Below are 88,774 nucleotides of genomic sequence, written 5' to 3'. Positions count from 1 at the left end.
CGTGCACCACCAGTACTCCTGCAGACTCTCGCCCTTCCAGGCGAACACCGGCACACCCCGCGGACTGTCCGGCGTACCGTCCGGACCCACCGCGACCGCCGCGGCAGCATGGTCCTGGGTGGAGAAGATGTTGCAGGACGCCCAGCGCACCTCGGCACCAAGGGCCACCAGCGTCTCGATCAGCACCGCCGTCTGCACCGTCATGTGCAGCGAACCGGTGATCCGGGCACCGGCCAGCGGCTGCTGCTCCGCGTACTCCTTACGGATCGACATCAGACCGGGCATCTCATGCTCGGCCAGAGTGATCTCCTTACGGCCGAAATCGGCAAGGGAAAGGTCGGCGACCTTGAAGTCCTGACCGGCGGCGACAGTCGTCATTGCGAGCTGCTCCTCATGTGGGTCGAGGGTGGGATGGGGCTCGGTTGGGGCTTGCTGACAGCTGCGGTCCCTGCCACGAAAAGGGCACACGTGTGCGAACACAGGCATGTCCCGACGCGCAAGGCGCCCGCAGCGCAGTCCGTCGGAGGCCCTCTCTCCCTCGGCCGGTCCACAGTCCGGACCGCCCGACCGCCATCAGCAGCGACGTCTGGCTCTGGTCACGAATCTACACCGATCGGTGCCGCCGACCACAGCCCGCCCATCGGGCCGCCCCGGCCGGAACGCGCACCAGCAACGTGCGGGCCGCGGGTCGAAAGGGTGCGCCGTACGCACACCCCGCATCCGCCACCGCACCCTGAGGACGAGGCGTACCGGCGCCCGAACGTGCCGTGGACGTCAAGAGGCCCCCGGACCGATCAGTTCGGTCCGGGGGCCTCCTGCAGTCAGGCGTCCGGGGTCTGTCAGTGGGCGGCGTCCGGCCCCGGCCCGCCCGGGGACTTGGCCGGGTCCGCGCCGGCGGCGGCCGCGGACTCGCTGTAGATGTCCGGTTCCAGGTAGATGACCCGGGCGATCGGGACGGCGGTGCGAATGCGCTCTTCGGCCGCGTTGATGGCGTCGGCGACCTGGGCGGCCGTGTTGTCGTGCCGGACGGCGATCTTCGCGGCCACCAGCAGTTCCTCCGGGCCGAGGTGGAGCGTACGCATGTGGATGATGCCGGTGACCGTGTCGCCGTCGACGACCGCCTCCCGGATCTTCTCGATGTTCTCCGCGCCTGCCGCCTCGCCCAGGAGCAGGGACTTGGTCTCGGCCGCGAGCACGAGCGCGATCAGGATGAGCAGGATGCCGATGCACAGCGTGCCGATGCCGTCCCAGATTCCGTTGCCCGTGAGGAGCGCGAGACCGACACCGCCGAGCGCGAGGACCAGACCGACCAGCGCGCCGAGGTCCTCGAGAAGGACGACCGGGAGCTCGGGGGCCTTGGCGTGGCGGACGAACTCCTTCCAGGAGCGGTCGCCGCGCAGGCCGTTGGACTCCTTGATGGCCGTACGGAAGGAGAAGCTCTCGGCGATGATCGCGAAGACGAGCACACCGATCGGCCAGTACCAGTCCTTGATCTCGTGCGGGTGCGAGATCTTCTCGTAGCCCTCGTAGACCGCGAACATGCCGCCGACCGAGAAGAGGACGATCGAGACGAGGAAGGCGTAGATGTAGCGCTCGCGGCCGTACCCGAAGGGGTGCTGCGGGGTCGCCTCGCGCTGCGCCTTCCTGCCGCCGAGGAGCAGCAGCCCCTGGTTGCCCGAGTCGGCCACCGAGTGGACGCTCTCCGCGAGCATCGACGAGGAACCACTGAAGAGGAACGCCACGAACTTGGCTACCGCGATAGCGAGGTTCGCGGCCAATGCCGCCACGATCGCCTTGGTTCCGCCTGACGCGCTCATGGGTGCGGGGTGTCCTTCCTCGAAGCTCCTGCATTTGCCGACTCGTGCCACGGCAGCGCCTCGGCACGGCGGGCCATTGTTGCAGCAGGCGGGGCGGACGGTGAGTCAGGCCACCACTGTGGCACGGAAGACCGTGCCCGTACCGGACAGTTCGGTCTTCTCGTCCGCCGGTACGAAGACGGACTCGCCCGGTGCGAGCGTGACCCCGCCCGCCTGCGGGCGGCCCGCCGTCGCCAGCAGGATCTGCGGGGTGCGGGCGGTGACGTCGGTGGGCGCCGCGCCCTCCGGCCGTACGAACCGCGACAGCCGGAACTCGTCGACCGGTGCGTCGTACACCTCCTCGCCCGCGGGGGACGCCTCCGGGCGCAGCACACCCGGCTCGGATGCCTCGAAGCGGACGACGCGCAGCAGTTCGGGGACGTCCACATGCTTGGGGGTGAGTCCGCAGCGCAGGACGTTGTCGGAGGTGGCCATGATCTCGACGGCGAGGCCGCTGATGTACGCGTGCGGGACACCGGCTCCGAGGAAGAGGGCCTCGCCGGGCTGCAGCCGGACGTGGTTGAGCAGCATGGCGGCGATCACGCCCGGGTCGCCGGGGAAGTGATGCGCGACGACGGCGTACGGGGCGTAAGGACCGCCGAGGCGTTCGACGGCGGCCGCGGCCTCCGAGACGGTGTGGGCCGTCTCGTCCCGGCCGGCTGCGAGGACGGCGGTGAGGACCTCGCGGAGCGCGGCTTCCTCGGGGTGGGCGTGGAGGAGGTCCACGTACGGCTTGAGGGAGTCGACGTCGAGACCGGCGAGGAGGTCGGCGGCCTCGACGGGCGGGCGGAAGCCGCACAGGCCGTCGAAGGGGGTGAGGGCGCAGACCATCTCGGGCTTGTGGTTGTCGTCCCTGTAGTTGCGGTGCGGCGCGTCCACGGGGATTCCGGCGCGCTCCTCTGCGGCGTAGCCCTCCCGGGCCTGGGCGAGGTCCGGATGGACCTGCAGGGAGAGAGGGGCGCCGGCGGCGAGCAGCTTGAGCAGGAAGGGGAGGCGGGGACCGAACTTGTCGGCGGATGCCGGGCCGAGCTCGTGCACGGGATCGGCGGCGATGACGTCGTTCAGGGCACCGCGATCGGTGCGGGAGGGCGCTCCGGGGTGGGCACCCATCCACATTTCGGCCATCGGCTCTCCGGTGGGAGCGGTGCCGAGGAGGTCCGGGATGAGGGTCGTGGAGCCCCAGGCGTAAGGGCGCACGGTGTTGGAAAGGCGGTCCATGAACGGCGATCCTCGGCTCGGTACGTGGCGGGTACATGGCCTGCAGGTGGCAGGCGCGTTGCGGTTGGCGTGTCCGGCGCAGGCTGCGCCGGACACGGTGACCTGCGGGCCCGGGGCGGACCGGGGCGCGGTGGCGCCCCCGGGGGCCGCACGCTGAGCTTGCGGACCGGACGGCGGCCTCGGGGACGCGCGCGGTGACGGTGTCCCGCGCACGACGCCCCGGGGGCGCGGGCACCGTCAGGCGTGGCTGCCTGTCGTCAGGGCCAGGTAGCCGGCCGCGAAGTCGGTCACGGCGAGGAGCTCGGCCAGGGTCTCCAGCTCGCTGCCCTCCTCCGGCTCAAGTTCGCTGATGGCCGTGTCATGGCTGAGCGCGAGTTCGCGGGCGGCCGGGGCCGCGGTGAGTCCGCCGTCGATGCGGTCCCGCATCAGCAGGACGCGTGCGCGCAGGGCCTGGGGCTCCTCGACCCGGTCGCGGAAGAAGTCGTCGGGATCGGCGCCGGCCGCGAACTCGCCGGCGAGGAGGACTCCGTGGGCCGAGAGTGCCTCGGGGAGCTCGGCGGTGAGGGCCGGAAGGCCGGCCAGCTCGGCGAGTACGGCGGCGAACCGGCGGCCGACGGGGGCCGCGGTGCCTTCGGTCCAGATGAGCGGGAGGGTGTCGGCGAGCTCGGCCGCGAGCGTCTTCGCGGGATTGCTGTACGTCGCGATGGCGGGCCCGCACCGTTCGGCCATGTGGTCCAGGCGGTCCGCGACGTTCTGAAGGACGTCGGGGGGCGCGGCCAGCAGCCCGACGCGGTCGAGGAGGGCGAGCAGAGGCGTGAAAAGGGCCCAGAGCGCACCGGGGCTCGCCGCGGCCTGGGTCTCGTCGTACAGCTCGTACGGAGCGGTTGCCATCGGCACCACCAGACCGTGGACGCCGTCGACGGCCTCGGAGAGCGGGGAGCGCTGCGGGGCGACGGCTACGACGGTGCAGCCGCGGCGGTACGCCTGCTCGGCGAGGAGCGCGAGGCCGGGCTCGCTGCCGTCGGTGGTGGCGATGAGGAGCAGGTCCACCGAGCCGGCCCAGCCGGGGAGCGCCCAGCGGAGGGCGCCGGCGGCGGGGGCGACGCCGGTCGGGTGCAGTCGCGTGACCGGGGCGGAGGCGCCGGCGAGCGCGGTGACGAGGTCGGCGACGCCGGTGGCGGCGGTGCCGGGACCTGCGATGAGGACGGCGCGGGGGCGGCCCTCCGGTTTCAGCTCGTCGATTCCGGCCTCGGCTGCGTGCCGGGCCGCGGTGCGTACCCGTGCGCCGGCCTCCGCGGCGCCGCGGAGCAGTTCGCGGCGATCGGCGCGGGCGAGAGCTTCCGGGGCGTCGAGGAGTGACTCGTCGAGCATGTTGATGGGCCTCCGATTCGCCGTACGGATTGCGGGGGCGGGCTTACGCGGGGCGGCGGGCCTCGTCGACGAGGAGGACCGGGATGCCGTCACGTACGGGGTACGCCAGGCCGCAGTCCTTGCCGGTGCAGATCAGCTCGGGCGTGTCGGCTGCCGTCGCGTCGCTGAGCGGGGCGTGGCAGGCCGGGCAGGCGAGGATCTCCAGGAGACCGGCTTCGAGCGGCATGGGATGTCCCTTCGAACATGCGGTTTGGGGCCACGTCAGCCTACCGCCGAGGGGCGGGCGGCGCGGCTCGGCGTCCCCGGACAAGGGATCCCCCTGGCCTGGGGCGAGGGGCGCCGGGGTTCGGGCCGCTAGGTGCCCGTCGGCGCCGGGGCGCCGGCGGGTGGAGAGCCCCACATGTGCGCAGGCGGGGCGGGCGGGCGCTGGGCGCAGCCCGGGCGGAGGCGGGGCGGGCGAACACAGGTCGGAGCCGGAGCTGACTGCGAGGCCCTGTCGCACGTGCCCCGGCACCCCGGCCCTCGGCGCCGCCGCCTGCCGCCGGGCCCGCCTGCCGCCAGGGGCGTCAAGCGCCCCGTACGAGCCCCAGCACCTCGTCGCGCACCGCGACCATGGTCGTTTCGTCACGGGCCTCGACGTTCAGACGCAGGAGCGGCTCCGTGTTGGAGGGGCGCAGATTGAACCACCAGTTCTCGGTGGCGATGGTGAGTCCGTCGAGAGTGTCGACGGTGATGTCCTCACGGCCGGTGAAGGCGTCGCGCACCATCGCGGTCCGGGCGGTCTGGTCGGCAACCGTGGAGTTGATCTCGCCGGAGGCGCGGTAGCGGTCGTAGCGGGAGACGAGGGCGGAGAGAGGGGTGTCCTGGGTGCCGAGGGCCGCGAGGACGTGGAGCGCGGCGAGCATGCCCGTGTCGGCGTTCCAGAAGTCGCGGAAGTAGTAGTGGGCCGAGTGCTCGCCTCCGAAGATCGCGCCGGTGCGGGCCATCTCCTCCTTGATGAAGGAGTGGCCCACGCGGGTGCGCACCGGCATGCCGCCGTGCTCGCGTACGACCTCCGGAACCGACCACGAGGTGATCAGGTTGTGGATGATCGTGCCTCCGGGGTGCTTCTCCAGCTCGCGTGCCGCGACCAGCGCGGTGATCGCCGACGGCGAGACCGGCTCGCCCCGCTCGTCGACGACGAAGCAGCGGTCCGCGTCGCCGTCGAAGGCGAGGCCGATGTCCGCGACCTCGGTGAGCACGCGCGCCTGGAGGTCGACGAGGTTCTTCGGGTCCAGCGGGTTGGCCTCGTGGTTCGGGAAGGTCCCGTCCAGCTCGAAGTACATCGGTACGAGCTCGATCGGGAGCGACGAGAACACCGTCGGGACCGTGTGGCCGCCCATACCGTTGCCCGCGTCCACCACCACTCTCAGCGGCCGGATCGCGGAGAGGTCCACGAGGGACAGGAGGTGGGCCGCGTAGTCGCTCAGCGTGTCACGCTCGGTGACCGAACCCGGGGCCGGAACAGGCTCCGGGGCGCCCTCGGCGACCCAGCCCTCGACGAGTCCGCGGATCTCCGCCAGGCCGGAGTTCTGGCCGACGGGCGCCGCCCCCGCCCGGCACATCTTGATGCCGTTGTACTGCGCCGGGTTGTGGGACGCCGTGAACATCGCGCCAGGCAGCCCGAGGTGTCCGGAGGCGAAGTACAGCTGGTCCGTCGAGCAGAGCCCGATGAGGGTCACGTCCGCGCCGTGGTTGGCGGCGCCGTGCGCGAAGGCGGCGGAGAGCCCCGGCGACGACGGGCGCATGTCGTGCCCCACGACGATGGCGTCAGCACCGGTCACCTGCACGAACGCGGCGCCGAACAGCTCGGCCAGCGACTCGTCCCACTGATCGGGCACCACCCCGCGGATGTCGTACGCCTTCACGATCTGCGACAGATCAGCAGCAGCAGAAGCAGCCACGGCCCAACCCTCCTGAAGTCCCTGCGGTCAGCTCAAACTACCCGCAGCAGGCGTCACCGAGGACACGCCCCGGTGCGGTGAGGGAACGATGCGCGCAGGACCGAGGGAACGGGTCAGGAGTCGGGGGACCGCAGCACCCGCAGATGACCGCGGCGCGCGACCTCCATCGGGTCCGCCCTGTGAGGGCCGCCGCCCGCCTGCGCCCGGCGCTCCTGGGGACGCGCCGCCTCCCGGACCGCATTGGCCAGCGCTTCGAGATCGTCGCCGCTGGGGCGGGTCGGGCCGGAGCCGTCCGAGAGCCGTACGACCTCCCAGCCGCGGGGCGCGGTGAGGCGTTCGCTGTGCTCGGCACACAGGTCGTAGCAGTGGGGCTCGGCGTAGGTGGCGAGCGGGCCGAGGACCGCGGTCGAATCGGCATAGACGTACGTCAGTGTCGCGACGGCAGGGCGGCCGCACGCAGTGCGCGAACAGCGACGTACAGGGCTCACGACGTTGGACGGTACCGCACTCTTGAGCGGGCCGCGACGACTCTCCACCAGGTCACTCCACCGTGTCGTGTTGTGACGTCCGGCACAGGCGCCTTCGGGGTGGCTGCGCTGACCTGCGCGGAGGCGGCGGCACAGGATCGGCGGCCCTATGTGATCCGGTCATCGCGCGATAAGAATCGCGTCATTCACCATGAGAGCCGCGATCACACCGAGGCATCGAAACGAGCCCAAGCTTGGCTGGAATGCTCAACAAGCGACAGGCCGTAAGGGGATGAACGGCACCGTGCCCGACATGCCGGGGAGCGGGAATGCGCCCCTCGGTGCGCGACCGCCCCGGAGAGCTACCCTGCGTCAGTGATGGACAGTCCCGTACCTCCCCGCCCGACCGAGCCCAGGGAACCGCGGCCGCGCCGCCGCGACCGCCACGGCCGCGGTATGCGAGGGCCCGTCGCTCCGCCCCAGGTGCCGCTCTCCGCAAGCCGGGCCGAGACGTTCCGCGATCTTGTGCAGGACTCGGTGGAACGACTGGAGCGGCGCTGGCCGCAGCTCACCGAGGTGGAGTTCCTGGTCCTGGACGTGCCCGCGTCGGCGGACGAGACGGTGCCGCTGGGCAGCTCGGTGCCGGCGGACAAGGGAACGCCCGCGCGCATCGTCGTCTACCGGCGGCCGGTGGAGATCCGCACGAAGAACCGTGACGAGCGCGCCCTGCTGGTCCACGAGGTCGTCGTGGAGCAGGTCGCGGACCTGCTGGGCCTCTCGCCCGAGTCCGTCGATCCGCGGTACGGGCAGGACTGACGGCCGGGGCCCCGCCCGGCGGAACGGGCAGACCGGCGGAACGGGCAGAACCGAGCCGGGGCCCGCCCGGGCGGAACGGTCGGGCCCTGTGTCCACCCGTCCAGGGACCGGCGGACAGAACCAGGGCCTCTCGTTCGGACCTTGCCGGGCTCGTGTGCCCTGGCGCCGCACCTCGCCGCGTTGTCGTCGGTCGCCCATGTCCCCCGGCCACCGCCGGGAGGTGCCCCACCGCGTGGGCTCCTGCTTCTGCCTTGAGATGCACGTGGCGTATGGCCGGACCCCGCTCACCGATCCGGCCTGATCCAGATGAAAGGCCCTAGTCGTCCAGGACGGAAAGGTCCTGCTCCGCCGCCGGGACCTCGACCGTGCCGCGGTCGTCCGGAAGCGTCTGGACCGTAAACATCTCGATCCCGTCCTGCGGCAGCAGCAACGTGCGCGCCGCGTGAACCGGACCGCCGGACCGGGGCTCGACGGTCAGCGCGTAGGAGCCCTTGAGGCCGGCCGGGACGGGCGGGGTGACGGCCAGGGTCGTCCCGGCCTTGACCGTGTACGTCTTCACCGTCGGCTCGCCGCCCTGCGTACCGGCAGAGGCCGTGACCTTGACCTCCGCGGTGGCGGTGGGCGCGGTCAGGGAGAGGATCGACCCCTTGGCGCGGTTGTCGGCCACGGTGGCCCGTTCGCTCACCGGGGCCGTCGCGGGGATGAAGGCGAGTTCCTGCTTGGCGCCCGTGCCCCGCGTGACCTGGAGCGCGGCGACCACGAGGGTCTCCTTGCCGCTCTCCGAGGGGCTGAGCAGGAGCGAGCCCGCCTCCCCCTTGGTGACGTCCTTCAGGTCGACGGACGCGGTCATGCCGGACTTCACCCGCAGACTCTCGGCGCCTGCCGGAGTGATCGTGCCCGACGCCGTGGCCAGCCGCAGCTTCAGATCCGCGTCGTCGTCGCCGGGTGCGAACGCCACGAGCCGTACGGAGGTCGCGTCCGCGGGGATGCCCGGCAGCACGAGGGTGCCGGAGGGGTCCGTGGAGGCGGGCAGCCAGTCGCTGCCGGTCTCGTCGCCCGCGCCCCGCACCACGGCACCGACACGGCCGGTGCGCGTGGTGACATGCACCGTCACGTCCTCGGCCTTGTCGGTCGTCAGCGTCGGGAGCAGCACGGGAACGCTTGCCCCGGCCGGCACCGGGATGCCCTCGGAGAGCTGGGACTTGAGGGCGCCGTCCTTGCCGTAGAGCTCGATGTCGGCGACGGCCGCGGTGTCGTCGGGGTTGGTGAGGTGGACGTAGTCCTGCCGGTCCTTGGCGAGGCTCGCTCCCGGGAACCAGAAGTCGGTGTCCGGAGCGGTGCAGCTGACGCCGAGGACGCCTCGGCCGCTGCCCGCGGGGACCGTCGTGGTCTGCTGCGTCGTCCAGCCGGGGGCGAGCTTTCCGGTGGCCGTGCCGATGAGCGCCGGCGAGTCGCTTCCGGACTCCTTGGCGCCGGTCGGCCGGCCCGGCTCCTTGAGACTGAGGAAGGGCTTCGCGGGCGTGGGCTGCTTCGCGGCGCCGGCCTTGTCCGCACCGGTGCCGGCGCCCTTGTCCCCGTCCTTCGCCCCGTTCTTGGTCTTGTCGTCCTTCTTGTCGTCGGCTGCCGCCGGGTCCGCCAGCGTGGTCACCGAGGGCTTCAGTTCGGCCGTCGACTCCGTCTCCGCGTCGGCCTTGCTGCCTGCCGGCGAGAACGACGTGTAGACCGTCTCCGCGATGTCGGACGTACTGGGAGCCGGGCACAGCAGGCTGGAGCGCTCGACCGGCAGCCGGGCCGGTGCTTTCGCCCCCGCCGCTGCCCCGTTGCCGTCGGGCGCGGTGAGCGCGGCGAGTCCGGTCGCGGCCGCGAGCGCGGTGGCAGCCGCGAGGAGGGAGAGGGTGGTGCGGTTCACTGGTTGCTGCTCCCGTCGGGACGCTGCTCGGTGTCATAGCCATAGGGCTCGTACTGGCCCGTCCCGTACGGGTCGTACTGCTGCTGTCCGTACTGGTCCTGCCCGTACTGCTGCTGCGGCTGCTGCTGCGGCTGCTGCGGCTGCTGCGGCTCCTGTTGGTGCGGCTCCTGCTGCCCGCCGTACGTCTGCTGCTCGCCGTACCCGTCGTACCCGTACTGCTGCTGGTACTGCTGGTACTGCTGCTGCTCGCCGTACGAGCCGTAGTCCGCGCCCGTGTAGGACTGGCTGCCGTCCCACTCGCCGTACTGCTGCTGCGGCACCGCCGCATAGGGCTGCGGCTCGGGCTCCGGGGCGGTCCCGGGCTCCGGAGCAGGTACGGCGGCCTCCGCCTCCGCCTCCGCCTGTGCGCGCAGCCTGCGGGCCCGGCGCCCCTCGCCCTCGACGGGCTGGGCCGGGATCGCGGCCTCCTCTTCCGGCAGGTCGTCGTCGATCTCGCGGCGCCGGCCGGGCAGCGCAAGGACCACCAGAACGAGGGCAAGCACGCCCTGCGTCCAGATCCACGCGGTGTGGGTGGCGGGCTCGTCGTAGGTGAGGTCGAGTCTGCCGCCCTCCGCGGGCAGCTCGAAGCCCTGGGCCCAGCCATCGACGGTCGTGGCGGTCAGGGCCCGTCCGTCGAGCGTCGCCTGCCAGCCTTCGTCGGCGCGGTCCGCGATGCGCAGCACCCGGCCCGATGCGCCCGCGGGGATCTTCGTGTGGGCCTCGACGGGACCGGAGGCCACGGGCAGCGGATCCTCCTTGCCGTTCACGATGACCGCGCGGGCGACCTGGCGGTCGACGCGCCACAGCGCGCTGCCGTCGAGCTGGCTGAGCCGGGACAGGCCGGGCGTGGCGTCGAGGACGCGGCTCATCTGGCGCGGCGCCCCGTCGCGTACGAGCACGTACCGGATGGCGAAGCCGCTGAGCTGGCTCGTCTGGTCGGCGCCCGAGCCGGCGACGAGGTTGGCCACGACCTTGTCGAGGCGGGCGTCGCTGCCGCCGGCCTCGGTCAGTTCGGCGTCGCCGAGGCGGCCGCCGGAGCCACGGACCAGGGTGTAGGACACCTTGGCCGGGGACGTGCCGCCGAGGACGAGCGTGCGGGGCTGGTCGCGGGTGTCGCTCTCCTCCGCGACGAAGGCCGGTACCTGCACCGGATCACGGCGCTCGAGGGGCCCCGCCGCTCCGCTGATCATCCAGTTGACGGCGGCGAGCAGCGGCGCGGCGGCGGCGGCGAGCGCCACGAGCCCGGCGACCGGCTGACGCCAGCCGAAGGACTGGGCGGCGACCCGCTCCCGGGCGCCTTCCGCGCCGACCACGGCGGCGGCGAGCAGCGCGAGGCCGTACACGAGGGTGGCAGGTCCCGCCCAGCCCGAGCCGTTCGCGAGGGCCCCGAAGACGAGGCCGACGAGCGCGACGGCCCAGGCGGTCCTGATCGCGGACTGCCGCTCCCCGCGCAGCAGTGCGGCGAGCGCCGCGAGCACGACGCCGATCAGCACCAGGCCGCCGACCGCCTTCGGGCCGCCCGGGCTGATGCCCAGCAGGTCGAGCGCGGAGGCCGAACCCGCTCCGAAGTCCAGGCCCGCTTCGCCGAAGAACCCGGAGGGGCTGGTCAGCAGGGACAGCGACCAGGGGGCGAGGACCAGGAGCGGGATGCCGGCGACGGCGAGGAAGCGCAGTCCGTACGCGGTGATGTCGTCGCGCCGCAGCACCAGGGCCGCGACGCCGAGGACGACCGCGATGGGCCACACGACGGGGGTGAAGGCCGTCGTGAAGGTCAGCAGCAGCGTGAGCGCCCAGGTCGCGCGCCAGCTTCCGCGCGCTCCGTCCTCACGGCCGACCCCGTATGCCGCCATCGCGGCACGCGCGATCAGCGGCAGGACGATCACGAGCACGGCGGTGCCGAGCCGTCCCGTGGCCAGGGCACCGGTCGCGGCGGGCAGGAAGGCGTAGGCGATGCTCGCCCAGGCGCGCAGCAGGCGGGACTCGACGAGCGGGCGGGAGGCGAAGTACGCCGTCACACCCGCGAGCGGCACCGAGCAGACGAGCAGCACGGTGAGTGCGAGGCCGGTGGACCCGAGGAAGAGTCCCGACAGGACGGCGAGGACCGCGAGATAGGGGGGCGCCGTCTGTGTGCCGCCGGTGCCGAGGGGGTGCCATGCGTCCGCGTACCGCCCCCAGAGCCCCGAGACCTCGTCGGGGGCCGGCAGCAGGGCGCCTCCCGCGAGTGCGCCGCCGGTGAGGAGGGCGCGGCAGGCGACCAGCGAGACGAGCAGCAGGATCGCGAAGAGGACGGGCCCGGGCTTGCGGGCGATCCGCTTGAGCCGGGCGAACTGCTCGACCTCCAGGAAGTCGGCGTCGTCGCCGCCCGGGCCCGATTCGACGATCCCGTGGCGGGATCCTCCGGAGTCGGAGTCCTTGCCCGCGCCGAGGCTGCTCGCGACCTGTTCGACCGTGGCGCGGACGGTGGCGCCGGGCGGCGGGAACAGCGGACGCAGCTCGCCGGCGTCCACGACGGGCTTTCCGCGCCTTCGGCGCCCGGCGAGGATCTTCTCGGGACGCAGGAGGGTGCCGGACAGGCCCATGACCTCGTCGACGGCCTGGCCTGGTGCCTTGCCGACGAGATAGGCGAGGGTACGCAGCAGGGTGCCGAAGACGAGACGGAGCAGTACGTAGGGGAGAGCCCGGCCGCGCGCGTTGGCGAGCAGGGTGTAGACGGCGCCCGCCTTGTCGACACGGTGCGGGCTGGCGACGAAACGGCCCGCGCAGTCGACGGTGCGGCGCTCGCGGGCCGCGGCCTCCGCGTGACGGAGGACGGCACCGGGGGCCACGAGGACACGGTGCCCCGCGGCCTGGGCGCGCCAGCACAGATCGACGTCGTCGCGCATGAGGGGCAGCCTGCGGTCGAAGCCGCCGAGCTCCTCCCACACGTCACGGCGGACGAGCATGCCGGCGGAGGAGACGGACAGGACGGTGCGGACCTGGTCGTGCTGGCCCTGGTCCTGCTCGCGGCGGTCGAGTCCGGTCCAGCGGCGGCCGCTGTTGGCGATGGAGACGCCCGCTTCGAGGAGCTGCTTGCGGTCGTACCAGCCGCGCAGCTTGGGGCCGATGATCGCCGCGTATTCGTCGGAGTCGGCCACGCGCAGCAGTTCGGCGAGTGCGTCGGGCGCGGGGGCGCAGTCGTCGTGGAGCAGCCAGAGCCACTGGACCGGCTCGCCGTACGGCAGTTCCGGCATGTCGTACGCGTCGTCGCGCCAGGTCCTGGTCGCCGGATCCCAGCCGCTCGGCCGCTTCAGATAGGGCAGGTCGTCGGGCGTGAGCGCACCGGCCGTGCGGACGGCCTCCTCGACGGCGGCACCGAAGCCGGTGCGGCGCGCGAGATGCAGCACGCGGTCGGCGCCGAGTGCCTCGGTGACCAGCCGCGCGGAGTCGTCGGCGCTGCCGGTGTCGGCCGCGACGACGTTCTGCACGGGGCGCTCCTGGCCGAGCAGCCCGGCGAGCGCGTCCGGCAGCCAGCGGGCGCCGTCGTGCGAGACGAGCACGGCGGTGACGACGTGCCGCGCGAACTCGGGCGGGGTGGCGGGAACGAACACGGCGGTGGTGGCGGACATTGAGGTACGGGCCCTCCGGCCGGGGTCACCCCGCGAGGGGGCGCTGAAGCGTCTGGGACGGGGCCCCACACTAACGGCTGACACGCGGACGGTCCGCCGCCTGTGGACAGAGCCGGGGCAGCGGACCGTTCTTACGTACGGGTGTGTGCTGTTAAGGGCGCGCGTTGACGCGTGCGCTGCGGAGGGTGTGCTGCGACGGATGCGCTGTGACGGGTGGGGTGTGCGCTCGCGCCGTCGGCCGGACAGCCGGGCGCTCGTGGCGGCGCTGTCGGCACTGTCGGGGGTGAGTTCGGTGCCGGTGGTGACTTCGGTGCCGGCAGCTCGGTCAGACGGCGGCCTTCTTCAGACGGCGGCGCTCACGTTCGGACAGACCGCCCCAGATTCCGAATCGCTCGTCGTTGGCGAGGGCGTACTCAAGGCATTCGGAGCGGACTTCGCAGGCGAGGCAGACCTTCTTGGCTTCGCGAGTGGAACCGCCCTTCTCCGGAAAGAACGACTCGGGGTCGGTCTGGGCGCACAACGCGCGCTCCTGCCAGCCGAGTTCCTCTTCCGCGTCCTCGACCAGCAGTTGTTGGAACAGCTCGGTCATGTGCGCCCCTCGTCCGTCTTTGCGTCCCCGTGATGTAGCCGTTTACCGATTTCGGCCGAACGACACGAGTGAAATTACAAGTGTGCGGATCCGGGCCAGTCAAGCCGAGATCTGCTATTGAGCCCGGTATTCACTCTGCGGAACCAAGGCTATGCGGAAAGTGTTCAAATCACCAAAAACGAGACACATGCCGCCGACCCGTCCGTACGCGCCCCACACCCTCCCCTCTCCCGTAACGAGACCGGCATTCACCGCTCCGTACGAGGGAGGACGCCGACAGGTTCGATCTTGTTGCGGTCCGGGCGCACAAGCGATCCGGATCACAGTCTGATCACGAGAGCACAGCGGCGTTTGAGAGCTTGGTTGCAGCGCCATGTCTCCGGCCGTGCGACCGCACAAACCTTTCTCCGACTGGAGTAACCGGATGAGGTGAAACATTGCCGCCAAATCGGTCATTGAGTTGACATCCGGGATCGTATTGGCCACCTTTGAAGGCATGCCAGCGACCACAGCGCCTTCCGCGACCCCCGTCCGTGGGTTCCGCAGCGCTGTCCAGGCGCGCTGTTGCTGTTCCAGCTGTTGATGCCGTAGCGCTCCAGCCCTTCCTCGTCCGCCCCCGGCGGACGTTCGCGACACCCCAGCACTGACCTTCTGTTTCTGCCGAGGAACCACCGCATCCCATGAACAGCGACAGCGACCTTCAGATCGCCGGCGACATCCTCGAGGTCCAGCACCTCCTCCAGCCCGCCCGGGAGCACCCCGCGACCGTGGCCGAGTTCGCCGGCCTCGCCCGCTCCATCGCGGCGGACCGCGCCCGGTGGGCCCACCTGGTCCGTTACGACGCCACCACCCGCTGGTACCACCGGCTGCTCACCGGCCCCGGGTACGAGGTCTGGCTGCTCTCCTGGGTTCCGGGCCAGGGCAGCGGGCTCCACGATCACGGCAGGTCCTCCGGTGTACTGACCGTCCTGGACGGCGAGTTGACGGAGCGCACGGCCACCGCCGCGCGCACCCTGGCCCCGGGCGCCCAGAGGGCCTTCGCACCCGGATATGTGCACGAGGTGGTCAATGACTCGCTCGAACCTGCCGTGAGCCTGCACGTCTACTTCCCTGGCCTGACCGAGATGCCCATGCACGGGGCGCACTGCTCCCCCGCACGGGAGGATGCCGTCGCCGTCTGACCGGCCCCTGCCACCGCCCCTCGACGACCGGCCTTCGGCTGACACACTGTCCGTATGCGCATTGTGGTTCTGGCCGGCGGCATCGGCGGTGCTCGTTTCCTGCGCGGCCTCAAGGCCGTCGCCCCCGAAGCCGACATCACCGTCATCGGCAACACCGGTGACGACATCCATCTGTTCGGGCTGAAGGTCTGCCCGGACCTCGACACGGTGATGTACACGCTCGGCGGCGGCATCAACGAGGAGCAGGGCTGGGGACGTACGGACGAGACCTTCCAGGTCAAGAGTGAGCTCGCCGCGTACGGCGTGGGCCCCGAATGGTTCGGGCTCGGCGACCGCGACTTCGCCACGCACATCGTCCGCACGCAGATGCTGGGCGCCGGCTATCCGCTGAGCGCCGTCACCGAGGCGCTCTGCGCGCGGTGGCAGCCGGGGGTGCGACTGCTGCCGATGTCGGACGACCGGGTCGAGACGCATGTCGCCGTCGACATGGACGGCGAACGCAAGGCTGTCCACTTCCAGGAGTACTGGGTCAGGCTGCGCGCCTCGGTCGACGCCCATGCCGTCGTTCCCGTCGGCGCCGAGCAGGCCAAGCCTGCGCCGGGTGTGCTGGAGGCCATCGGCGCCGCGGACGTCATCCTCTTCCCGCCGTCGAACCCGGTCGTGAGCGTGGGGACGATCCTCGCGGTCCCGGGCATCCGCGAGGCGATCGCGGAGGCAGGTGTTCCGGTCGTCGGCCTGTCCCCCATCGTCGGCGACGCGCCGGTGCGCGGGATGGCCGACAAGGTCCTCGCGGCCGTCGGGGTCGAGTCGACGGCGGCCGCCGTGGCCAAGCACTACGGCTCCGGGCTGCTGGACGGCTGGCTCGTCGACACCGTGGACGCGGGTGCGGTCGCGGAGATCGAGGAGGCGGGGATTCGGTGCAAGGCCGTACCGCTGATGATGACGGACCTCGATGCCACGGCGGGCATGGCGCGTGAGGCGCTGGCGCTCGCGCAGGAGGTTCGGGCGTGACCGGGGCCGAGGCCCCGGCGTCGTACCGGGTGTGGGCACTGCCCGGGCTGCCCGAGATCCGGCCGGGGGACGACATCGCCAAGCTGATCGCGGCCGGCGAGCCGGGGCTGGTGGACGGTGACGTCCTGCTCGTCACCTCGAAGATCGTGAGCAAGGCGGAGGGCCGGATCGTCGCGGCCGACGACCGCGAGCAGGCCATCGACGCGGAGACCGTACGGGTCGTGGCGCGGCGCGGCCCCCTGCGCATCGTCGAGAACCGTCAGGGCCTGGTCATGGCCGCGGCCGGTGTCGACGCCTCCAACACCCCTGCCGGGACCGTGCTGTTGCTGCCAGAGGACCCGGACGCGTCGGCCGCCCGCATCCGCGAAGGCCTGCGGGACACCCTCGGCGTCGAGGTGGGCGTGGTCGTCACCGACACCTTCGGCCGGCCCTGGCGGACCGGGCTCACCGATGTCGCGATCGGCGCGGCGGGCGTGCGGGTCCTCGACGATCTGCGGGGCGGTGCCGACGCGCACGGGAACCCGCTCAGCGCGACGGTCGTGGCCACGGCGGACGAGCTGGCCGCGGCCGGTGACCTGGTCAAGGGCAAGGCGGCCGGACTGCCGGTGGCGGTGGTGCGCGGGCTCGGCCATGTGGTCCGGGACGGGGCAGAGGGAGCACGCGCCCTCGTCCGGGAGGCCGCGGACGACATGTTCCGGCTCGGCACGTCGGAGGCGGTACGGGAGGCACTGGCGCTTCGGCGTACGGTGCGGGAGTTCACGGACGGTCCGGTGGACCCTGATGCGGTCCGGCGCGCCGTCGCGGCGGCCGTGACGGCGCCCGCGCCGCATCACACGACGCCGTGGCGTTTCGTGCTCCTGGAGTCCGAGGAGTCGCGGGTGCGGCTGCTGGACGCGATGCGCGAGGCATGGATCGCGGACCTGCGGCGCGACGGCAAGTCGGAGGAGTCGGTCGCCAGGCGCGTCAAGCGCGGTGACGTGCTGCGCAACGCGCCCTGTCTGGTGGTGCCGTGCATGGTGATGGACGGCTCGCACACCTACGGGGACGCCCGGCGGGACACCGCGGAGCGCGAGATGTTCGTCGTCGCGACGGGCGCGGGCGTGCAGAACTTCCTGGTGGCGCTGGCCGGCGAGGGGCTCGGTTCTGCGTGGGTGTCCTCGACGATGTTCTGCCGTGACGTGGTGCGCGAGGTGCTCGAACTGCCGGGGTCGTGGGACCCGATGGGCGCGGTGGCCGTGGGCCGGCCGGCCGCGGCGCAGAAGGAACGGGCCGCGCGAGAGGTGTCGGCGTTCATCGAGGTGCGCTGAGCCGGGTGCGGCTCAAAGGACTCCTCCCGATGAATTCCTCCGCCTGATTCCTCCCTCGGACGGCTGCCTCTGCTGCCTCGGACAGCTCCGCCGGTTTCCTCCGCCCGATTCCTACGGTGGAAGCCCGGTCGTAGCGGCTGCCCGTGGTCATAGCGGCTGCCCGTGGTCAGAGCGTGGCGATGTCGTGCCGCGGCATCTTGGGCTTGCGGCGCGCCGGGGTGAGTCCGCTCAGCAGGATCAGACGGGCCGCGCGGTGGCGCTGGCCCGCGTACGGCTCCAGGAGCTCCAGCATGGCGGCGTCATCGGCGTCGCGGTCGCCCGCGAGGGCGTGGCCGACGATGCCGGGGAGGTGCAGGTCGCCGACGGTGACCGCGTCAGGGGCGCCGTTGCTGCGCTGGACCGTCTCGGCCGAGGTCCAGGGGCCGATGCCCGGGATCAGCTCGAGGCGCGCCATGGCGGCCCGGGGATCCATCGCGGCTGCCTCCTCCAGACGGCGGGCCACGCGGACCGCGCGCAGGATCGTGGACGCGCGCTTGTTGTCGACACCCGCGCGGTGCCACTCCCAGGAGGGGATCAGGGCCCAGGTGCGGGGCTCGGGCATGACGTACATCCTTCCCCGCTCCAGGGGGCCGGGGGCAGGCCCGGGTGCCGGGTCGCCGAACTTGCGTACGAGGAGCCGCCAGGCGCGGTACGCCTCGTCCGTGGTGACCTTCTGCTCCAGGACGGATGGGATCAGGGACTCCATGACCAGTCCCGAGCGGATCAGACGGAGGCCGGGGCGACGGCGGTGGGTGGCCGCGACGAGGCGGTGGCGGGGCTCGAAGGCGTCCGGGTCGTCGTCCTCGCCGAGCATGGCGGGGAGCTGCTCCAGAAGCCATTCGGCGCCGGGGCCCCACGCTTCGGCATGCACGGCGCCGTCGCGTGCGCCGATGCGGAGGGTGCCTGGGCCGTCAGGTGTGCGGGTGGCTCGCCACAACGAGCCGTCCGGGGTCGTACGGAAGGTGGGGTCCCCTGGCCCGCGCCGCAACGGTCCGAGCACCAGCCCGAGGTCGAGCGGCCCGGGCGGCACATAGCGCCGCTCCCGCCCGCCTTGCGGTCGCGCCGCCGCCCTCGGTGCGGGTACGACGACCTCGCCGCCCCGGACAGTGGTGGGGGTGACGGCGGGGCGGGGTTCGAAACGTCCGGCCACGGATGGGGTCCTCGGGGATCGGGGTCTCTTCGAGAGTAGGGGGTGGGGGGCACGCTCCGCCCCGCGAGCCCCGGAGCCCCGGAGAGCCCCGCCCCGAAGCACGGTGCCGGGACCCCGGCACCGCAGACCGGACGGTCCGTCGGCTACTGGTCCGACGAGAAGCGGACCGCCCCGGCGGGAAGCGTGGCGTCGCACCACACCCGGACGCCGTCGCGCAGCTCGTTGTCGGGGCCGACCACCGCGCCGTCGCCGATGACCGCGCCGGAGAGGATCGTGCGGGCGCCCACCCGGGCCCGGGCGCCGATCAGGGAGTCGGTGATGACCGCGCCCGCTTCGACGACCGCCCCTTCGAGGATCGTGCTGCCCGAGATGCGGGCGCCCTCGCCGACGGACGCGCCCTCGCCGACGACGGTCCCGGCGGTGAGTTTGGCGTCGGGAGCCACCGTTGCCGTGGGCAGCACCAGCCGGTCGCCGCAGCGGCCGGGAACGGCCGGGGAAGGGGCGCGGCCGAGGACGAGGTCGGCGGAACCACGCACGAAGGCCTGGGGAGTGCCCAGGTCCAGCCAGTACGTCGAGTCGACCATGCCCTGCAGATGCGCACCGGCCGAGAGCAGGTCCGGGAAGGTCTCCCGCTCGACCGAGACGGGGCGGCCCGCCGGGATGCTGTCGATCACCGAGCGGCGGAAGACATAGGCCCCCGCGTTGATCTGGTCGGTGACGATCTCCTCGGGGGTCTGGGGCTTTTCGAGGAAGGCCGTGACACGCCCCCGCTCGTCCGTCGGGACCAGACCGAAGGCTCGCGGGTCCTCCACCCGGGTCAGGTGCAGCGACACGTCCGCCCCGGACTGCGCATGGGTGCCGACCAGGCCTCGGATGTCGAGGCCCGTCAGGATGTCGCCGTTGAAGATGAGGACCGGGTCGTCGGGCCCCGACCCGAGTCTCGACGCCACGTTCCGGATCGCCCCGCCCGTGCCGAGCGGCTCCTCCTCCGTCACGTACTCCAGGTGCAGCCCCATCGAGGAGCCGTCTCCGAAGTAGGGCTCGAAGACCTCCGCGAGGTAGGACGTCGCGAGCACGATGTGCTCGATTCCCGCCGCTCGGGCCCTGGCCAGCTGGTGGGTGAGGAAAGGCACGCCCGCGGCCGGGACCATGGGCTTGGGCGTGTTGACGGTGAGCGGGCGAAGCCGCGTCCCCTTGCCACCGACCAGGAGGATCGCTTCTTGGGCCTGAGTCAATGCCTTCTCTGCTTCCTGCTGGGGCCGGGCTGTTCGTGCGTATGACCGGCCAGTGTATGCAGCCTGTTCGTACGTACGTATGCGGGACCGCGGTACAGGTTCAGCGTCCCTGGTATTTGGCCGATGCGATGCGCGCCGGGCCGAGCTTGCCGTAGAGCTGACCACCCGGGCAGTCCGTCGCGAACCCGTCGCGGTGCCCGGAGATGACGTTGAGCCTCGCCTGCGTGCCCTTCTTGAACTTGTTGCCGCCACCGGATGTCAGCAATGTCGTCGCCTGCGGGTTCACCCCGTAAAGCCCCAGCTTCCAGGCGGTGAGCCTGGCCACCGCGTTCACCGCGGCCGCGGGCGGGACGGTCGAACTGTACGTTCCGAGGACCGCGATGCCCATGCTGTTGCTGTTGAAACCGAGCGTGTGCGCACCCATCACGGCCTTGGCCACTCCTCCCGCACGTCCTTCGTAGATGTTTCCGCATTTGTCGATGGCGAAGTTGTAGCCGAGGTCGCGCCAGCCGCTGCTCTCCACGTGGTAGCGGTAGATACTGCGGAGGACGGAGGGCGCCTGCCGGCAGGTGTAGCGGTTGCCGGTCGCACTGTGGTGGATGAAGGCCGCTTTGACCGAATTCGTGTAGAGGAACTGCTTCTCGCGGATCGCCTCGTTCGCACCCCAGCCCTTGCGTGTGACGATGGTCGGCCGCGGACCGATGTAGGGCTTCGCGACTCCGTACATCACCGCCTGCGCGTCGGTCTCGGCCTTCGTCCGGGCAGGGATCACCGTGGAGCCCAGGGGCGCCAGATCGGCGTTCACCGCGGAGGCGGCCGCGGCCTCGGCCGTCATGCCCGCGACCAGGGCGGCGTCGACACCGGACTGGCCGCCGCCGGCCGGGTCCTCCTCCTCGCCCGGCAGGGCTTCGGCCGGGGGCTCGCCCGGCAGTGTCTCCGCCGGAGGCTCGTCCGGCAGTGTCTCCGCCGGAGGCTCGTCCGGCAGGGTCTCCGCCGGAGGCTCGTCCGGCAGGGTCTCGGCCGGAGGCTCACCCGGCGGCACCGACCCCGTCTGCCCCTGCGGCCCGTCCGGGACCTTGACCTCGGTCTCCGTGGCCGGTCCCGGGTCGACCAGCTCCAGCCGCAGGCCGTTCGGCAGCGGCGGGGTCCCGGCGCGCGGCGTGCCCGTCCCGGCCGGCTGCGGTCGTACGCGGACCTCCACACCGTCCGATGCGCCGACCCACAGCGGTGCGGTCGAGCCGCGCACCGGGCGGCCGTCGGTCCGCTCGGCGGAGTCCGGGTCGGCACCGTGCTCGCGGTTGTCGGTCACCACGTCCTGCCACTCCGACCAGTCGGGGGTGCCGGCCGCGCGGGTACGGACCTGGACCGTGCCGTGCAACTCGGCCTCCACGTCGTCCCAGATGACCCCGACGAGCGAGAACGGGTGGACGTTGCGTGGCGCCAGACCTTGCGAGGCCGACTCGCCCGGCGCCCGCTGCAGCCCCGGCAGGGGGGCCAGTGGCAGGGACTGCGTGGAGCCGGGCACATCGGGCGCGGTCGCCGGGGGCGGTGCCGCGGCGAACGCCGGCAGGGCGAGGGCGGGCAGGACGAGCGCGGCGGTGCACGCGACGCTGATCGAAGATGCAAGGAAGGCACGCATGAACGTGATCCTCCGCGGCGTGAGCTGGGCTCGCCGCTCGGGAAAGTGACGGTCCGTTGACCCGACCGGGGGGTGGCCTCACCGGTACGGGCGCGCCCGCCCCGACCCCGCCGCGTAATCTTGCGCGGGTGAACGCCAGCGACCGCACCCCAGCCGACCTGCTGCGATCCGCGCTCGCCGCGGACCCGGCCCGCCCATTGGTCACCTTCTACGATGACGCGACCGGTGAACGCGTCGAATTGTCCGTCGCGACTTTCGCCAATTGGGTGGCCAAGACAGCGAATCTCCTTCAGGACGGACTGTCCGCCGAACCCGGCCAGCGGGCGGCTCTGCTGCTGCCCGCGCACTGGCAGAGCGCGGTGTGGCTGCTCGCCTGCTCCTCGGTCGGGGTCGTCGCGGACATCGGCGGGGACCCGGGCGCCGCGGACCTGGTGGTCAGCGGCCCGGACACCCTCGAAGCGGCCCGCGCCTGCCGCGGGGAGCGGATCGCGCTCGCGCTGCGCCCGCTCGGCGGCCGGTTCCCGCAGCCGCCCAAGGGCTTCACCGACTACGCGGTGGAGGTCCCGGGCCAGGGCGACCGCTTCGCCCCGTACGAGCCGGTCGACCCGGAGGCCCCCGCACTCGCCGTCGGCGGTACGAAGCTGACGGGCGCCCAACTGGTCGAGCGGGCCCGTGCGGACGCCGCCGGGCTCGGCCTGACCGCCGGGTCGCGGGTGCTGTCGGGACGTGCGTACGACACATGGGACGGACTGTCCGCCGGGCTGTACGCACCGCTCGCCTCCGGCGGCTCGGTCGTGCTCTGCCGCAATCTGGATCAACTGTCCCCGGCGGAGCTGGAGAAGCGGACCGAGACCGAGCTGGTCACCCGCACCGTGGTCTGACCGCGGCGCGGTCCGGCACGCCCCGCGAAGACCACTCGTACGGCTCACTGCCTGCCGAGCCCACGGGCCTGAGCGTCACCTCCGGGACATGATCGCGGTACGCACGCAGATCGACCGCGAGGATGGACCCACACGTGACCGACAGCGCCGGCAGGCCCGCCGAGCACAGCGCCGCTTCCGGTGCCGGCGCCGTCAGACACAGGCGTCGCCGGTGGCGTTGGGTCGCGCTCGGGCTGTCGTTGGTCGTCCTGGCCGTCTCGGGGGTCGGCTGGTGGTTCTACCGCAAGCTCGACAACAACATCACCACGGACGTCACCACCGCCGAGGAGTTGGCCCGGTACGACAAGGAGCGCCCGCTGCCGGCCTCGCGCGGCGCGCAGAACATCCTGCTCATCGGCTCCGACACCCGGGCAGGCTCCGGCAACCGCAAGTACGGGCGGCCCAAGGGCCAGCGCTCCGACACCACGATCCTGCTGCATCTCGCCGGCGACCGGCGCAGCGCGACCGCCGTGTCCGTGCCGCGCGATCTCATGGTGAACATCCCCAGCTGCCCTACGCCCAAGGGCACCCGCACCCGGGCGCAGTTCGCCCAGTTCAACTTCGCCTACTCCTACGGGGGCACGGCCTGCACGATCCGTACCGTCGAGCGGCTCACCGGCGTCCGGATCGACCACCACATGGTGATCGACTTCCATGGCTTCAAGGAGATGGTCGACGCCGTCGACGGAGTGCAGATCTGCCTGAAGCAGCCGATCGACGACAAAGACGCACATCTACAGCTGAAAGCGGGCAAACACACCCTCAACGGCGAGCAGGCCCTCGGTTACGTACGCGCCCGCAAGTCGCTCGGCAACGGCAGCGACACCGAACGTATGGACAGGCAGCAGCAGTTCCTCGGCTCACTCGTCAACAAGGTCCAGAGCAACGGCGTCCTGCTCAACCCGGCGAAGCTCTACCCGGTCCTCGACGCGGCGACGCGGTCGATCACCACCGACCCCGGTCTGGACTCCCTGAAGGATCTCTACGACCTGACGCGGGCGATGCGGGGCGTACCGACCGACCGCGTGCGGTTCCTCACCGTGCCGCGGCAGCCGTATGCGCCGGACCCGAACCGGGACACGCTTCTCGAGCCCAAGGCGAGCGAACTCTTCGAGCGGCTGCGCAAGGATGCGCCGGTGATCGTGACCACGACACCGAGCAGCGACGGCGACACGGAAAGTGACGGAAGCGCGGACGGTACGGGCTCGACGAACCCGCGCGCGACGCCCACTTTCACCGGCACGGACGCGTCTTCCGGCGGGTGCAAGTAAAGCGATCGCCAAAGTGTGGTCGGCAGTCGACGAGGTTTGGGCAGATTGCCCAGTTGTAAGGTGCGTGGAATTTGTCACGGACGTCGCCCGGCGCTGAACTGGGCGGATAGTGTGACGCGATCCGGTACATCCGGCCTTGAGGCCACAGACAACCGGATCGACGAACCGAGCGTCTCCTGGGGGGAGAGACGCCTCGCGTGGCACCGACGGAGGACTCAAACAACCGTGGACGCGCAGAGCCGTGGACGGGCGGAGGAGATCGACCCCGCCGACCAGTGGGTACTGAACCCGCAGACCGGCAACTACGAATTGCGACTGGACCGCTCCGCAGGGCAGCCGGCCGCCTCCCGTTCCGCCGGCGCCCCGCCCTCGAGATCGTCCGCCCGCAGGGGCACCGGGACCGCGACCCCGACCACGGACGTCCCCGGTCAGCGCACGCGCCGCTCGTCCCGGAGCGGGGGCGCGGGAGGCGGCGCGAGCGGTGGTGGCACGCCCCCCACCGGTCCGGGCCGGCGCAAGCGCAGGCCTCAGAAGGCGCGCAAGAAGAAGGCGCTGCTGTGGACGGGCGGCGTCATGGCGTTCATCCTCGTCGGCGGCTCCGCCGCCGCCTACTACGTGTACGACCGTCTCAACGGCAACCTCAGCACGGTGGACATCGGTGACGCGGGCTCCAGCGGCATCGCGCAGGACGGGCCGCTCAACATCCTGCTCCTCGGCACCGACAAGCGCACCGGCTCCGGCAACGAGGGCTACGGCGACAAGGGCAGCAGCGGTCACGCCGACACGACGTTCCTCTTCCACGTCTCCGACGACCGGACGAACGCGACCGCGCTGAGCATTCCCCGCGATCTGAAGATCGACATCCCGGACTGCCCCACGAAACAGCCGGACGGCTCGACCAAGATAATCAAGGGGTCGCAGAACGTCCGCTTCAACGAGAGCTTCGGAGTCGACGGCCGCGACCCGGGCTGCACGATGCGCACGGTCAAGGAGATCACCGGCGTCCCCGTCGACCACTTCATGATGGCCGACTTCAACGCGGTGAAGACGCTCTCGACCGCGGTCGGCGGCGTGAAGATCTGCCTGGCCAAGCCCATCAGGGACGACAAGTCCAAGCTCGATCTCGCAGCAGGTCCGCACACGGTCGAGGGTGAGGAAGCCCTGGCGTTCGTCCGCAACCGGCACGGCCTCGGCAACGAGAGCGACCTCGACCGCATCAAGATGCAGCAGCAGTTCATCGCCTCGATGATCCGCCAGATGAAGACCGACACCCTCGGCAGCCCGAAGAAGATGTTCGCGCTCGCGGACGCGGCCACCCAGGCCCTCACGGTCGACAAGGCCATCGGCGACATCCCGAAGCTGACCTCACTGGCCAAGGAGCTCGGCCAGATCGACATCAAGCACATCAGCTTCGTGACCGTTCCGGTGGTCGACAACACCGACGGTGCGACCGTCCTCGTGGACAAGTCCCGGGCGCCGCAGGTCTTCAGCATGCTGCAGAACGACGTCTCCTTCACCGAGGTGAAGAAGAAGGAGAAGGACGCGAAGGCGGACGCCAAGAACAAGGCGGAAGCACTGCTCAAGGGTCCGCGCGCCGACGCCTCCGACGTACGCGTCGACGTCTACAACGGCAGTGACACCAACGGGGCCGCGCAGACGACCCTGAACTGGTTGCAGATCGAAAAGGGCGTGCTCAAGTCCTCGAACAAGAGCAACGCTCCGGAGAAGATCGCCAAGACCACTCTGGAGTACGCCCCGAACCAGGCCGACCAGGCCCGCACGCTCGCGGACTTCATGGGTCTGCCCGCCGAGGCACTCAAGCCCGGCACCGAGAACGCCGAGGGGCTGCAGGCGATGGCCCTGACCCTCGGCGCCGACTTCAAGGGCGCGGGGGTGCCCATCAAGGGTGCGGCGAAACTGCCGGACGACGTACAGAAGGTCGAAGCCGACAAACAGGTGTGCGCAAAGTGAGCCCGGACGCCCGGGTCGCGCGGCGCGCCTGAACGACTACAGGGGGACCTGGTGGGACAGAGCAGCGTGCGTGGGGAGGGGATGCGGGAACGCGTCCGGCACGCCGGCGAACGGGACTGGGACAACGGCCCGTCCGAAGAAGGCGGGACCGCCGGGGAGGGACGGGGGACCGGAGCGGACGCCGGCCGTAGGCCGCCGGCCTCGGCTTCCGGTTCCCGAAGGGGGCCGGGGGGACGGCCCGGCGGGCCGTCCCCGCACGGAAGGCGCGGCAAGCGGCGGATACTCCGCTGGGTCGCGTCCGTGCTCTCCCTTCTGATACTCGGCACGGCGGGCGCCGGATACCTCTACTACAGGCATCTCAACGGCAACATCAAGAAGGATGACCTCAACCTCGGCAAGAACCCGATGAGCGATCACAAGGCGAACGCCGCGGGCCAGACGCCGTTGAACATCCTGCTGATCGGCTCCGACGCCCGTGACTCCGCGGCGAACAAGGATCTGGGTGGGGCCAAGGACACCTTCGACGGCCCGCCGTTGGCGGATGTGCAGATGCTGGTGCACCTGTCGGCGGACCGCAGCAACATCTCGGTGGTCAGCATGCCGCGCGACACCGTGCTGAAGATCCCCGAGTGCCAGGACCGGGACGGCACCACGTACAAGGCCACCGGCTTGACGCTCACCAACGAGTCCCTCAACCGCGGCGGTCCCGGCTGCACGGTGGCCACCTGGTACGCGATGACCGGCATCACGATCGACCATTTCATGATGGTGGACTTCGCCGGGGTCGTCTCGATGGCCGACGCGATCGGCGGCGTACCCGTGTGCGTCAAGCAGAACGTCCACTCGCGCAATCGCACGGGCCAGGGCTCCGGGCTGAAGCTGCCGGCCGGCACCCACCCGGTGAAGGGTGAGCAGGCACTGCAGTGGCTGCGGACGCGGTACGGATTCGGGGACGGTACGGATCTCTACCGTACGCGTGCGCAGCACCAGTACATGACCTCGATGATCCGTGAGCTGCGGAAGAACACCAAGCTCACCGACCCGAACAAACTGCGCAAGCTCGCCGAGGCCGCCACGGAGGCGCTGACCGTCGACACGGGCATCGAAACGGTGGGGAAGCTGTACGACCTCGCCGAAGAGCTCAAGCAGGTGCCGACCGACCGCATCACCATGACGACGATGCCGAACTTCTACTCCGAGAAGCCCGATTTCGCCGGGAAGGTCGAGCCCAAGCAGCCGGACGCGGAGACGCTGTTCCGGATGGTCCGCGAGGACATCCCGCTGGACGGCAAGGCCTCCAAGCGCAAGGCCCCGCCGGCCAGCAAGGATCCGGCCGCGCCCGTCGGCGCGATCGGTGTGATGGTGCGGAACGGTACGTACACCGATCAACTGGGTGCGTCGAGGGGCCGGGCGACCGAGGTCGCGGGCCTGCTCGACGGCAAGGGCTTCAAGCAGGCGAAGGCCGACAAACAGAACGACCCGCAGGAGCGGACGGTCGTGTACTTCCCGAGCGTCGACCTCGAGGGCGATGCCCAGGCGGTCGCCAAGGCTCTCGGCATCCCGGTCTCCTCGGTGAAGAAGTCCACCGATGTGTCGGGAGTGACACTGGTCGTCGGCGCGGACTGGCGCGAGGGAGCGGCCTATCCGAAGGCCGCGGCCAACGGCGCGGACAACAAGACACCGGAGACGGCGAAGGCGCTGAACGGCAGCGAAAAGGACTGCATGGACATCCAGCCCGGCTTCACCTGGTAGATCACACTTCACGGAGGGAGCCCCGGGCAGGTGCCCGGGGCTCCCTCTCGTGTCGGTGCGGCCCGCTGCCCGCGAGCGGGCTCAGGCGGTGGTCGTCCGTACCGCCGGCCGACGGCTCGCGATGACCTTCTTCGCCAGCGCGCGCGGGCTGGTCAGGAAGCCGAAGCCCCAGGACATGTGCATGGTGGCCAGCGCCACGGGGATCTGCAGCCGGGCCTTCAACGGCAGGCCCTTGCCCGCGGGGACCGAACCGGCGGTGATCGCCGCGAGATAGCCGGCAGGGACGGCGAAGCCCAGCGGGGTCACCGCCGCGCCCACCACCACGCCCGCGGCGATCGTGCAGAGGGCGACCGGCGGGGCGAGGTAGCGCAGATTGATCGAGCCCTGGTGGTAGCGGGCGACGACATGGCGCCAGCGGCCGTAGTCCTTGTACTGCTTGGCGAGCGCCCTGACGCTCGGGCGGGGCCGGTACTGCACCTTCAGTTCGGGCGAGAACCAGATCAGTCCGCCGGCCTCACGGATTCGGAAGTTCAGCTCCCAGTCCTGGGCGCGGATGAACTCCACGTTGTAGCCGCCCTGCTGCTCCAGCGCCGCGCGCCGGAAGACACCCAGATACACGGTCTCTGCGGGGCCTGCCTGGCCACCCGTGTGGAAGGCGGCGTTGCCGACACCGATCTTCGACGTCATCGCCGCGGCGACCGCGTGCTCCCAGTCGTTCTCGCCCTCGGCGTGCATGATGCCGCCGACGTTCTGGGCACCGGTCTCCTCCAGGAGCCGGACGGCGGTCGCGATGTAGTTCGGCGACAGCATGCCGTGGCCGTCGACCCGTACCACGATCGGATGGCGTGAGGCCTTGATGGCGGCGTTGAGCGCCGCGGGCGTGCGACCGGTGGGATTGGGCACGGTGTGCACCCTGGGGTCCTCGCGCACCAGCTCGGCGGCGATCTCGTCGGTACGGTCCGTGGACGGGCCGAGCGCGATGACCACCTCCATCTCACCGGCATACTCCTGCTGGAGGATGTGGCGGACCGAGTCGCGCAGATGCCGCTCCTCGTTGAGGACCGGCATGATCACGGAGACGGCGGGCGTGGTGGCGGGGGTGGGGACGGGCATCGCTTCCTCGGAGGGTCCGGGGTCGTCCCCGGGAGACTGCAGCATCGCCCGCCACGTTACCGCGAACGGGGGACACCGGTGCGCGCCGCCCGGGCAGCCTCCCTCTGTCGCAGATCGTATGGGCCTACGGTTTCCAAGATCCCCCGAATGCCATCTGCCACCGGCCCCCAGCGGAGGTGCCCCCTCGTGCCCACACCGCCCCGCTCGCCCCGTCCGAGGCCCGTGGCCCGCGCGCAGCCGCCGCGCCGCAGACCGCAGGCCCGGGTCGCTGTGCGGCGGCCGCGCTGGGGAACGCGGGTGGCCACCTCGCTGTCGATGCTGGTACTGGGTGTGGGCGCGATCGGGCACGCCCTGATGACGGGCATCGACGGCGGCATCGGGCGGGTCGACCCGTTCAGGGACATGAAGAACCGGCCGGAGGGCGGGCACGGAACGAACATCCTGCTGGTCGGCACCGACGGCCGGGACAGGATCACCAGGGCCGACCGCAGCAAGTACCGGCTCGGCGGCGCACCCTGCCGCTGCACCGACACGATCATGCTGGTGCACATCTCGGAGGACCGGGAGCGGGCCAGCGTCGTCAGCCTCCCCAGGGACTCGTACGCGCTCATCCCCGCGCACACGGACATCACCAGCGGCGAGCGTCACGGCCCTCATCCTCTGAAGCTGAACGCGGCGTACGCGGAGGGTGGGCCCGCGCTGACGGTACGCACGGTGGAACGCCTGACGAAGGTGAAGGTCGACCACTATCTGGAGGTCGACTTCACGAGCTTCATGAAGACCGTGGACGCGGTCGGCGGGGTCCGGATCTGCACGGCCCGGCCGATGAAGGACGCGTACACCGGTCTGAACCTGCCCGCGGGCACCCATGAGCTGAACGGCGGCCAGGCACTGCAGTTCGTGCGCTCCCGGCACATCGACGGGGCGGCGGACCTCGGCCGGATGCAGCGCCAGCAGCGCTTCATGGCGGCGCTGATCCAGCGGGCGACCAGCAGCGGGGTGCTGCTCAACCCGGTGAAGTTCCGCCAGGTCGGCTCGGCGGTGCTTAACTCGGTGCGGGCCGACCGGAGCTTCGGGACCGACCAACTGCTGGCGCTCGGGGCGGCGATGCGGGGCTTCACCCCCGCCTCGTCGGAATTCACCTCGGTGCCGGTGCGGGACCCGAGCCACCCCGTGAACGGCATCGGCTCGACCGTGAAATGGGACCCCGTGAAGTCGGGGAGGCTCTTCCAGGCGCTGCGCGAGGACAGGCCGCTGTCGCCGCCCCGCCCGGTGGGGAAAGCAGGCGGGACGAGCGCGGCGCCGGTCGCGAAAGCCGTGGTCGACGTGCCGCCGAGGCAGATCCGCGTCCAGGTCTACAACGGCACGGGCATCGAAGGCCTCGGCGCCCGCGTCGACGCCGAGCTGCGTGCGACCGGTTTCGTCACGAACAGGACGCCGCGGAACGGCGGCCACCGTGATGTACGCCGCACACTCGTGACGTACGACCCCCGCTGGGACCGCTCGGCACATTCGCTTGCCGCCGCGCTCCCCGGCAGCGAACTCCGCCCGGTCAAGGGCCAGGGTCCGACGCTGCGTGTCACGGCCGGATCGGACTTCACCAAGGTCACCCCGGTCCGGGCGGAGACTCCCCCCACGGGGAGAGGGACCTTCGGGACGATGACGGGGGACGAGGCGGTCTGCCCCTGAGGGACGGGGCCGGCAGCCCTGAGGGACGGGGCCGCAGTCAGGCGCGCGAGGGCGAGGGCGCTGTCAGTCAGTCCTCGTAGCCCTCGGCCGCGCGCTTCTCCCTGAGCTCCTTGATCGCGCGACGGCGGGCCAGGCGGTGGGTGCGGCGGATCTGGGCCTCCTGGTAGCGGCGCTTGTCGCGTTCCGTCTCGGGGAACACCGGAGGCACCCGGCGCGGCTTGCCGTCCGCGTCGACCGCCGCGAAGACCAGATACGCGGAGCCGACCTGTGTCGCGGGCGTCGACTCGTTCCACCGCTCGGCCAGCACCCGTACGCCGACCTCCATCGAGGATCGTCCGGTCCAGTTGACCTGAGCCTTCACATGGACCAGGTCTCCGACGCGCACCGGCTCGAGGAAAACCATCTCGTCCATCGACGCGGTGACCGCGGGCCCGCCCGAGTGGCGGCCGGCGACCGCGCCCGCCGCGTCGTCCACCAGCTTCATGATCACGCCACCGTGCACGGTGCCGAGGAGGTTGGTGTCGCTACCGGTCATGATGTGACTGAGGGTGGTGCGCGAAGCCGATGTGGGCTTACCCGGAATATCGCCCTCCGGGGGCTGGGCCTGGTCTGTCATGTCCTCCACCCTATGCGGGGGTGTGCACGGCGAACGCATTGCATCAGGTTCGCAACAGGCCCGGTGCGATTTCTCACCCACCCTGTCAGCGGCCGCGCTCCGGCCTGCACACTGGTCCGCATGAATGATTGGCCCGAAGGATACGGACGCGGCAGCCGGGGCGCGGAGCCCGAGGGCGCTCGCGCGATGCGCCATGTGACGCGACGACCGATCCCGCAGCAGCAGTCGCAGGGGTACGACGTCGGTTACGACACCCCCTACGACAGCGGCTACAACACGGGCCAGGTCTACGGCGCTCCCTCCGGAAACGGTCACGGGGGCGGCCACGGCGGCGACGGTTACGGAGGCGGGTACCCGGCTCCCGGCCGCCCCGCGCCCAACTGGCGCAGACGCTTCAAGGTCGGGTCGGCCGTGTTGCTCGTCACGGTGCTCGGAGTCTCCATAGGCACCTACTTCTGGGCCGACTCCAAGATGCGCCGCGAGGTCGACCTCTCCAAGGTCATCGAGCGCCCCGAGGAAGGCAGCTGCACGACCTATCTGATCGTCGGCTCCGACAGCCGCGAGGGCATGACCGCCGATGACAAGAAGCGCCTGCACACCGGCTCCGCCGAGGGCAAGCGCACCGACTCGATGATGATCCTCGCGGCCTGCGGCAGCGGGAACACGATGGTTTCGCTGCCCCGCGACTCGGACGTGGAGATACCGACCTTCGTCGGCTCCGAATCCGGCAAGACGTTCAAGGGCACGGGCCGCCGGGTGAAGCTCAACGCGGCGTACGCGGAGGACGGCCCCGAACTGCTCGTCCGCACCGTCGAGTACAACACCGGCCTGCGGATCGACCACTACGCGGAGATCGGCTTCGCGGGCTTCGCCAACATCGTGGACTCCCTCGGCGGCGTCGAGATGGACATCCCGAAGGCCTTCAAGGACAAGAAGTCCGGCGCCGACTTCCAGGCCGGCAAGCAGACCCTCAACGGCGAGCAGGCCCTCGCCTTCGTCCGCACCCGCTACGCCTTCGCGGGCAGCGACCTGGACCGTACGAAGAACCAGCAGAAGTTCCTCTCGGCCCTCGCCAACCAGGCCGCGACTCCGGGCACGGTCCTCAATCCGTTCACGCTCTACCCGATGCTGGGCGCGGGACTGGACACCCTCCTCGTCGACAAGGACATGTCGCTGTTCGACCTCGGCGAGATGTTCTTCGCGATGAAGAGCGTCAACGGCGGCGACGGCAAGTCCATGAACATTCCGATCTCCGGCAGCCGCGGCGGCAACCTTGTCTGGGACAAGGACAAGGTCAAGCAGCTCGTGCAGCAGATCAAGAACGACGAGAAGGTCACGGTCACGTCTGACCGCTGAGCACTTCGGCGTACGAAAGGGGCCCCGCCGGTTGCGGGGCCCCTTTCTTCGTCAGCCGGCGAACGGGTTCGCGTGGCCGGGGAGTTGCTGTCCGGGCCGCAGGAAGCGCTGCCGCCCTCCCTCGTCCTGTACGGCGACGAACCCGGCGGCCCGGAGCCGCTGCGTGATTCGCTGCCTGCGCACCTCGCCGATCCTGACTCCGCCGATCAGGAGCGCCGCGAGTGCCGCACCGCCGGCCACGGCGGCGAGGTACATGCCGCACACGACCAGGGTGAGCACGACGGCGCCGACGCAGATCCACGCGAAGCCCATCCGACGCTTGTCCGCCGAGTTCGCCATGAGGTCGAAGGCGACCCGGTCCTTGAGGTGTGTCACGGCCTCCTGGGCCTCGGGAAGAGGCTTCAGGGTTCCCGGCCGCATGCCGGGCACGGCACCGCCACGGCCGGCCTCCGGGTACGCGGCGATGGTGGCGGCCTCGCGCGCACGGGCCTCCGGGCGCGGGTCGCGGTACATCCGTACCGCGATGAGCTGCTTGTCCTGGCCGGTACGGTGCGAGTCCGCGTACTCGAAGCCGTAGTGCTCGGCGACATGGGCCAGGGCGGCGACCCGCCCGGCGGCCATCTCGGGTCCCAGTTCGATGACGTCCTGGCTCGCCACCTGCTTGAGCATCCCTGATATCTGACGGTTCTCGAGCATGTTCCTACCACCCCACCCGCGTGCTGAAATCTGGCCGCCCGATCGCGGCAGCGCAGCCTAACCGGACCGGTAGGAAGGGTTCCGCTTGGGTCCCGCACAGCCGCGGAGCACATACGCGAACCCCCGGCGCCGAGGCGGGTGCCGGGGCGGGTGCCGGGGCGTGAAGGGCCCCGGGGCCGGCGCCGAGCAGGCCCGGGGCAGGTTACGCGGTTTCCTGTTCCGTCAACCGTGATCGCTTGACCCGCGCACCTCCCCCTCGGGAGCATCGAGCCACACGCGGGGTATTGGCAGCAGCACGCGAGAGGGGAACCAGGACCATGAAGGTCACCAAACTGGTCAGCACGTGCGACATCAAGGACTGCCCGACGATCTACGCGACGGATCGCGGCACCTTCCTGGTGCAGGGCGAGACTCCGGCCGATCACGGGCTTCAGATTCCCGCTCACGAAAACCTCGTCGAGATCCCTGTGGAACTGATCCAGAAGGCCATCCGTGACAACCTCATCTAGGACCCTCGGCGGCCTCTTCGACGCGTTCGAGCGTGAGGCGTTCCGGCTGGAAACCCTGGACGACTACAGCAAGTCCGGGAACGTCGACGCCTATCACGCGTTCCTGGCCGGGGAGCCACAGCCGGACGACTACAACGCGGGCTGGGTAGAAGAACTCCGCTCCTACGCCGAGAAGGGAAATCGGGTTTACCGGGTGCACATTCTGTCCCGCCCTCTCACTGACTATCTTAGGTTCGAACTCGGGTGGGGTTACCAGAAGAACATGACAGGGGGCGAGGAGTTCTTCATCCTCGACGTCACCGACAGACCCAACCCCCTGGAGAACGTTCCGGACTTCTGGTTCTTCGACTCCGAGTCCGTGGCTGTGATGAACTACGACGGAACCGGGAAGTACCTGGGATCGGAAGTGCTGCCGCCGGAACGAACGGCGGAGTTCACGCGGTACCGTGACGCGGCACTCTCGCACGCTGAACCGTTCACCGAATGGTGGGCCAAGTACGGGGCGTGAACAGAGCACAGCTTGGGGCCGCGCTGCGGGCGCTGCGAGTGGCATCCGGGAAGGAAGCCCCGCAGGTCGGCCGGTCTTGCCCGACCGCTCCACCGTCACAGCGATTTCCGGCAGTGCCCTCACCTCAGCAGGGCCGGCACCGAGTAAGGGAGTACCGCAGGCTGCGGTCTCCGCCTCGGGGAAGCCATGGCCGTCTCACGCGATCAGATCGACTTCAAGGCAGAGGTACTACGCGTCGATGTGGCCTGAGCAAGGCCATGGCTACGGCCCCCGGCGTGATGCCGGGGGCCGTAGCGTTTATGCAGCTCAGAGGTGGTTTCAGTCCCAGTGTCAGCCCAGGATTTCCCCAGCATGACGCCCAGGATCACCCCGGAACGGGCTCGAACAGGACCGGAACCCGAGCCGGCTTCCCTGACCAGGACACAGGGCCATTGACCTGCAATAACCCTGCTACGGCAGGTTGCGGGCCATCACGATCCGCTGGACCTGGTTCGTGCCTTCGTAGATCTGCGTGATCTTGGCGTCGCGCATCATGCGCTCGACCGGGTAGTCGCGGGTGTAGCCGTAGCCGCCGAGGAGCTGGACCGCGTCCGTGGTGACCTCCATGGCCACGTCGGAGGCGAAGCACTTGGCCGCGGCACCGAAGAAGGTGAGGTCGCCGTCCACGCGCTCCGACTTGGCGGCGGCCGAGTACGTCAGCTGGCGGGCGGCCTCCAGCTTCATGGCCATGTCGGCGAGCATGAACTGGATGCCCTGGAAGTCGGCGATGGCCTTGCCGAACTGCTTGCGCTCCTGGACGTAGCCCTTGGCGTAGTCGAGGGCGCCCTGGGCGACGCCGAGGGCCTGGGCCGCGATGGTGATGCGGGTGTGGTCCAGGGTCTTCATCGCGGTGGCGAAGCCGGTGCCCTCCGCGCCGATCATGCGGTCGGCGGGGATGCGGACGTTGTCGAGGTACACCTCGCGGGTCGGGGAGCCCTTGATTCCGAGCTTCTTCTCCGGGGCGCCGAAGGACACGCCCTCGTCACCCTTCTCGACCACGAAGGCCGAGATGCCCTTGGAGCGCTTCTCCGGGTCGGTGACGGCCATCACCGTGTAGTACTCGGAGACACCGGCGTTGGTGATCCAGCGCTTCACACCGTTGAGGATGTAGTGGTCACCGTCGCGGACGGCCTTGGTCTTCATACCCGCGGCGTCCGAACCCGCGTCCGGCTCGGAGAGGCAGTACGAGAACATCGCGTCGCCCTTGGCGAGCGGGCCCAGGTACTTCTTCTTCAGGTCCTCGGAGCCGGAGAGGATCACGGGGAGCGAGCCCAGCTTGTTCACGGCCGGGATCAGGGAGGAGGAGACGCAGACACGTGCGACCTCCTCGATGACGATCACGGTGGCGAGCGCGTCGGCGCCGGCGCCTCCGTACTCCTCCGGGACGTGCACGGCGTGCAGGTCGGAGGCGACCAGAGCGTCGAGCGCCTCCTGCGGGAAGCGGGCCTCCTCGTCGACCGCGGCCGCGAACGGCGCGATCTTCGCCTCGGCGAGCGAGCGGACCGTCTCGCGGAGCATGTCGTGCTCTTCGGACGGGCGGTACAGGTCGAAGTCAGGCACTGTGCTTATCTCCCTTGGCGCCAAGGTCGTCTCTCGCTCCCCGGCCGCTGCTAACTACCGTTAAGTAACACAAATTTTAGTGCGCCGCCCGTGAGCGGCATACGTGAGGTTGCCGACAGCGGAAAAATGCCCCGGCGCCGTCCCGACTATGCTCGGGCCCGCAGTCCTCCCGCACCCCTCAGGAGCAGCAACATGGCCGTCAAGATCACCGTGATCGGCACCGGGTATCTCGGCGCCACGCATGCCGCGGCCATGGCGGAGCTGGGCTTCGAGGTCCTCGGCCTCGATGTCGTACCCGAGAAGATCGAGATGCTGGCCGCGGGCCGGGTCCCGATGTACGAGCCGGGGCTCGAGGAGCTGCTGGCGAAGCATGTCGCCGGTATCGCGGGGGCGAGCGGGCGGCTGCGCTTCACGACGTCGTGGGACGAGCTCGAGGAGTTCGGCGGCGATGTGCACTTCGTCTGTGTGAACACTCCGCAGAAGCACGGCGAGTACGCCTGCGACATGTCGTACGTCGACGCCGCCTTCGACGCGCTGGCGCCGCGGGTGAGGAGCGGCGCGCTGGTCGTCGGCAAGTCGACCGTGCCGGTCGGGTCCGCGGACCGGCTCGCCGGGGTGCTCGCCGAGCGGGCGCAGGAGGGCGTGGAGCTGGCCTGGAACCCGGAGTTCCTGCGGGAGGGCTTCGCCGTGCGGGACACCCTGCATCCGGACCGGATCGTGGCGGGCGTGGCGAGCGAGCGCGCGGAGAAGATGCTGCGCGAGGTGTACGCGACGCCGATCGCGGAAGGGTCGCCGTTCGTGGTGACGGACTTCCCGACGGCGGAGCTGGTGAAGACCTCCGCGAACTCGTTCCTCGCGACGAAGATCTCCTTCATCAACGCGATGGCCGAGGTGTGCGAGGCCGCGGGCGGCGATGTGGCGAAGCTCGCGGAGGCGATCGGCCACGACGAGCGGATCGGTTCCAAGTTCCTGCGGGCAGGGATCGGCTTCGGCGGCGGCTGTCTGCCGAAGGACATCCGGGCGTTCATGGCCCGCGCCGGTGAGCTGGGCGCGGACCAGGCGCTGACGTTTCTGCGCGAGGTCGACTCGATCAACATGCGCCGCCGCGGGCACATGGTGGAGCTGGCACGGGAGGCCGTGGGCGGTGACTCCTTCCTGGGGAAGCGGGTCGCGGTGCTCGGTGCGACCTTCAAGCCGGACTCCGACGACGTACGGGACTCGCCGGCGCTGAACGTCGCCGGCCAGATCCACCTCCAGGGCGGCCAGGTCACGGTGTACGACCCGAAGGGCATGGACAACGCCCGTCGGCTCTTCCCGACGCTCGGCTACGCGGAGAGTGCGCTGGAGGCGGTGCGCGGCGCGGATGTGGTGCTGCATCTGACCGAGTGGCGGGAGTTCCGCGAGCTGGACCCCGCGTCGCTGGGCGACGTGGTGTCCCACCGCATACTGCTGGACGGACGGAACGCGCTGGACGCGGCACTGTGGCGCGAGGCCGGGTGGACGTACCGGGCCATGGGCCGTCCCCGCGCCTGATTCCCGCCGGCGCGGCAGGCACGGAGGGTAGGCAGGCGCCGGCGCCGGGCGCCGGTGGGCGTGCGCCTGAGCCGGCGTGTGCCTGAGCCGGCGTGGCTCAGCAGGCGCAGAGACAGAACGGGTGCCCGGCCGGGTCCGCGTAGACCCGCCAGGTGCGCGAGCGGTCCTCCGCGTCGAGCGGCTTCGCGCCGAGCGCCAGCACCTGGGCCTCGGCCTTGTCCAGGTCCTCGACGGTCAGGTCGAGGTGGAACTGCTGCGAGGCACCGGACGCGGGCCACTGCGGCGGTACGTGGCCGGGTGCCGCCTGGAAGGCCAGCGGCGCGCCCTCGCTCCCCTTGAGATCGACCCATTCGTCGCTCTGGGCCTCCACCCGCCCTCCCAGGAGCTCGGCGTAGAAGCCGGCGAGTGCGCGCGGGTCGGGACAGTCCAGAACGACGGCTCCCACGGTGGCGATGGCCATGGTGCTTCCTTTCGCATGCCTGCGGAGTTACCGGTGCTTTCGCTTAACCGGTAACGCGTTACCTCATGCTCCCGTATGAGAGGTAACGTCGCAACCATGAACGACAGGGCTCCTGCACCCGGGGGTCTCGCGCTGATCGAGTCCCTGGTCAACACGCTGAGCATCGAGTCCGGCGCCGACTCCCTCGACACGGCGGAGGGCCGTGCGGCGTTCGGCCTCGCGGAGGGCGACGTCGCCGCCGCGAGGGAACTGCGCGAGGCGCTGCGCGCCGCGTGTCTGGCACATGCAGGGCACCTCGCCCCGGGCGAGGTGGACACGCTGGACCGTCTGCTGTCGGCCGCGCCGCTGCTGGTCGGTGTGGACGGGGCGGGTACGGCGGAGCTCAGACCTGCCGACCCGGCTTCGCTGGTGTCACGCGTCGCGGCGGCCATCGCCACCGCGGCGGCCGAGGGGACATGGCTGCGGCTGAAGGCCTGTGAGGCGGAGGACTGCCACTGGGCCTACTACGACCGCAGCCCGGCGGGGCGCAGCCGCTGGTGCACGATGTCGGTCTGCGGGAGCCGCGCGAAGATGCGGGCGTACCGGGCGCGACGGGGGCAGTAGGGCGGGGCCGCTCCCGCGCGGAGGGTGTGTGGGCGGCGCCCGGGGTTCCACGTCCGTCACGTGGGGCCGTGTGTCCGTCCTCGAACGCCGGACGGGCCGAAGCGCGGCCCCCTGCCCTCCCGGCAACCCGGCAACCCGGCCGACGCGCCCACCGCGGTCCGACGGCGGGGCTGGACGGCGTCGGACCGGTCCGGAGACTCAGCCGGCGGCCGACGACTGGATCGTCGCGTTCGACGGCGCGCGGGTCGCGCGGAGCTCCGCCGCTACCGACTCCGCGTCCCGCAGCACCCGCACCGCGTTCTGCCACGTCAGCTTCGCCAGGTCCGCGGGCGACCAGCCGCGCCGCAGGAGTTCCGCGACCAGGTTCGGGTAGCCGGAGACGTCCTCGAGACCGGCCGGGGTGAAGGCCGTGCCGTCGAAGTCCCCGCCGATGCCGATGTGGTCGATGCCCGCCACGTCGCGCATGTGGTCCAGGTGGTCGGCGACCGTCGAGGCCGTCGCCATCGGGCGCGGGTTCGCCGCCTCGAACGCCCGCTGGACCTTCATGCCCGCCTCCGTCGTGTCCAGGGGGTGCAGCCCGTGCGCCTGCATGTTCTCGTCCGCGGTAAGGGTCCAGGCGACGGCCGCGGGCAGGATGAACTTCGGCACGAACGTGGCCATGGCCACGCCCCCGTTCGCCGGAAGCCGCTCCAGCACATCGTCCGGGATGTTCCGCGGGTGGTCGCAGATCGCCCGCGCCGACGAGTGGGAGAAGATCACCGGCGCCACGGACGTGTCCAGCGCGTCCCGCATCGTCGTCGCGGCGACGTGCGAGAGGTCGACCAGCATGCCGGTGCGGTTCATCTCCCGTACGACCTCGCGGCCGAACGGTGACAGGCCGCCGACGCGCGGCTCGTCGGTCGCCGAGTCCGCCCAGTCGTTGTTGTCGTTGTGCGTGAGCGTCATGTAGCGGACGCCCAGCGCGTACAGCGCACGCAGCGTGGCGAGCGAGTTGTTGATGGAGTGGCCGCCCTCCGCGCCCATGAGCGAGGCGATACGGCCCTCCTTGCGCACCGCTTCCATGTCGTCGGCCGTCAGGGCGCGCGCCAGGTCGGCCGGATAGCGGGCGAGCAGTTGGGCGACGGCGTCGATCTGCTCGAGCGTGGCGCTGACGGCCTCGTCGCCGGTGTAGTCGCTGCGGACGAACACGGACCAGAACTGCGCCCCGACCCCGCCGGCCCGCAGCCGGGGGATGTCGGTGTGCAGCCGGCCGGTCTGGTCGTCCGCGATGTCCAGGCGGCCGAGGTCGTAACGGACCTGCGCGCGCAGCGCCCACGGCAGATCGTTGTGGCCGTCGACGACAGGGTGGGACGCGAGCAGGGAGCGCGCCTGTGCGAGGAAGTCCACCGGTCGCCGCCTACTTCCCGAAACCGAAGGCCGCGGCGCCGTCGACCTTGGAGCGCAGCCGCTTGCCCTTCTCCGTCGCCTGGTCGTTCAGCTCCTGCTGGAAGTCCCGCATGCGCGTCAGCAGGTCCGGGTCCTGCGTCGCGAGGATCCGGGCGGCCAGCAGGCCCGCGTTCCGCGCGCCGCCCACCGACACCGTCGCCACCGGCACGCCCGCGGGCATCTGCACGATCGACAGCAGCGAGTCGATGCCGTCGAGGTACTTCAGCGGGACCGGGACTCCGATGACCGGCAACGGGGTGACCGACGCCAGCATGCCCGGCAGATGGGCCGCTCCGCCCGCCCCCGCGATGATCGCCTTCAGCCCGCGCCCGGCGGCCTGCTCGCCGTACGCGATCATCTCGCGCGGCATGCGGTGCGCGGAGACGACGTCGACCTCGTACGGGATCTCGAACTCGTCCAGGGCCTGCGCGGCGTTCTCCATGACGGGCCAGTCGGAGTCCGAGCCCATGACGATGCCGATGAGAGGTGCCGAATCGGGAGCGGTGGTCATTCGGTGATCGTTCCTCTGAGGTAGTCGGCTGCGTGACGGGCGCGCTCAAGCACGTCGTCGAGATCGTCGCCGTAGGTGTTGACGTGCCCCACCTTGCGGCCGGGCTTCACGTCCTTGCCATACATATGGATCTTCAGCTGTGGGTCCCGTGCCATGCAATGGAGATAGGCCGCGTACATGTCGGGGTAGTCCCCGCCGAGGACGTTCGCCATGACCGTCCACCTGGCACGGGGACGCGGATCGCCGAGCGGCAGGTCCAGTACGGCCCGTACATGGTTGGCGAACTGGGACGTCACCGCGCCGTCCTGGGTCCAGTGGCCGGAGTTGTGCGGGCGCATCGCCAGCTCGTTGACGAGGATCCGCCCGTCGGTGGTCTCGAACAGCTCGACCGCGAGGTGGCCGACGACCCCGAGCTCCTTGGCGATCCGCAGCGCCAGCTGCTGGGCCTGGCCCGCCAGCTCGCCGTCCAGGCCGGGCGCGGGGGCGATCACCGTGTCACAGACCCCGTCGACCTGCCGCGACTCCACGACGGGGTACGCGACGGCCTGACCGTGCGGGGAGCGGACGATGTTCGCCGCGAGCTCCCGGCGGTACTCGACCTTCTCCTCTGCGAGGACCGGGACGCCCGCGCGGAACGGCTCCGCGGCGTCCTCCTCGGACCGTACGAACCACACGCCCTTGCCGTCGTAGCCGCCGCGCACGGTCTTGAGGATGACCGGGAAACCGCCGACCTCGGCCGCGAAGGCCGCCGCGTCCGCCGGGTCGGAGACGATGCGGTGGCGGGGGCTGGGCGCGCCGATCTCGTCGAGTCTCGCGCGCATCACGCCCTTGTCCTGGGCGTGCACGAGCGCGTCGGGCCCCGGGCGGACGGGGATGCCTTCCGCCTCCAGGGCACGCAGGTGCTCGGTCGGCACGTGTTCGTGATCGAAGGTGATCACGTCGCAGCCGCGCGCGAAGTCACGCAGCGTGTCCAGGTCGCGATAGTCGCCGACGACGACCTCGCTGACCACCTGGGCCGCCGAGTCCTGCGGGGTGTCACTGAGGAGCTTGAATCTGATGCCGAGGGGAATGCCCGCCTCGTGGGTCATACGGGCGAGCTGGCCGCCGCCGACCATGCCGACTACCGGGAATGTCACCCTCTCAGGGTATCCGGAGCTCCGTACGGTCCTGTCCGGCGTGCGTTTTTGTGCGATGCCACAGTGCGAAGACACCTTTGCAGTTGTCCACAGGCAACTCACCGGGGTGCTGGTTAGAGTGGTCGCGTTGACTTACTCGACGGGACGGGGCCAGCGATCACCATGAGCGAACGGGGCGCACTGCGTGTGCGACTGGACCGGCTCACGCGCGAGGTCGCCAAGTTCGGTGCCGTCGGCGCCATGGGGCTGCTCGTCAATATGGCGGTCTTTAATGTGGTGCGGCACACCACCGACATCCCGGTGGTCCGTGCGAGCCTCCTGGCGACGTTCGTCGCGATCCTCTTCAACTATGTCGGCTTCCGCTACTTCACGTACCGGGACCGTGACAAGAGCGGCCGCACGAAGGAGTTGACGCTGTTCCTGCTGTTCAGTGCAGCCGGAGCGGTGATCGAGAACGGTGTTCTGTACACGGCGACCTACGGCTTCGACTGGGACAGCCCGCTGCAGAGCAACTTCTTCAAGTTCTTCGGGATCGGCGTCGCGACGCTGTTCCGCTTCTGGTCGTACCGCACCTGGGTGTTCCGTACGCTGCCCGCCCGTGAGGCGGTACAGACAGCCGAATCGTTCCTGGAGCAGCGGCGGGCCGAGCAGCCCGACCGGGTCGGCTCCTGACCCCGTTCAGCGGACCGGGCGCTCCTGCCCGTCCCTGACCGATTTCGCACCGTCGGCCTCCCTGCTCAGGAACAGCGCGAAGACCGGCGGCTGCTGCTGGAGCAGCTCCAGCCGGCCACCGTCCGCCTCCGCCAGATCGCGGGCCACGGCCAGCCCGATGCCCGTCGAGTTCCGGCCGCTGATCGTCCGCTCGAAGATCCGCGCGCCGAGATCGGTCGGTACGCCCGGCCCCTCGTCGGTCACCTCGATGACCGCCTGATTGCCGGTGACCCGGGTGCGCAGGGCCACCGTGCCCCCTCCGTGCATGAGCGAGTTCTCGATCAGCGCGGCCAGCACCTGGGCGACCGCGCCCGGTGTGCCGACGGCCCGCATGTCCTGCTTGCCGGAGCAGACGATCGCGCGGCCCGCGCTGCGATAGGCCGGGCGCCACTCCTCGATCTGCTGCTTGACGACCTCCTCGAGGTCGAAGGCGACGGCCGAGCCGGTGCGCGGGTCCCTGGCATTGGTGAGCAGCCGCTCCACCACGTCGGTGAGCCGCTCGACCTGGGTCAGGGCGATGATCGCCTCTTCCTTCACCGTCTCCGGGTCGTCGGTCGCGGAGATCTCCTCCAGCCGCATCGAGAGCGCGGTCAGCGGCGTACGGAGCTGATGGGAAGCGTCCGCCGCGAGCCGCCGCTCGGCGGTGAGCATCCGCGCGATGCGCTCCGCGCTGGAGTCGAGCACATCGGCGACCCGGTCGAGTTCCGGGACCCCGTACCGCCGGTGGCGCGGCCGGGGATCACCGGAGCCGAGGCGCTCCGCGGTCTCCGCGAGATCGGTCAGCGGCGAGGCGAGCCTGTTCGCCTGCCGTACGGCGAGGAGAACCGCGGCGACGACGGCGAGCAGCGCGACGGCGCCGATGATCAGCAGGGTGCGGCCGACCTCGCGGGTGACGGTGGAGCGGGACTCCTCGACGGTGACGCTCTCGCCCTGCTCCCCGGTGGTGGTGGAACGGATCACGTTGCCCGACGGCTGCTCGCCGATCTCGATCGGGGCGCGCCCCGGGATCCGGATCTCCGCGTGCCGCTGCGGCCCGACCTGCTGGGCGACCGCGTCGGCGTCGACGGTCTCCCGCTCGAGCACCTTGGACTCCACGACGCTGAGCAGGCGCAGCGCCTCGGAGTCCACGCTCTCCTGGGCGCTGTTGCTGATGGTGCGCGTCTCGACGATGACGAGGGAGACCCCGAAGACACCGATGACGACGAGCACCACGGCGAGGGTGGAACTGATGAGACGGCGGCGCACGGTGCCCTCCGGGCGGGGTTACGCGATGACGAGTGCCTTCGAGCGTACGGGGGCGGGCGACCCTGGGGGCGCCCCCACGGACTCAGGACATGCCCACCCTCGCAGCACGGTGCCCTCCGGGCGGGCGGACATGCGAGGCCTGCCGGCCCGGGCGTACGGGAGGGCGGAAACCACTCGCCTCACGGCACATGGCCCTGGCGGGCGGACGGACGCGCGCTGACCGCCGGACCGTCCGCGATCGGGCCACGAGTGCGGGCCGGCCCCCACGGCCCGGCCCGGCCCGCACGGCCCGGAGCGTCCGGGGGCGCGGCTGCAGTTCTCGGCCCTGCTCGGGGACACGGGAGGGCGAGGCCTCCAGAGGGCCCCAGCAGGCCCCGCCGCGCTTCCGTTCAGCTCTTCTCGAAGCGGAAGCCGACGCCGCGGACCGTCGCGATGTAACGGGGGTTGGCCGCGTCGTCGCCGAGTTTCTTGCGGAGCCAGGAGATGTGCATGTCGAGGGTCTTGGTGGACGACCACCATGTGGTGTCCCAGACCTCCCGCATCAGCTGGTCGCGGGTGACGACCCGGCCCGCGTCCCGCACCAGGACCCGGAGCAGGTCGAACTCCTTGGCCGTGAGCTGGAGCTCCTCCTCGCCCATCCAGGCGCGGTGCGACTCGACGTCGATCCGCACGCCATGGGTCGCGGGCGCGACGGCCGGTTCCGTGGCGCCGCGACGCAGCAGGGCCCGGACCCGGGCGAGCAACTCTGCGAGCCGGAAGGGCTTGGTGACGTAGTCGTCGGCGCCGGCGTCCAGGCCGACCACCGTGTCCACTTCGTCGGCCCGGGCGGTCAGGACGAGGATCGGCACGGTGTGGCCGTCGGCACGCAGCCGCCGGGCGACCTCGAGACCGTCCATGCCGGGCAGCCCGAGGTCCAGCACCACCAGATCGACCCCTCCCTGGAGCCCCGTGTCCAGAGCGGTCGGACCGTCCTCACGGACCTCGACCTCGTAACCCTCCCGGCGCAGGGCGCGCGCCAGTGGCTCGGAGATGGATGCGTCGTCCTCGGCGAGCAGTACACGGGTCATGGGCTGATGGTAGTCCGCGAGAGGGACACGCCGGAGGGTGATCCACAAGGCCTGTTGGTTTGGGATGTGATCCTATTGGTCACCTTCGAATGTGGGCAGACGGTTCCCAGTTGGCCTGTGATCCGCGTCTCAAGTCCTTCCATATGCCCTACTGTCGTGTCGTATGGTGGCGAGACGCCTGTAGCACTACACGGGGACCTTTGGCTGCTTTGCGCGCCAAGGGTCTCTTTTCTGTGCGGGCCGGTCACCGCCGGTCCCGACAGTGAACGACCTCTGGGCCGGGCCTCAAGCGCGACGCCGCGCGGGAGGCGTGGATCCCGGCGGGACGTGTCCCCCGTCTCCGTACTCCACGGAGACCGGCCCCTCGGGCGTGGGGCAGGACCCGCTCCTGCCGGCGCCGGCCCGCCCCCCACCGGGCGCGGAACCGCTCACGAAGCGGCGCGTCCCGAGCAGCAAGGATCGACATGGCGTCCAGCCTGACGAGCGTCTCGACCGGTACCTCCGGCTACGAGAAGACGTTCCTCGGCCACCCCCGCGGCCTGGCCAACCTCTTCATGACCGAGATGTGGGAGCGCTACAGCTTCTACGGCATGCGGGCCCTGCTCGTGCTCTACCTGGCCACCAACGTGGCCGACGGCGGACTCGGCATGAACGACGCGACGGCCGTCGCGATCTACTCCGTGTACAACGCGATGGTCTACCTGCTCGCCCTTCCCGGCGGCTGGCTCGGCGACCGCGTCTGGGGCGCCCGTAAGGCCGTCGCGGTGGCGGGCGTCGTCATCATGACCGGTCACTTCCTGCTGGCCGTTCCCGCACAGATCTCGTTCTTCGTCGGCCTCGCGTTCATCGCGGCCGGTTCGGGTGTGCTGAAGGCCAACATCTCGACGATGGTCGGCCACCTCTACCCGGACAAGAACGACCCGCGCCGTGACGGCGGCTTCACGATCTTCTACATGGGCATCAACCTCGGTGCCTTCGTCGCCCCGCTGACCATCGGCTGGGTCGGCCAGAAGGTCAGCTGGCACCTCGGCTTCGCCATGGCCGGTGCGGGTATGGCGATCGGTCTGCTCTTCTACTTCCTGGGCTTCCGCAACCTGTCCCCCGAGTCGAGCCGCGTCCCGGCCCCGTTGGACGCCGCCGCCCGTACCGCCCTGACGAAGAAGGCCCTGATCTGGCTGGCCGTTGCGGCCGTCGCCTACGCCGTGGTGGGCCTGTCCGGCGTCTTCACCATCGACTGGGTGCTGTGGCCGCTGACCATCCTGGGTCTTGCCCTCCCGGCCTGGTACCTGGTCCGCGTGAAGCGGGACAAGGACCTGGACCAGGTCGAGCGCAGCCGGATGTCCGCCTACGTGTGGTTCTTCGTGGCCGCTGCCGTCTTCTGGGCGATCTACGACCAGTCCGGCTCGACCCTGTCGCTGTTCGCCAAGGACAACACCGAGTCCAAGCTGTTCGGCTTCTCCTTCCCGGAGAGCTGGTACCAGTCGCTGAACCCGCTGTTCGTGATGGCTCTCGCCCCGGTCTTCGCCTGGGTGTGGGTGGCGCTGGCGAAGCGCTCCAAGGAGCCCAGCACGCTGAGCAAGTTCGCCTTCGGCCTGGTGCTCATCGGCACCTCCTTCGGCGTCATGATGCTGGCGCAGGGCGTGGCCTCCGGCGACACCAGGGTGAGCCCGATGTGGCTGGTCTCGGTGTACCTCATCCAGACCGTCGGTGAGCTCACGCTCTCCCCGGTGGGCCTGTCGCTGACCACCAAGCTGGCGCCGCACAAGTACGCCTCCCAGATGATGGGTGTGTGGTTCCTCGCCGTGACCGCCGGTGACTCCGTCATCGCGCTTCTCCAGCTGATCGGCGCCCCCACGGACACCCAGTGGTGGTTCGCCAGCCAGGGCATCCTGGCCGTGCTCGGCGGTGTCGCGATCTTCATGTACCGCAAGAGGGTCCAGCCGCTCATGGGCGGCGTGCACTGAGCACGTCCGTACGGCCGTAAGGGCCGCCGCACCTCGGAGGTGCGGCGGCCCTTGTGTTTTCCGGCCTGTCAGCGCATTCCCCGCAGCCTCCGCCACGGCGTGAACGTGAACAACGCACCGCCCAGCAGGATCACCGTGCCCGCGACGAGGGCGAGGGCGTGGAGGGCCGCGGCGTCGTCGGTGCCCGTGTCGGCGAGGCCGCCGCCGGAGGCGTCGCCGCCGCCCGCGGAGCCGGAACCGGAGCCCGACTCGCCCGACGCGCCGGAGCCGCCTGATGCGCCGCCCGGCTGGGCGGTGGTGTCGAGCTCCAGGGAGACCTCGACGTTGGCCGGCGGGGTGCAGGTCGTCGTCGTACCGAGCGCCTTGACCGTGAGAACGCCGGGGCTGAGCGTCGACCTACCGCCGGCACCCGGCTTGTACGTGCCTGTCAGATCGGGGATCTCGATCGGTTTGCCGGACTTGATGGGTTCCTTGTTCGCCGGGCCCTCTACATGGACGAAGCCCTTGTCGGAGCCGCCGAGCCTGACCTCCATGGAGGGCTTGACGGAGTTGGCCGGGATGTCGGCGGGGCTGTCCATGACGGACTTGGAGAACTTCACGGTGAGGTCGAAGCTCCCGCCGTTCTTCTTGGCGTTGATCTTCACCGGGGAGACGGCGTCCTTGTCACCGATGGGGGTCTTGCAGGAGTAGGCGACCTGGACCTCCTTGCCCTCGAAGTCGCTCTGGCCGCCACCGCCGCCGCTGCTCCCGCCGGAGGTCGTGCCGCCGGACGTGCCGCCCGAAGTCGTGCCGCCGGACGTGCCGCCTCCCGTACCGCTGCTCCCGCCGCTCGTCGTACCTCCGGCGGTCGAGCCGCCGCTCGTACCGGTCGTGGTGCCGCCCGTCGTGGTGCCGCCCGTCGTCGTACCGCCGGAACCGCCGCCTCCCTCGGTCACCTTGACCGTGGCCCCGGGCTGCACCGTCTCCTTCGGCGAGCACTTCGTGTCGGTCGAGATCGGCTTGGAGACGTTGATGTTGTACTTGTCCGGCGTCAGTGTGATCTCACCGGCCGCCGTCAGCTTCAACTTTCCCTTCATGTCGGGCAGCACCATCGGGCTGTTCTTGGGGATCGGCGGGTTCTGCCGCGGCCCCTCCATCGCCAGCTCCGCGGTCCCCGCCCCGGCCACCTTGACCGTGCCGGTCGGCTTGACGGTGTCCTTCTCCAGGTCGAGGACGTCGGGGTTCTTCGACGCGGCCCGGACGGTCTTCCAGACCACCTCGATCTCGTCGCCGACCTTGGCCTCTGCGGGCGCGGTGATCTGGACCTCGGTGGTGCCCTGGACCGGCGGCAGGCCGGAGATCGGCGGGGGTATGCACTCCGTGCTGTACGACACCTCGGCGGCGTGGGCCGGTCCCGCGGTCAGCAGGATCCCCGCGCCGCAGAGCATCAGCGCGACCCCTGCCGCGCTCATCCTCCGTTGCGTGCTCACGTGTGTCCCTTCGTCGTGGGTCGGTTCTCTGACGGTGCGGAGTCCGGGGTGAACCACGGCAGGGCCGTGGTCGTGATGGTGGCGGTGGCCGCGGAGGACGGGGTCCGGGCAGCGGTGGGGGCGTTGCGGTGACGGCCGCCTCGCTGCGGCCGTACGTGATCGACGACAGCCATCCCGATCCGGAACAGCGCGGCCGGAACGACCACGGCCAGCAGCAGCCAGAAGAGCGTCACACCCCAGGGACGGCCCACGCCCCACGGCTGCTCGGCGAGCACCTTCGAGCCGTACTTCACCGAGACCTGGTAGTCGCCGTGGGCGCCTGCGGACAGCTGGACGGGCAGTCGGATCTGCGCCTTCCGCCCCGGCTGGATCGTGCCCCGCCACTGCCGCTCCTCCCACTGCGGGGCGAACACGCCGTGCGCGGTGCCGACCTGGAAGACAGGGTTCTCGACGGGTGCGGAGCCGAGGTTGCCGACGGTGAGGACGAGCTCGCGGGAGGGCGGGGCGCCGAACCGGACGAGCAGGCCGCTCGATCCGCGCAGTTCGGCCGTCGCGAGCACGGCGAGCTTTCCGCCCGCGGTCGGCCGTGGAAGGGGTGCGCTCGGGTGGCCCGCCACGGTGAACGGGGCGTCCACCGCGGCCTGTTCACCGGTGACAGTGGCCACGTGCACCACACACGGGCAGGGCTTCGGGGGCTCCGCGACCGGCATCTTCTTGCTGAAGGCGCCCCTGGCGTCGGTGGTGACGGCACGGCCTTCCGCGTTGGCGCAGGAGTTGGTGCCGCCGATCACGCCCCGACCGGGCGCGGAGCGGCCGCAGATCAGCATCATGAGCAACGCGCCGGGCCGCCAGCCGGCGCCGCTGACGGTGATGTCGCCGCCCTTGCCCCCTTGCGGGGCCGACAGACTGACGGTGGGTCTGCCGTCCGCGGCGGCTGCGGGCCGGGCGTCGGGCGCGGCGAGCAGCGCCCCGGCGAGCAGCAGGACGAGAAGCCCGGTCCGGATGGTCGTACCGCCGTTCACGGTTCCACTCCCGCCTTCGCAGGTTCACGTTCGGTCTCGGTCACTTCGGAGTGCGGGCAGGTTCCCGGGTCGCGGCGTCCGGGCCGGCGGCGTCCGGACCACAGGGCCGCTGACCCGGCGGCCGCGCCGAGCGCGAGCGCCCCGCCCGTCACCGCACCCCAGGGGACGTACAGCGCGGAGCCGGTCGCCTCGCCGTGGGCGCCGCCCGGCGCGGTCACCCGGAGGGTGACGTCCACGGAATCGAGGGCGGGTGGCCCGGGCAGGGGCTCGGTGAGTTCGACGCGCCGGCCGGGCGGGAGCTCGAGCGACAGCGGGCGGGCCGGGCGGGACACCAGTTCGCCGCCGATGAGGCCCTCGGCGGTGAGCGCGAGGCGCGGGGCGAGCACCGTGTTGCCGCGGTTGACCAGGGCGTAGTGGATGCGCTCGCCGTCCACGCGGACGTCCTCCACGGTGAGCGCGGCGAGCGTGGGGCCGGAGACCCGCAGACGGACGCGCACGGCGGCCTCCCTGCCCCCGGCCGTCGCGACGATCGCCGCCGGGTGGTCGCCGGGAAGCGCGGATCCCGGCACCGTGACGGCGAAGGGCACGTCGGCGCGGGTGCGGGGCGGGACGGTGACCCGGGCCGAGGCGAGCGCGATCCAGCGTCCGGTGGCGGCGGGGGCCGCCGTGCGTACCGCGAGGTCGCCGTTCTTCGTGCTGTACGCGTCCACCGCCCGCAGCCGCACGGTCAGCGGCTCTGCGCCCCGGTTGGTCACGGACAGTGCGTCCTGCATTACCGTGCCCGGGGTGCCCTCCAGGTAGGCGTACGGCCGGCCGCCCGCCGCGGGTTCCGCCGTCCAGACCGGCTCCGCTGCCGCCGGTCCCGCGGCGGCGGGCGCGGCTGCGGGGAGCACGCACAGCAGAGCGGCGGCGACAGCGCCGGCAGCGGTGACAGGGGTGGTCACGGGCTTCCCCGGCGGATCAGCTCGCCGGCCGGGCACCGCGGCGGGTCAGCCACAGGACGCCCGCGGCCCCTGTGAGCAGCACCGTGCCGCCGAGCGTGCCGAGTGCCAGGGCCGAGTCGAGCGGTCCGGTCCTCGGCAGCTCCCCCGGACCCGACGAGCCCGGACCCGACGAGCCCGTGCCCGACGAGCCCGTGCCCGGGGCCGTCTGCGAGCCGCCCCCGCTTCCGCCGCCCGCCGCCGTGACGTCGAGTTCGAGGGACGGCTTCGGGTTGTTCTTGGGTGTGCATGTGGTGGTCGTACCGAGGGCCTTGATGGTGAGGACGCCCGCCGTGAAGGTGACCTTGCCCGTCTTCCTCGGGGTGTAGCTGCCCGAGAGGTCATTGATCTTGATAGGGGTGTTGGCGGGGATGGCCTCTCCGTTCGCGGGGCCCGACACCCGCACCGTCCCGCCGTCCGCGCCGCCCAGCCTGATCAGCGCGCTCGGGTTCATCGCGCCCTTGCCGAGCTCGACCGGGCTGGACGAGACTCCCTTCTGGAACGACATCGTGAGCCGGTAGCCTGCGCCGCTCCTGACGGCCTTGATGTCGATGGGCGACACGGCGCCTTTCGGCCCGATCGGCGTCTGGCACTGGTAGTCCACGTCCACGACTTCGGCATGGGCGGCAGGGGCGGCCATCAGCGCCACCGGGCCCGCCACCACTGCTGCCAGCGTGAGAGCTGTCCGCTTCCGGTACGACACCTCGAGTCCCCTCATGCCGGGAAGTCGCCAAAGTTGCTGACGACACATCAGATCGGGCGCTCAAGGTACGCCTGGGGCCTGACGGAGGGAAGACAAAGAGCACGGCGGATCGCCGTGCTCCACAACAGCTTCGAATCGCGGCTCGCGGCGCGGGGCTCCCGTCGCCACCTGTGCCCGTGAGGACCGCTAGGAGGGCGCGGCGAGCTCCGCCCACACCGTCTTGCCGGGCATCCCGGGAGTCCGCAGCACTCCCCAGTCCAGACAGAGCCGCTGCACGATGAACATCCCGTGTCCGCCGGGCCTGCCCGCCCGGTGCGGGGTGCGCGGCGCCGGCTGGCCGGTACCGCGGTCGGTGACCTCGAGCCGCAGCACCTTCGTATCGCTGGAGACCCGCAGCTCGTCCGGGCCCTCGGCGTGCAGACAGGCGTTGGTGACCAGCTCGGAGACGACGAGCAGGACGTCCTCTGCGGCGGCCCGGCGGTCGGCGGACGCGGCGGGCAGCCAGCCCCAGTCGTACAGGGCCTGCCGGGTGAAATCGCGTGCGAGCGGAACGATGCCGCTGGCGCTTCCCAGAGGGAGGGCGCGCACACGGCCGTCCGGCACAGGAGACGCGGCGTCGACGACGGACGGACCGAGTCCTGCGCCGTCCGGGTCGAGGCCTGCGCCGTCCGGCTCGGGGCCGCGGTCGCCCGGCGGATGCTGCCGGGTGGTGCTCATCAGCGCTTCACCTCACCGATTCACCGGTTCGCGATTACGTCAGTACAGAGAGTGCAGGGGGCTGCGCGGTCTGCGGAGGTCTTCTGCCCGGCCGAATCGTGACAACACCCGTCTCGCCGACCGGGCCGGAGATCAGTCGGCCAGTGCCGCTCCGAGCGACTCATGGACGGTGAAGACCGCCTCGGCGCCGGTGATCTCGAAAACCCGTGCGACCACGGGCAGCATGCCTGCGAGATGGACCTCGCCGCCGGCCGCCTCGGCCTTCAGCCGGGCACCGAGCAGCACATTGAGGCCGGTGGAGTCGCAGAACTCAAGGTGTGAGCAGTCGACCACAAGGCGTGTGCGGCCTTGGTCGAGCGCTTTTTCGAGTGGCGCACGCAACAATTCGGCCGTGTGGTGATCGAGCTCACCTGCCGGCGTCACGACCTCACTCCGGCCCTCGGTCCGAACCTCGACCCGAAGCCGGTCCAGATTGGCGCTGCCGACCGTCAAGCGGTCCATGAACGTCCTCTTCGCCGATGCCGTTGTCGTCCGGCAACATTACGCCTTCCGTACGCCCATCGGTAGCCGAACTCCCGTACAAATCAGGCAAATGTGACTTCTGACACTTGCAACCTACGTGGAAAAGCGGGTAGGGCTAGTAGGGACACCACCGACCACGGCCGGCTTTGGAGGCGCCGCACACCGCAGCGACAGGTAGGGCATCGGCAGCCATATGCCGAGAACGATGGAGGAGACCATGTCACCCCGGCTCGACGCAACGCGGACCCCGCACGCGCCGTCGACACGTCCGCACGATCACCTCGACCCCGCACAGCCCGGCCACCCCACGCAGGCCGAGCTCCACGAGCACACAGAGCACGCCGACCACACGGCGTATTTCCGCCGGTCCGAGCACCTCGAGGACCTCGGCCTCCCGGCGATCCCGCCGTTCGGCGAAGTCGGAGCCGTGGACGCGCGCGCGCTGTCGAAGACGCTCTTCGCCCGCCTCGAGGTTCTCGAGGAAGGCACCCACGAGTACGCGTACGTCCGCAACACGCTCGTCGAACTGAACCTGGCCCTCGTCAAGTTCGCCGCCGCCCGGTTCCGCTCCCGCAGCGAGCCGATGGAGGACATCATCCAGGTGGGCACGATCGGCCTCATCAAGGCCATCGACCGCTTCGAGCTCAGCCGCGGCGTCGAGTTCCCCACCTTCGCGATGCCGACCATCGTCGGCGAGATCAAGCGCTTCTTCCGTGACACGTCCTGGTCCGTGCGCGTCCCGCGGCACCTCCAGGAACTTCGTCTCGATCTCGCGAAAGCGGGTGACGAGCTCGCACAGCAGCTCGACCGGGCGCCGACCATCGGTGAACTCGCGGAGCGGCTCGGCCTCAGCAACGACGAGGTCGTCGAGGGCATGGCCGCGAGCAACGCGTACACCGCGAGCTCGCTCGACGCCCAGCCCGAGGAGGACGAGTCCGAGGGTGCCCTCGCGGACCGCATCGGCTACGAGGACCACGGCCTCGAGGGCATCGAGTACATCGAGTCGCTGAAGCCGCTCATCGCCTCGCTGCCGCCGCGCGACCGCACGATCCTGTCCCTGCGCTTCGTCGCCGGCATGACCCAGTCGGAGATCGGCGAGGAACTCGGCATCTCCCAGATGCATGTGTCGCGGCTGCTGGCGCGCACGCTGAGAAAACTCAGGAAGGGACTCACGGTCGAGGAGTGACCGATTCGTCCCCCCGTTCGAAGGGCCCGTTCCGTCAAGGGACGGGCCTTTCCGCCTTATTGACGGTGCGGTCCGGTATGGGCCACATTGAGCCCGGGGCTCAGGGGGGACAGCATGGCTTTCGGGAGCGCCTTGGAGTCGCGGATGCGCGACCGCCTCGGCAGGGAATGTCTGTACGTGCCGTCGTGCCGTTTCGGGCTGTACGTGGCGCTGCGTCACTGGTGCAGACCGGGCGGGCGGGTGCTGATGTCGCCCGTCAACGACGATGTCATCTTCTTCGTGGTGCTGGCGGCCGGACTCCGCCCGGTACAGGCACCGCTCGATCCGCGGGACGGGTCCCTCGACGCGGCGGCCGTCCCCGAATCCGTCTGGCGGGGCCTGTCCGCGGTCCTCACGACGAACCTGTACGGAAACCCGGATCCGGCGCCCGAACTGAGGGCGCGCTGCGACGCGCTGGGCATTCCGCTGCTGGAGGACGCCGCGCACGCGATCGGCTCGCGGGTGGGCGGACGGCCGGTCGGATCGTACGGCGACGCCTCGGTCTTCAGCCTCTCCAAGCACACCGCCGCGAAGACCGGGGGGTTCCTCGCCGTCGCCGACCCGGCGCTGCGGGGCGCACTGGAGGAGGCACGCGACGACCTCCTCGCGCCGTCGCGTCTCACGTCCGAGCTCGCCTACGCCTTACGGCCGTACGCGGAGGCGGGCGTTCGCGGGCTGCGGCTCGTGCGGGCGGCACGGGCCACCATGCGGATCCTCGGGATGGAGGAGCGCGAGGAGATCCGGATGCCGCTGCGGGCCGGTGAGCTGAAGCAGGCGGTCTCTGCGGCCCCGGCGCTCGGGCCGTTCCATCCCTGGGTGCGGGTGGACATGCATGACTACCGGATCGCCCCCGGACGAGCCCGGTACAGACGCACCGCCGGACTTCTGGACCGGCTGGACGATCGTCTCGCCGCCCATCTCGCCGGCACCCGGCGGCTGCTGGACAGCCCCTGGGGAGCGCCAGGGGCCGGCCCCGTACAACCTCTCTTCCGCGTCCCGCTGCTGGTCGCCGACCGGGACTCCGCGATCGCCGCGCTCGCCCGCCACCGCATCACCACGGGCTACCTCTACGACCCTCCTCTCGACGACTACGCGTCAGAGGTCTTCACCGACCTCTCCCCGGACCCGGCCCCCGCCCGCTGGTTCGCCCGCCACGCCCTTCCGGCGAACCCGCTCGAGGCGGACCGCATCCTGGCGGTGCTGCGCGCGTCGGGCGCCCGCCCGGCCGAAGGGCCGCACCGGGACGCGGCCGGTGGCTGACACCGCACGACTGGGCAGGCCCGAGGCAACCGGTCGGGTCACGGCCGCACCGGGGACGGCGGAGGCCGGGCGGGCCGACGGGGACTCGATGTTCCGGAACGCCTACGCGCTGATGCTGTCGACCGGGGTGTCGGCCGCACTGGGCCTCGGGTTCTGGCTGGTGGCCGCGCGGTACTACACGGAGGAGGCCGTAGGCCAGGGTTCGGCCGCGATTGCCGCGATGAGGCTGCTCGCGTCGGTCACGGCGACGACGATGATCGGCGCCGTGGTGCGGTACGTGCCGAGGGCGGGGCGGGCGACCGGACCGCTGGTGTGGCGTGCGTACGCGGTGAGTTCGGCCGTCGTGTGCGTGGCGTGTGCCGGCTTTCTCGTCACGCTCGACCTGTGGGGTCCTTCGTACGCCCCGCTCAGCGGTCTCACCGCGGGGCTCGTCTTCACCGCCGCCTGTGTCGCCTGGGCGCTGCTGACCCTGCAGGACGGGGTGCTGACCGGGCTGCGCAAGGCGGTCTGGGTGCCCGTCGGCAACGCCGTGTTCTCCATCGGCAAGCTGCTGCTGCTCGCCGCCTTCGCCACCGCGATGCCCGTCCTGGGCGTCTTCGTCTCCTGGGCCGCGGCGATCGCCCTGTCCGTGCTCCCGCTCGGCTGGCTGGTGTTCCGCAGGCTCATCCCCCGCCAGGCGGCGGCCGATCGCGACCGTGAACCGCCGCGGATGCGGGACATCGGGCGGTTCCTCGCCGGGGACTCGGTCGGAGCGCTGTTCTCGCTGGCGATGATCAATCTGCTGCCGGTGATGGTCGCCGTCCGCTTCGACGCCGCCCACAACGGCTTCTTCTACATCGCGTACACCGTCGGCGGGACCATGGAGTTCATGGCCATCAACATGGCCTCCTCGCTCACCGCGCACGCCTCGCACAGCCCGGAGAGCCTCGCCGGGGGCGTACGCGGGGCGCTGCGGCGGATGGCGCTGCTCCTGGTTCCCGTGGTGCTCGTGCTGGTGGTCTTCGCCCGGCAGATCCTCGCCCCGTTCGGCCCCGACTACGCCGACCACGGCACGACGGTGCTCCGGCTGCTGGCCGCGGCCGCGCTGCCGCGGGTCGTGGTGGAGCTGTACATCGGGGTGCTGCGCGTCCAGGGACGTACGGGAGTGCTCGCCGTGCTCCAGGGCGCGATGTGCACGCTGGTGCTGGGCAGCGCGGCGGTGCTGCTGGGGCCGGCCGGGATCTCCGGGGCAGGCCTCGCGATGCTGCTGTCGATGACGGTGATGGGCATCGTGTCGGCGCCGGGGATCAGGGCCGCGCTGGCGGGCCGCGCCGGTGGACCCGGTCGCCTCGCGGGGCGTCTGGCGCGGCGATCCGGCGGGCGGCGATCCGGCGGCCGGCGTGTCGTTCCCGAGTACGGCACCACGTGGGCCCGCAAGGCCGCCGAGCGCCTGGCGGCGCAGGCCCGCGATGCCGGGAGGCCCGGCGCGTACGACGCCGCCTGGACGCGGGAGACCGTGTATCTGCGGGGCGTCCACGAGACGGCGACCCCCGCGTTCGGCATCCCCGTGTACGTACCGGAGCCGGAGCCGCGGGGGACGACGGACGCCCGCGGCGACGAGTCGTGGCTCGCCGGGTGGCTGTGGCTGCTGCTGGGGCTCGCCGCCGGGATGTTCTGGGTTCCGCTGGCCCGGGCGGACGACGTCACCGCCGAACGGCTGTCGGGCCCCGAGCTGGTTCAGGCGCTGCCCCCGGTGACGCTCACCGCCGGGGTCCTGCTGATCGTCGTCCACTGCGCGGCCCTCTCGCTGCACCGGCTGCGGTCCGTACTGCTCGCCGCCTGCCTGCTGACCACCGTCGCCGCCCTTCACACGGCCCCGCTGCTTCTCGGCATCCGCCCCGAACCGGCCGGTGGGGCCTGGGCCGTGGCGCTCACCGACTTCGTCGCGGGGGCGGCCGGAGCGGACAGCCGGGCGGCGGTCCTGGCCGTGCTGCCGGCCGTCCTGCAGCTCCTCTGTCTGGCCCTCGCGGCGGTCTCTTCGAGTGCCCTGGGCGTGCCCGGCCGGGTCACCGCGGGCGCGGTGTGGGTGCTGGGGGTGGTGGGATGGGCGGCGCAGGACGCCTTCGCGTCGGCGGCGCCGGCGGTGTTCACCGGATTCTTCGCGCTGGCCGTCGCGTCGCTCGCGTACCGGCGGTCCGTGCGCCTCAGCGGGTCGGGACCCGCTGTCTGAAGTAGTCGCTGCGGCCCGCCTCGCGGTAACCCTCCAGGCCAGGGCCCGAGTTGACCGTGAGGTCGCAGCCCGCGCCGGGCACGGCCCGGTTCCAGTGGACCATCGCCCGCACCCGCGGCAGCGTCGGTGCGACCTCGGGGATACGGGCGTACCAGTCACGCTGCCGCTGTCGCTGCACCGGATCCGGCGCGGTGGCGAACTCCGCGAGCATGACGGGCTTGCTGTCGGAGATGTTGGCGCGCAGCCAGTCGTACGAGGGCCGCTGACTGCGTTCGAAGTCCAGCCAGTTCGGCGACTTGTGGCAGAGGTAGTAGTTGTACTGGTCCATGCCGGTCCAGTCGACGTACTCGTCCCCCGGGTACAGCTGCTTCATCTGCTCCGCGTTGCCGAGATAGCCGGACACCGTCCACACCCAGACCACGTTGTCGACGCCCAGTTCCTCGAACCGGTCGTGGATGTGGCGGTACGCCGCGACGAACTCCTCCGGTGTGCCCGCGCCTTCCTTGATGCGGAAGTCGGTCTCCTGGTCGAAGGAGAAGAAGATGCGCTTGCCGTACGCCTTGATGCGGCGGGCGCCCGGGTCGATGATCTCGCGGTCGTACTTCCCGGACGCGATGTTCCGCCAGCCCAGCTGGGTCTCGGTCCAGTTCGCGTGGTGCGGCTCGGTCCACACCGTGGACTCCCAGGCCAGCATCAGCAGCCGGTCGCGGCCGAGTTCCTGCTCGTCGGGCGTGAGCAGTTCGCCGTCGAGCGGGGTGTTCGACATGTCGTGGTAGTTGTAGACGAGATCGAGCTTGCGGCCGATCTTCTTCTCGAACGCGTACACGGCTTCCGTGAGGGAACCGCTCGGCGCGTACGGCACATACGCACCCCACCAGGCCCCGCAGCGCGGCTCCAGCTTCTCGTCGGGGGCGCAGGGCCCCTGGGGGAGCGGCCCCGACGCCGCGTTGCCGGGCAGTGAATGACCGCCCGGGGGCCCGGCATCGTCCTCCTTTCCTCCGGACCGGGCGACCCACACGCCGAGTCCGGCGAGCAGCGCCCCGACGGCGGCCAGGACCAGCGCCGTGTACGTGCCCCGCGACACCCCGGTGTACCGGCCCCTCATCGTCCCCTCCAGGGCCCGGGCTTCTCGCGCTCGGCCGCCCCTTTGGTGGCGGCGGGGAGCGGCACACCGGGGAGGGCCGCGGCGACCGTCGCGAACGCGGCCAGGGACACCAGGAAGGCCGTCGCGGAGAAGGCCTCCGCCAGGAACAGGGAGGTGGCGGTGAGCGCGCCGAGCGACAGGCTCAGCGGCGCCGCCAGCGCGACGGCCTCCAGCCTGGCTCCCGGCCGCAGTGAGCCCGGCTGCGGGAGCAGCAGCGCGAGTCCGGGCCCGAGGGTCACGAAGGCCAGGACCGGGATCCAGCGCAGCGGCGATCCGCCGGGCAGGGCGGTCGCGGCGAGCGCGAGCCAGCCAGACGCGGCGAGTCCCGCTCTGATCTGTGGACGGTTCAGTCGCATCGCGGTCTCCACGTCAACGGGCGGAAGGGGACGGCGGCCTGTACTCGAGGACGAGCCCGTGCCCGCTCTCCTCCACCACGCGGAAGAGCGGGGACTCCTTCAGTCCGTTCCTGAGCGTGTCGAAGCCGCCGGGCGGCAGATAGCCCTCACCGATGACCGCCTTCTCCTGGGTCGGGGTGAGGATCACATAGGCGGGGCGGTCCTCGGGGATCCCGCGCGCCAGATATCCCGCCGGGTCCTTGAGCATCTTCAGGTTCTCCGGAACGTCCTGCTCGGTGAAGAACCAGCGCTCGTAGTGGTCGTAGCGGTAGTAGGCGCCGGGGAACGACCCCGTCGTGGCGAGGACCAGCGCCCCGTCCGGGGCACGGTCGTAGGCCCGCCGTGTCAGCGCGACCTCGGCGGGCGGCGCGTAGTGCATGCCTTCCTTGCCGTAGTACGAGGGCAGGAAGCCCACCAGCAGGGCGATGAGGGCGACGGGGAGGGTGACGAGCGAGACCCGGCGCGCGGCCCTCAGCGCCCGGCCGGTGCCGCCGGCCGCCGGGACGAGCGCGGCCGCCGCGAAGAAGGCGGTGCCGGGCAGCCCGAACAGATAGACGCGGAAGAGCATTTCACCGCCGTAGTCGTTCACGGCGAACATCGGTACGGGCGCGGCTGCGGCCAGCAGCAGCGGCAGCGCGCTGCGCGTCAGTCTGCGCCGCAGCAGCACCGCCGTGCCGGCGAGCGCGGCGAGCGCCAGCACCATGAGGATGTTGGCGGTGCCGACGAGTTCGGGTCCCGGCCCGGTCGGCTCGCCCGCGTATCCCGCGCGGGAGTTGGAGAGCAGATCGCCGGCCGATTCGCGCAGCGTGCCCAGCGTGTCCAGGAACAGCACGCGCCCCATCGTGACGTCCCAGGCCAGCATGATGAGACCGGTGACGACGAGCAGCCCCCAGTTGCGGTAGCGGCGCGTCAGGCTGAGCGCGAAGAGCGTCGCGCACAGCATCACCGGTGTGAGCTGGTGCGACGCGTTGACGGCCGCGATCAGCGGGGCGATGATCACGACGGCGACGGCGCGCTGCCGGGTGCCTGTGGGCGGCGGCACGGCCGCCGCGGCCGGGTCGAGCAGACCGCGGTCGCGCAGCCGTCCGGCCGAACCGGGCCGGACGAAATGCCGGACGACGACCGCGAGCACGGTCAGATGGAGCAGATACGAGAAGCCCTGCGGGGACAGATAGTCCTGGCCCACCCAGTTGGCGAGCTGGAAGATCCACACGGCCGCCCACACCAGCCGCCAGTCGTCGCTGAAGGTGCGGTAGATCAGCACGAGGACGGGCAGCGTGAGGATGCCGAGCACGACGGGCGCCCAGTTGATGTACGAGGCCGCGGCCTCGACCCCGAAGGCCTTCACCAGGGCCGCGTTGAGCGAGAAGAACCCCGGCCACTGGTCGTACGCGGACATTCCCCCGGACAGCTCGGCGCCCGGGTGGACCGTCCCCTCGGTGAGCAGCCGGGTGATCACGGCATCGTGCTTGGAGGCCCAGGCGTACCGCACGGAGTCGTACAGCAGCGCGGGGGGCGCCTTGAGCGCCACCAGCATGGCGACGCAGTAGGAGGCAGGCCACCAGGGTGCGGTCCCGGCCCGCCGGAGGGCGAGCAGGAAGCCGGCGGTGAGCACGAGGAGCGCCAGGTGGAACGTGAGCGGGAACCGGTCCAGCAGGCCGTAGTCGCCCATGTCCCGGAAGCCGGTACGGGGCACGGCGTGGAGCCACAAGCCGGCCGCCGCGGCCAGCGGGAGCCAGCTGAGGAGGGCCCCCCGGCCGGGCGGCCTCAGCCGGAAGGGTCTCGGCGGGGACGGTGGCGCCGCGGCCGGCGCCTTTTCGTCGTCGTCGCCGGTGGGCCTCGCGGGCGGCAGCACGCTGCTCCCGGTGACCGGTGTGGGCACGCGTTGCTGCACGGTGCGACTCCCCCCACAGATGTGGTCGCGGCCGTCACGCCGCTGTCCCTTCAGCGAAGTATAGGAACCTGGTTGGGATTTGGGCGGCTCTCACACATCCTCACCCGGCGAATTCGGGGCCTTTCACCGCCGCCCGCGCCCTCCGGTACAGCCGCCAGCCCATCGTCGGCAGCGAGTCCGGGAACGGCGCGACCCGCGCGCCCGTGCCCTCCATCCACGCCTCGATGTCGGCGACGGTGTGACCGCGGCGCAGGATCAGCCGGGCGATGCGGTACGCCTCGTCCGTCTCCGAGCTGAGCGCATGGCGTACCGCGACGGCGGACTCGTATCCGGCGACGCGGGCGGCGCGGCGCACGGCGCGGCTGTTGTAGCCGTGCGGATAGGCCAGGTGCCGTACCTCGTGGCCGAGGGTGTCCTCCAGGACGGCCTTGGAGTGGCCCAGTTCGTAGCGCAGCCGCCGCGGTCCGAGCGTGTCCAGCTGGGGATGGGTGACCGTGTGCCCGCCGACCTCCATGCCGTGCTGCTCGAGCATCGGCGCCTGTGCGAGCGTCATCATCGGGGCGGGCGGCAGCAGGCTGCGCAGACCGGGGGTGATGGCGCCGGTGGTGAGGTACGCGGTGGCGGGCAGCTCGCGGGAGGCGAGCGCCTCGGCCGTCGGACCCGGCAGATCGGCGAAGCCGTCGTCGAAGGTGAGGACGACGGGGCGGGGCGGTAGTTGGGCCCTGCCCGCGAGATGGTCCGCGAGGCTGCTGATCCTCATGGGCGTACGGCCACTGGCCACGATCGCGTCGAGCTGCGCCCTGAACTCCCTCGGGCGCACGGTGAATTCGGCGATCCAGTCCGGTGGGTCGTCCATCACCGCGTGGTAGAGCAGTACGGGGATCCGGGGTGCCGGGGAGGACTCGGTCGCGCGGGGCGCTCCTGGCGTCCGGGACGCTCTCATCGCTCCTCCCAGGGAAGCGGCATGCCGCGCACCCGGCGGCGGGCCATCGCGTACCCGATCGGGCCGCGCAGCATGCCGCGCCGCTCCAGCCGGGAGAGGTCGCGGGGCCACGGATGGCTGTTCGTGCCGTGCTCACCCGGAACCCCGCCCGGCCCCTGCCCCTGCCCCCGGTGGGCGGTCATCGCCCGGGCGTGTGCGAGTCCGCGGGGCAGCCGGGCGAGCAGTGCCGGGAACAGGGCGGGGCGGCGGACGAGGAGCGCGGTGAGACAGGCGGTGAGCCCGGCGCCGTAGCCGTAGGCTTGGTTCCGCAGGTCCTGCGGGGTCTCCCGGTGGTGGTGCCAGACGAGCGCGTCCGGGGTGTAGCGCAGCCGGTGGCCGGCGGCGAGGATCCGTACGAACGCGTAGAGGTCGTCGCCGCCGCGCGCCGGGGTGCCTGTGCCGGTCGCCGGGTCGAAACCGCCGATCCCTCGCAGCGCACGGGCCCGGAACGCCATGTTGGCGCCGGACCCGAAACGTCCCGCCGTGAACGGGAACAGCGGGTCGTCGGCGGGCGGGCGGGCCGGGTCGTAGGTGCGCGCGGAGAAGCCCTTGGCGAAGCCTCCGTGACTTTCGAGGAGGATCTGCGCGGGCGTCGTGAGCCGCGCCGGGAGGATCAGGCCGGTCACACAGCCGATCCGGGGGTCGTCGGCGAACGGCGCGCTGAGCGCGGTGAGCCAGTGCGGGTCGGTGACGACGTCGTCGTCCGTGAACGCGAGCACGGCTGCGTCGGCGACGGCCGCGCCCCGGTTGTGTGCGGCGGCGAGACCGGGCACGGGTTCACGGACGTAGCGGACGCGGTCGGCGTACTTGTTCGCGACGAGCTCCCGGGTGGCGTCGGTGACCGGCGCGTTGTCGACCACGACGATCTCGAAGTCCGGGTGATCCTGTGCGAGGAGCGAGTCGAGCGCCCGGGCGAGCTGGTCCGCGCGTTCACGGGTGGCGACGACGACGCTGGTCCGGGGCAGGTCGCCGAGCAGCTCCGGCCCCGGGGCGCGCGTCCCGCCGAGCCTCTCCCTCGCGAGAGCGGCGAGGACCCGTGCGGGGTCGGCGCCTTCCGGCACGGTCCCGGTCAGGGTGGCGACGGGGCGGCCCCGGAGGCGTACGAGAACGAACACCTCACCGGCGGTCGGGGGCGGCGCCCCCGGGCCGGGCCGCAGGGCGAGGACGGCGGCGTCGCCCGGTCTCTCGTCCAGCGTGTCGAGGTCGAGCTCGGCGACCTGAAGCATCTGTCTTCCCCCCGTTGCGGCCGAAGTGGGCGAAGGTGCCGGTCAGTTGCCACGCAGCCGGCCGACCTGGTTGAGCGTCCGCTGCGCGAATCCGGCGAGCCGTGGCCGGTTCCGTACATAGCTGTGGGCGCGGCGGGAGGGCTCGCGGCTGAGCCGGTAGAGCGCGGCCCTGGCCCCCGGTCGCGTCGACGAGCCTTCGTGGACGCGGAGTTCACCGGTCTTGAGGGCGTCCTTGTACTCGGCGGCGCCGCGGCCGAGGTCCAGCATGCCGATGCCCTCGGCCGCGGCGGCCTCTGCCATCCGCAGATGGAGGATGAGCCCCGGCGAGTACTTGGCGAACTCGGTGTCGTACGAAGGGAACCAGCACGACAACACGGTGCGCGAGCGCAGCCCGAAGTGCGCGGCGACGGGCCGGTCCGCCGCGTACAGCACGGACAGGACACCGGAGCAGCCTGGTGCACGGGTCTCGTGCAGGCGCCGCACCAGAGTGCTGATCCACTCCTGGGCGAAGCGGTCGCGGCGGCCGGTCCTGCGGTACTGCGCGGACTTCCACTCCATGAGCGTGCGGAGCGCCGCGGGAGCACGCTCGTCGAAGACGAACCGCACCTCGTCCCCGGTCGCGCGGCCGAGCTTGCGCTCCTTGGCCGTGGTGGTCCGGTGGAATTTGGGCGACCGGGCGCGCAACAGCTCCTCGTACGCCGTGTATCCCTCACCGACATCGATCACGGGCGAGCCGAACTCCTCGACACCGTCCCGGACGAACAGCGTCTGCCCGTCCTCCAGGTTGTCGAACTCCCAGGCGGACAGCGAGCAGGCGCGGAGCAGCTCGCGCGAGCCGAGGCGCAGTCCCGGCCGCAGCACCGCGCCCTGACAATCGGACACGCCGAGACCGATGGCCCGGCCGTGGCCCAACGGGCCCTTCTCGAACGGGAAGAACCCGGCCGGAACCCCTCCGTCCTCGATGACCGCGACCCGTGCGGCGGGCCGCACGCCCCCCACGGCGAGGGTGAACTCCGGCTCCATGAACGGATTGGCGGGCGCCCCGGACTTGGCACGCAGTTCACGCCAGGCCTCGGCCTCCCCCTCGTCCAGCTCCCCGGGCTTCACGACACGAATGCGCACACCGCTCAACTCGACCCCCCGGTCTCCCCCTTGAGCTTCCCCGAGAAGGACGGTACCGGCCGAAAACCTCCCGGGACAGGGTGCGGAGGTCAAGCCGTGACCAAGCCGTGAAGTGATGTGAAGTCGTGTGGAAGGTGGGGCGAACGGGGCGGCGCTCAGGCTCCGAGCGCCGCCCTTACGGCGGCTTCTGCGTGCAGCCGTGTGGTCGGAAAGACGGGAACCGGACTGTCACCCGGCCCGATCAGCAGCTCGATCTCGGTGCAGCCGAGGATGATCCCCTGGGCGCCCCGGTCCACGAGCTCACCGATGACTCGCTGGTACGCACGTCGCGACTCCTCCCTCACGACACCGAGGCACAACTCCTCGTAGATCACCCGGTGGACCTCGGTGCGGCCCCCCGCGTCCGGGGTGAGCACATCGAGCCCGTGCCCGGCCAGCCGGTCCCGGTAGAAGTCCTGCTCCATCGTGAACGCGGTCCCGAGCAGGCCGGCCCTCATGACCCCGGCGGACTTCACGGCCTCCGCGGTCGCGTCGCCGAGGTGCAGCAGCGGCACGTCCACGGCGGCAGAGACCTGGTCGGCGACCTTGGGCATGGTGTTCGTGCAGATGAGCAGGAAGTCCGCGCCTGCCGCCGCCAGTCCGCGGGCGGCCTCGGCGAGGATCTCCCCGGCCGCCTCCCACTCCCCCGCGACCTGCAACTGCTCGATCTCCGCGAAGTCGACGGAGTGCAGGATGCAGCGGGCGGAGTGCAGTCCCCCGGCCCGCTCCCGTACGAGCTCGTTGAGCAGCCGGTAGTACTCGGCGCTGGACTCCCAGCTCATGCCGCCGATCAGCCCGATGGTCTTCATCTCCGCACACTCTCATGCCCGCGCAACCGGATTCCGGCCCGCCCGGCCTATGCTCCCCGGATGATCTCCTCCGGGAACGCCGCACTCGCCGCCGTACTCGACCGCCGTTCCCCCGAGGAGGAGGAAACACAGTTGCTGGGCGCGATCGCGGACGCGGGCGTGTATGTCCCCGTCGACGAACGCGGCTCGGTGGTCTTCCTGGGCGACGGCGGTGACGGCGGACCCGTGCTCCCCGGCTACGTCAGCGAACAGTGCTGCCGCGAGCGGCTCCCGCAGGCTGCGGCCGCCGTCCACACCGACGTCCTGCGCCTGTTGGACATCGGCGCGAAGACCGGCGTGGCACGCCTCGCCGTGTTCTCACCGGGCGGCTGGGCGACGGTCCCCCTCCCGCTGCTGACCCGGACCCTCCAGGAGCGGGGCATGCGAACCCAGGAAGACCGAACGGTCCGGCTCACCTGGTCCACCCATCCAGCGGCGGTGGCCCTCCGCGACGCGGTCCGCGACCGGTTGCGCGACTTCCCCGGTATCCAGACCGTCTGGATCGCCCACGCCTGCTGGTCCGACACCGGCGCGGAACACCTGATGCTGCACATCGCCCTGACGCCGGGGGATCCTGCCGACCAGCCCTCACGACTGATGGAGACGATCCTCTCGGACCACGTCACCCTCACCGCGACCGATCCCCAGGTGGCCGTGCGCGTCCTGGACCCGGTCGCGGACAGGGCGGCGGCCGCCGAGCTGGACACGCTTGGCCTGGACACGGTGCGGGCGGACCATGCGACGGGGCGCGTCGTGGTCGTCTCACGCGAGTACGACGGGCGGTAGGGCGGGACGCGCACGTTGCGACCCGCCGGTTTCCTGCCGCAGGGGCTTCAAGGTCACGGGCCCCCCCTCACCTCGGTAGCGGAGGCGGTCATGGCCCTGCGCTTGGCGAGGTGAAGGGCTCCCGCGGGGGGCCGCCTGAGGGCGGTCAACAGTTCGTGTCCGCCGGGAGTCGTCGAAGGCCGACGGAGGGCTGGGCTCGCTCAGGGCCTGCGGGGCACGACGAACGCTCGTCGCGACCTGGGCTCCGGGTCACGCGAGTCCGGCTGCTGGGCGCGCTTCCACGCCGCAACCAGCTCCGCGTACCGCGGATCGATCCACTCCATGGCCGGCCTCCCTTCCGCGCCACAGCCTACGCCTCAGCCTTTGGGCTTGGGGATGATGACGATCGGACCGGAGTCGTCCGAATGGCGGCAACTTGCCGCGACGGAGACGAGCTGGTCCCCGGGGCCGCGCCACAGGTCCCGGTCGACCTCATACCCGCATGCCTCGATGAAAGCGATGGTCCGCTCGTCCGCGGCGGGGTTGCAGCGGGACGGGTCGGGACGCTCGGGCATGTGGTGGATGAACCTGCCGAGGCGGGCGCACAGGTCGGCGTACAGGCGGGTGTGAAGGATCAGAGCGTGCCAGCCCTCGTCCACTACCCGGGACGGGGCGAGGGCTGCGCCGGGGTTCGCTGCCGCGGCGGCCACGTACCCGAGCGCGTCGGTGACGATGCGGCCGGCGAGCTCTGGCTCCATGCCAGGGTTGTTGTCGAGGACGGTGGCGCGTACATCGGCGAATTGTGCGTCGGACAGTAAGGCGCGTGCACTGGGCATGGGGAGTTCCCTCGCTCGGTGGATCGGGTGGTCGCCCCCGACGAACACAAGGTGCTCGGGCATTCAGGCACCCCCTGTGATCGGGCTGAGGCCGCGCTGCTCGCGGTACGGCGCGCACGCGTACAGGGGCACGGGCGGGCCCGATGAACGCTCCCCGTACCGGACCAGGACGGCCGTCCGAGAGGGGCCCCTGTGCCAATGGCACCAGTCCTGCACTGCCTCGGCCGTGGCCCCTGCGGGCCGGGTTCCCGTCGCCATGACCAGGACTGTAGGGACGCCAGACACGCCCCCGCGCGACGATTGCGCCGGTTTGCGAGAGCCCTTCAGACGGTTGATCCGGGTTGCTCACGCAGCTGCAGCTGTGCCCGGGCGCGGGCAATCAACCGGTGCGCCCTCGGGCCGTACGCCGCCGCCTCGTTGAGCTGGTCCCATACCCGGAGGTACAGCGCCAGGTCGTCCGGGGAGTCGAACTGCAGCTCCGTGTTGATGGTCTCGACGATGACTCGCTCCTCGTCGAAGATCCAGAAGCCGTGCTTCGGTGTCAGGGCCATCGGTGCGCCGAGCGGAACGATCCCCAGCTCCACCGTGCTCATGCCGATCAGCCCGACGAGCCGGTCCAACTGGCCGGCCATCACCTCCCGGGGCCCAACCAGGGCATGAAGGGCTCCCTCCCACATGAGGACGCGGAAGAGCTTGCCGGCCTCGTACAGCACTTCCTGCCGCCGCATGCGGGCGTGGACGGCCTCTTCGGTGTCGCGGGGCGACCGCATCAGCTCAGCATTCTGGACCAGCAGACGGCGAGCGTAGTCGGGCGTCTGGAACAGCCCGGGGATGACGGTGGCCTCGTATCCGCGGATGGTCGCGGTGCGCTGGTACTCGACGACGTAACGGTCCTGGACCGGGCGGTGGCCGGCGGCGAGCTGCCTGCGCCACGAGCGCTGCTGCGACTCCAGCCCGCGCAGACGGCTCTTGAGGTCGGCGGCCTGTGAGCGTACGCCCGCTGCGGACGCCCATGCGTCGAGGTCATCCGTGGTCGCGGTCTGCTTACCGTTCTCCAGTCGCGAGACTTTGGAGCGCTGCCACCCAAGCCGTTCGGCGAAGTCCTTGCCGTTCAGGCCCGCCTCGGCACGCAGCTCGCGAAGGCGCGCGCCGAGGGCGACTCTTGCGTTCTGGAAGTCCGTGCTCACACGGACGAACGTACCTGCGCCCAGACCTCAGCAGTAGGCACTGCGTGGCGCCATGCAGAGTCGCGCGACTTGCACGCGGCGAGCACCTGCGCGGCGTCGTCGATGACCTCGACGCCGATGGTGGTGTCGGTGTCGTCGATGTGCATGCGGACCAAAGTGCGGGAGTCGAAGAGCCACAGATCGAAGTCGGGCAGCTCGAGCCGCTCGGCCTCGGCGCGGGTCAGGACTCGGATGTCCTCCCCTGCCTCGACGTTCCCCGCAGCGGTCGCCATGAGAAACCGCTGCCCGTCCGTGGGCGGCTCGTCGATGATGCGGACGCGGGTGAACCGGGCGCCCTGCGCTGCCCGTTCACGCACGTTCACGTTCCACGGGTGGTCCGGTTCTGGCTGCGGGTCGATGCCTCGCATGAAGGCCTGGAAGCGGGCGCCTTGGCGGTCGGAGGCGTAGCCACGACGGGTCTCCAGCCGCCAGGCGGTGTGCTCGAAGTCGGCGAACAGGTGGGTGATCTCGTCGAACGCGATCAGCGGTGGCACCTTCACTCCTTGGGGGCGAAGCGGGTCAGCAGCTCACGAGGGATCACGACGAAGGTCTCGCCGGCGCCCACGTCGCGCAGTTGGGCGAGGTGCTCGGGGTCGGTGAGCCGATCGCCCTGAACGACGATGTCTCCGGTCTCCTCGACCTCGTACAGGGTGGGGCAGTTGCCGTGCTCGGACGTGGTACCGATGAACCTGAGCGTCATGGGGTGCTCCGTTCTGGCTGGTTGGGGCACCAGCATGTCGCCGGCGGACGAAGCGTGGCTGCTGGTTGCGCGAGATTGCCCAGGCGACGGCCTCAACCGTCCGTTGCGCGCAACTGGGCGGGGTACCGCTCTGCTTCTCCGCACATGCGTAGTGGCCGCCAAACATGGCCCCTAGCGTCGGTGTACGAACACTCGCATTCCCATCCGGCAGTTGCAGCAGCACGCCGACGAACTCATCGACCGGGGCCGGGCGCGCCGTCGAAGCTGTCCGAGGTTCTGCAGCAGATGCGCGAGGAAGAGGACCGTTGATCCACCTCAGGCTCAGGTCAGCCGCTCGCCGCGGCGCCAGACCTCGCTGACCAGAGGAACGCCCGGCCGGTACGCCAGGTGGACATGGGACGGGGCATCGAGCAGCGCGAGGTCGGCGCGGGCGCCCGGGGTGAGGCGGCCGATGTCGGTGCGGCGCAGGGCCGTGGCGCCGCCCGCCGTCGCGGACCAGAGGGCCTCGTCCGGGGTCATCCCCATGTCGCGCACGGCCAGCGCGATGCAGAACGGCACGGAGGACGTGAAGGACGAGCCCGGGTTGCAGTCGGTGGACAGCGCCACGGTCACGCCCGCGTCGATGAGCAGGCGGGCGTTCGGCCACTGCGCGCGGGTGGAGAACTCCGCGCCGGGGAGCAGGGTCGCGACGGTGTCGCTGTTCGCGAGCGCGTCGACGTCCTCGTCCGTGAGGTGGGTGCAGTGGTCGGCACTGGCCGCGCCGAGCTCGACCGCGAGCTGGACGCCGGGGCCGTAGGTGAGCTGGTTGGCATGCACACGCGGGGTGAGGCCCTTCGCCATGCCCGCGGTGAGGACCGCGCGGGCCTGGTCCCCGTCGAAGGCGCCCTTCTCGCAGAACACGTCCACCCAGCGGGCGTGCGGCGCGCAGGCGTCGAGCATCTCGCCCGTGACGAGGGCGACGTAGGCGGCGGGGTCGTCCGCGTAGTCCGGCGACACGACGTGGGCGCCGAGGTAGGTGACCTCCTCGGTGTGCCGCGCCGCGATCCGCAGCGCCCGCTCCTCGTCGTGGGTGGTCAGCCCGTATCCGGACTTGGTCTCGAAGGTCGTGGTCCCCTGGCGCAGGGCCTCGTCCAGGTACCGGGTGAGGTTCGCCTCCAGCTCCGCGTCGCTCGCGGCCCGGGTGGCGGCGACCGTGGTCCTGATGCCGCCCGCGGAGTAGGCCCGGCCGGACATGCGGGCGTTGAACTCCTGGGTGCGGTCACCGGCGAAGACGAGATGCGAGTGGGAGTCGACGAACCCGGGGATGACGGCACGGCCGTCGGCGTCGTACGCCTCGTCGGCGGAGGGGGCGTCGGCGGCACGGCCGGCCCAGGCGACGGTGTCGCCGTCGAGGACGAGGGCGGCGTTCTCGATCAGCCCGAGGGGCCCGTTGCCGAGCGCGGGGTCATTGGTGACGAGGGCGCCGATGTTGGTGATGACGGTGCTGGTCATGGTTCCTCTCCCGTGGGGTTCCGTCCCCCTACGGCCAGGGGCAGACCTTGACGCTCTCATGCTGTCACAGGGGGGTGCCGCCACTGCTCGCCCGCCCCCGCCGGGCGCCGGCTCAACGGTGGCGACGCCATCGCCCCGCTCCCCGCAGCGGGCCGACCGCCGGAGCCCGGGGGCGCCGCGACCGCCGCGGCCGAATGGCCCATCGACCGGCCTGCAACAGGCGCCCGCCGGTGGCGGCGCCTAGCGTCGCCGGAGGCCGCGTCCCGATCTCTCGGGGCCGCGCCGTCGTCTATAGGGTCGGGCGCATGCGGGGGACTCGATCAGCAGGACGACTGCGCCAGGCCCTGCGGTGGTCGCGCCGGATCATCGCCGGTGTCGTCAGCATCTGCGCGTTGGTGGGCGTGGTGCGGTTGGTGGTGCCCGCCACCGCGGGTACGGACGGCGAACCGGCAGGCGTCCAGCGACAGTTGTCGTTCCTGCGCGCGGCCTTGGACGACGGTGCCGGTGACGAGGCTCAGCAGCTGTTCCCCGAGGGGTACTTCTTCCTGCACGCGCTGTACGGCCTGACCTGGGTCGAGCTCGGGATGCGCGAACCGGCCGGCGAACGGTCGGAGGCGCTGCGCGAGGCGCGGTGGGCGCTTGAGCGGCTCGACTCACCCTCGGGTCGCGCCCCGTTCAGCGCGGACCTCGTCCCGTCGTACGGCGTCTTCTACCGCGGCTGGTCCAACTGGCTGCGCGGCGGGGTGCTGAGCCTGCAACCGGCCGCCCACCGCGACCCGGCCGAGCTGCGCCGGTTCGCCGACGATTCCGCGGCACTCGGCGCGGCCTTCGACGCCTCGAGGACGCCGTACCTGGCGGCGTACCCGGGCCAGGCGTGGCCGGTCGACTCCACGGTGGCGATGGCATCGCTGCGACTCCACGACACGCTGCTCCCGCCCCGTTTCGCCGGGACGGCCGACCGCTGGCTGCGGGGCGTACGCGAGCGGCTCGATCCGCGTACCGGCCTGCTCCCGCACCGCGTCGACCTCGACACCGGCGCCCCGGCCGAAGTGGCCAGGGCCACCTCACAGAGCATGATCCAGCGCTTCCTGGTCGACATCGACCCGGACTTCGCCGCTGAGCAGTACCTGCGCTTCCGCGACCGGTACGTCGTCACGACGCTCGGCCTCGGACCCACCGTGCGGGAGTACCCGGAAGGCACCGACGGTCCGGCCGACGTCGACTCCGGCCCGCTCCCGCTCGGCGTCAGCCTGTCGGCGTCCGTGGTCACCGCGGGTGCGGCCCAGGTCCACGGGGACGCAGCGCTCGCCGAGGGACTGACGAACTACAGCGAACTGCTGGGGCTGCCGGTCGACACTCCGTGGACCAAGCGGTACGCCTTCGGGCTGATACCGATCGGCGACGCCTTCCTTGCGTGGTCGAAGACCGCACGGCCCTGGGTGGCGGATGCTCCTTCACCGCCTCCGGCAAGCCTCTCGTGGTGGTGGCGGCTGCCGCTGATCTCGGTGCTGGTCGTTCTGGGCGTCGCGCCGTGGGTGCCGGCGCTGGTGCGTCGCCGGTGGTGGCGGGCCTGAATCGGGCACCGGCCCGAATCCGGCACCGGGCCTGCATCGGGCACCGGTCCGAATCCCGCACCGGGCCTGAATCCGGTGTCCGGCTCCGCCTCGCCGGAGGCCCGGCCGCCGAAGCCCGGAGACCCGTATGCCGGAGGCCCCGGCCGCCGGAGGCGCAGGCGCCAAAAGACCCAAGAACCAGGGGAAGAGAAACCAACCCCACCTCGCCGTACTGGCCGCGACCTCCCCGGGTCACTCACGCGAGTGATCCTGACCCGGAGCGCTGGATTCCGGCGAGATGTTCAGGGCAGGGTCGGCACCGACCAACTCGCGCATATGCCACGGCACATGCAACGGCCCCCGGCCGGGACTGGCATCCCGAACGAGGGCCTCACCACCAAGGAAGAAGGACCTTCCCGATGGCTGTCACGCAGCTTAACGCGCCCCGGCACGCCGGGTACCCGATTCGCCGAGCGCCTCGCGGTGTCGTCAAGGTGACCGAGGCCCACGAGTCCCGCTACACGATCACGGGCAACCACCTCGCCCAGCACCGCGAGTTGTCGTGCACCGCGATCGGGCTCGCCGTCCACATCCAGTCCCTGCGGGACGGATCGCCGGTGGACATCCGCACGCTGGCCCAGAAGCTCCCTGAGGGCCGCGACCGCATCGCCGCGGCACTGCGCGAGCTGGAGAAGCACGGCTACATCGAGCGCGTACGGCAGCGGCTCGACGACGGCACCTGGACGACGTTCACGTACGCGTACAACAACCCGGCCGCCACCGCCGCCCGCCGCGCCCGTGAGGCGGCAGGCGGGACCAGCCTCGTAAGCAGCCCGGAACCGGCCCCGAAGATGCCTGCCACACCGCTCCCACCAGCTCGAACAGAAGCGTCGGTACCGGTACCAGTGCCGCCCGCGCCCGCGGCGCCGCCACGGCCGCCGCTCCCCTCCCCCACGGCATACGCCCCCGCGCTCCACCGCACGGCCGCCGACCTGCTCACCGGCCTGCGCGAGCAGGAACCGCGCCTGACCCTCGCCGAACGGGACGTCCAGCGGCTCACCCCCGCCGTCGCGGCCTGGCTGGAACGAGGCACGCACCCCGACGCCGTACGCCGCGCCTTGACCACCGGCCTGCCACCCGAGCCCCTGCACCACCCGGCCGGCTTCCTGGCCCACCGCGTCACGGCGCTCCTGCCCCCGCCGCTGCCGACAAGCCCGGCACCACCACGCCCCGACCTGCTCCAGAACTGCGACGTCTGCGACCGCGCCTTCCGTGCGCCGCAGCCCGGCCGGTGCCGCGTCTGCCGTACCACCCGGAAGGAGGCCACCTAGCATGAAGGTGATGACTCGGGCCCCAGGGCACAGACGAGGAGCGAGCACGATGGCCGTCGCCCCGGACGAAGCACAACGGGACACCTTCCGGTACCGGGCGATGCGCGACGGCCTCCAGTCCCTGGACGACACGGTTCCTGGCAAGTTCGAGATCACCAAAGAAGGCATTGTCCACGACATGATGGCGCCCGTCGGTCCCCACGAGCTGACCGCGGCCCGGGTCAGCCGCCGCCTCGAGAAGGTGATGCCGGACGAGATCCTCGCCCACACCGGCACGCCCGACGTGGAGGACGAGCCCGAGGGCATCATGCGCCACCCCGACATCATGGTGATCGCCGAGGCCGACATGGAGGTCCAGGGATCCTTCGATCCGCGCACCCTCGTCGCCGCCGTCGAGATCGTGTCCCGCACCAGCCCGGACAACGACTGGGTGGGCAAGATGCGGGACTATCCGCTGCTCGGGATCCCCGTGTACGTCATCTTCGACCCGCGCACCGGTTCCGGGGCCGTCCTGTCCGACATCCACCGGACCCCGGACGGACCGCGTTACGCAACCCGCAAGGACTTCGTCTACGGCGAGGACGTCACCATCGCCGACTGGACCATCTCCACCGACAACCTGCCTCGCTACGCCTGAGCCCACCGGCAAGGCCGAGCAGCGTGCACGGCCCGGGACGCCCGCCCGTGACGCCCGCCCGGGCCCACGGCCGCCGGGGAGTGCGGCCGAGGCCGCCTCTCAGGGAACCGCGCCAGGGAACCACGTCAGGGCACCGCGCCAGGGGACCACGTCACGGCACCGGCAGCGGCGCCCCGTATCGGACCTGAACCCCTGCCTGCACCGCGCGCTCGACGATCGTCGGCGTGGCGCGTTCGGCGAGGGCGGCGATGGTGAGGGACGGGTTCACGGTCAGGGAGGTGGGGACCGCGGAGCCGTCGGTGACGAACAGGCCCGGGTGGCCGCGCAGTTCGTTGGTGTCGGTGAGCGCGCTGATGTCGGGGCTGTCGCCCATGCGGACCGAGCTGATCGGGTGGGCGGTCACGGAACCGGCGACGTCCTCGCTCCAGGGGCGGACCCGGGCCAGGCCGTCCTTCTCGAGGATGCCGCGCAGTGCCGTCTCCGCCTTCTGCCAGCCGCCGCGGGTACGGGTGTTGGGGCGGTAGGTCATGGTGCCGAGGCCGAGGCCGGGTGCGAGGCGGGTGAAGCTGCCGGTGAGCGGCACCGCGCCGAAGATGCCCTCGTTGTCGTCCTCGGTCATCGCGAGCAGGGTGAGCCAGGACTTCCAGCGGGCGCGCAGGTCACGGCCGGGGATGCCGAACCAGTGCGGCGGGTCGGCGGCCTGGGCGAGCACATTGGTCAGGGTCGGGAAGTAGATCTGCTGGAGCATGAACCGGCTGTACTCGGGTGCCTTCGCGTCCAGGTGGTCGAACGTCGCCGCCGTGATCGGGCGGCCGATCGGCAGCCCCTCGTAGGCGACGCCGTCCGGCCGGGACAGGCCCAGCAGCGTGCGCACCTTGTTCTCGTCCACGTCGGCGACGCTGACACGGTCGCCGTTGCCGGAGAAGTACCGTCCCACCGCGCCCGGGACGCCGCCCAGCAGCACTGCGGAGCGCTGGAGGACGACAGGAGTGCCGACGGCTCCGGCGGCGACGACCACCACCTTGGCGTGGATGGTGCCGGTCTCCAGGGTGCAGCTGTAGTCGTCGGGGTCGAGGACCGTGTAGGAGACGGCATAGCGGTGGCCGGGAACCGGGGACGGGGCGACGGTCTGGACCTCGTGCAGCGGCAGGACGGTCGCCCCGTGGGCCTCGGCCGCGGGCAGGTAGTTGAGCAGCATCGAGCGTTTGGCGTCGAAGCGGCATCCGGACAGCATCCAGTTGCAGTTCGTGCACCGCGCCGTGTCGACGGCCACGGGGACGGGGTTGCAGCTGTGGCCGGCGCGTCGGCAGGCGGCGGCGAGCACGCCGCCCGCGTAGGAGACGTCCTGCCAGCCGGTGCGGGTGACCGGGAGCGCCTCTTCGACGCGGTCGTACCAGGGGTCGAGCGCGGCGCGCGTCAGGGAGGCCGGCCAGATGCGCCTGCCCAGGCTGCCGCGGCGTTCGAAGACGAAGGACGGGGCTCGCAGGGAGGCGGCGAAGTACACGACGCTGCCGCCGCCGACGCAGTTGCCCGCGACGACGGCGATGCCGTCGCCGCGGATGACGTCGACGATCCGGTTGTACGTGCCGAGTTGCATCGAATGGGCGAAGTCGGCAGCGGCCAGGCGTGGTCCGCGCTCCAGAACGGTGACGCGGGCGCCGCCCGCGGCGAGGTGGTACGCGGGGATCGCTCCGCCGAAGCCGCTGCCGATGACGAGGACATCGGTGGTGTTGATGCTCATGCGGGGCTCCCCGATGGGGTGGTGGCGGGGTGCAGGGCGGCGAGGGCCCTGCCGTAGGAGTGGTCGGGGAAGCGCCACAGGCCGTCGGGTCCCGGCGGTGGGAAGCCCAGCCAGGCCAGTCCCGGATGTCCGGCCGTCACTGCCTGGCGGGTGTCGAGGTGGGCCGCGGTGTCGAAGGCGAGGCCGGTCAGCAGGCTGAGCATCTGCCAGATGACACGGTCCGGGTCCTCGGGTCCGAAGAGTCCCCGGACGAGGGTGGTGCGGTGGCGGAAGGACAGGCCGACGAATGCGGGGGAGGTGATCGGCAGCAGGATCAGACGGCCGGCCGCGTAGACGACGGCCCGGGTGTTGAGCAGGGCGGCGATCTCGGGGAGCAGGGGAGCCAGGGGCAGTTCGGGCGAGGTGAGCGCCTTGATCACGCCCGCCTGTACGGCTCCCGGACCGCTGACGGCTCCGGCGACGGGGAGGTCCCCGGCGAAGCGGCGTTCGCCGGGGATCAGGGTGTCGGCGAAGGCCTCCATCGTCTGCACCGTCCACCCCGCCACGGTCTCGGCCGCCGCCGAGGGGGCGGCCGCTAGCTGACCGGCGGCCAGAGCGGTGGCTGTGGCGGCAAGAGCTTTGAGGACCGCCCTCCGGTCGAGCGAGGACACGGTGCTCACCCGGCCAGGGAACAGCGCAGGTCGAAGGGGAGGGACACGGTCAGTCCGGTCTCGCCCGCGTCCTGGCCGTAGTCGTCCAGCACATCCGCCAGTTCGGGGAACGTGGTGCGCAGCGCGGCGACGGCGTCGCCGATGCCGGCGCTCCTGCCGTGGATGCGGAAGTTCGTCAGGTGCGCGCCGGCCCGCTGCCGCGTCTTGTCCCACCAGTACTGGCCGTCCCAGGTCACCCAGGGCGTCGAGCCGGTGGTGGTCTGCACGCTCCAGTGGTCCTTCTGGTAGTAGCGGCAGGTGACCATCGCGAGGGCGAAGCGGGACGGCTCTGCGACGAGGAAGCGCAGCGCGCCGCCGTTGTCGAAGGTGATGTCCCGCTTGTTGTACTCCACGCACAGCGGATCGCGGAACATCAGCCACCACGGCGGGATCTCGCCCTCGCCGAAGCGGTGCCAGGGGCAGCCGGCGGCGAAGCCGGGCTCGGTGAACGGGCCGACGCGGGAGGTGACGGGGGCGGCGCTGCCGGCGGCTGCCCCTGACCCCGTGCGCTCGTTCACGGAGCGCTCGTTCACGGAGCGCTCGTTCACGGATGCGGCGGCGGTGCCGGGAACGAGGACCGCCGCACACACCCCCAGGGTGATTGCCAGGTGCATGACAGATCTACGAACGCGATGCGATCCGGACAAGACGATTCCTGCCTTCCTCGACGAGCGGCCGGCCGAACTGCGAGGGGGAGCACGGCCGCTCCGGGTGCGGGTGGCGGTTTCCGGGCGGAGCACAGGTGCGGGGACAGCAGCCGCGTACGCGCGTGGGCATGACGGCCTGCTGATGCCGGGTCAGGGAGCGGCCCGGCACACCCACAGGGTGGGGCATGATTACCGGCCAGTAAAGGGTTGGGTCAGTGACTCATCCACTGAGCCTCCGCGCCGCGGCGCACGTGGCCGCCGAAACGGGCAGGGACCCGGCCGGAACAGCACGAACCGGCCAGGTCCCTCCGAGGGCGGGCGTTCGGGGCCGTCAGCCCCGCAGCGCGCCGATCGCCTCCGCCAGCGCCGACGGCACATCGGGCACCAGGGTGTGGACCCCGTCCCGGACCACGTGCCGACCCGCCACGACGGTGTGCCGCACGTCCGCGGCCGTGGCCGCGAAGACCGCCGTCTCGGCGCCGAGTCGTGGCAGCGGACCCGCCGTGCGCACCGAGTCGAGGGCGACGGTCGTGAAGTCGGCGAGGGCGTCCGCCTCCAGGCTGCCGGCGGCGTCCCAGCCGAGGGCCGCGTGGCCGTCCGCCGTGGCGGCCCGCAGCAGTGCCGCCGCCGTCCAGTGACCGCGGGTGCGCGAGCGCAGGCGCTCGTTCAGTTCCATCGCCCGTGCCTCTTCGAGCACATCGATGACCGCATGACTGTCGCTGCCCAGCGACAGCGGGGAGCCGGCCCGGCCGAGGGCGACCGCGGGACCGATGCCGTCGGCCAGGTCCCGTTCGGTCGTCGGGCACATACAGGTGCCCGTCCCGCTCGAGCCGAGCAGCCTGATGTCCTCGTCCGTCAGATGGGTGTTGTGGACCCCCGTCGTGCGCGGGCCGAGCACACCGTGGTCGGCGAGCAGCCGGGTCGGGGTGCAGCCGTGCGCGGCGAGGCAGGCGTCGTTCTCCGCCGTCTGTTCCGACAGATGGACATGGAGGGGGGCGCTGCGGGAGGAGGCCCAGGAGGCGACCGTCGACAACTGCCCGGCGGGAACGGCCCGTACGGAGTGGATCGCCGCGCCGATGCGCACCGTCTCGCCGTCCTTGAGCTGCGACACCCGCTCGGCCCAGGCGTCGGCCGTGCCGTCGGAGAAGCGCAGCTGGTGCTGGTTCGGGGCCTGCCCGAAGCCGGACGACAGATACGCGGTGTCGAGCAGGGTGATCCGGATGCCCGCGTCGGCCGCCGCGGCGATCAGCGCCTCGCCCATGGCGTTCGGATCGGCGTAGGGCGTGCCGCCGGGGGCGTGGTGGACATAGTGGAACTCGCCCACCGCCGTGACCCCGGCCAGTGCCATCTCCGCGTACACCGCCCGTGCCAGGGCGTGGTACGACTCCGGCGTCAGCCGCGACGCGACCTGGTACATGAACTCGCGCCACGTCCAGAAGGTCCCCGAGCCCACCTGCACGAGCCCTCGCAGGGCGCGGTGGAAGGCGTGCGAGTGGGCGTTCGCGAGTCCCGGGATCGTGAGGCCGCGCAGCACGACGGCACCCGGCTCCGGCGTCTCCGCCCCGGTCCGTACGGCGGTGATCCTGCCGTCGGCCACCTCCAGCGCCACGCCCGGCTCGACGTTCGTGTCGAGCCAGGCGTACTCCAGCCAGTAGGTCATCTGCACGCGAGGCCCTCCAGTACGTCGGCGAGTGCGAGGACCCCGGCGACACAGTCGTCCTCGGCCGCGTACTCGGCCGGGGAGTGCGAGACGCCCGTCGGGTTCCGTACGAACAGCATGGCGGTCGGAACGGTGGCGGACAGGATTCCCGCGTCGTGTCCCGCCCCCGTGCCGAGCAGCGGCGCCCGCCCGCCGAGCAGGGTGCCGATCTCGTCGCGCAGGGCATGACCGAACTCGACGACCGGCGTGAACGACTCCCGTACCACCGCGAGGTCCACACCGTCGCGCTGGGCGCGGTCCTTCGCGGCCTGCTCGACGGCCGCGACGACCGCGTCGAGGGTGGCCTGGTCGGCGGCGCGCGAGTCGAGCCAGCCGCGGACCAGGGAGGGGATGGCGTTGACGCCGTTCGGCTCGACGGAGATCTTGCCGAAGGTGGCGACCGCGCCCGCGAGCTCGGCCTCTCGGCGGGCGGCGAGGACGGTCTCCGCGTACGTCAGCATCGGGTCGCGGCGGTCGGCGAGCCGGGTGGTGCCGGCGTGGTTGGCCTCGCCCCGGAAGTCGAACCGCCAGCGGCCGTGCGGCCAGATGGCGGACGCGACACCGACGGTGTCACCGGACAGGTCGAGGGCGCGGCCCTGCTCGACGTGCAGCTCGACGAACGCGCCCACGCGGGCGAGGCGCTCGGGGTCCGGGCCGATCGCCTCCGGGTCGTATCCGGCCGCCTCCATGGCCCGCGGCAGCGTGATGCCGTCGGCGTCGCGGAGTTCGTACGCCTGCGCCTTCGTCAGCTGCCCGGCGGCGAGCCGGGAGCCGACGCAGGCGAGACCGAAGCGGGCGCCCTCCTCGTCACCGAAGTTGGTGATGGCGAGGGGCCTGTTGAACTCCGCTCCCCTGCGGCGCAGTTCATCGAGGGCGGCGAAGGCGGAGACGACGCCGAGGGGGCCGTCGAAGGCGCCGCCGTCGGGGACGGAGTCGAGGTGCGAGCCCGTGACGACGGCGTCCCCTGCGGACACGTCCTCGTAGGTCGCGGCACCGAGCCAGGCCCACTGGTTGCCGTTGCGGTCGGTCTCGTAGGAGAGCCCGCGCGCCTCGGCCTGCTCCTGGAACCAGGTCCGGCAGTCGGCGTCGGCGCCGGTCCACGCGAAGCGGCGGTAGCCACCGCTGTCCGGGTTCCGCCCGATGGGCGCGAGCCCGGCCCACATCTCGTGGAAGGAACCGGTCGCGGGCCGGCCGCCTTCGCCCGGATCGCCGGTCGCTGGCCGCCCGCCCGCGACCGGATCGCCGGAGGCGGTCACGACTCCTCCCGCATCGGGACGCGGACGCCCTTCTCCTCGGCCACCGACTCGGCGATGTCGTAACCGGCGTCGACGTGCCGGATGACGCCCATGCCCGGGTCGTTGGTCAGCACCCGCCGGATCTTCTCGCCCGCGAGCTTCGTGCCGTCCGCGACCGTCACCTGGCCCGCGTGGATCGAGCGGCCCATTCCCACACCTCCGCCGTGGTGGATCGACACCCACGACGCGCCGGACGCCACGTTCACCATCGCGTTCAGCAGCGGCCAGTCGGCGATGGCGTCAGAGCCGTCGAGCATCGCCTCGGTCTCGCGGTACGGGGACGCCACGGACCCGCAGTCCAGGTGGTCACGGCCGATGGCGAGCGGGGCCGCCAGCTCACCGGAGGCCACCATGTCGTTGAAGCGCTCGCCCGCGCGGTCGCGTTCGCCGTAGCCCAGCCAGCAGATGCGCGCCGGCAGGCCCTGGAAGTGGACGCGCTCGCCGGCCATCTTGATCCAGCGGGCCAGGGACTCGTTCTCGGGGAAGAGCTCCAGCATCGCGCGGTCGGTCTTCGCGATGTCGGAGGCCTCACCGGAGAGCGCCGCCCAGCGGAAGGGCCCCTTGCCCTCGCAGAACAGCGGCCGGATGTACGCAGGCACGAAGCCGGGGAACGCGAAGGCCCGGTCGTACCCCGCGAGCTGTGCCTCGCCGCGGATCGAGTTGCCGTAGTCGAAGACCTCGGCGCCCGCGTCCATGAAGCCGACCATGGCCTCGACGTGCTTCGCCATCGACTCCCGCGCCCGTACGGTGAAGTCCGCCGGCTTCTCGGCCGCGTACGACGCCATGTCGTCGAAGTCGACACCGGTCGGCAGGTACGAGAGGGGGTCGTGCGCCGACGTCTGGTCGGTGACGATGTCGATCGGCGCGTTCATCGCGAGCAGCTGCGGCAGCAGCTCCGCCGCGTTGCCCAGGACACCGATGGAGAGCGGGCGGCGCGCGTCGCGGGCCTCGACGGCGAGCTGCAGGGCGTGGTCCAGGGAGTCGGCCCGTACGTCCAGGTAGCGGTGCTCGATACGGCGCTCGATCGCGCGCGGGTCGCAGTCGATGCAGATGGCGACGCCGTCGTTCATCGTCACGGCCAGCGGCTGGGCGCCGCCCATTCCGCCGAGACCGGCGGTGAGGGTGATCGTCCCGGCCAGGGTGCCGTTGACCCCTTTACCCATCGAATGCAGCTTGGCCGCCACCGCCGCGAAGGTCTCGTAGGTGCCCTGCAGGATGCCCTGGGTGCCGATGTAGATCCAGGAGCCGGCCGTCATCTGGCCGTACATGGTCAGTCCGAGGGCCTCGAGCCGCCGGAACTCCTCCCAGTTCGCCCAGTCGCCGACCAGGTTGGAGTTGGCGATGAGCACACGCGGCGCCCACTCGTGCGTCTGCATGACGCCCACCGGGCGGCCCGACTGGACGAGCATCGTCTCGTCCTGCTTCAGGGTCTTCAGGGTGCGCACCATGGCGTCGAACGAGCGCCAGTCACGGGCCGCCTTGCCCGTGCCGCCGTAGACGACGAGCTTGTCGGGGTGCTCGGCGACCTCCGGGTCGAGGTTGTTCTGGAGCATGCGCAGCGCGGCTTCCTGCTGCCATCCAAGGGCGTTCAGTTCCGTGCCACGCGGTGCCCGTACGGGGCGGGGTCCAGACATGCCGATGCCTCCTCGCGACGTTGACTCTTCTATTCATATCCTTGCGTGCTGAATAATTTCAGTCAACCACTGCGTCGGGCGACCGGTGATGATTGGCTGGACGGCATGGCTTCAGAGCGTCGCGATCAGGCCGTACGAGCGGCCGTGGAACAAGGTCTGCTCAGCGGGAGCGAGCCCGTCGTCGCCCTCCTCGACATCGCCGGCATCCGCGCCTCCGCCGCCGCGCTCAGGGCCGCCTTCCAGGAGGTCACCACGGCCCCCGTCCTGCACGCCTTCGCCGTGAAGGCGGCCCCTCTCGTGCCCGTGCTCCGGCTGCTGGGCGCCGAGGGGATCGGTGCGGAGGTCGCGAGCCCCGGCGAGCTGGCGCTGGCCCGCGCCGCGGGGGTACCGCCCGGGCGGACCGTGCTGGACTCCCCCGCCAAGACCGAGGCCGAGCTGCGTACGGCCCTCGCCCTCGGGATCGCCGTCAACGCCGACAATCCGCAGGAGCTCGACCGCATCGACGCGCTGGTCGCCTCCTCGCCCACCACCTCGCCCCTGGGTCTGCGGGTGAACGCACAGATCGGCGCGGGAGCCATCGGGGCGCTGTCCACCGCGACCCCGACGTCGAAGTTCGGTCTCGCCCTGCGCGACGAGGGCGCCCGTGACCGGGTCGTACGGGCGTATCTCGACCGGCCGTGGCTGACCCGGCTGCACACCCACTCGGGCTCGCAGGGGCTGTCACTCGACCTCATGGTCCAGGGCGTACGGGCCGTGTACGACCTGGCGGAGGAGATCAACGCAGCCGCCGGGCGGCAGCAGATCGACACCCTCGACATCGGCGGCGGACTGCCCGTCAACTTCACCTCCGACGAGGACACTCCGGCCTTCGCCGACTACGCCCGGCTGCTGCTGCGTGAGATCCCGGGGCTGTTCGACGGCCGGTACGGCCTGGTGACCGAGTTCGGCCGGTCGCTGCTGGCCAGGCACGGCACGATCCTCGCCCGCGTCGAGTACACCAAGACGACGGGGTCCCGGCCCATCGCGATCACCCACGCGGGCGCCCAGGTGGCGGCACGGACCGTGTACGACCCGGCCTCGTGGCCGGTCCGGGTCGCCGCGTACGACGACAAGGGGTGTCCCAGGACGGGGCCCGACGTCGTCCAGGACGTCGCGGGGCCCGCCTGTTTCGCGGGGGACCTCCTTGCCGAGGCCCGGGCTCTGCCGCTTCTGTCGCAGGGCGATGTGGTGGCGGTCCTGGACACCGGGGCGTACTACTTCACGAGCCACTACGCGTACAACAGCCTCGCCCGCCCCGCCGTCCACGGTTTCCGCGCCGACGGGAACGGCGGGGTCCGCTTCATGACCGTGCGGGACGCACAGACCATGGACGAGATCGTCGCGGAGTCCGGCGGGGCACATCCGGACGCGCTGCTGGAACCGGGGGCGGAGGGCGATCCTGCGGCAGCGGGGACCACGGGCGATGACGGGCGATTGTCGTACCCCGGTGCTTCCATGGATCCATGACAAGCAGAACTGTCGTCGTCGAACGCCGGATCGCCGCGCCCGCCGAGCGCGTCTGGGAGGCCATGACCGACCTCGAGGGCATGGAGCGCGTGCTCAGCGGGGTGCAGAAGGTCGAGGTCCTCACCGACGGGGGCTTCCGGGTCGGCACCCGATGGCGGGAGACCCGGCGGATGCTGGGCAAGGAAGCCACCGAGGAGATGTACGTGACGGCGAGTGAGCCGCCCGAGCGGTATGTCGTGGAGGCCGAGTCCCACGGCACCCGCTACGTCTCGGAGTTCGAGCTGCTGCCCGTCGGACCGGTGACCACCACGGTGCGGATGACGTTCTCCGCCAGCCCGCCCGGTGGTGTCATGGGCGTGCTCGCCAAGGTCCTCGGCGGCCTGGGCGCAGGGGCCGTGAGCAAGGCGATCGCGAAGGACCTCGCCGAGGTCGCCGCCTCGGTGGAGGGCGCCGACGGGCGGGGCTGAATCCGCTCGGGACCTCCTCAAACGTACGGTGCGTCCGTGCACCTCGTACGGGCGACACCACCGCCCGTACGGCCCATCCGGACCCGACCGCAGGCATCTCCCGGGGCCATCCGGGCAGGAAGCTTCCCACCGGGGGCAGCCCCGGAAAGGGACGGGACGCGGGACGGGAAGGGTGTCTCATGGCCACATCCGCTTCCACGGAAGCACCGGAGCACCAGCCGTCGCTCAAACGGGCCATCGGCCCGAAACTCCTGATCCTCTTCGTGATCGGCGACATCCTGGGCACCGGCATCTACGCCACGACCGGCAAGGTCGCGGGAAAGGTCGGCGGCGCGCTGTGGCTGCCGTTCCTGATCGGCTTCGTCGTCGCCTTCCTGACGGCGGCGTCGTACGTGGAGCTCGTCGGCAAGTACCCGAAGGCGGCCGGCGCCGCGCTCTACACGCAGAGGGCGTTCAAACTCCCCTTCCTCACCTTCATCGTCGCCTTCATGGTGATGTGTTCGGGGCTGTCGTCGGCAAGCGCGGCGGCCCGGGCGTTCGGCGGTGACTACTTCCAGGAACTCACGGACGCCGTCCCTCCGACGCTCATCGCGGTCCTCTTCATCCTCGCCCTGGCAGCCTTGGCGCTGCGCGGTGTCTCGGAGTCCGTGAAGACCAATGTGGTTTTCACCTTTGTGGAGCTGACGGGCCTGCTGGTGGTCCTCGCGATCGGGGCCTGGGCGGTGCTGGAGGGCAGGGGGGAGCCCTCACGGCTGGGCGAGTTCCAGGCATCCGGCTCGGGATACGCGCTGATGACGAGCGTGCTGGGCGCCACGGCGCTCGCCTTCTTCGCCTTCGTCGGCTTCGAGGACTCGGTCAACATGGCCGAGGAGACGAAGGATCCGGTCCGCTCCTTCCCCCGTGCGATCTTCGTCGGCGTCGCCGTCACGGGCACGATCTATGTGCTGGTCGCCCTGGTGTCCTCGCTGCTCGTCGACCACCAGACGCTGGAGGGGTCCAGCGGCCCGCTGCTGGAGGTCGTCAAGGTGGGCGGGGTCAGCTTCCCGCCGAAGCTGTTCGCGCTGATCGCGCTCTTCGCGGTCAGCAACTCGGCACTGATCAACATCATGATGGCCTCCCGGCTCTGCTACGGCCTGGCCAACGAGAGGGTCCTGCCACCCGGCATGGGCAAGGTCCTGCCCAAGCGGCGGACACCCGTCGCCGGGATCGCCTTCGTCACCCTGCTCAGCATCGGCCTGGTGTTGACGGGGGAGATCCAGGGACTCGGCGACACCACGGCGTTCCTGCTGCTCTGCGTCTTCACCGTGGTCAATGTGGCGGTCCTGGTGCTGCGCAAGGACCGCGTCGAGCACGCCCACTTCCGCACCCCGACGGTCCTGCCGGTACTGGGCGCGATCACGTCCGTCATCCTCGCCAGCCCGCTGGCGGACCGGGCGGCGGACGTCTACATCCGGGCCGGGGTACTGCTCGCCATCGGAATCGCCCTGTGGGGTGTCAACAGGGTGTGGATGAAGCTCCGCCACGAGGAGCAGGTGACCCGAGGCTGAGCCACGCCACGAGTGGCACGCCCGGCCGGCGTTCGGCGGACCTTATCGGACCACAGGCATGTTCCGATGGAAAATGCCAGAACTCCCACCAGGGGCCACTCCGGACCGTAACCTCGTGACTACGGACGTACGTCCGAGTCGTTCGCACACGTACTGGAGGGGGAATTCCGCGTGCCCGGAATCGACGAGTGTCTGCTGCACGCGATGCGGCTGCCGGGAGTGCGCGGCGCCGCCCTCGTCGACTGGACCAGCGGACTCGCCCTCGGCACGGTCGGGGACGCCGCGGGCGACGACCACGAGACCGCCGCCACGGAGACCGCCGAGCTGGCCAGGATGGCGGCCGAGCACCCGACCTTCGCCCCGGCGGCCGACGACTTGCGGGACGGCCCCGCCAAGACGCCTCCCGTCGAGGACCTCGTCGTCACCACCCGTACGTGCTATCACGTTCTGCGCTTCGTGGAGACGAGCTTTGACAGCAGCGTGCTCCTGCATTTATGGCTCGACCGCGCCGAGGGAAATCTCGCCCTCGCACGGCTGCGGATGCGGGAACTGACGGAGCGGCTGGTGCTGGAGTGACCGTCTCCCCGATGCTGCTGCGGCTCGCCTCCGAGCGCGCCACCGGCGCCCTGTTACGGGACCGGGGCACGCTCTACCTCATCGACGGCCAGGTGGTGCACGCCGAGAGCCCCGCAGCCCCCGGGATCGAGGTCCTGCTGACCGCCGCCGGGCGGCTGCGCGCGGACGGCTGGACGGAGGCCCTCCGGGAGGCCGGGGCGCTGGGCAGGGTCGGCCGCTACCTCGTCGACAGCGGCCGGCTCTCCGGCGGCGAGCTGGAGATCTGCCACCTCGGTGCACTGTTCGACGCCGCGTTCTTCGCACTGGCCCCCAGCAGCGGGCCCTCCCGCTTCCGTTACGGCGTCGCCCACTGGATAGGGCCGGTGAGACCCGTGGCGGCAGAGGCCGTCGAACGGGAGACCTTGAGACGCCGGGCGCTCCTCGACCGGCTCTGGGCACACCCGGAGACCGACACCGCGCCCGTCGTGCCCGCCCCGCGGGCACCCGGAATCCGGGCCGCCCCCCGCCAGCGCGCCGTGCTCGACCTGGCGGACGGCGTACGGACTCCCGGCGACATCGCACGGGCCCTCGGCCGCCCCGCCTTCCACACCCTGATCGACGTCCGCCGGCTGGCCGCGGCCGGCCTCGTCGAAACCCCCGCCACCGCCGCCCCGCCCGTACCGCCACCCGATGTCGCCCGGGTCATGGAGATGTCCGCGGACCCCGACATCGCCCTGCTCCGCCGACTCCGCGACGCCCTGGAGGCAACGCTGTGATGCGCACGCTGAGGCAGCGCGCCGAGAGGAGACAGCTGATGACCGCGAGCCCCGGTGTCCTCGACGAACTCACCAGGCTGAGGACCCGGTTACCGCAGCTCACCGGTGCCCTTGCAGCCAGCGTGGACGGCCTCGTACTGGCACGGGACACCCCGGACGCGGAAGCCGAGACGGTCGCCGCGCTCACGGCGGCGGCCCTCGGCGTCGCGGTCCGGCTCACCGAGGCCACCGGGCAGGGCGGCTTCCGCGAGCTGCTCGTGCGGGGGGAGCGCGGCTATGTGGCGACGTACGCGGCCGGGGTCGCCGCCGTGCTCACCGTCACCGCGGAGCCACGCGTCAACGTCGGCCGGCTGCATCTCGAAGCACGCCGCACCGGCGCGCGCATAGGCGAGCTCGTCGACGGCGCGCTCGACCGTCTCGACCCGAACACCACACAACCCAGATGAGTCCATCGAAAACGAAAGGCACCACCATGGCCAACACCGAAACCGCCCTCAAGGAAGCGATGGCCTCGATCGAGGGCGTCGTCGGCGTCGCCCTGGTCGACTACACCAGCGGCATGGCACTCGGCACACTGGGCGGCGGCAAACATCTCGACCTGACGGTCGCCGCCGCGGGCAACACCGACGTGGTGCGCGCGAAGCTGCGCGCGATGGAGATGCTGGGTCTCCAGGACGAGATCGAGGACATCCTCATCAGCCTCGGCACGCAGTACCACCTGATCCGCCTTCTCAAAGCGCGCGGAGGCAACGGCCTGTTCCTGTACCTGGCGCTCGACGTCAAGCGCGCAAACCTGGCGATGGCCCGCCACCAGCTGCGGAAGATCGAGGCGGAACTCGAGGTCTGACGCGCCATCGCCTTCCTCAGCGGCGCCGCGCCCCACGGGGCGCGGCGTCGCCGGCGTCCGGGCCGATGTCGTCCGGTGATCCTTCACCTTCACCAGGGCACGCACGGACCGCCCCCCGGCTCGGGCCGCCCCCTTGCCGCTCCGCCCTCAGCGCCCGGTGGCAACCGCCGCGACGAGGGCGCACCTCCCGGCGTACAGCCCGGTCCGGCTGCCCGGTTCGGCTGCCCGGTCCGGCTGCCCCGTCGGCATCCCGTGCGGCATGCAGTGACGGCCCGCCGGCCCCGTGCGCCTTCCGGCGACAGGGCACGCCTCGCGGCACGGGTGCGCGAAAAGGTCTTCATGGGGAAGGGGGTGCGTCGGCGGTGCCGGCGCACCCCCGGCCGCTTCCCGACAGCTTCCCGGCCGCCTCCCGGCCGCCTTCCGTACCTGGGCGTCGCCTGCTGTGGGGCAGCACGCCTACTCCACGAACAGACCCCGCTCCGCGGCCCGTACGTCGAACTCCTCCAGCCGCGCCTGGGCGTCCGGCAGGTCGTCGCACATCGCCTCCAGCAGCACCCGTCCCAGCAGCATCGGCGCGCAGGCCGTGTCGAAGGCGAGGCCCGTGCCGACCGCGGCCGGGATCAGCAGGTCGCTGTGGGCGGCGACCGGAGCGAAGGCCGAATCGGCGACCGTGACGACCTTCAGCCCGGTCGAGCGGGCACAGGCCAGGGCCTCCACGACCTCCTTCGGATGGCGCGGCAGGGCGAAGCACAGCAGCGCGCTCGCCCCCGCGCGGCGGGCGGCGTCGACACGGTCGGCGAGCATCGTCCCTCCCTCGTCGAGGAGGCGTACGTCCGGATGGACCTTGGACGCGAAGTACGTGAACCCGCGGGCCTGGGAGGACGCGGCGCGCAGACCGAGGACCGGGAGCGGGCGGGAGGCGGCGAGGATCCGGCCGGCCCGTTCGACGGGGGCGGGGTCGGCCAGCATCTCGGCGAGGTGCCGCAGATTCTCGATCTCGGCGTGGACGGCCTGCTGGTACTCGTTGAACGCGTCCTTGTCCGTGGCCGGCTCGGCGGGCGCGACCTCGCGCAGATGGCGGCGCAGCGCCGGGTAGCCGTCGAAGCCGAGCGCGACGGCGAAGCGGGTGACGGAGGGCTGACTGACCCCGGCGAGCTCGGCCAGTTCCACGCTGGACAGAAACGCCACGTCGCCGGCGCGACGCACCATGCAGTGGGCGATACGGCGCTGGGTGGGCGTGAGCCGGTGCCCCTCGAAGAGCTGCTGCAGTCGTGCGGCAGGGCTGGTCTCGCTCATGCCGTCCCCCGTCCTCGGTACACCGGCCCATCCATTCAGTTCCATAGAACTCTGCATGAGTGTATGCAGCCAGGCAAGGCGGCCGGGGAGGAACAGGAAGAGTGAAGGCCGCCGAGGAGTCCCCACTCCTCGGCGGCCTTCGGCGCAGAGCCCGGGCGCGGGTGCACGGCACATCCGGGACCATGGCGGTGCGGGTCGCGCTGCCGCACCGTGTCAGGCGCCGGGGGTCGCGTCCACGTGCGCCATCGCGCCGTAGGGGACGAAGCCGGTCCCGCCCGCCTCGGCCGTACCGGGGTCATCAACTCCACCCCGTGCCCCGGGCGATACCCGGTGGGACCCCGAAGAGGGGGGCCAGCCCCACCGACACCGCCGCCCCCGCTCCCTACCGTGGGCGGCATGGAAGCCAGCGACCATGAGCTCACCAAGGAGCTCGACGCCACCCTCCATGCCCGCCGCGAACTGGGCACGGAGTACGAGTCCGTGCTGATCGAGTCCTTCCTGGAGAAGGTCGAGCAGCACATGGAGACCACGATCGACCGCCGCGTACGGCGGCATCTGGCGGAGCAGCAGGTGACCGCCGCAAGGGGCGGGCGTCCCGGGCGGTCCGGGAAGGCCTCTGCGGAGAACTTCGGCGAGCGGTTCGGCTTCGGGATCGTCACGATGATCCTCGCCGTGCCGCTGTCGGCGATCGGCGCGGCCCACGCCGGCCTGGAGGGCCTGCTGGTCGCCTGGGCGGGCATCGTCGGCGTCAACGCGGTCCATGCCTTCCACGACCGCGTGCCCCTGGGCCGCGTACGCCCCGGCCCCCACGAGAAGTCCGGCCAGGATTACTGAGGGTGGACCGTAGCTTCGCAAAAGTGGTACGAGCGCGACACGTTGGCGCAGCACACGCTTAACACACGTCCTGCACATTGATGGGTGTCGGCGTCAAGGACCTCCGGAGCGGCTCCCGGACCTCCATGGACGCCCGGACGTGAGGCCGGCCCTGACCCGGACCGCGTCCCTCGCGGGGACCGCCGTCGTCCCGCCCCCCGGCTCACCGGGGGTGCGGCGGTCCCCGCGCACGAACCTCTCGTGCTGCTGCGTCGTTACTTGCTCTCGCTCCGGGCGAGGAAGGACAGCAGGTCCTGCCTGCTCACCACGCCCGTCGGCTTGCCCTCGACCAGCACGATCGCCGCGTCCGCCACGCCGAGCACGGACATCAGGTCGCCGACCGGCTCACCGGAGCCGACCTGCGGAAGAGGCGGGCTCATGTGCTTCTCGAGCGGGTCGTTCAGCGAGGCCCGCTGCGTGAACAGCGCGTCCAGCAGCTCCCGCTCCACGACCGAACCGATGACCTCTGCGGCCATGACGTCCGGGTGCCCGGCGCCCGGCTTCACGATCGGCATCTGGGAGACGCCGTACTCCCGCAGGACGTCGATGGCCTGGCCGACCGTCTCCTCTGGGTGCATGTGCACCAGCGACGGCAGCCCGCCTTCCTTGTGCTCCAGGACGTCGCAGACCCGGGGCTCGTCGCCGGCCTGGTCCAGGAAGCCGTAGTCGTTCATCCACTCGTCGTTGAAGATCTTCGAGAGGTAGCCGCGCCCGCTGTCCGGGAGCAGCACGACCACGACGTCGTCCGGGCCGAGCCCCTCGGCGACGCGCAGCGCCGCGGCGACGGCCATGCCGCAGGAGCCGCCGACCAGCAGGCCCTCCTCCTTGGCGAGGCGGCGGGTCATCTGGAAGGAGTCCTTGTCGGACACCGCGACG

The 88,774-nt window shown here is 71.3% G+C and carries 81 protein-coding genes (1 of these 81 only partly in view); 31 read left to right on the top strand and 50 right to left on the bottom strand.

Annotated elements, in window-relative coordinates:
* The 7 genes from ACFU5O_RS30240 to ACFU5O_RS30210 form a co-directional block, all read right to left on the bottom strand.
* Window positions 1–378: adenosylhomocysteinase (locus tag ACFU5O_RS30240; protein ID WP_384245316.1), on the bottom strand; the 378-nt coding region annotated here is incomplete at its 3' end.
* Window positions 379–839: 461 nt separating this feature from the next.
* A complete protein-coding gene (locus ACFU5O_RS30235; protein ID WP_384245315.1) occupies window positions 840–1,817 on the bottom strand; it encodes a cation diffusion facilitator family transporter in 978 nt (325 codons plus the stop codon).
* Between the two features lie 105 nt (window positions 1,818–1,922).
* Window positions 1,923–3,074, bottom strand: a complete 1,152-nt coding sequence (gene manA / locus ACFU5O_RS30230) for a mannose-6-phosphate isomerase, class I (protein ID WP_384245314.1) — start codon at window positions 3,072–3,074, stop codon at window positions 1,923–1,925.
* Between the two features lie 237 nt (window positions 3,075–3,311).
* Window positions 3,312–4,445, bottom strand: coding sequence for an SIS domain-containing protein (locus ACFU5O_RS30225; protein WP_384245313.1), 1,134 nt, complete (start codon window positions 4,443–4,445; stop codon window positions 3,312–3,314).
* A gap of 43 nt (window positions 4,446–4,488) precedes the next feature.
* Entirely contained in the window at window positions 4,489–4,671 is a 183-nt protein-coding gene (locus ACFU5O_RS30220) for a Trm112 family protein (protein ID WP_384245312.1), read from the bottom strand.
* Window positions 4,672–5,011: 340 nt separating this feature from the next.
* Entirely contained in the window at window positions 5,012–6,388 is a 1,377-nt protein-coding gene (locus tag ACFU5O_RS30215) for a phosphomannomutase/phosphoglucomutase (RefSeq protein ID WP_384245311.1), read from the bottom strand.
* 113 nt (window positions 6,389–6,501) lie between these two features.
* Window positions 6,502–6,924: a DUF3499 domain-containing protein gene (locus ACFU5O_RS30210; RefSeq protein WP_384245310.1), complete on the bottom strand. Its 423-nt coding sequence runs from the start codon at window positions 6,922–6,924 to the stop codon at window positions 6,502–6,504.
* 309 nt (window positions 6,925–7,233) lie between these two features.
* On the opposite strand from ACFU5O_RS30210, the gene ACFU5O_RS30205 reads away from it, so the two are divergent.
* Window positions 7,234–7,671 carry a metallopeptidase family protein gene (locus tag ACFU5O_RS30205; protein ID WP_384245309.1) on the top strand — a complete coding sequence of 146 codons (438 nt, stop codon included), beginning with the start codon at window positions 7,234–7,236 and terminating at the stop codon, window positions 7,669–7,671.
* Window positions 7,672–7,987: 316 nt separating this feature from the next.
* On the opposite strand, the gene ACFU5O_RS30200 is transcribed toward ACFU5O_RS30205, so the two are convergent.
* From ACFU5O_RS30200 to ACFU5O_RS30190, 3 genes are all read right to left on the bottom strand, one after another.
* On the bottom strand, window positions 7,988–9,580 hold the full coding sequence (locus tag ACFU5O_RS30200) for a DUF5719 family protein (protein WP_384245308.1): 1,593 nt from the start codon (window positions 9,578–9,580) through the stop codon (window positions 7,988–7,990).
* Window positions 9,577–13,224 (bottom strand): glycosyltransferase family 2 protein, encoded by a 3,648-nt coding sequence (locus ACFU5O_RS30195; RefSeq protein WP_384245306.1) that lies wholly within the window; start codon window positions 13,222–13,224, stop codon window positions 9,577–9,579. Before ACFU5O_RS30195 ends, ACFU5O_RS30200 begins: the two co-directional genes overlap by 4 nt.
* A 325-nt stretch (window positions 13,225–13,549) precedes the next feature.
* Window positions 13,550–13,813, bottom strand: coding sequence for a WhiB family transcriptional regulator (locus ACFU5O_RS30190; protein WP_077974550.1), 264 nt, complete (start codon window positions 13,811–13,813; stop codon window positions 13,550–13,552).
* Window positions 13,814–14,493: 680 nt separating this feature from the next.
* Between ACFU5O_RS30190 and ACFU5O_RS30185 the strand changes: the two genes are divergently transcribed.
* The 3 genes from ACFU5O_RS30185 to ACFU5O_RS30175 are packed head-to-tail and all read left to right on the top strand — an operon-like array spanning window position 14,494 to window position 17,312.
* Window positions 14,494–14,994: a cysteine dioxygenase gene (locus tag ACFU5O_RS30185; RefSeq protein WP_384245305.1), complete on the top strand. Its 501-nt coding sequence runs from the start codon at window positions 14,494–14,496 to the stop codon at window positions 14,992–14,994.
* Window positions 14,995–15,048: 54 nt separating this feature from the next.
* Entirely contained in the window at window positions 15,049–16,005 is a 957-nt protein-coding gene (gene cofD, locus ACFU5O_RS30180; RefSeq protein WP_384245304.1) for a 2-phospho-L-lactate transferase, read from the top strand.
* The gene (locus ACFU5O_RS30175) at window positions 16,002–17,312 is read left to right on the top strand and encodes a coenzyme F420-0:L-glutamate ligase (protein ID WP_384245302.1); all 1,311 of its coding nucleotides are present in this window, start codon (window positions 16,002–16,004) and stop codon (window positions 17,310–17,312) included. Before cofD ends, ACFU5O_RS30175 begins: the two co-directional genes overlap by 4 nt.
* 166 nt (window positions 17,313–17,478) lie before the next feature.
* Here ACFU5O_RS30175 and ACFU5O_RS30170 read toward each other — a convergent pair whose 3' ends face one another.
* The 3 genes from ACFU5O_RS30170 to ACFU5O_RS30160 all read right to left on the bottom strand — a co-directional run bounded on the left by ACFU5O_RS30170 (window position 17,479) and on the right by ACFU5O_RS30160 (window position 21,375).
* Window positions 17,479–18,501, bottom strand: coding sequence for a DNA-3-methyladenine glycosylase family protein (locus ACFU5O_RS30170; RefSeq protein WP_384245300.1), 1,023 nt, complete (start codon window positions 18,499–18,501; stop codon window positions 17,479–17,481).
* A gap of 143 nt (window positions 18,502–18,644) precedes the next feature.
* Window positions 18,645–19,736 (bottom strand): sugar phosphate nucleotidyltransferase, encoded by a 1,092-nt coding sequence (locus ACFU5O_RS30165; RefSeq protein ID WP_384245298.1) that lies wholly within the window; start codon window positions 19,734–19,736, stop codon window positions 18,645–18,647.
* Window positions 19,737–19,836: 100 nt separating this feature from the next.
* On the bottom strand, window positions 19,837–21,375 hold the full coding sequence (locus ACFU5O_RS30160) for an N-acetylmuramoyl-L-alanine amidase (protein ID WP_384245297.1): 1,539 nt from the start codon (window positions 21,373–21,375) through the stop codon (window positions 19,837–19,839).
* Window positions 21,376–21,503: 128 nt separating this feature from the next.
* Between ACFU5O_RS30160 and ACFU5O_RS30155 the strand changes: the two genes are divergently transcribed.
* The 4 genes from ACFU5O_RS30155 to ACFU5O_RS30140 all read left to right on the top strand — a co-directional run bounded on the left by ACFU5O_RS30155 (window position 21,504) and on the right by ACFU5O_RS30140 (window position 27,289).
* Window positions 21,504–22,256 (top strand): TIGR03089 family protein, encoded by a 753-nt coding sequence (locus ACFU5O_RS30155; RefSeq protein WP_384245296.1) that lies wholly within the window; start codon window positions 21,504–21,506, stop codon window positions 22,254–22,256.
* Window positions 22,257–22,390: 134 nt separating this feature from the next.
* Window positions 22,391–23,566, top strand: coding sequence for an LCP family protein (locus ACFU5O_RS30150; protein ID WP_384245294.1), 1,176 nt, complete (start codon window positions 22,391–22,393; stop codon window positions 23,564–23,566).
* A gap of 225 nt (window positions 23,567–23,791) precedes the next feature.
* A complete protein-coding gene (locus ACFU5O_RS30145; RefSeq protein WP_384245293.1) occupies window positions 23,792–25,537 on the top strand; it encodes an LCP family protein in 1,746 nt (581 codons plus the stop codon).
* Between the two features lie 81 nt (window positions 25,538–25,618).
* The gene (locus tag ACFU5O_RS30140; RefSeq protein WP_384245338.1) at window positions 25,619–27,289 is read left to right on the top strand and encodes an LCP family protein; all 1,671 of its coding nucleotides are present in this window, start codon (window positions 25,619–25,621) and stop codon (window positions 27,287–27,289) included.
* Between the two features lie 81 nt (window positions 27,290–27,370).
* Here ACFU5O_RS30140 and ACFU5O_RS30135 read toward each other — a convergent pair whose 3' ends face one another.
* Window positions 27,371–28,402: a glycosyltransferase family 2 protein gene (locus ACFU5O_RS30135; protein WP_384245337.1), complete on the bottom strand. Its 1,032-nt coding sequence runs from the start codon at window positions 28,400–28,402 to the stop codon at window positions 27,371–27,373.
* A 315-nt stretch (window positions 28,403–28,717) separates the two neighbouring features.
* Between ACFU5O_RS30135 and ACFU5O_RS30130 the strand changes: the two genes are divergently transcribed.
* Window positions 28,718–30,091, top strand: coding sequence for an LCP family protein (locus ACFU5O_RS30130; RefSeq protein ID WP_384245335.1), 1,374 nt, complete (start codon window positions 28,718–28,720; stop codon window positions 30,089–30,091).
* Window positions 30,092–30,158: 67 nt separating this feature from the next.
* Here ACFU5O_RS30130 and ACFU5O_RS30125 read toward each other — a convergent pair whose 3' ends face one another.
* Window positions 30,159–30,707 carry an acyl-CoA thioesterase gene (locus ACFU5O_RS30125; RefSeq protein ID WP_384245292.1) on the bottom strand — a complete coding sequence of 183 codons (549 nt, stop codon included), beginning with the start codon at window positions 30,705–30,707 and terminating at the stop codon, window positions 30,159–30,161.
* 120 nt (window positions 30,708–30,827) lie between these two features.
* On the opposite strand from ACFU5O_RS30125, the gene ACFU5O_RS30120 reads away from it, so the two are divergent.
* A complete protein-coding gene (locus ACFU5O_RS30120) occupies window positions 30,828–32,063 on the top strand; it encodes an LCP family protein (RefSeq protein ID WP_384245290.1) in 1,236 nt (411 codons plus the stop codon).
* A 51-nt stretch (window positions 32,064–32,114) separates the two neighbouring features.
* Here ACFU5O_RS30120 and ACFU5O_RS30115 read toward each other — a convergent pair whose 3' ends face one another.
* Window positions 32,115–32,759 carry a hypothetical protein gene (locus tag ACFU5O_RS30115; RefSeq protein ID WP_384245289.1) on the bottom strand — a complete coding sequence of 215 codons (645 nt, stop codon included), beginning with the start codon at window positions 32,757–32,759 and terminating at the stop codon, window positions 32,115–32,117.
* A 317-nt stretch (window positions 32,760–33,076) separates the two neighbouring features.
* Here ACFU5O_RS30115 and ACFU5O_RS30110 point away from each other — a divergent pair, with 317 nt between their 5' ends.
* Both ACFU5O_RS30110 and ACFU5O_RS30105 read left to right on the top strand, forming a co-directional pair.
* On the top strand, window positions 33,077–33,268 hold the full coding sequence (locus ACFU5O_RS30110) for a hypothetical protein (RefSeq protein WP_384245288.1): 192 nt from the start codon (window positions 33,077–33,079) through the stop codon (window positions 33,266–33,268).
* Entirely contained in the window at window positions 33,252–33,776 is a 525-nt protein-coding gene (locus tag ACFU5O_RS30105) for a DUF6879 family protein (RefSeq protein ID WP_384245287.1), read from the top strand. The genes ACFU5O_RS30110 and ACFU5O_RS30105 overlap by 17 nt, the downstream gene beginning before the upstream one ends.
* Before the next feature lie 450 nt (window positions 33,777–34,226).
* Here ACFU5O_RS30105 and ACFU5O_RS30100 read toward each other — a convergent pair whose 3' ends face one another.
* Complete coding sequence (locus ACFU5O_RS30100) at window positions 34,227–35,384, bottom strand: acyl-CoA dehydrogenase (protein ID WP_384245334.1); 1,158 nt, start codon at window positions 35,382–35,384, stop codon at window positions 34,227–34,229.
* A gap of 183 nt (window positions 35,385–35,567) precedes the next feature.
* Between ACFU5O_RS30100 and ACFU5O_RS30095 the strand changes: the two genes are divergently transcribed.
* Window positions 35,568–36,908 carry a UDP-glucose dehydrogenase family protein gene (locus ACFU5O_RS30095; protein WP_384245285.1) on the top strand — a complete coding sequence of 447 codons (1,341 nt, stop codon included), beginning with the start codon at window positions 35,568–35,570 and terminating at the stop codon, window positions 36,906–36,908.
* A 97-nt stretch (window positions 36,909–37,005) separates the two neighbouring features.
* On the opposite strand, the gene ACFU5O_RS30090 is transcribed toward ACFU5O_RS30095, so the two are convergent.
* Window positions 37,006–37,368: a VOC family protein gene (locus ACFU5O_RS30090; protein ID WP_384245284.1), complete on the bottom strand. Its 363-nt coding sequence runs from the start codon at window positions 37,366–37,368 to the stop codon at window positions 37,006–37,008.
* A 96-nt stretch (window positions 37,369–37,464) separates the two neighbouring features.
* Between ACFU5O_RS30090 and ACFU5O_RS30085 the strand changes: the two genes are divergently transcribed.
* Window positions 37,465–37,971, top strand: a complete 507-nt coding sequence (locus ACFU5O_RS30085; protein WP_384245283.1) for a CGNR zinc finger domain-containing protein — start codon at window positions 37,465–37,467, stop codon at window positions 37,969–37,971.
* Between the two features lie 198 nt (window positions 37,972–38,169).
* Here the strand turns inward: ACFU5O_RS30085 and ACFU5O_RS30080 are convergent, their stop codons facing one another.
* Genes ACFU5O_RS30080 through ACFU5O_RS30070 form a run of 3 tightly spaced genes read right to left on the bottom strand, consistent with a single transcriptional unit; the run spans window position 38,170 to window position 41,100 of the window.
* The gene (locus ACFU5O_RS30080; RefSeq protein WP_384245282.1) at window positions 38,170–39,357 is read right to left on the bottom strand and encodes a dipeptidase; all 1,188 of its coding nucleotides are present in this window, start codon (window positions 39,355–39,357) and stop codon (window positions 38,170–38,172) included.
* A 10-nt stretch (window positions 39,358–39,367) separates the two neighbouring features.
* Window positions 39,368–39,907, bottom strand: a complete 540-nt coding sequence (gene purE / locus ACFU5O_RS30075; protein WP_384245281.1) for a 5-(carboxyamino)imidazole ribonucleotide mutase — start codon at window positions 39,905–39,907, stop codon at window positions 39,368–39,370.
* Window positions 39,904–41,100, bottom strand: a complete 1,197-nt coding sequence (locus ACFU5O_RS30070; RefSeq protein ID WP_384245332.1) for a 5-(carboxyamino)imidazole ribonucleotide synthase — start codon at window positions 41,098–41,100, stop codon at window positions 39,904–39,906. The genes purE and ACFU5O_RS30070 overlap by 4 nt, the downstream gene beginning before the upstream one ends.
* A gap of 105 nt (window positions 41,101–41,205) precedes the next feature.
* Here ACFU5O_RS30070 and ACFU5O_RS30065 point away from each other — a divergent pair, with 105 nt between their 5' ends.
* Window positions 41,206–41,715, top strand: a complete 510-nt coding sequence (locus ACFU5O_RS30065; protein WP_384245279.1) for a GtrA family protein — start codon at window positions 41,206–41,208, stop codon at window positions 41,713–41,715.
* Window positions 41,716–41,721: 6 nt separating this feature from the next.
* On the opposite strand, the gene ACFU5O_RS30060 is transcribed toward ACFU5O_RS30065, so the two are convergent.
* Both ACFU5O_RS30060 and ACFU5O_RS30055 read right to left on the bottom strand, forming a co-directional pair.
* Entirely contained in the window at window positions 41,722–42,999 is a 1,278-nt protein-coding gene (locus ACFU5O_RS30060; protein WP_384245278.1) for an ATP-binding protein, read from the bottom strand.
* Window positions 43,000–43,388: 389 nt separating this feature from the next.
* Complete coding sequence (locus ACFU5O_RS30055; RefSeq protein WP_384245277.1) at window positions 43,389–44,066, bottom strand: response regulator transcription factor; 678 nt, start codon at window positions 44,064–44,066, stop codon at window positions 43,389–43,391.
* A gap of 464 nt (window positions 44,067–44,530) precedes the next feature.
* Here ACFU5O_RS30055 and ACFU5O_RS30050 point away from each other — a divergent pair, with 464 nt between their 5' ends.
* Window positions 44,531–46,030 carry a peptide MFS transporter gene (locus tag ACFU5O_RS30050; RefSeq protein ID WP_384245275.1) on the top strand — a complete coding sequence of 500 codons (1,500 nt, stop codon included), beginning with the start codon at window positions 44,531–44,533 and terminating at the stop codon, window positions 46,028–46,030.
* A gap of 68 nt (window positions 46,031–46,098) precedes the next feature.
* Here ACFU5O_RS30050 and ACFU5O_RS30045 read toward each other — a convergent pair whose 3' ends face one another.
* The 6 genes from ACFU5O_RS30045 to ACFU5O_RS30020 all read right to left on the bottom strand — a co-directional run bounded on the left by ACFU5O_RS30045 (window position 46,099) and on the right by ACFU5O_RS30020 (window position 51,422).
* Window positions 46,099–47,481 carry a hypothetical protein gene (locus ACFU5O_RS30045; RefSeq protein ID WP_384245274.1) on the bottom strand — a complete coding sequence of 461 codons (1,383 nt, stop codon included), beginning with the start codon at window positions 47,479–47,481 and terminating at the stop codon, window positions 46,099–46,101.
* A gap of 14 nt (window positions 47,482–47,495) precedes the next feature.
* On the bottom strand, window positions 47,496–48,521 hold the full coding sequence (locus ACFU5O_RS30040; protein WP_384245272.1) for a hypothetical protein: 1,026 nt from the start codon (window positions 48,519–48,521) through the stop codon (window positions 47,496–47,498).
* A complete protein-coding gene (locus ACFU5O_RS30035; RefSeq protein ID WP_384245271.1) occupies window positions 48,518–49,465 on the bottom strand; it encodes a hypothetical protein in 948 nt (315 codons plus the stop codon). Before ACFU5O_RS30035 ends, ACFU5O_RS30040 begins: the two co-directional genes overlap by 4 nt.
* A gap of 16 nt (window positions 49,466–49,481) precedes the next feature.
* Window positions 49,482–50,204 carry a peptidase gene (locus ACFU5O_RS30030; protein ID WP_384245331.1) on the bottom strand — a complete coding sequence of 241 codons (723 nt, stop codon included), beginning with the start codon at window positions 50,202–50,204 and terminating at the stop codon, window positions 49,482–49,484.
* A gap of 186 nt (window positions 50,205–50,390) precedes the next feature.
* Window positions 50,391–50,921 (bottom strand): ATP-binding protein, encoded by a 531-nt coding sequence (locus tag ACFU5O_RS30025; protein ID WP_384245270.1) that lies wholly within the window; start codon window positions 50,919–50,921, stop codon window positions 50,391–50,393.
* Window positions 50,922–51,053: 132 nt separating this feature from the next.
* Window positions 51,054–51,422, bottom strand: coding sequence for an STAS domain-containing protein (locus ACFU5O_RS30020; protein ID WP_384245268.1), 369 nt, complete (start codon window positions 51,420–51,422; stop codon window positions 51,054–51,056).
* A gap of 226 nt (window positions 51,423–51,648) precedes the next feature.
* Between ACFU5O_RS30020 and ACFU5O_RS30015 the strand changes: the two genes are divergently transcribed.
* From ACFU5O_RS30015 to ACFU5O_RS30005, 3 genes are all read left to right on the top strand, one after another.
* Window positions 51,649–52,629: an RNA polymerase sigma factor SigF gene (locus ACFU5O_RS30015; RefSeq protein ID WP_384245267.1), complete on the top strand. Its 981-nt coding sequence runs from the start codon at window positions 51,649–51,651 to the stop codon at window positions 52,627–52,629.
* Window positions 52,630–52,773: 144 nt separating this feature from the next.
* Window positions 52,774–53,928 (top strand): DegT/DnrJ/EryC1/StrS family aminotransferase, encoded by a 1,155-nt coding sequence (locus tag ACFU5O_RS30010; RefSeq protein WP_384245330.1) that lies wholly within the window; start codon window positions 52,774–52,776, stop codon window positions 53,926–53,928.
* The gene (locus tag ACFU5O_RS30005) at window positions 53,921–56,137 is read left to right on the top strand and encodes a lipopolysaccharide biosynthesis protein (protein WP_384245265.1); all 2,217 of its coding nucleotides are present in this window, start codon (window positions 53,921–53,923) and stop codon (window positions 56,135–56,137) included. Before ACFU5O_RS30010 ends, ACFU5O_RS30005 begins: the two co-directional genes overlap by 8 nt.
* On the opposite strand, the gene ACFU5O_RS30000 is transcribed toward ACFU5O_RS30005, so the two are convergent.
* The 7 genes from ACFU5O_RS30000 to ACFU5O_RS29970 all read right to left on the bottom strand — a co-directional run bounded on the left by ACFU5O_RS30000 (window position 56,112) and on the right by ACFU5O_RS29970 (window position 63,748).
* Complete coding sequence (locus ACFU5O_RS30000; protein WP_384245264.1) at window positions 56,112–57,242, bottom strand: glycoside hydrolase family 26 protein; 1,131 nt, start codon at window positions 57,240–57,242, stop codon at window positions 56,112–56,114. The two genes, ACFU5O_RS30005 and ACFU5O_RS30000, sit on opposite strands and share 26 nt — an antisense overlap.
* Window positions 57,239–57,637 (bottom strand): hypothetical protein, encoded by a 399-nt coding sequence (locus ACFU5O_RS29995; protein WP_384245263.1) that lies wholly within the window; start codon window positions 57,635–57,637, stop codon window positions 57,239–57,241. The genes ACFU5O_RS30000 and ACFU5O_RS29995 overlap by 4 nt, the downstream gene beginning before the upstream one ends.
* A 13-nt stretch (window positions 57,638–57,650) precedes the next feature.
* Window positions 57,651–59,570 (bottom strand): hypothetical protein, encoded by a 1,920-nt coding sequence (locus ACFU5O_RS29990; protein WP_384245262.1) that lies wholly within the window; start codon window positions 59,568–59,570, stop codon window positions 57,651–57,653.
* Between the two features lie 100 nt (window positions 59,571–59,670).
* On the bottom strand, window positions 59,671–60,426 hold the full coding sequence (locus tag ACFU5O_RS29985; RefSeq protein ID WP_384245328.1) for a polysaccharide deacetylase family protein: 756 nt from the start codon (window positions 60,424–60,426) through the stop codon (window positions 59,671–59,673).
* A gap of 83 nt (window positions 60,427–60,509) precedes the next feature.
* A complete protein-coding gene (locus ACFU5O_RS29980; protein ID WP_384245260.1) occupies window positions 60,510–61,778 on the bottom strand; it encodes a glycosyltransferase family 2 protein in 1,269 nt (422 codons plus the stop codon).
* 42 nt (window positions 61,779–61,820) lie between these two features.
* Window positions 61,821–62,900: a GNAT family N-acetyltransferase gene (locus ACFU5O_RS29975; RefSeq protein ID WP_384245259.1), complete on the bottom strand. Its 1,080-nt coding sequence runs from the start codon at window positions 62,898–62,900 to the stop codon at window positions 61,821–61,823.
* 155 nt (window positions 62,901–63,055) lie between these two features.
* Window positions 63,056–63,748, bottom strand: a complete 693-nt coding sequence (locus ACFU5O_RS29970) for an aspartate/glutamate racemase family protein (protein WP_384245258.1) — start codon at window positions 63,746–63,748, stop codon at window positions 63,056–63,058.
* 60 nt (window positions 63,749–63,808) lie between these two features.
* On the opposite strand from ACFU5O_RS29970, the gene ACFU5O_RS29965 reads away from it, so the two are divergent.
* A complete protein-coding gene (locus ACFU5O_RS29965) occupies window positions 63,809–64,573 on the top strand; it encodes a hypothetical protein (RefSeq protein WP_384245257.1) in 765 nt (254 codons plus the stop codon).
* Window positions 64,574–64,773: 200 nt separating this feature from the next.
* Here the strand turns inward: ACFU5O_RS29965 and ACFU5O_RS29960 are convergent, their stop codons facing one another.
* The 6 genes from ACFU5O_RS29960 to hutI form a co-directional block, all read right to left on the bottom strand.
* Window positions 64,774–64,896, bottom strand: a complete 123-nt coding sequence (locus ACFU5O_RS29960; protein ID WP_384245256.1) for a hypothetical protein — start codon at window positions 64,894–64,896, stop codon at window positions 64,774–64,776.
* 33 nt (window positions 64,897–64,929) lie between these two features.
* Window positions 64,930–65,388, bottom strand: coding sequence for a hypothetical protein (locus ACFU5O_RS29955; protein ID WP_384245255.1), 459 nt, complete (start codon window positions 65,386–65,388; stop codon window positions 64,930–64,932).
* Between the two features lie 323 nt (window positions 65,389–65,711).
* Window positions 65,712–66,575, bottom strand: coding sequence for a helix-turn-helix domain-containing protein (locus tag ACFU5O_RS29950; protein WP_384245253.1), 864 nt, complete (start codon window positions 66,573–66,575; stop codon window positions 65,712–65,714).
* Entirely contained in the window at window positions 66,572–67,108 is a 537-nt protein-coding gene (locus ACFU5O_RS29945) for a DUF6879 family protein (protein WP_384245252.1), read from the bottom strand. The genes ACFU5O_RS29950 and ACFU5O_RS29945 overlap by 4 nt, the downstream gene beginning before the upstream one ends.
* 2 nt (window positions 67,109–67,110) lie before the next feature.
* Window positions 67,111–67,314, bottom strand: a complete 204-nt coding sequence (locus ACFU5O_RS29940) for a hypothetical protein (RefSeq protein WP_384245251.1) — start codon at window positions 67,312–67,314, stop codon at window positions 67,111–67,113.
* A gap of 321 nt (window positions 67,315–67,635) precedes the next feature.
* Complete coding sequence (hutI, locus tag ACFU5O_RS29935; protein ID WP_384245249.1) at window positions 67,636–68,805, bottom strand: imidazolonepropionase; 1,170 nt, start codon at window positions 68,803–68,805, stop codon at window positions 67,636–67,638.
* 305 nt (window positions 68,806–69,110) lie between these two features.
* Here hutI and ACFU5O_RS29930 point away from each other — a divergent pair, with 305 nt between their 5' ends.
* The 3 genes from ACFU5O_RS29930 (at window position 69,111) to ACFU5O_RS29920 (ending at window position 72,326) form a co-directional block, all read left to right on the top strand.
* Complete coding sequence (locus ACFU5O_RS29930) at window positions 69,111–70,379, top strand: hypothetical protein (protein ID WP_384245247.1); 1,269 nt, start codon at window positions 69,111–69,113, stop codon at window positions 70,377–70,379.
* A 398-nt stretch (window positions 70,380–70,777) separates the two neighbouring features.
* Window positions 70,778–71,689, top strand: a complete 912-nt coding sequence (locus tag ACFU5O_RS29925; RefSeq protein WP_384245246.1) for a hypothetical protein — start codon at window positions 70,778–70,780, stop codon at window positions 71,687–71,689.
* A 49-nt stretch (window positions 71,690–71,738) separates the two neighbouring features.
* A complete protein-coding gene (locus ACFU5O_RS29920; RefSeq protein WP_384245245.1) occupies window positions 71,739–72,326 on the top strand; it encodes a Uma2 family endonuclease in 588 nt (195 codons plus the stop codon).
* 151 nt (window positions 72,327–72,477) lie between these two features.
* On the opposite strand, the gene ACFU5O_RS29915 is transcribed toward ACFU5O_RS29920, so the two are convergent.
* The 6 genes from ACFU5O_RS29915 to hutU all read right to left on the bottom strand — a co-directional run bounded on the left by ACFU5O_RS29915 (window position 72,478) and on the right by hutU (window position 80,031).
* Window positions 72,478–74,067, bottom strand: a complete 1,590-nt coding sequence (locus ACFU5O_RS29915; RefSeq protein WP_384245243.1) for an FAD-dependent oxidoreductase — start codon at window positions 74,065–74,067, stop codon at window positions 72,478–72,480.
* Window positions 74,064–74,726, bottom strand: a complete 663-nt coding sequence (locus ACFU5O_RS29910) for a DUF5987 family protein (RefSeq protein ID WP_384245241.1) — start codon at window positions 74,724–74,726, stop codon at window positions 74,064–74,066. Before ACFU5O_RS29910 ends, ACFU5O_RS29915 begins: the two co-directional genes overlap by 4 nt.
* Window positions 74,723–75,370, bottom strand: a complete 648-nt coding sequence (locus ACFU5O_RS29905; RefSeq protein ID WP_384245240.1) for a hypothetical protein — start codon at window positions 75,368–75,370, stop codon at window positions 74,723–74,725. The genes ACFU5O_RS29910 and ACFU5O_RS29905 overlap by 4 nt, the downstream gene beginning before the upstream one ends.
* Before the next feature lie 364 nt (window positions 75,371–75,734).
* Window positions 75,735–77,063 carry a formimidoylglutamate deiminase gene (locus ACFU5O_RS29900; RefSeq protein ID WP_384245326.1) on the bottom strand — a complete coding sequence of 443 codons (1,329 nt, stop codon included), beginning with the start codon at window positions 77,061–77,063 and terminating at the stop codon, window positions 75,735–75,737.
* On the bottom strand, window positions 77,060–78,265 hold the full coding sequence (locus tag ACFU5O_RS29895; RefSeq protein WP_384245324.1) for an allantoate amidohydrolase: 1,206 nt from the start codon (window positions 78,263–78,265) through the stop codon (window positions 77,060–77,062). The genes ACFU5O_RS29900 and ACFU5O_RS29895 overlap by 4 nt, the downstream gene beginning before the upstream one ends.
* 89 nt (window positions 78,266–78,354) lie before the next feature.
* Entirely contained in the window at window positions 78,355–80,031 is a 1,677-nt protein-coding gene (gene hutU / locus ACFU5O_RS29890) for a urocanate hydratase (protein WP_384245239.1), read from the bottom strand.
* A 105-nt stretch (window positions 80,032–80,136) separates the two neighbouring features.
* Here hutU and ACFU5O_RS29885 point away from each other — a divergent pair, with 105 nt between their 5' ends.
* From ACFU5O_RS29885 to ACFU5O_RS29855, 7 genes are all read left to right on the top strand, one after another.
* A complete protein-coding gene (locus ACFU5O_RS29885; RefSeq protein ID WP_384245237.1) occupies window positions 80,137–81,537 on the top strand; it encodes a diaminopimelate decarboxylase in 1,401 nt (466 codons plus the stop codon).
* Window positions 81,534–82,004 (top strand): SRPBCC family protein, encoded by a 471-nt coding sequence (locus ACFU5O_RS29880; protein ID WP_384245236.1) that lies wholly within the window; start codon window positions 81,534–81,536, stop codon window positions 82,002–82,004. Before ACFU5O_RS29885 ends, ACFU5O_RS29880 begins: the two co-directional genes overlap by 4 nt.
* Window positions 82,005–82,183: 179 nt before the next feature.
* Window positions 82,184–83,551, top strand: a complete 1,368-nt coding sequence (locus ACFU5O_RS29875; RefSeq protein ID WP_384245234.1) for an APC family permease — start codon at window positions 82,184–82,186, stop codon at window positions 83,549–83,551.
* 171 nt (window positions 83,552–83,722) lie between these two features.
* A complete protein-coding gene (locus tag ACFU5O_RS29870) occupies window positions 83,723–84,127 on the top strand; it encodes a hypothetical protein (RefSeq protein WP_384245233.1) in 405 nt (134 codons plus the stop codon).
* A gap of 11 nt (window positions 84,128–84,138) precedes the next feature.
* Window positions 84,139–84,882 (top strand): transcriptional regulator, encoded by a 744-nt coding sequence (locus ACFU5O_RS29865; protein ID WP_384245322.1) that lies wholly within the window; start codon window positions 84,139–84,141, stop codon window positions 84,880–84,882.
* 38 nt (window positions 84,883–84,920) lie between these two features.
* Window positions 84,921–85,328 (top strand): roadblock/LC7 domain-containing protein, encoded by a 408-nt coding sequence (locus tag ACFU5O_RS29860; protein WP_384245232.1) that lies wholly within the window; start codon window positions 84,921–84,923, stop codon window positions 85,326–85,328.
* A gap of 26 nt (window positions 85,329–85,354) precedes the next feature.
* Entirely contained in the window at window positions 85,355–85,729 is a 375-nt protein-coding gene (locus ACFU5O_RS29855) for a hypothetical protein (protein WP_384245231.1), read from the top strand.
* A gap of 456 nt (window positions 85,730–86,185) precedes the next feature.
* Here the strand turns inward: ACFU5O_RS29855 and ACFU5O_RS29850 are convergent, their stop codons facing one another.
* Entirely contained in the window at window positions 86,186–87,025 is an 840-nt protein-coding gene (locus ACFU5O_RS29850; protein ID WP_384245230.1) for a MurR/RpiR family transcriptional regulator, read from the bottom strand.
* A gap of 396 nt (window positions 87,026–87,421) precedes the next feature.
* Here ACFU5O_RS29850 and ACFU5O_RS29845 point away from each other — a divergent pair, with 396 nt between their 5' ends.
* The gene (locus tag ACFU5O_RS29845; RefSeq protein ID WP_384245229.1) at window positions 87,422–87,859 is read left to right on the top strand and encodes a hypothetical protein; all 438 of its coding nucleotides are present in this window, start codon (window positions 87,422–87,424) and stop codon (window positions 87,857–87,859) included.
* A gap of 254 nt (window positions 87,860–88,113) precedes the next feature.
* Here the strand turns inward: ACFU5O_RS29845 and ACFU5O_RS29840 are convergent, their stop codons facing one another.
* Window positions 88,114–88,774: the 3' portion of a cystathionine beta-synthase gene (locus ACFU5O_RS29840; RefSeq protein WP_384245227.1), read on the bottom strand. It continues 728 nt past the right edge of the window; the window shows 661 of its 1,389 coding nt (coding positions 729–1,389); the start codon falls outside the window, past its right edge; the stop codon is at window positions 88,114–88,116.

The sequence above is a fragment of the Streptomyces sp. NPDC057445 genome (assembly GCF_042802855.1).
GTDB lineage: Bacteria > Actinomycetota > Actinomycetes > Streptomycetales > Streptomycetaceae > Streptomyces.
The sequence above is the reverse complement of the archived record's forward strand: the minus strand, read 5'-3'. Positions and strand labels throughout refer to the sequence as shown.

What these genes read in the sequence shown, in the direction of transcription:
- ACFU5O_RS30235 (WP_384245315.1), bottom strand. Translation starts at nt 1,817, where the DNA reads ATGAGCGCGTCAGGCGGAACCAAGGCGATCGTGGCGGCATTGGCCGCG.
- manA (WP_384245314.1), bottom strand. Translation starts at nt 3,074, where the DNA reads ATGGACCGCCTTTCCAACACCGTGCGCCCTTACGCCTGGGGCTCCACG.
- ACFU5O_RS30225 (WP_384245313.1), bottom strand. Translation starts at nt 4,445, where the DNA reads ATGCTCGACGAGTCACTCCTCGACGCCCCGGAAGCTCTCGCCCGCGCC.
- ACFU5O_RS30220 (WP_384245312.1), bottom strand. Translation starts at nt 4,671, where the DNA reads ATGCCGCTCGAAGCCGGTCTCCTGGAGATCCTCGCCTGCCCGGCCTGC.
- ACFU5O_RS30205 (WP_384245309.1), top strand. Translation starts at nt 7,234, where the DNA reads ATGGACAGTCCCGTACCTCCCCGCCCGACCGAGCCCAGGGAACCGCGG.
- ACFU5O_RS30195 (WP_384245306.1), bottom strand. Translation starts at nt 13,224, where the DNA reads ATGTCCGCCACCACCGCCGTGTTCGTTCCCGCCACCCCGCCCGAGTTC.
- ACFU5O_RS30190 (WP_077974550.1), bottom strand. Translation starts at nt 13,813, where the DNA reads ATGACCGAGCTGTTCCAACAACTGCTGGTCGAGGACGCGGAAGAGGAA.
- ACFU5O_RS30185 (WP_384245305.1), top strand. Translation starts at nt 14,494, where the DNA reads ATGAACAGCGACAGCGACCTTCAGATCGCCGGCGACATCCTCGAGGTC.
- cofD (WP_384245304.1), top strand. Translation starts at nt 15,049, where the DNA reads ATGCGCATTGTGGTTCTGGCCGGCGGCATCGGCGGTGCTCGTTTCCTG.
- ACFU5O_RS30160 (WP_384245297.1), bottom strand. Translation starts at nt 21,375, where the DNA reads ATGCGTGCCTTCCTTGCATCTTCGATCAGCGTCGCGTGCACCGCCGCG.
- ACFU5O_RS30140 (WP_384245338.1), top strand. Translation starts at nt 25,619, where the DNA reads ATGCGGGAACGCGTCCGGCACGCCGGCGAACGGGACTGGGACAACGGC.
- ACFU5O_RS30135 (WP_384245337.1), bottom strand. Translation starts at nt 28,402, where the DNA reads ATGCCCGTCCCCACCCCCGCCACCACGCCCGCCGTCTCCGTGATCATG.
- ACFU5O_RS30130 (WP_384245335.1), top strand. Translation starts at nt 28,718, where the DNA reads ATGCTGGTACTGGGTGTGGGCGCGATCGGGCACGCCCTGATGACGGGC.
- ACFU5O_RS30125 (WP_384245292.1), bottom strand. Translation starts at nt 30,707, where the DNA reads ATGACAGACCAGGCCCAGCCCCCGGAGGGCGATATTCCGGGTAAGCCC.
- ACFU5O_RS30120 (WP_384245290.1), top strand. Translation starts at nt 30,828, where the DNA reads ATGAATGATTGGCCCGAAGGATACGGACGCGGCAGCCGGGGCGCGGAG.
- ACFU5O_RS30115 (WP_384245289.1), bottom strand. Translation starts at nt 32,759, where the DNA reads ATGCTCGAGAACCGTCAGATATCAGGGATGCTCAAGCAGGTGGCGAGC.
- ACFU5O_RS30110 (WP_384245288.1), top strand. Translation starts at nt 33,077, where the DNA reads ATGAAGGTCACCAAACTGGTCAGCACGTGCGACATCAAGGACTGCCCG.
- ACFU5O_RS30095 (WP_384245285.1), top strand. Translation starts at nt 35,568, where the DNA reads ATGGCCGTCAAGATCACCGTGATCGGCACCGGGTATCTCGGCGCCACG.
- ACFU5O_RS30090 (WP_384245284.1), bottom strand. Translation starts at nt 37,368, where the DNA reads ATGGCCATCGCCACCGTGGGAGCCGTCGTTCTGGACTGTCCCGACCCG.
- ACFU5O_RS30085 (WP_384245283.1), top strand. Translation starts at nt 37,465, where the DNA reads ATGAACGACAGGGCTCCTGCACCCGGGGGTCTCGCGCTGATCGAGTCC.
- purE (WP_384245281.1), bottom strand. Translation starts at nt 39,907, where the DNA reads ATGACCACCGCTCCCGATTCGGCACCTCTCATCGGCATCGTCATGGGC.
- ACFU5O_RS30065 (WP_384245279.1), top strand. Translation starts at nt 41,206, where the DNA reads ATGAGCGAACGGGGCGCACTGCGTGTGCGACTGGACCGGCTCACGCGC.
- ACFU5O_RS30055 (WP_384245277.1), bottom strand. Translation starts at nt 44,066, where the DNA reads ATGACCCGTGTACTGCTCGCCGAGGACGACGCATCCATCTCCGAGCCA.
- ACFU5O_RS30050 (WP_384245275.1), top strand. Translation starts at nt 44,531, where the DNA reads ATGGCGTCCAGCCTGACGAGCGTCTCGACCGGTACCTCCGGCTACGAG.
- ACFU5O_RS30045 (WP_384245274.1), bottom strand. Translation starts at nt 47,481, where the DNA reads ATGAGCGCGGCAGGGGTCGCGCTGATGCTCTGCGGCGCGGGGATCCTG.
- ACFU5O_RS30025 (WP_384245270.1), bottom strand. Translation starts at nt 50,921, where the DNA reads ATGAGCACCACCCGGCAGCATCCGCCGGGCGACCGCGGCCCCGAGCCG.
- ACFU5O_RS30020 (WP_384245268.1), bottom strand. Translation starts at nt 51,422, where the DNA reads ATGGACCGCTTGACGGTCGGCAGCGCCAATCTGGACCGGCTTCGGGTC.
- ACFU5O_RS30015 (WP_384245267.1), top strand. Translation starts at nt 51,649, where the DNA reads ATGGAGGAGACCATGTCACCCCGGCTCGACGCAACGCGGACCCCGCAC.
- ACFU5O_RS30010 (WP_384245330.1), top strand. Translation starts at nt 52,774, where the DNA reads ATGCGCGACCGCCTCGGCAGGGAATGTCTGTACGTGCCGTCGTGCCGT.
- ACFU5O_RS30000 (WP_384245264.1), bottom strand. Translation starts at nt 57,242, where the DNA reads ATGAGGGGCCGGTACACCGGGGTGTCGCGGGGCACGTACACGGCGCTG.
- ACFU5O_RS29995 (WP_384245263.1), bottom strand. Translation starts at nt 57,637, where the DNA reads ATGCGACTGAACCGTCCACAGATCAGAGCGGGACTCGCCGCGTCTGGC.
- ACFU5O_RS29985 (WP_384245328.1), bottom strand. Translation starts at nt 60,426, where the DNA reads ATGGACGACCCACCGGACTGGATCGCCGAATTCACCGTGCGCCCGAGG.
- ACFU5O_RS29980 (WP_384245260.1), bottom strand. Translation starts at nt 61,778, where the DNA reads ATGCTTCAGGTCGCCGAGCTCGACCTCGACACGCTGGACGAGAGACCG.
- ACFU5O_RS29970 (WP_384245258.1), bottom strand. Translation starts at nt 63,748, where the DNA reads ATGAAGACCATCGGGCTGATCGGCGGCATGAGCTGGGAGTCCAGCGCC.
- ACFU5O_RS29965 (WP_384245257.1), top strand. Translation starts at nt 63,809, where the DNA reads ATGATCTCCTCCGGGAACGCCGCACTCGCCGCCGTACTCGACCGCCGT.
- ACFU5O_RS29960 (WP_384245256.1), bottom strand. Translation starts at nt 64,896, where the DNA reads ATGGAGTGGATCGATCCGCGGTACGCGGAGCTGGTTGCGGCGTGGAAG.
- ACFU5O_RS29955 (WP_384245255.1), bottom strand. Translation starts at nt 65,388, where the DNA reads ATGCCCAGTGCACGCGCCTTACTGTCCGACGCACAATTCGCCGATGTA.
- ACFU5O_RS29940 (WP_384245251.1), bottom strand. Translation starts at nt 67,314, where the DNA reads ATGACGCTCAGGTTCATCGGTACCACGTCCGAGCACGGCAACTGCCCC.
- hutI (WP_384245249.1), bottom strand. Translation starts at nt 68,805, where the DNA reads ATGACCAGCACCGTCATCACCAACATCGGCGCCCTCGTCACCAATGAC.
- ACFU5O_RS29930 (WP_384245247.1), top strand. Translation starts at nt 69,111, where the DNA reads ATGCGGGGGACTCGATCAGCAGGACGACTGCGCCAGGCCCTGCGGTGG.
- ACFU5O_RS29925 (WP_384245246.1), top strand. Translation starts at nt 70,778, where the DNA reads ATGGCTGTCACGCAGCTTAACGCGCCCCGGCACGCCGGGTACCCGATT.
- ACFU5O_RS29920 (WP_384245245.1), top strand. Translation starts at nt 71,739, where the DNA reads ATGGCCGTCGCCCCGGACGAAGCACAACGGGACACCTTCCGGTACCGG.
- ACFU5O_RS29915 (WP_384245243.1), bottom strand. Translation starts at nt 74,067, where the DNA reads ATGAGCATCAACACCACCGATGTCCTCGTCATCGGCAGCGGCTTCGGC.
- ACFU5O_RS29905 (WP_384245240.1), bottom strand. Translation starts at nt 75,370, where the DNA reads ATGCACCTGGCAATCACCCTGGGGGTGTGTGCGGCGGTCCTCGTTCCC.
- ACFU5O_RS29900 (WP_384245326.1), bottom strand. Translation starts at nt 77,063, where the DNA reads ATGACCTACTGGCTGGAGTACGCCTGGCTCGACACGAACGTCGAGCCG.
- ACFU5O_RS29895 (WP_384245324.1), bottom strand. Translation starts at nt 78,265, where the DNA reads ATGTGGGCCGGGCTCGCGCCCATCGGGCGGAACCCGGACAGCGGTGGC.
- hutU (WP_384245239.1), bottom strand. Translation starts at nt 80,031, where the DNA reads ATGTCTGGACCCCGCCCCGTACGGGCACCGCGTGGCACGGAACTGAAC.
- ACFU5O_RS29885 (WP_384245237.1), top strand. Translation starts at nt 80,137, where the DNA reads ATGGCTTCAGAGCGTCGCGATCAGGCCGTACGAGCGGCCGTGGAACAA.
- ACFU5O_RS29880 (WP_384245236.1), top strand. Translation starts at nt 81,534, where the DNA reads ATGACAAGCAGAACTGTCGTCGTCGAACGCCGGATCGCCGCGCCCGCC.
- ACFU5O_RS29875 (WP_384245234.1), top strand. Translation starts at nt 82,184, where the DNA reads ATGGCCACATCCGCTTCCACGGAAGCACCGGAGCACCAGCCGTCGCTC.
- ACFU5O_RS29865 (WP_384245322.1), top strand. Translation starts at nt 84,139, where the DNA reads ATGCTGCTGCGGCTCGCCTCCGAGCGCGCCACCGGCGCCCTGTTACGG.
- ACFU5O_RS29860 (WP_384245232.1), top strand. Translation starts at nt 84,921, where the DNA reads ATGACCGCGAGCCCCGGTGTCCTCGACGAACTCACCAGGCTGAGGACC.
- ACFU5O_RS29855 (WP_384245231.1), top strand. Translation starts at nt 85,355, where the DNA reads ATGGCCAACACCGAAACCGCCCTCAAGGAAGCGATGGCCTCGATCGAG.
- ACFU5O_RS29850 (WP_384245230.1), bottom strand. Translation starts at nt 87,025, where the DNA reads ATGAGCGAGACCAGCCCTGCCGCACGACTGCAGCAGCTCTTCGAGGGG.
- ACFU5O_RS29845 (WP_384245229.1), top strand. Translation starts at nt 87,422, where the DNA reads ATGGAAGCCAGCGACCATGAGCTCACCAAGGAGCTCGACGCCACCCTC.